This is a genomic window from Rhodanobacter sp. G2-10, assembly GCF_055809185.1.
Genome location: NZ_CM147900.1, coordinates 570,124 through 685,466, shown reverse-complemented (window position 1 = coordinate 685,466; position 115,343 = coordinate 570,124). Strand labels below are relative to the sequence as shown.

The 115,343-nt window shown below is 64.7% G+C and carries 91 protein-coding genes (2 of these 91 only partly in view); 44 read left to right on the top strand and 47 right to left on the bottom strand.

The genetic code is table 11. The annotated features are described in order from the left end of the window. The 6 genes in view from AC0L58_RS03045 to AC0L58_RS03020 are tightly spaced (at most 49 nt apart) and all read right to left on the bottom strand, a layout consistent with a single transcriptional unit that may run on beyond the window. Nucleotides 1–1,277, bottom strand: the 5' portion of a protein-coding gene (locus AC0L58_RS03045) for a glycosyltransferase family 4 protein (protein ID WP_473686561.1). The gene continues 247 nt to the left of window position 1, outside the view; only the first 1,277 of its 1,524 coding nucleotides appear in the window; the start codon lies at nt 1,275–1,277; its stop codon lies beyond the left edge, outside the window. Nucleotides 1,278–1,280: 3 nt separating this feature from the next. Beyond that, nucleotides 1,281–2,027: a glycosyltransferase gene (locus tag AC0L58_RS03040; RefSeq protein WP_473686559.1), complete on the bottom strand. Its 747-nt coding sequence runs from the start codon at nt 2,025–2,027 to the stop codon at nt 1,281–1,283. 13 nt (nt 2,028–2,040) lie between these two features. Continuing rightward, the gene (locus tag AC0L58_RS03035) at nt 2,041–4,317 is read right to left on the bottom strand and encodes a GT99 family glycosyltransferase N-terminal domain-containing protein (RefSeq protein ID WP_473686557.1); all 2,277 of its coding nucleotides are present in this window, start codon (nt 4,315–4,317) and stop codon (nt 2,041–2,043) included. After that, the gene (locus AC0L58_RS03030; RefSeq protein ID WP_473686555.1) at nt 4,317–5,645 is read right to left on the bottom strand and encodes an ABC transporter ATP-binding protein; all 1,329 of its coding nucleotides are present in this window, start codon (nt 5,643–5,645) and stop codon (nt 4,317–4,319) included. Before AC0L58_RS03030 ends, AC0L58_RS03035 begins: the two co-directional genes overlap by 1 nt. After that, on the bottom strand, nt 5,635–6,432 hold the full coding sequence (locus AC0L58_RS03025; RefSeq protein WP_473686553.1) for an ABC transporter permease: 798 nt from the start codon (nt 6,430–6,432) through the stop codon (nt 5,635–5,637). The genes AC0L58_RS03030 and AC0L58_RS03025 overlap by 11 nt, the downstream gene beginning before the upstream one ends. A gap of 49 nt (nt 6,433–6,481) precedes the next feature. Further along, complete coding sequence (locus tag AC0L58_RS03020; RefSeq protein WP_473686551.1) at nt 6,482–7,648, bottom strand: cystathionine gamma-synthase; 1,167 nt, start codon at nt 7,646–7,648, stop codon at nt 6,482–6,484. Nucleotides 7,649–7,923: 275 nt separating this feature from the next. Between AC0L58_RS03020 and rfbB the strand changes: the two genes are divergently transcribed. The 5 genes from rfbB to AC0L58_RS02995 all read left to right on the top strand — a co-directional run bounded on the left by rfbB (nt 7,924) and on the right by AC0L58_RS02995 (nt 13,290). After that, nucleotides 7,924–8,994: a dTDP-glucose 4,6-dehydratase gene (gene rfbB, locus AC0L58_RS03015; RefSeq protein WP_473686549.1), complete on the top strand. Its 1,071-nt coding sequence runs from the start codon at nt 7,924–7,926 to the stop codon at nt 8,992–8,994. Next, a complete protein-coding gene (gene rfbA, locus AC0L58_RS03010) occupies nt 8,991–9,878 on the top strand; it encodes a glucose-1-phosphate thymidylyltransferase RfbA (protein ID WP_473686547.1) in 888 nt (295 codons plus the stop codon). Before rfbB ends, rfbA begins: the two co-directional genes overlap by 4 nt. Then, nucleotides 9,875–10,432 carry a dTDP-4-dehydrorhamnose 3,5-epimerase gene (gene rfbC / locus AC0L58_RS03005; RefSeq protein WP_473686545.1) on the top strand — a complete coding sequence of 186 codons (558 nt, stop codon included), beginning with the start codon at nt 9,875–9,877 and terminating at the stop codon, nt 10,430–10,432. The genes rfbA and rfbC overlap by 4 nt, the downstream gene beginning before the upstream one ends. Beyond that, entirely contained in the window at nt 10,429–11,373 is a 945-nt protein-coding gene (gene rfbD / locus AC0L58_RS03000) for a dTDP-4-dehydrorhamnose reductase (RefSeq protein ID WP_473686543.1), read from the top strand. The genes rfbC and rfbD overlap by 4 nt, the downstream gene beginning before the upstream one ends. Before the next feature lie 504 nt (nt 11,374–11,877). Beyond that, on the top strand, nt 11,878–13,290 hold the full coding sequence (locus AC0L58_RS02995) for a mannose-1-phosphate guanylyltransferase/mannose-6-phosphate isomerase (RefSeq protein WP_473686542.1): 1,413 nt from the start codon (nt 11,878–11,880) through the stop codon (nt 13,288–13,290). Between the two features lie 105 nt (nt 13,291–13,395). Here the strand turns inward: AC0L58_RS02995 and AC0L58_RS02990 are convergent, their stop codons facing one another. The 3 genes from AC0L58_RS02990 to AC0L58_RS02980 all read right to left on the bottom strand — a co-directional run bounded on the left by AC0L58_RS02990 (nt 13,396) and on the right by AC0L58_RS02980 (nt 17,907). Beyond that, complete coding sequence (locus AC0L58_RS02990) at nt 13,396–15,357, bottom strand: oxidoreductase (RefSeq protein ID WP_473686540.1); 1,962 nt, start codon at nt 15,355–15,357, stop codon at nt 13,396–13,398. 115 nt (nt 15,358–15,472) lie between these two features. Beyond that, complete coding sequence (locus tag AC0L58_RS02985) at nt 15,473–16,786, bottom strand: amino acid permease (RefSeq protein ID WP_473686538.1); 1,314 nt, start codon at nt 16,784–16,786, stop codon at nt 15,473–15,475. A 50-nt stretch (nt 16,787–16,836) separates the two neighbouring features. After that, nucleotides 16,837–17,907, bottom strand: a complete 1,071-nt coding sequence (locus tag AC0L58_RS02980; protein WP_473686536.1) for an aromatic ring-hydroxylating oxygenase subunit alpha — start codon at nt 17,905–17,907, stop codon at nt 16,837–16,839. A gap of 417 nt (nt 17,908–18,324) precedes the next feature. Between AC0L58_RS02980 and AC0L58_RS02975 the strand changes: the two genes are divergently transcribed. The 5 genes from AC0L58_RS02975 to AC0L58_RS02955 all read left to right on the top strand — a co-directional run bounded on the left by AC0L58_RS02975 (nt 18,325) and on the right by AC0L58_RS02955 (nt 30,715). Further along, a complete protein-coding gene (locus tag AC0L58_RS02975; protein WP_473686534.1) occupies nt 18,325–20,343 on the top strand; it encodes a tetratricopeptide repeat-containing sulfotransferase family protein in 2,019 nt (672 codons plus the stop codon). 48 nt (nt 20,344–20,391) lie between these two features. Continuing rightward, complete coding sequence (locus tag AC0L58_RS02970; protein ID WP_473686532.1) at nt 20,392–22,953, top strand: TonB-dependent receptor; 2,562 nt, start codon at nt 20,392–20,394, stop codon at nt 22,951–22,953. Between the two features lie 285 nt (nt 22,954–23,238). Beyond that, complete coding sequence (locus AC0L58_RS02965) at nt 23,239–26,166, top strand: TonB-dependent receptor (protein WP_473686530.1); 2,928 nt, start codon at nt 23,239–23,241, stop codon at nt 26,164–26,166. 301 nt (nt 26,167–26,467) lie between these two features. Beyond that, on the top strand, nt 26,468–29,083 hold the full coding sequence (locus tag AC0L58_RS02960; protein ID WP_473686528.1) for a glycoside hydrolase family 3 protein: 2,616 nt from the start codon (nt 26,468–26,470) through the stop codon (nt 29,081–29,083). Nucleotides 29,084–29,137: 54 nt separating this feature from the next. Continuing rightward, nucleotides 29,138–30,715, top strand: coding sequence for a glycoside hydrolase family 30 protein (locus AC0L58_RS02955; RefSeq protein WP_473686526.1), 1,578 nt, complete (start codon nt 29,138–29,140; stop codon nt 30,713–30,715). A 183-nt stretch (nt 30,716–30,898) separates the two neighbouring features. Here AC0L58_RS02955 and AC0L58_RS02950 read toward each other — a convergent pair whose 3' ends face one another. Together AC0L58_RS02950 and acnA are read right to left on the bottom strand one after the other, a co-directional pair. Beyond that, nucleotides 30,899–32,248, bottom strand: a complete 1,350-nt coding sequence (locus tag AC0L58_RS02950; protein ID WP_473686524.1) for an MFS transporter — start codon at nt 32,246–32,248, stop codon at nt 30,899–30,901. A 263-nt stretch (nt 32,249–32,511) separates the two neighbouring features. Further along, nucleotides 32,512–35,238: an aconitate hydratase AcnA gene (gene acnA, locus AC0L58_RS02945; protein ID WP_473686522.1), complete on the bottom strand. Its 2,727-nt coding sequence runs from the start codon at nt 35,236–35,238 to the stop codon at nt 32,512–32,514. A 486-nt stretch (nt 35,239–35,724) separates the two neighbouring features. Here acnA and AC0L58_RS02940 point away from each other — a divergent pair, with 486 nt between their 5' ends. Then, nucleotides 35,725–36,729 (top strand): glutathione S-transferase family protein, encoded by a 1,005-nt coding sequence (locus tag AC0L58_RS02940; protein WP_473686520.1) that lies wholly within the window; start codon nt 35,725–35,727, stop codon nt 36,727–36,729. A 134-nt stretch (nt 36,730–36,863) separates the two neighbouring features. Here the strand turns inward: AC0L58_RS02940 and glmS are convergent, their stop codons facing one another. From glmS to AC0L58_RS02915, 5 genes are all read right to left on the bottom strand, one after another. Continuing rightward, nucleotides 36,864–38,693: a glutamine--fructose-6-phosphate transaminase (isomerizing) gene (glmS, locus tag AC0L58_RS02935; protein WP_473686518.1), complete on the bottom strand. Its 1,830-nt coding sequence runs from the start codon at nt 38,691–38,693 to the stop codon at nt 36,864–36,866. Between the two features lie 162 nt (nt 38,694–38,855). Further along, nucleotides 38,856–40,226 carry a pyridoxal-phosphate dependent enzyme gene (locus AC0L58_RS02930; protein WP_473686516.1) on the bottom strand — a complete coding sequence of 457 codons (1,371 nt, stop codon included), beginning with the start codon at nt 40,224–40,226 and terminating at the stop codon, nt 38,856–38,858. 163 nt (nt 40,227–40,389) lie between these two features. Then, nucleotides 40,390–40,617 carry a YdcH family protein gene (locus tag AC0L58_RS02925; protein WP_473686514.1) on the bottom strand — a complete coding sequence of 76 codons (228 nt, stop codon included), beginning with the start codon at nt 40,615–40,617 and terminating at the stop codon, nt 40,390–40,392. A gap of 356 nt (nt 40,618–40,973) precedes the next feature. Continuing rightward, nucleotides 40,974–41,636, bottom strand: a complete 663-nt coding sequence (locus tag AC0L58_RS02920; RefSeq protein ID WP_473686512.1) for a hypothetical protein — start codon at nt 41,634–41,636, stop codon at nt 40,974–40,976. After that, complete coding sequence (locus tag AC0L58_RS02915) at nt 41,633–42,214, bottom strand: DUF4398 domain-containing protein (protein WP_473686510.1); 582 nt, start codon at nt 42,212–42,214, stop codon at nt 41,633–41,635. The genes AC0L58_RS02920 and AC0L58_RS02915 overlap by 4 nt, the downstream gene beginning before the upstream one ends. Nucleotides 42,215–42,297: 83 nt before the next feature. Between AC0L58_RS02915 and AC0L58_RS02910 the strand changes: the two genes are divergently transcribed. Beyond that, on the top strand, nt 42,298–43,410 hold the full coding sequence (locus AC0L58_RS02910; RefSeq protein ID WP_473686508.1) for a PilT/PilU family type 4a pilus ATPase: 1,113 nt from the start codon (nt 42,298–42,300) through the stop codon (nt 43,408–43,410). A gap of 267 nt (nt 43,411–43,677) precedes the next feature. On the opposite strand, the gene maiA is transcribed toward AC0L58_RS02910, so the two are convergent. Continuing rightward, nucleotides 43,678–44,352, bottom strand: coding sequence for a maleylacetoacetate isomerase (gene maiA / locus AC0L58_RS02905; protein ID WP_473686506.1), 675 nt, complete (start codon nt 44,350–44,352; stop codon nt 43,678–43,680). A gap of 189 nt (nt 44,353–44,541) precedes the next feature. Between maiA and AC0L58_RS02900 the strand changes: the two genes are divergently transcribed. Both AC0L58_RS02900 and AC0L58_RS02895 read left to right on the top strand, forming a co-directional pair. Then, nucleotides 44,542–45,708 carry a phosphoglycerate kinase gene (locus tag AC0L58_RS02900; protein ID WP_473688539.1) on the top strand — a complete coding sequence of 389 codons (1,167 nt, stop codon included), beginning with the start codon at nt 44,542–44,544 and terminating at the stop codon, nt 45,706–45,708. Next, a complete protein-coding gene (locus AC0L58_RS02895) occupies nt 45,708–46,352 on the top strand; it encodes an HAD hydrolase-like protein (protein WP_473686504.1) in 645 nt (214 codons plus the stop codon). The genes AC0L58_RS02900 and AC0L58_RS02895 overlap by 1 nt, the downstream gene beginning before the upstream one ends. A gap of 204 nt (nt 46,353–46,556) precedes the next feature. Here AC0L58_RS02895 and tkt read toward each other — a convergent pair whose 3' ends face one another. Then, complete coding sequence (gene tkt, locus AC0L58_RS02890; protein ID WP_473686502.1) at nt 46,557–48,566, bottom strand: transketolase; 2,010 nt, start codon at nt 48,564–48,566, stop codon at nt 46,557–46,559. Between the two features lie 304 nt (nt 48,567–48,870). On the opposite strand from tkt, the gene AC0L58_RS02885 reads away from it, so the two are divergent. Together AC0L58_RS02885 and AC0L58_RS02880 are read left to right on the top strand one after the other, a co-directional pair. Next, nucleotides 48,871–49,470 (top strand): outer membrane protein, encoded by a 600-nt coding sequence (locus AC0L58_RS02885; protein ID WP_473686500.1) that lies wholly within the window; start codon nt 48,871–48,873, stop codon nt 49,468–49,470. 183 nt (nt 49,471–49,653) lie between these two features. Next, nucleotides 49,654–50,232, top strand: a complete 579-nt coding sequence (locus AC0L58_RS02880) for an outer membrane beta-barrel protein (protein ID WP_473686499.1) — start codon at nt 49,654–49,656, stop codon at nt 50,230–50,232. 100 nt (nt 50,233–50,332) lie between these two features. Here AC0L58_RS02880 and AC0L58_RS02875 read toward each other — a convergent pair whose 3' ends face one another. The 4 genes from AC0L58_RS02875 to AC0L58_RS02860 form a co-directional block, all read right to left on the bottom strand. Beyond that, on the bottom strand, nt 50,333–51,337 hold the full coding sequence (locus AC0L58_RS02875; RefSeq protein WP_473686497.1) for a class I fructose-bisphosphate aldolase: 1,005 nt from the start codon (nt 51,335–51,337) through the stop codon (nt 50,333–50,335). 144 nt (nt 51,338–51,481) lie between these two features. After that, nucleotides 51,482–51,922 carry an energy transducer TonB gene (locus AC0L58_RS02870; RefSeq protein WP_473686495.1) on the bottom strand — a complete coding sequence of 147 codons (441 nt, stop codon included), beginning with the start codon at nt 51,920–51,922 and terminating at the stop codon, nt 51,482–51,484. A 127-nt stretch (nt 51,923–52,049) separates the two neighbouring features. After that, nucleotides 52,050–53,522, bottom strand: coding sequence for a pyruvate kinase (gene pyk, locus AC0L58_RS02865; protein WP_473686493.1), 1,473 nt, complete (start codon nt 53,520–53,522; stop codon nt 52,050–52,052). A 100-nt stretch (nt 53,523–53,622) separates the two neighbouring features. Beyond that, on the bottom strand, nt 53,623–54,459 hold the full coding sequence (locus tag AC0L58_RS02860) for a S1/P1 nuclease (RefSeq protein ID WP_473686491.1): 837 nt from the start codon (nt 54,457–54,459) through the stop codon (nt 53,623–53,625). Nucleotides 54,460–54,621: 162 nt separating this feature from the next. On the opposite strand from AC0L58_RS02860, the gene gap reads away from it, so the two are divergent. Beyond that, nucleotides 54,622–55,623 (top strand): type I glyceraldehyde-3-phosphate dehydrogenase, encoded by a 1,002-nt coding sequence (gene gap, locus AC0L58_RS02855; protein WP_473686489.1) that lies wholly within the window; start codon nt 54,622–54,624, stop codon nt 55,621–55,623. Nucleotides 55,624–55,698: 75 nt separating this feature from the next. Here gap and AC0L58_RS02850 read toward each other — a convergent pair whose 3' ends face one another. Both AC0L58_RS02850 and fdxA read right to left on the bottom strand, forming a co-directional pair. Then, entirely contained in the window at nt 55,699–58,002 is a 2,304-nt protein-coding gene (locus AC0L58_RS02850) for a nitric-oxide reductase large subunit (protein WP_473686487.1), read from the bottom strand. Between the two features lie 249 nt (nt 58,003–58,251). Beyond that, nucleotides 58,252–58,575: a ferredoxin FdxA gene (fdxA, locus tag AC0L58_RS02845; RefSeq protein WP_473686485.1), complete on the bottom strand. Its 324-nt coding sequence runs from the start codon at nt 58,573–58,575 to the stop codon at nt 58,252–58,254. A 152-nt stretch (nt 58,576–58,727) separates the two neighbouring features. Here fdxA and azu point away from each other — a divergent pair, with 152 nt between their 5' ends. Together azu and AC0L58_RS02835 are read left to right on the top strand one after the other, a co-directional pair. Further along, nucleotides 58,728–59,174, top strand: a complete 447-nt coding sequence (gene azu, locus AC0L58_RS02840) for an azurin (RefSeq protein ID WP_473686483.1) — start codon at nt 58,728–58,730, stop codon at nt 59,172–59,174. A gap of 82 nt (nt 59,175–59,256) precedes the next feature. Then, nucleotides 59,257–59,694 (top strand): group III truncated hemoglobin, encoded by a 438-nt coding sequence (locus tag AC0L58_RS02835; protein WP_473686481.1) that lies wholly within the window; start codon nt 59,257–59,259, stop codon nt 59,692–59,694. 613 nt (nt 59,695–60,307) lie between these two features. Here the strand turns inward: AC0L58_RS02835 and tpx are convergent. Beyond that, a complete protein-coding gene (tpx, locus tag AC0L58_RS02830) occupies nt 60,308–60,808 on the bottom strand; it encodes a thiol peroxidase (protein ID WP_473686479.1) in 501 nt (166 codons plus the stop codon). A 26-nt stretch (nt 60,809–60,834) separates the two neighbouring features. Then, a complete protein-coding gene (locus AC0L58_RS02825; RefSeq protein ID WP_473686477.1) occupies nt 60,835–61,272 on the bottom strand; it encodes a CopD family copper resistance protein in 438 nt (145 codons plus the stop codon). Nucleotides 61,273–61,570: 298 nt separating this feature from the next. On the opposite strand from AC0L58_RS02825, the gene AC0L58_RS02820 reads away from it, so the two are divergent. The 16 genes from AC0L58_RS02820 to AC0L58_RS02745 all read left to right on the top strand — a co-directional run bounded on the left by AC0L58_RS02820 (nt 61,571) and on the right by AC0L58_RS02745 (nt 79,768). After that, entirely contained in the window at nt 61,571–62,677 is a 1,107-nt protein-coding gene (locus tag AC0L58_RS02820; RefSeq protein WP_473686475.1) for a PLP-dependent cysteine synthase family protein, read from the top strand. Continuing rightward, a complete protein-coding gene (locus AC0L58_RS02815) occupies nt 62,674–63,471 on the top strand; it encodes a prephenate dehydrogenase/arogenate dehydrogenase family protein (RefSeq protein WP_473686473.1) in 798 nt (265 codons plus the stop codon). Before AC0L58_RS02820 ends, AC0L58_RS02815 begins: the two co-directional genes overlap by 4 nt. A 240-nt stretch (nt 63,472–63,711) precedes the next feature. Continuing rightward, nucleotides 63,712–64,149, top strand: coding sequence for a universal stress protein (locus AC0L58_RS02810; RefSeq protein WP_473686471.1), 438 nt, complete (start codon nt 63,712–63,714; stop codon nt 64,147–64,149). A 99-nt stretch (nt 64,150–64,248) separates the two neighbouring features. Then, on the top strand, nt 64,249–64,755 hold the full coding sequence (locus tag AC0L58_RS02805; RefSeq protein WP_473686468.1) for an iron-sulfur cluster assembly scaffold protein: 507 nt from the start codon (nt 64,249–64,251) through the stop codon (nt 64,753–64,755). Next, nucleotides 64,752–65,945 carry an NAD(P)/FAD-dependent oxidoreductase gene (locus AC0L58_RS02800; RefSeq protein ID WP_473686466.1) on the top strand — a complete coding sequence of 398 codons (1,194 nt, stop codon included), beginning with the start codon at nt 64,752–64,754 and terminating at the stop codon, nt 65,943–65,945. Before AC0L58_RS02805 ends, AC0L58_RS02800 begins: the two co-directional genes overlap by 4 nt. A 118-nt stretch (nt 65,946–66,063) precedes the next feature. Then, the gene (locus AC0L58_RS02795) at nt 66,064–66,417 is read left to right on the top strand and encodes a hypothetical protein (protein WP_473686464.1); all 354 of its coding nucleotides are present in this window, start codon (nt 66,064–66,066) and stop codon (nt 66,415–66,417) included. A gap of 65 nt (nt 66,418–66,482) precedes the next feature. Further along, the gene (gene pyk / locus AC0L58_RS02790; protein WP_473686462.1) at nt 66,483–67,913 is read left to right on the top strand and encodes a pyruvate kinase; all 1,431 of its coding nucleotides are present in this window, start codon (nt 66,483–66,485) and stop codon (nt 67,911–67,913) included. A 133-nt stretch (nt 67,914–68,046) separates the two neighbouring features. Further along, entirely contained in the window at nt 68,047–68,655 is a 609-nt protein-coding gene (locus AC0L58_RS02785) for a TetR/AcrR family transcriptional regulator (protein ID WP_473686460.1), read from the top strand. 132 nt (nt 68,656–68,787) lie between these two features. Further along, the gene (gene hlyD / locus AC0L58_RS02780) at nt 68,788–69,822 is read left to right on the top strand and encodes a secretion protein HlyD (RefSeq protein WP_473686459.1); all 1,035 of its coding nucleotides are present in this window, start codon (nt 68,788–68,790) and stop codon (nt 69,820–69,822) included. 1 nt (nt 69,823) lies between these two features. Continuing rightward, on the top strand, nt 69,824–71,614 hold the full coding sequence (locus AC0L58_RS02775) for an ATP-binding cassette domain-containing protein (protein WP_473686457.1): 1,791 nt from the start codon (nt 69,824–69,826) through the stop codon (nt 71,612–71,614). Further along, the gene (locus AC0L58_RS02770) at nt 71,611–72,786 is read left to right on the top strand and encodes an ABC transporter permease (RefSeq protein ID WP_473686455.1); all 1,176 of its coding nucleotides are present in this window, start codon (nt 71,611–71,613) and stop codon (nt 72,784–72,786) included. Before AC0L58_RS02775 ends, AC0L58_RS02770 begins: the two co-directional genes overlap by 4 nt. A gap of 3 nt (nt 72,787–72,789) precedes the next feature. Then, entirely contained in the window at nt 72,790–73,914 is a 1,125-nt protein-coding gene (locus AC0L58_RS02765) for an ABC transporter permease (protein ID WP_473686453.1), read from the top strand. A 21-nt stretch (nt 73,915–73,935) separates the two neighbouring features. Beyond that, the gene (locus AC0L58_RS02760) at nt 73,936–75,468 is read left to right on the top strand and encodes an efflux transporter outer membrane subunit (RefSeq protein WP_473686451.1); all 1,533 of its coding nucleotides are present in this window, start codon (nt 73,936–73,938) and stop codon (nt 75,466–75,468) included. Nucleotides 75,469–75,596: 128 nt separating this feature from the next. Next, a complete protein-coding gene (locus AC0L58_RS02755) occupies nt 75,597–76,802 on the top strand; it encodes an acetate/propionate family kinase (protein WP_473686449.1) in 1,206 nt (401 codons plus the stop codon). A gap of 84 nt (nt 76,803–76,886) precedes the next feature. Next, nucleotides 76,887–79,268 carry a phosphoketolase family protein gene (locus AC0L58_RS02750; protein ID WP_473686447.1) on the top strand — a complete coding sequence of 794 codons (2,382 nt, stop codon included), beginning with the start codon at nt 76,887–76,889 and terminating at the stop codon, nt 79,266–79,268. After that, a complete protein-coding gene (locus AC0L58_RS02745; RefSeq protein WP_473686445.1) occupies nt 79,265–79,768 on the top strand; it encodes a methyltransferase family protein in 504 nt (167 codons plus the stop codon). The genes AC0L58_RS02750 and AC0L58_RS02745 overlap by 4 nt, the downstream gene beginning before the upstream one ends. On the opposite strand, the gene ftsH is transcribed toward AC0L58_RS02745, so the two are convergent. Beyond that, entirely contained in the window at nt 79,716–81,611 is a 1,896-nt protein-coding gene (ftsH, locus tag AC0L58_RS02740; RefSeq protein ID WP_473686443.1) for an ATP-dependent zinc metalloprotease FtsH, read from the bottom strand. The two genes, AC0L58_RS02745 and ftsH, sit on opposite strands and share 53 nt — an antisense overlap. A 231-nt stretch (nt 81,612–81,842) precedes the next feature. Further along, complete coding sequence (locus tag AC0L58_RS02735) at nt 81,843–82,184, bottom strand: HPF/RaiA family ribosome-associated protein (RefSeq protein WP_473686441.1); 342 nt, start codon at nt 82,182–82,184, stop codon at nt 81,843–81,845. 358 nt (nt 82,185–82,542) lie between these two features. Between AC0L58_RS02735 and AC0L58_RS02730 the strand changes: the two genes are divergently transcribed. After that, a complete protein-coding gene (locus tag AC0L58_RS02730; RefSeq protein WP_473686439.1) occupies nt 82,543–83,283 on the top strand; it encodes a SpoIIAA family protein in 741 nt (246 codons plus the stop codon). 101 nt (nt 83,284–83,384) lie between these two features. Here AC0L58_RS02730 and AC0L58_RS02725 read toward each other — a convergent pair whose 3' ends face one another. The 5 genes from AC0L58_RS02725 to AC0L58_RS02705 are packed head-to-tail and all read right to left on the bottom strand — an operon-like array spanning nt 83,385 to nt 88,266. Then, entirely contained in the window at nt 83,385–85,301 is a 1,917-nt protein-coding gene (locus AC0L58_RS02725) for a heavy metal translocating P-type ATPase (RefSeq protein ID WP_473686437.1), read from the bottom strand. After that, the gene (locus AC0L58_RS02720; protein ID WP_473686435.1) at nt 85,298–86,692 is read right to left on the bottom strand and encodes an ATP-binding protein; all 1,395 of its coding nucleotides are present in this window, start codon (nt 86,690–86,692) and stop codon (nt 85,298–85,300) included. Before AC0L58_RS02720 ends, AC0L58_RS02725 begins: the two co-directional genes overlap by 4 nt. After that, on the bottom strand, nt 86,689–87,363 hold the full coding sequence (locus tag AC0L58_RS02715; protein WP_473686433.1) for a response regulator: 675 nt from the start codon (nt 87,361–87,363) through the stop codon (nt 86,689–86,691). The genes AC0L58_RS02720 and AC0L58_RS02715 overlap by 4 nt, the downstream gene beginning before the upstream one ends. A 4-nt stretch (nt 87,364–87,367) precedes the next feature. Beyond that, a complete protein-coding gene (locus AC0L58_RS02710) occupies nt 87,368–87,964 on the bottom strand; it encodes a cytochrome b/b6 domain-containing protein (protein ID WP_473686431.1) in 597 nt (198 codons plus the stop codon). A 29-nt stretch (nt 87,965–87,993) separates the two neighbouring features. Continuing rightward, on the bottom strand, nt 87,994–88,266 hold the full coding sequence (locus AC0L58_RS02705) for a PepSY domain-containing protein (RefSeq protein WP_473686429.1): 273 nt from the start codon (nt 88,264–88,266) through the stop codon (nt 87,994–87,996). 163 nt (nt 88,267–88,429) lie between these two features. Here AC0L58_RS02705 and AC0L58_RS02700 point away from each other — a divergent pair, with 163 nt between their 5' ends. The 7 genes from AC0L58_RS02700 to AC0L58_RS02670 all read left to right on the top strand — a co-directional run bounded on the left by AC0L58_RS02700 (nt 88,430) and on the right by AC0L58_RS02670 (nt 97,971). After that, the gene (locus AC0L58_RS02700) at nt 88,430–89,821 is read left to right on the top strand and encodes an MBL fold metallo-hydrolase RNA specificity domain-containing protein (RefSeq protein WP_473686427.1); all 1,392 of its coding nucleotides are present in this window, start codon (nt 88,430–88,432) and stop codon (nt 89,819–89,821) included. Between the two features lie 216 nt (nt 89,822–90,037). Then, entirely contained in the window at nt 90,038–90,310 is a 273-nt protein-coding gene (locus tag AC0L58_RS02695; RefSeq protein WP_473686425.1) for a hypothetical protein, read from the top strand. Next, a complete protein-coding gene (locus tag AC0L58_RS02690; RefSeq protein WP_473686423.1) occupies nt 90,307–91,266 on the top strand; it encodes a c-type cytochrome in 960 nt (319 codons plus the stop codon). Before AC0L58_RS02695 ends, AC0L58_RS02690 begins: the two co-directional genes overlap by 4 nt. Then, complete coding sequence (locus AC0L58_RS02685; RefSeq protein WP_473686421.1) at nt 91,266–92,957, top strand: cbb3-type cytochrome c oxidase subunit I; 1,692 nt, start codon at nt 91,266–91,268, stop codon at nt 92,955–92,957. The genes AC0L58_RS02690 and AC0L58_RS02685 overlap by 1 nt, the downstream gene beginning before the upstream one ends. A 250-nt stretch (nt 92,958–93,207) precedes the next feature. Further along, nucleotides 93,208–95,532, top strand: coding sequence for a nitric-oxide reductase large subunit (locus AC0L58_RS02680; protein ID WP_473686419.1), 2,325 nt, complete (start codon nt 93,208–93,210; stop codon nt 95,530–95,532). Nucleotides 95,533–95,614: 82 nt separating this feature from the next. Further along, a complete protein-coding gene (locus AC0L58_RS02675; RefSeq protein ID WP_473686417.1) occupies nt 95,615–96,019 on the top strand; it encodes a SirB2 family protein in 405 nt (134 codons plus the stop codon). Next, nucleotides 96,016–97,971, top strand: coding sequence for a pyridoxal phosphate-dependent decarboxylase family protein (locus AC0L58_RS02670; protein WP_473686415.1), 1,956 nt, complete (start codon nt 96,016–96,018; stop codon nt 97,969–97,971). The genes AC0L58_RS02675 and AC0L58_RS02670 overlap by 4 nt, the downstream gene beginning before the upstream one ends. Before the next feature lie 25 nt (nt 97,972–97,996). Here AC0L58_RS02670 and AC0L58_RS02665 read toward each other — a convergent pair whose 3' ends face one another. The 12 genes from AC0L58_RS02665 to AC0L58_RS02610 form a co-directional block, all read right to left on the bottom strand. Beyond that, entirely contained in the window at nt 97,997–98,503 is a 507-nt protein-coding gene (locus tag AC0L58_RS02665) for a DnrO protein (RefSeq protein WP_473686413.1), read from the bottom strand. A 124-nt stretch (nt 98,504–98,627) separates the two neighbouring features. Continuing rightward, on the bottom strand, nt 98,628–99,344 hold the full coding sequence (gene deoD, locus AC0L58_RS02660) for a purine-nucleoside phosphorylase (RefSeq protein ID WP_473686411.1): 717 nt from the start codon (nt 99,342–99,344) through the stop codon (nt 98,628–98,630). Nucleotides 99,345–99,351: 7 nt separating this feature from the next. Further along, nucleotides 99,352–99,570, bottom strand: a complete 219-nt coding sequence (locus AC0L58_RS02655; protein ID WP_473686409.1) for a hypothetical protein — start codon at nt 99,568–99,570, stop codon at nt 99,352–99,354. Further along, nucleotides 99,567–100,313 (bottom strand): deoxyribose-phosphate aldolase, encoded by a 747-nt coding sequence (deoC, locus tag AC0L58_RS02650; RefSeq protein ID WP_473686407.1) that lies wholly within the window; start codon nt 100,311–100,313, stop codon nt 99,567–99,569. The genes AC0L58_RS02655 and deoC overlap by 4 nt, the downstream gene beginning before the upstream one ends. A 102-nt stretch (nt 100,314–100,415) precedes the next feature. Next, entirely contained in the window at nt 100,416–101,624 is a 1,209-nt protein-coding gene (gene fabB / locus AC0L58_RS02645; protein ID WP_473686405.1) for a beta-ketoacyl-ACP synthase I, read from the bottom strand. Between the two features lies 1 nt (nt 101,625). Then, nucleotides 101,626–102,141 (bottom strand): 3-hydroxyacyl-[acyl-carrier-protein] dehydratase FabA, encoded by a 516-nt coding sequence (fabA, locus tag AC0L58_RS02640; RefSeq protein WP_473686403.1) that lies wholly within the window; start codon nt 102,139–102,141, stop codon nt 101,626–101,628. A gap of 239 nt (nt 102,142–102,380) precedes the next feature. Then, a complete protein-coding gene (locus tag AC0L58_RS02635) occupies nt 102,381–103,625 on the bottom strand; it encodes an alginate export family protein (protein ID WP_473686401.1) in 1,245 nt (414 codons plus the stop codon). A 237-nt stretch (nt 103,626–103,862) separates the two neighbouring features. Next, nucleotides 103,863–104,429, bottom strand: coding sequence for an SCO family protein (locus tag AC0L58_RS02630; protein ID WP_473686399.1), 567 nt, complete (start codon nt 104,427–104,429; stop codon nt 103,863–103,865). Between the two features lie 10 nt (nt 104,430–104,439). Continuing rightward, the gene (locus AC0L58_RS02625; protein WP_473686397.1) at nt 104,440–105,204 is read right to left on the bottom strand and encodes a formylglycine-generating enzyme family protein; all 765 of its coding nucleotides are present in this window, start codon (nt 105,202–105,204) and stop codon (nt 104,440–104,442) included. Between the two features lie 2 nt (nt 105,205–105,206). Then, nucleotides 105,207–106,727, bottom strand: a complete 1,521-nt coding sequence (nirK, locus tag AC0L58_RS02620) for a copper-containing nitrite reductase (protein WP_473686395.1) — start codon at nt 106,725–106,727, stop codon at nt 105,207–105,209. Nucleotides 106,728–106,851: 124 nt separating this feature from the next. Then, nucleotides 106,852–108,102 (bottom strand): NnrS family protein, encoded by a 1,251-nt coding sequence (locus AC0L58_RS02615; protein WP_473686393.1) that lies wholly within the window; start codon nt 108,100–108,102, stop codon nt 106,852–106,854. A gap of 93 nt (nt 108,103–108,195) precedes the next feature. Next, entirely contained in the window at nt 108,196–110,814 is a 2,619-nt protein-coding gene (locus AC0L58_RS02610; RefSeq protein ID WP_473686391.1) for a bifunctional diguanylate cyclase/phosphodiesterase, read from the bottom strand. Between the two features lie 759 nt (nt 110,815–111,573). Here AC0L58_RS02610 and AC0L58_RS02605 point away from each other — a divergent pair. After that, the gene (locus AC0L58_RS02605; protein ID WP_473686389.1) at nt 111,574–112,224 is read left to right on the top strand and encodes a PEP-CTERM sorting domain-containing protein; all 651 of its coding nucleotides are present in this window, start codon (nt 111,574–111,576) and stop codon (nt 112,222–112,224) included. 174 nt (nt 112,225–112,398) lie between these two features. Here AC0L58_RS02605 and hrpB read toward each other — a convergent pair whose 3' ends face one another. Both hrpB and gspD read right to left on the bottom strand, forming a co-directional pair. Then, nucleotides 112,399–114,936: an ATP-dependent helicase HrpB gene (gene hrpB / locus AC0L58_RS02600; RefSeq protein WP_473686387.1), complete on the bottom strand. Its 2,538-nt coding sequence runs from the start codon at nt 114,934–114,936 to the stop codon at nt 112,399–112,401. A gap of 67 nt (nt 114,937–115,003) precedes the next feature. Beyond that, nucleotides 115,004–115,343, bottom strand: partial view of a type II secretion system secretin GspD gene (gspD, locus tag AC0L58_RS02595; protein ID WP_473686385.1) — the end only. 2,285 nt of this gene lie beyond the right edge of the window; 340 of the gene's 2,625 nt are visible here — the last part of the coding sequence; its start codon lies off the right edge, out of view — the gene reads right to left on this strand; its stop codon occupies nt 115,004–115,006.

Sequence of the window (115,343 nt, the reverse complement as noted above, 5' to 3'; positions counted from 1 at the left end):
ACCAGCGCTGATTCATCAATGAAATCGGGAATGCCACCTACATTGGGCGCTATGACAGGCAAGCCGGCGGCAGCAGCCTCCATGAGAATGTTGGGCATGCCGTCCCACTCGCTGGTGTAGATAAACGCCACGTGATCGGGCCTGACGAGGTCATCGAAGCACTCGTAATGTCCGTGCAGACAAACGTTTGGCAGGTTGCGCAAATCCGCTATGTCAGCGGGCTGCCAGACACTTGCGCCGTAAACATCAAATCGGTAGCTCGGTAGTGCCTGGGCAATGCGCGCCAGCACGTCGGGACGCTTCTGCCTGTCAAGACGACCAGCCCACAGAAGTGCCTTGCCTTGCGCAGAACCGGCGATGCCGCCCTCGTGCACGGAATGGGGCGCCGGATACGGCAGCACCCTGAACAAGGACTCAGGCACAGCCATCTCGGCGACCCAGGTGCGCCAGGTCCTCTGGTTGTCGGTGACGACGGCCTCCAGCATTGGGTGACACCGTGGCAAGTAGGCGCGTGCATAGCCCACCGGCATGCCGCTCTCATCAAAATCATCGCAGTACAAAGACGCGTAGAGTTTCATCTGCTGGCGCAGTGCCAACCCGTTGCGAGCCACGGCATCCCACGCGAGTCGGGAGTTCATCACATGAAATACCGAAGGCCTCAGCTGCAGGAGCAGGCGAACAAGGACATCTATCTGGTGTCCGGCATCAATCCCGTTCAGCCTGCCACCCATGGACAAGAACTGAACTCTTGGCGAAAGACGGCCGGCCCATGGTGAAGTGGCGTCTTCCGTCGCAAGCACGAGCACCCGTTGCCCCAGATCGTCCGCCAGCGTATTGGCCACGTGGAGCGCACCCAGGTCCGCGCCGCCCGTCTTGAGCCAGGGCACCGCAATCACGATGTCCACAGCGCTCCGAATCGCATTCCTGAGCTCGGTGTATATCTGCCCTGGCTCGTCATAGCACCAGGCTGCCGAATAGAACGAGACATGACCCAAGAGCGGCCCATCGGGATGCAGCGAAGGGTCGATATCAGCAAGTGCCAACATCTCTTTCTTTACCCAGGCTGGCAACGCCGGCGATCGCCAGGACGGCCCCATTCCGTCCGTTCCATGGCGTTCAATCAACTGCCCGGGGTGCTGCACCAGACTCCGCGCCGGGAACATGGCGCGAGCCCACTTCAGCACGCGCCCTTTGAGAGCCAGCTGCCGGCGCACAGACATGCGCGACAACAGCAGCTTGTCGACAAAATGGTATGCAGCGCGGAACTGACGATACATGGCTTACAGCTGATCAAAAAATGCAGATGGCCGAATAACAGCACTGGCCTGCTGATGCGCCACGTTCAATGACCCACCGTGTTTGCGGCGTTCGAATCGCACCGTCCCGGACGCCAGACGATGAACGAAACCATGCGCGATGGTTTCACAATTCCAATGCCAGTCTTCGAAACCAAAGCCCGCCTCACCAACCCGGGACACATGGTAGGGACACGTTTCAAATACCCGTCGTGCCGCGAAAGCGCAGGCATTCCAGTAGTTTGAAGTGAGCAGTGCTCCCGGACGAAAGAACTCGCTGGTTTGATCAATCTGCCGCCAAAACGCATTCCATGCTCCAAACGCAACGATTATTTCCGGGTGGAGTATGTTGTTCTCACCGCCGGCCCGAAGCATTCGCACGCAATGCTCGATCCAATTTTCGGAAAAATAGTCATCTCCGTCGAAAGTGCCCACGTAACGGCTGCGGGAATGCGCAATTGCATGATTGCGACACGTTGAAAGATCTCCATAGCTCACGTGATGAATCTCGTCGCACGCACGCAGGGCCGGATGACTGGTTACAACACGCACCGTCTCGGCATCAGCCGTATCCAGGGTAATCACGAACTCTACCGATATACCAGAACGCTCGGCATACCGCCGGCAACGCTCGATCGATAGCAAGGTCTGGTGGGCAAGCACGCCTTCCTGGTGAAATGTGATCACCGCACACACGTCTGATTGTGTTGAACTTGCTGCGGCGCCAATCATTGGCAGCTCTCCTTCAGAACAAGTGGCTCAACCGTCCACGCAGGCGATCTCGAAGCGACAACGGCATGTTGTGAAGTTGTTCCTTGAGCTTGGACAGCTGGATTTCCACACCGGCATACTTTCCTTCGATCTCCGCCAATTCCGCCTCCATCTCTCGCCGACGCTGGTCTGTCACGGCGCAGTGTTGAATCAACTCGTCACGCGATTGCCTCAGCTTGTTCAACTCATTGACGAGGTTGTCCCGTTCGCGATTGACCGCCTCCAGCTGACCCTGGCTCTGGCCCATTGATCGTTCCAGATCACCAACCCGGTTCCGCATCCATTCGTGCTCATCCCAGATGCGCTCGGCCTCACTCCGCCAGGACCGCTCCGCAGCCAGGCGATTTTCCAGCAACGCATAGCTACCCTGCAGTTCGATCTGCGACTTCTGCAGCTCCCCGTGCTGACCTTTCAGGTCCGTGTAGCAACGATCCAAGTCGGCATGGCCCGCTTCCAGCGATCCATATTCGCGTTTCAGTTGCTCATGACGCGCCACAACGCCTGCATGTTCACGCTGGAGGTCGCCGTGTGTTGCGCGCAGAACCTTGCACTGCTCATCCAGCTGCGAACACCGAATGTGGAGCTCGGCGTGAGTCTTGGCCAATGCAGCTAGCTTTTCCTCCAGCTCTCCATTGCGCTCCTTCAATTCAGCTTGCTCACCTTGAAGGTCGGAATTCCGCTGTTGCAGATTCCTGCATTCTTTCTCCAACTCCAGGCAGCGATCTTGACGATCACCATTGGCATCCACGAACGCACGATGGTCCTCCTCCAGTTGCCTGTTGTGGTCTTTCAGAGCGGCAAGCTCGTCCTGTAGGGCGCGATGGTCCAGTTCCAATGCCCCGCAGCGCGTCTCCAGTTCGACGCACCGGTCCCCTCGTTCCACATAGCCTTTTTCAAGCTGCTCATATCGACTACCAGCCTGCCTGATCTCTTCATGCAACCGGGAAAGCTCACGCTCCGCACGGGTCGCACGAGCGTCCAAACTGGCTTGTTGAGTCCAGGCAGCGGGCATGCGTACCGGGCTGTGCCGCGATTCATCCACATCCATCGATGCAGCGAGTGCGGGCAATTGCACCCGCTTTGACGCATCCAGATATTGCAAATGGCGTTGATGGCACTCGCCAAGGGTCCTCGGCGCCGCGAGTCGCCACCGATAATAGTCCCGATCAAACAGCGCTTCGGCGGGAACAAGGTAGGCCAGGAAGAAAGCGTTCATCCACAAGGTACGATCGGCTGGGGCGATCACTTCGTCATCTGGCCCACCCTGCCCCAGGCGGACTACCGGACTGTCACCTTTTGCCTCAAACGGAACGCCCCAGAGCGCCGCCTCGGCCAGCACGCTCGAATTTATCGCCAGCAATCGGTCGATTTTGCCGAGAAACTCCAGAGAGTCACTCGAGCTGTCAGTAACGCCGAGTCCGCCGTGATACACAAAGCGTGCATGCGGATGCGGACGAATCAGGACCTGGTCCGGCGGACACCTGGTTATGGCATCGTAGATCAGGCGCAGTTCATTCCAACCCTGATTGAACGCAATGCAATTGGAGTCATCCTGCACCTGCAGCGCCACGCCGATCCGAAAACGTTCGGAAGAACCGATACAGTCCTGTGCACGCGGCACATCTCGCACAAGCAGGCCTCGCAGCGCATCAGGCTCCAGCAATTCGGCACCGCGCATCTGCTCGCTCAGCCAACGACTATCGACCCAACGAGACGCACTGGTATTGCCATTGACTCCTTCAAAATCAAAGTATGCAGTATTGTGATACAAGGGAAGGCGCAAAGGTCCCAGCTCATTGTGGATTACGGGCACGCCTCGCGCATCGGCGACGCGACCAAGCGAAGGGCAATTGCACCAGCTCAGAAATGCCTCCACCTCGCCACCTGCGCCCCCGCGAAGTTTGGACAAGGCATCCTCAATGCACTCAATCAGGACCTGCTGTGGTTCGCACAGCACCTCGCGAAAAACGTCAAGATGGCTGCGATCATGGTCGTAAAGACTGTCCAGACGCGCGGAATCAAGGCTTACTTTCTGATAGCTGGCAAACTCCTCCTTGTCTGGGCAACGAAAACGAAAGCCACTGATCTGCAGCGTCTCACCAAAGGGGACAACCGATTCGTCGAAGTACTGTTCGTCACCAAGGAAAACGATTTCGTCTGGCCGGAAACGGGACATCTGCGCCAACATCACCCAGTGATATAGCGGGCCAGCGCCACGATCGATTTTCGGAAGTAGAAATGAGACGAACATCAGTCGACCAGTCCGAGTTCCAACATCCGTGTCGTGGAGGGAGAATGAATCAGGCGGCCGCCGTAGTCACCCCAGGTAACGGGATTCCCGCGGATCTCCAGCACCGCGGCATTGAAGCAGCGATCATAGAAGTAGCCACTGGCTGCATCGGGCTTGATACCGGTGTGCAACGAGTAATAGCCGCGTGCAAGCGGCAGGTCCACGTCGATCTCCCAGATATAGCGACCATCCGCGCGTAGCGCCGGCAGTCGCTGCCGATAGAAATTCGAGTTGAAGGCAATCAAGTCAATGCCATTGGCGTCACGCAACAGGATGCCAATCGTCGCGCCCTCGGGAATATCTTCAAAGGCATGCAATTCTGCGCGAATTCGAACCGGGCCACCTTGCTCCAAGGACAAGATCGCCTGGTCCTGGTGATCAAACACACGCATGCCGACGAAGCGAACTTCGCCGGACCCGGACCGTTGCGACAGGCGCGATTCGAAGTCATGGTCGGCAAGCGAGTTTTCCTCTCCGATCCGCTGTAGTTCGATGGGATGGTCGCCTCCTTCCATGCGTGCTACCGCCACCGCATGTTCCCAGTCGCGCCGCGAGTAGCTGGTCAGGGAATTCTGGTACTGATCGCAGACTTCGTCCGCTGGTCCGTCCGCGATCATCCGACCATGATCAAGATAGATCGCGCGAGCACAAAGGCTCTTGACTGAATTCAATCCATGGGAAACGAAGAACAGGGTCACACCTCTGCTGAGGATTTCGCGGATCTTGTTGATGCACTTCTGCTGGAAGAAGATGTCCCCGACACTCAGTGCCTCGTCTACAATGAGAATGTCCGGATCGACGTGTACCTGTAGAGCAAACGCTAGTCGTACCAGCATGCCGCTCGAGTATGTCCTTACCGGATGGTCAATGAATTCACCGATGTCAGCAAAGTCGACGATGGTCTTGAACTTGCGCTGGACTTCGACACGCGACATGCCCAGCACTGCCCCCGTCAAGAACACGTTCTCGCGCCCCGTGAAGTCGGGATTGAAACCGGCACCGAGCTCGAGGAGCGCCGATACGCGCCCCTGAACCCCCACTATCCCCTCGGTGGGCTGAAGCGTTCCGGTAAGGATCTGCAGCAGCGTGCTCTTGCCAGCGCCGTTGCGCCCAATCACGCCCACTGACTCGCCCGCGTGCACTTCGAAGTTTATGTCGTGCAGTGCCTGGTAGCCCGTTTCCTGCCGTGCCGGAGGAGCGCTTCGCCCCAACAATGACCATTGGTGGGCGTGTGAAAAAAAGTAGCGTTTGCTCAGTCCCTTGACGGAGATGATGGGGTCAGATGGCATCGGCAAACTTCTCCCGGTTACCCATGAACGAAATCAACCCCAACCAGGCTACCCCAATGGAAACAAGCGTCCCTATACCCAGCACACGAAATTCCGGTGCCTTGCCGGCAATCATCACCCTGCGCGCCTGCTCGAATACATAGGTGAGCGGATTGAGATCCATCACGATGTGGAATTTCGCCGGCAACGTTTCAACCGAATAGAAAAGCGGAGACAGAAACATGAGCAATAGCAGCAACACGGGCACTATGTGTTCGGTATCTGGATGAAACACGCTGTAACCGGCCAGTAACCAGCCGCAACCCAATGAAAACAGAAACACAGGCACGAAGATTACCGGAATCCACAGCGTGGTCAGCGGGACGGACCCATGAATGATAAAGCTGAAAACAATCCAGACCAGCATGCTGAAGCCAGCATGGACGGAGCCTGCCAAGGCCACCGACCAGTTCAATGTTTCCAACGGAAATACCATTTTCTTTACAAATGAGATGTTTCCATTTATCAACCCGGGGGATCGGGAAATAACCTCGGCGAAGAAGTTGTAGAAAATCAAACCCGAGAAGAGCACCAGTGCAAACTCGCTGCTGTTGCCGGCACCGCCCCAACGAGCCTTGAGGAATACGCCAAACACCAACGTGTAGCCAAGCAGCAACAACAGCGGTTGTCCCAGGATCCACAGGAGGCCGAATCTCGATCGACGGTACTTGCCGTATATTTCCTTCTGCACGAGTTGCTGAAGCAAATAGCGATGATGCCGCAACGGCCTGAATATCTGCCAGGGCATCGGCAATGACCAGCTTGACTGACGACCCCGTGACGGCATTTGAGAAAGATCAGGCAAGTGCTTGCTCCAATTCAGCTTTCAGGTCTTCAATGTCTTCAACGCCGACAGAGAGCCTCACCAACCCATCAGTGATTCCCAATCGTCGCCGGATAGCCGCAGGCACCGAGGCGTGAGTCATGATAGCGGGGTGCTCGATCAGACTCTCCACGCCGCCCAGGGACTCGGCCAGTGCAAATAACGTGCACTTCTCGAGCATGCGACGTGCTTTCTTCAGCCCGCCCTTGACCTCGATCGTGACGATGCCACCGAAACCATGCATCTGGCGCTTCGCCAGGGCATGCTGCGGGTGGCTCTTCAGGCCGGGGTAGATCACACGCTCGATCGCCGGGTGCTTTTCCAACCACCTGGCCAGCTCCAGCGCACTGGCACAGTGCTGGCGCATACGCAAATGCAGGGTTTTCAAACCGCGCATGGCGAGAAACGCGTCGAACGGGCCCGCCACAGCGCCTACGGAGTTCTGCAGAAAGCCCATTGGCTCCGCCAGCTCCGGATTGCCGGCGACCACGACGCCTCCAACCATGTCGGAATGGCCGTTTATGTATTTCGTGGCAGAGTGCAGGACCAGGTCGGCGCCGTATTCCAACGGTCGCTGCACCATTGGTGAGCAGAACGTATTGTCAACCACCAAGATCAAGCCATGCTTCTTGGCAAACGAGGCAACCTTGGCCAGGTCAACCAGTTTCAGCATGGGGTTGGTCGGCGTTTCGGCCCAGATCATCTTCGTGTTGGGCTTCAGGGCAGCCTTCAGGGCTTGGCCGTCGTTCAAGTCGACGAAACTGAAGTCCAGTCCGGCCGAGCGTCGACGCACCTTCTCGAACAACCGGTAGGTGCCCCCGTAAAGGTCATCCATCGCGATAACGTGGCTACCTGAATCGAGCAGGTCCAACACGGTCGCCGCTGCAGCCAGGCCGGAAGCGAAGGCAAAACCGGCCACGCCGCCCTCCAGATCCGCGACGCAACGCTCGTAGGCCATGCGGGTGGGATTCTGACTACGCGAATATTCGTAGCCTTGGTGCTTGCCTGGACTGCGCTGCACATAGGTCGAGGTGGCGTAGATCGGCGTCATGATGGCGCCAGTGCTGGGGTCGGGGTGCTGGCCGGCGTGAATGGCGCGGGTGCCCATTCCCTGCTCGTTGGATTTTTTCCTACTTTTCATCGGCTCGGTGTCTCTCTATGGGCAGGATGGATCGCGTGCATGGTGATCAAGCCTGTGATTGTAGCTGTCTTGGGGGAATCGCCGGGCAAACGCATGTAGATGACATTCATCCTCAATTGAGCAAACTTCCGGCTCTGGAGTCGCTTCGATGGCTTCGGAACAGCGAAATTTCCAACAGTGCTTGGTCATTGCGCCCGGAACCGGCATCATTTGCGATTCGCCTGGGCGCTATCGCCTTGTCACCTCATTTCCTGATCAACCATGGACGTACCTAGATGAACGAATCATCCACACGGACTGGAACCTTGCTGGTTACCGGCGGAGCGGGCTTCATCGGCGCCAACTTCGTGCTGCAGGCGATCGTCGACGGCATGCGCGTGGTGAACCTCGACAAACTGACATACGCCGGCAATCCGGACACGCTCGCGTCGCTTGACAACAACAGTCGGCACGTATTCGTGCAGGGCGATATCGGCGACCGCAGGCTGGTGGCCCGACTGCTGGCCGAGTACCGGCCCGACGCCATCGTGAATTTTGCCGCTGAGTCACACGTGGATCGCTCGATCGACGGCCCTGCCGAGTTCGTGCAGACCAACGTGGTGGGCACGCTGGGGCTGCTTGAATGCGTCCGCGACCACTGGCGCAGCCTGGATGGCAGGATGCGTGAAGCGTTCCGCTTCCTGCATGTGTCGACCGACGAGGTCTACGGCTCGCTGGGGCCCGACGGCAAGTTCACCGAAACCACACCGTACGCACCAAATTCGCCGTATTCGGCCTCCAAAGCCGCTTCCGACCACCTGGTGCGCGCGTTCCACCACACCTACGGGCTGCCGGTGCTGACCACCAACTGCTCGAACAACTATGGTCCGTACCAATTCCCCGAAAAGCTGATTCCGCTGGTCATCCAGAAAGCACTGGCTGGCGAACCGTTGCCGGTTTATGGCGACGGCAAAAACATTCGCGACTGGCTGTTCGTCGGCGACCACTGCAGCGCAATCCGCCGTGTGCTTGAGGCCGGCCGCGTCGGCGAGACCTACAACGTAGGCGGCAATGCCGAACGCGAGAACATATCCGTCGTGAAGACCATCTGCGCTCTGCTCGACGCACGGCAACCGTTGCCCCACGGCAAGGCGCGCGAAGCTCTGATCACCTACGTGAAGGATCGTCCCGGCCACGATCGCCGCTACGCCATCGACTCCAGCAAGTTGCAGGAGGAACTTGGCTGGGCGCCGACGCACACCTTCGAGAGTGGTATTGCGCAGACGGTGGACTGGTATCTCGATCACCAGCCTTGGGTGCAACGCGTACTCGATGGCAGCTATCGCATGGAGCGGCTCGGCTCATGAGCGCACAGAAAGGCATCATCCTGGCCGGCGGCTCCGGCACCCGCCTGCATCCGATCACCCGCGCGATCAGCAAGCAATTGCTGCCGGTGTACGACAAACCGATGATCTACTACCCGCTCGCCACCTTGATGCTGGCCGGTATCCGCGACATCCTGGTAATCAACACGCCGCATGAGCAGGAAATGTTCCAGCGCCTGCTTGGCGACGGATCGCGATGGGGCATCGACATCCGATATGCGGTGCAGCCGTCGCCGGATGGTCTGGCGCAGGCGTTCACCATCGGCCGCGACTTCGTTGATGGCAAGCCGAGCTGTCTGGTGCTGGGCGACAATATCTTCTATGGCCACGGCTTTACCGATCGCCTCAGGCGTGCCGCCGCGCGAGAGCATGGCGCCACCGTGTTCGGTTACTGGGTGAAGGACCCCGAACGCTACGGCGTGGCGGAGTTTGACGCCAGCGGCAAGGTGATCGGACTGGAGGAGAAGCCCGCCGCGCCAAAGTCGCACTACGCCGTCACCGGTCTGTATTTCTATGACGCACGTGCTTGCGACTTCGCCGCGGCACTGAAACCTTCGCCACGCGGCGAGCTGGAGATCACCGATCTCAACCGCTGCTATCTCGACGACGGCTCGTTGCAGCTAGAACAGCTCGGTCGAGGCTTCGCCTGGCTCGATACCGGCACCCACGAGTCGCTGATGGAGGCTGGCAACTACATCCAGACAATCGAGAATCGTCAGGGCTTGAAAGTGTGCTGTCCGGAGGAGATTGCGCACCACAACGGATGGATCGACGACGAGCAATTGCTGCACCTGGCAGAGCCGCTCGCCAAGACTGCCTATGGCCGTTACCTGCAGGTACTGGCACGCGAGGGGCATGCGCGGTGAAAGTGATCGAGACCGCGTTGCCCGGCGCCCTGATCCTCGAACCGCAGGTGTTCGGCGATGCGCGTGGCTTCTTTTATGAGAGCTACAACCAGGCGACGTTCCGCGACGCCGGCATCGACCACCACTTCGTGCAATCCAACGTCTCCCGATCTGCCAAGGGCGTGCTGCGCGGCCTGCATTACCAGTGGCCGAACCCCCAGGGCAAACTGATCAGCGTGCTCGAAGGTGAGGTATACGATGTCGCGGTAGACATCCGTCGCGGCTCACCCACGTTTGGTCAGTCAGCCGGCGTGATGCTGACGGCTGCCAACCATCGGCATCTTTGGATTCCCGAAGGGTTTGCGCACGGATTCTGCGTGCTGTCGGAGTTTGCTACCTTCACTTACCAGTGCACCGCGCTGTACGACGCAAAGGCGGATGCGGGCATCCGCTGGAACGACGCAGCGCTGGGGATCGACTGGCCGATCAGCAACCCACTGCTGTCAGACAAGGACAGCAAGACACCCTTGCTCGAAGACGTGCCGGCGGAGCGGCTGCCGGTCTACCTGCCGTGAGAATCCTGCTGCTCGGCGCGAACGGCCAGCTTGGCCGCACTTTTCTTGAACAGGGCGGACTGGCCGCGCGTGGCAAGCTGACGGCCGCCAGTCGCGACGGCGTGTTGACGTCCGGTGGACATGGCGAAATCGCCGACCTGTCGCGCCCTGATTCGCTGCCCGCCCTGCTCGACCGCGTGCAGCCGGAGGTGATCGTGAATGCGGCCGCCTATACCGCGGTCGACCGCGCCGAACAGGAAGATGCGCTGGCCACCCGCGTCAACGGCGAGGCCGTTGGCGTCATGGCGCAGTGGGCCGCGGCGCGCGGCGCCTTGGTGATTCACTACTCCACCGATTACGTGTTCGACGGGCGCCAGTCGCAACCCTACGCGGTGGATGCGCCGACCGCACCGCTTGGGGCCTACGGCCGCAGCAAACTGGTCGGTGAACTCGCACTGCGCGAAAGCGGCGCGGACCACCTGATCTTCCGTACTGCCTGGGTCTACGCGGCGCATGGTCATAATTTCCTGCGCACCATGCTGCGTCTGGGCGCCGAGCGTGAAGAATTGCGCGTGGTGGACGACCAACACGGCGCGCCGACCGACACCGGCCTGATCGTGTCAGCCAGCCTGGTTGCGCTTGATGGCTGGCAACGAGCGAGCGCCGCGCAGCGTCGACAGCTTGGAGGAACGCATCACCTGGTCGCCAGTGGCGCGACCAACTGGCATGGTTTCGCCAGCGCGATCTTCGAACAGGCGGTAGCCAACGGCCTGCTTGTCCGGCAGCCACGGACCATTGCGATCAGCAGCGCCGACTACCCGACGCCGGCCAGGCGACCCGCATGGTCGCTGCTGGACAACACGCGTTTCCAGCAGCAGTTTTCGGCGACCTTGCCGGATTGGCGCGTCGGCCTGCATAGCGTGATCACCCGGCTCGCCAACCAGAACACCACCCGCGCGTAGGCGATGCCAATGTCGGTGTAGGGCGGGCTCTGCCCGCCACGCTCCGTCATGTAATGATCAAGGCAAGAGCCGGCGGGCGGAGCCCGCCCTACGGTAGGGGTTGCCGCGTTTCGTCAGCCGTAGGGCGGGCTCTGCCCGCCACGCTGCGTCACGTAAAGGTCAAGGCAAGAGCCGGCGGGCAGAGCCCGCCCTACGGGCGCATGGCCTGCATGACGTGATCACCCCGCTCGCCGGCCAGGACTCCACACTGCGTACGTCGCGGATGCGAATTGCCGCGTAGGGCGGGCTTTGCCCGCCACGCTCCGCCACGCAAATATCGAGGCAGGAGCCGGCGGGCGGAGCCCGCCCTACGGTACGGGTTGCTGCGTTTCGTCAGCTGCAGGGCGGGCTCTGCCCGCCGGCTTCTGCTCCGGATCGACGCGCGGCGGGCGACGCCAAAAGACAGCGATGGTGCTTTTGGCCCACAATCTGGTGAATTCTTTCCAAAACCAGGCGCGGAACGACATGTTGATTCCCCTCATCCTCAGTGGCGGCAGCGGCACCAGGTTGTGGCCGGTGTCGCGCAAGAATCTGCCCAAGCAGTTCCTCGCCCTGGCCGGCCAGGGCACACTGTTCCAGCAAACCATCGCACGCACGCGGCAACTGCCGGAGGTTGCCGCGCCGATCGTGGTGGCCAGCGAGGACCATCGCTTTCTTGCTGCCGACCAGTTGCTGGAGGCCGGCATCGAAGGCGCCGACATCGTGCTGGAACCGCTGGCGCGCAATACGGCCCCGGCAATCGCCCTGGGTGCACTGCAGGCCTTGCAGCGTGATCCCGATGCGATCCTGCTGGTGCTGCCGGCCGACCATCTGATCGGCGACACGGCGGCGTTCGTCGAGGCCGTGACACGGGCGATGCCGCTGGCCACACAGGGCTGGCTGGTGACGTTTGGCATCCGCCCGGATCGCCCGGATACCGGTTTCGGCTACATCCGGCGCACCGACTCGATCGACGATCACGGTTTCCGCGTCGGCGAATTTGTCGAAAAGCCCAACCTGGCCACCGCCACCTCGTACCTGGCCGACGGCGGCTACGACTGGAACTCCGGCATGTTCCTGTTCAAGGCCGCGCGTTATCTGGAAGAGCTTGAGCAGCATGCTCCGGACATGCTCGGCGCGGTACGCGACGCCCACGCCAGGGCCAGTGCCGACCTGGATTTCGTGCGTATCGATCGCGACGCGTTCGCCCGCGTCCCGGAAAACTCGATCGACTACGCGGTGATGGAAAAGACACGGCGTGCCGCGGTAATTCCGGTCAGTTGCGCGTGGAGCGATATCGGCTCGTGGTCGGCGCTGTGGCTCACCGGCGACAAGGACGCCGACGGCAACCTGCGCGAAGGCGACACGATGGCGGTGGACAGCCGCAACTCGCTGCTGCGCTCGCACGATCGCCATCTGCTTGCCACCGTTGGCATCGACGACCTGATCGTGGTGACCACCCCGGACGCCACCCTGGTCGCACACCGCGGCGCCGCGCAGGACGTGAAGAAGATCGTCGAACAGCTCAAGGCCGCCGGCCGCAGCGAGCACGCGCTGCACCGCGTGGTGTACCGCCCCTGGGGCAACTACGACTCGCTGGAGGCGGGCGAGCGCTTCCAGGTCAAACGCATCGTGGTGAAACCCGGCGCCAGCCTGAGCCTGCAGAAACACCATCACCGTGCCGAACACTGGATCGTGGTCTCCGGCACCGCCGAAGTCACCTGCGACGACAAGGTGTTCCTGCTCAGCGAAAACCAGAGCACCTTCATCCCGCTGGGCAGCAGGCACCGCCTGCGCAACCCCGGCAAGCTGCTACTGGAATTGATCGAGGTGCAGTCCGGCAGTTACCTGGGTGAGGACGACATCGTGCGCTTTGACGATGTCTATGGAAGGGCGTGAGATGCCTGCGGGCGACATGGTCTTCATGGGTCGCATCGCGGCCTGAGCCGCTCCAACAAGGTTTGACGCGCTGCCGGAGCGACTTCAGTGGCGTCCGCTTTTGCGCTACGAATCGCCGGTGTCTCCGGTATGAAAATGCCGCTTGAACGCCACTTCGCCCGTGGCCGGCTCTTCCAGCTCGCGTGCATGGCGATGCCCCGCGTACACCGCATGCGCGATCAGCCCCGGCGCCTCGGCGTCGCCAATGCAACGCAAGGTGTGAATGCCGGCGTCGGCCCACTCGACCTCGCGCAGCAGCAGGTCCTGGTACAGCACGTCGTGCGGCAGACGCGCGGTGACGGTGACAACGGCGTCGCAGGGGAGTTCTCGCACCCGGTGATCCCACACGTTCTCCAGCTGCAGCGAACGGTCGTGGAACGAATCGATGTTGTGCGACACCAGCGGTTCGATGTCGAGTTCGGCCATGCGCTTGCGGATGTGGCGGTAGTCAAGCGTGTGCTGGCTCCACGGCGCGATGCTGTCTTCAGGCGTGACGTAGACCACGTCGCAACCGTGCTGGCGCAGCAGCTCGGCGGCGACGCTGGCGTAGTAGAAACCGTCGTCGTCGAATACCACCACGCGCCCTTGCGGAAAGCGTCCGTCCATCAAATCATCGGGCGTGAACAGGCGCGGATGGTCTGCCAGGCCGTCGATGGTGGCGCCGTTGCTGCGGCCGTAACCGTCACGACGCCAGTGGCAGCCGGTGGCGAGCACCACGTGTTCGGCGCCGAAGTCCAGCACGTCCTGCGCGGTCATGCTTGAGTCTCGATAGATCGCGACGTTGCTCATCTTGCTGAGTTGCCCGGTACGCCAGTCGCGCACGCGCGCCCATTCGGCGAGGCCGGGCAGGCGTGCTTCGCGGGTCACGCGGCCGCCCAGTTCCTTGCGCGCTTCGGCCAGGCTCACCTCGTAACCGCGCTGACCCAGCGCGCGCGCCGCTTCCAGTCCGGCCGGGCCGGCGCCGATCACCAGCACGCGGCTGGCAGAACGCTTGGGCGCGATCCGTTCCGGATGCCAGCCCTTGCGCCATTCCTCGCCCATGGTCGGGTTTTGCGTGCAGCGGATCGGCGAGATGGTCATGTCGCCGGAGACGCAGATGTTGCAGCCGATGCATTCGCGGATGTCGTCGGCGCGGCCTTCCTCGATCTTCTTCGGCAGGAACGGATCGGCGATCGACGGGCGCGCGCAGCCGATCATGTCGAGCACGCCGCGCTTGAGCTGCGACACCATCGTGTCCGGCGAGGTGAAGCGGCCCACGCCGACCACCGGTTTGCTGGTGGCCTGTTTGACGAAATCGATGAACGGCTCCTGCGCGCCTTCGGCGGCGAAGCGCGAGGGCACCGAGTCGTTGTACCAGGCAGCGAGGTTCACGTCCCACAGGTCGGGCAGCTCGGCCAGCAGGGCGACGATGTCCTTCGCCTCGGCCAGTTCGACGCCGCCCGGGCCGAGCAACTCCTCGGTGGCAAAACGCAGGGCCACCGCGCATCGATCTCCGACGGCGTCCTTCGTGTCTTCAAGCACTTCGCGCAACAGGCGCACGCGGTTTTCCAGCGAGCCACCGTATTCATCGCTGCGTTGGTTGCGCCGGCGCTGCAGGAAATGCATCGCCAAGGACAGGTCGTGCGCGGCGTAGACGTAGATGATGTCCATCCCGGCGCGCTGGCCGCGGATCGCCGCCTCGCGATGCCAGCGGCGGTATTCGCGGATGTCGTGTTTCGTCATCGCCCGCGCCTGCGAGGGATAACCGTATTTGGAAGGCTGGTGCGACGGCGCGATCAACACTTCGCGCGAGTACAGGTTCGAGGCCGTCGGGCCGTTGTGGGTCAGCTCCAGCGCGGCCAGCGCGCCGTGCGCATGCACCTTGTCGCACATCAGCGCCAGCGCGGGAATGTCGCGGTCGTCCCATAGCCGCGCCTCCACGTACGGGGTGAGGTCGCCGCTGGGATGGATCTCGCATTCCTCGGTCGAAATCACCGCCCAGCCGCCCTCGGCTTTGACCTCGCGCATCGCCGCGTGCGCCAGCGGCATCGCATGGCGCCCATGCCGTTGCAGTGCGGTACCTGGAAGAAGCGGTTCTTCGCCGTGACCGGGCCGATCTTCAGCGGGGTGAACAGGAGGTCGTAGCGGGGATCGCGCATGGGGTTCAGACCTCGGCGGGCGCAATCGGCTTTCGCCGCAGTCGCATCAAGGCATACAGCGGCAGGCCGGCGGCGATCAGGCCCAGCGCATAGACGAACGGCTCGCCGCCGATGCCGACGAAGGCGAAGACCACGTAGACGATGCCGATGCCGGCGACCAGCAGCACGCCGCGTCCGCTGCAACCGGGCGCGCCGCGCCGCCACAATACGCCCAGCGCCAACGCGCAGCACAGGTACAACGGCAGGTTGGCGGCGGTGACCACCAGGGTGAGGAAGGTGAATGCCGCGACCAGTGAGCTGCTGTAGCTCATCCACACCATCACCGAGGCGAGCGCCCCGGTGATCAGCAGGGCGGCGACCGGCGCGCCATGCCGGTTGCCGCGCGCCAGCAGCGGTGGCAGCACGCCGCTGTCGGCCATGGTGCGGGTCAGCTGGCCGGCCAGCAAGGTCCAGCCGTTCAAGGCGCCGAGTCCGCTGATCACCACGAACAGCGCCAGCCAGCGACCCGACCCGGCATGCCCGAATGTGTCCATCAGCAGCGCAAACGGCGCGCTGGCGTTGGCCAGCGCGTCCTGCCGCAGCAACAGCAGCGGCACGGTGGACACGACGACGTAGATCAGCGCGACCACCACCGCGCCCGTCATCGTGGCACGCGGGATAGTGCGACCGGGGTTGTCGACGCGGCTGGCGGGAATGCTGGCGGACTCGATCCCGAGCATCGCGAACAGCGCAATCGTGGAGGCGGCCATCACGCCACCGAAAGTCACCGGCGTGGTCGGTGGGTGCGCCACGTAACTTTCAGGCGAGGTCAGCAGCACCCAGCCACCCAGCATGGCGATCGCCACCATCGGCAGCAGTTTCAGCGTGGTGGTGACAATCTGCACGATGCCGCCGGTGCGCACGCCGAACAGGTTGATCACGGTGAACATCCCGACCAGGATCAGTGCGAACCACACCGGTGGAATGATGCCCAGCTCGGGCATCACCACGGTGACATAGCCGACCACGCCGGTGGCCAGCGCCGCGTTGGTCAGCCACAGCGACACCCAGTACGCCCACATCGACATGTACGCGGGCAGTTCGCCGAGGGTGTCGCGCACATAGCCGTAGGGGCCATCGGCACCGGGCAGCGCAGCGGACAGATGCGCGAACACCCGCGCCAGCGCAAGGCAGCCGAACAGGGTGATGCCCCAGCCGATCAGCGCGTTGAAGCCGTAGGGCGCCAGCGAGGACGGCAGCAGGAAGATGCCCATGCCGATCACGTTGCCGACCACCAGCGCGGTACAGGTCCAGAAGCCGATCTTGCTGCGACCCCGCATGTCGGGCCTACCCTTTCAATTCGGTGGACGCCGGTGCGGCTGACGCCCGCTCATGCGGATTCTCCGGCCGGGCCGGCGTAGGCCGCCCGCAGCAGATTCTGGAAATGCCACACGCCGCTTTCGCGCTTCGGGCACAGTCGGCCGGGCGTATAGGCACCCGAAGCCAGACCACGCTGCACCGCTTCGCAGATGCCGATGTCCTCGTTCTGCACCTCGTCGCTGAAGCTGCGGTCGGCCTCGACGCGCGCCTGCGTGCCGGGGTCCTGCGCGTAGTAGTAGTCGAACACGATGCGGCAACGGCCCTGGCCCAGCGGCAGGATGCGGTTGGTCTGCAGCCGGCCGGGCATGATGTTGAGCATCACGTTGGGATAGATGAAGTAGTAGAACGCCTCGCCATCGCCGTAGATGTCGCTGCTGTTGCGCAGCGGCGAGGACTGCAGCGAGTGCCACGGAAAGAGTTCGGTGTCGTAGGCGCGGTAGTCGAGCACCTTGGACAGGCCCGGATGCACATGTGGCAGGTGGTAACCCTCGAGGAAATTGTCGACGTAGACCTTCCAGTTGCAGTCGATGTCGTAGGTGTCGCGGCGCAGATAGTGCATCGCCGACAAGTCGATCGGGGCAATGCGTTCGACGATGCCGGCGTACACCTCCTCGAACGGCGGCACGGCATCATCCAATGCCACGAACACCAGCCCTTGCCACTCGTGCACGCGCAGCGGCGGCAGGCGGATGTCCTCGACGTGGAAATCGGCCGCCTCCTGCATCTCCGGCGCACTGCGCAACTGGCCCTCAAGCGTATAGGTCCAGCCGTGGTATTTGCAGTGCAGCGCACGCGCGCCCTTGCCGTTGCACAGCGCCAGCGGCCCGGCACGATGGCGGCAGACGTTGGGAAAGGCGCGCAACACGCCGTCCTGACCGCGCACCACGATCACCGGTACCGCACCGATCTGCTCGACTACGTGGTCACCGGGTTCGGACAGTTGTCCGTGTTGGGCCACCAGCTGCCAGCTGCGCGCGAAGACGGCGCACTGCTCCAATGCCGCCATCGCGTCACCGGTGTAGTAGCGCGCCGGCAGCGCATGAGCGCGATCAAGTTGCTCAATCGTGGCATGGGTATGCATGAACACTGGCGCCCCGGCTCGATGGGTAGGAGGACTCTAGCAGCCTGTCGGGCCCGAGTGGTCAAGACGAGCAACCCTCAGCGTGAGCAAGCACGGGTGGCGATGCGCCGGCCCACCGTGCCTCGATCGAGCAGGATTAGGCGGGGCGATGGACAAGCCACTGGGCGCCCCGGCCATGCCCGACAGGCCGCCGGCGGCGGAGCAGCGCCGGCGCACTCATGACCTTCGAAAGCGCGCTGCACGAAGGCGCACACGCCATTTTTTTCGCGCCAGCCCACTATCAACCGCCGCAGTTCAGTTGTAGATTGCAGCCAGACCCGTGAGGAATCGCGCCCCCATGTCGCCCCTCGTGCCAATGCTGCAGCGGCCCGGAATCGCATCGGATCAACAGCCCGTGTCGGCGGCGGGTAGTCAGGCGTGAGCGAGGCCACGGCCACAGGTTCCCTGGAGCAGGCCCTGGCGCACGCCACCCGGCTGCTGGGACGGGATCCGGCACTGGCGATCGAACAGCTCGACGAAATCCTCGAAGCAGCCCCGGGCCACCCTGCCGCGTTGCGTTTGCTGGCGGCCGCGCGGTGCGAGCAAGGTCGGGTGCGCGATGCGCTCGACATCCTCATTCCGCTGGCGCGAAGCCAGCCGGACTGGGCGGTGCTGCATGCCGATCTGGGCGTCGCACTCGGTCAGTGTGGGCATGGCCAGCAAGCGATCGATACGCTGCGCCGCGCGGTGGCGCTCAAGCCTGATCTGCCGCAGGCGTGGCGCGCACTTGGCGACCATCTGATGGCGGCCGGCGAGCAGGCGGCGGCGGACGCGGCCTACGGCAACCACGTGCGCTACTCCACGCACGATCCCCGATTGATGACGGCCGCGGTGGCGCTCGCGGAGGACCGCATTCCCGAGGCCGAGGCGCTGCTGCGCGAACACCTCAAGCAGGCGCCCACCGATGTCGCCGCGATCCGCATGTTCGCCGAGGTGGCCGCGCGGGTCGGTCGCAACGACGACGCCCTGAACCTGCTTGCACGCTGCCTCGAGCTGGCGCCGGGCTTTGATGCCGCACGCCAGAACTACGCCCTGCTGCTGCATCGTGGCAATCGACCCGCGGAGGCGCTGGCGCAGATCGAGCACCTGCTGGCCCGCGACCCCGCCCACCCCGGATACCGCAATATCAAGGCGGTGGTGCTGTGTCGCACCGGCGACTACGAACCGGCGATCGCCATTTACGCCGACCTGCTGCAGTCCTATCCGGGCAATCCGAAGGTCTGGATGAGCTACGGTCACGCCCTGAAGACCGCCGGCCACACCGAGCGCGCCATTGCCGCCTACCGGCGCAGCCTCGAATTGCAGCCATCATTCGGCGAAGTCTGGTGGAGCCTGGCCAACCTCAAGACGTTCCGCTTCAGCGCGGTCGATCTGGCATCGATGAGCGAACAACTGACCCATGCGGAGCTGTCGGAGGAAGACCGCCTGCATCTGGAGTTCGCCGTCGGCAAGGCGCTGGAGGACGCCGCGGCCTATGCGGATTCGTTCGGTCACTACGCGAAGGGCAATGCGATCCGGCGCAACCAGCTTCATTACAGTGCCGACGACACCCATGCGCGCGTGGAGCACATCCGCCGGCAATACACTGCCAGCTTTTTTGCCGCGCGCGCCGGCATGGGCAACCCTGCACGCGACCCGATCTTCATCGTCGGCCTGCCGCGTTCCGGTTCCACCTTGCTCGAGCAGATCCTGTCCAGCCACAGCCAGGTCGAGGGCACGATGGAGCTGCCCGAGGTCACCTCGATCACGCGCCTGCTGCGCGCGCAGGGCGACGTTGACGGCGCCATGCCGTACCACACCACGCTGGCCGGGCTGGATGCCGCTGCCCTGCTGGCGCTGGGCGAACGCTACCTCGCGCAAACGCGCATCCAGCGCAAGACCCGGGCGCCGTTGTTCATCGACAAGATGCCGAACAACTTCATGCACATCGGGCTGATCCATCTGATGTTGCCCAACGCCACCATCATCGACGCGCGGCGGCATCCGCTGGCCTGTGGTTTCTCCATCTTCAAGCAGCACTTCGCACGCGGCCAGGGTTTCAGCTACAGCCTGGAGGACATCGGGCGCTACTACCGCGACTACGTGACGCTGATGGCGCACTTTGACGAGGTGCTGCCCGGCCGCATTCACCGCGTCATCTACGAACGCATGGTCGAGGACACCGCGGGCGAGGTACGCCGGCTGCTCGATCATTGCGGACTGCCGTTCGAGGCCTCCTGCCTGCGCTTCTTCGAGAATGCGCGGCCGGTCCGCACCGCCAGTTCCGAACAGGTGCGCCAGCCGATCTACCGGCAAGGGGTGGATCACTGGCAACACTACGCGCCGTGGCTCGGGCCGCTGGCATCGGCCGTGGGGCCGGCACTGGAAAGATATCCGCATCCACCTGACGTGCATTGAACGCGTCAGATACCGCTGGCTTGTTGTCAACTGGAAAGGGGAGCAACCATGCAGCAGAAGAATGGCGAACGGCGCAACAACACGCCACGGACGCGATTGGCCCGCTTGCCGTTGGCGGCGGCGATCTGTCTGGCGATGGCCGCACCGGCCCTTGCGCAGGACAATGGGCAAGCCGCGAACCCTGCAGCGACGCCATCCACCAAGGCAAAAACCGTAACGCTGGGCGAGGTCACGGTGACCGCGCAGAAGCGCACCGAAAACCTGCAGAACGTACCGATCAGCATCGACGTGCTGGCCTCCGACCAACTGGAGGCGCTTCACGTGCAGAGTTTCAACGACTACGTGAAGTACCTGCCCAGCGTCACCTTCCAGCAGGGCGGTGGCGGCATTGCCACCGGGCCGGGCTTCGCCAGCATCTACATGCGCGGCGTGGCCAGTGGCGGCAACACCAACCACTCCGGGTCGCAGCCGAGCGTGGGCGTCTATCTGGATGACCAACCGGTCACCACGATCCAGGGGCCGCTCGACATCCACATGTATGACATCGCGCGGATCGAGGTGCTGGCAGGCCCGCAGGGCACGTTGTATGGCGCGAGCGCCGAGGCGGGTGCCTTGCGCATCATCACCAATCAGCCCGACCCCACCGGCTTCGCTGCGAATTATGCGATCGGCACCGACAAGGTGGCGCACGGGGGCATCGGCGAGACCGTCGAAGGGATGCTGAACCTTCCGCTCAACAAGCACGCGGCAATCCGCCTGGTCGGCTGGCACGAACACGATGCCGGCTACATCGACAACAAGGCCGGCTCGCGCACCTTCCCGGTTTCCGGCATCACCGTCAGCAATGCCGACGACTGCACGCCGAGCGCCACGCTGCAGTGCATCGGACACGCCCGCAAGCACTACAACGACGCCACCACCAACGGGGCCCGCGCCGCGCTGAAAGTGGATCTCGACGACAACTGGTCGATCAGCCCGACCCTGATGGGACAGCAGACGATTTCGCACGGCACCTTTGCCAGCGACCCGGTGGTCGGCGACCTCGCGGTGACCCATTTTTATCCCGAGCGCGTCAACGACCGCTGGTGGCAGGGCGCGCTCACCGTGCAGGGCAAGATCGGCAATTTCGACCTGACCTATGCCTACGCGCACCTGAAGCGCAACCAGGAGGAGCAGACCGACTACAACGACTACTCGTTCTGGTACGACCAGCTGCCGTATACCTACGGCAACTACATTTATGACAACAGCGGCGCACTGATCAACCCGTCCGAATTCATCAGCGACCGCGATCACTACAGCAACACCAGCCACGAATTGCGCATCGTCTCGCCGAAGGAGGATCGCCTGCGGCTGGTGGCCGGCGCGTTCTGGCAGAAGCAGAAGCACGACATCATGCAGGACTACCAGATCAACGACCTGGCCGACTCGCTCTCGGTGGCGGGCTGGCCGAACACGATCTGGCTGACCCGGCAGATGCGCTACGACCACGACGAGGCGATATTCGGCGAACTCTCCTGGGACTTCATCCCCGACGTACTCACTGGCACGGTCGGCGGCCGCTACTTCCGCACCCGCAACAACCTGTACGGCTTCTACGGCTTCAGCAAGGGCTTCTCGCCAAACTCGAGTTATGGCGAGGCAGGCTGCATTTCGCCCGAGCCGTTCATGGGCGCACCCTGTCTGGACTTCAACAAGCAGGTCAAGGAAAGCGGCACGCTGAGCAAGGTCAACCTGACCTGGAACATGACGCCAACCAAGATGCTCTACCTCACCCGCTCCGAAGGCTTCCGTCCCGGCGGCGTCAACCGCGCCGGCCAGTTGCCGCCCTACCAGGCGGATTTCCTGACCAACCTCGAGCTCGGCTGGAAGACCACCTGGTTCGACAACCAGCTGTCATTCAATGGCGCGGTATTCCGCGAGAAATGGAACGACTTCCAGTTCAACATCCTCGGCGCCAATGGCCTGACCCAGATCAAGAACGCGAACTCGGCCCGCATCGACGGCCTGGAATCGCAGTTGAACTGGCAAGCCACCTACAACCTGAACCTCAGCGTCGGCGTGGCGTTGTACGACGCCAAGCTGACGGCGAACTATTGCGGGTTCACCGACGCCAACGGCAACGCCGTCACCAACTGTCCGGCCGGCACCATCAATCCGCAGACCGGCGACACGGTGAGCGGGCCGCAGGCGCCCAAGGGCACCCGCTTGCCGATCACGCCGCGCTTCAAGGGCAACCTGATTGCGCGTTACGCGTTCAGCCTCGGCAACAGCGACGCTTTCGTGCAGGCCGCCGTCGTGCATGTCGGAACGCGCACCACCGACCTGCGGTTGAACGAACGCGCGCTGCTGGGCAACCTGCCGGCCTACACCTCGGCCGACATCTCCGCCGGCATCCAGAAGAACAACTGGTCGGTGAACGTCTACGTCGACAACGTGTTCGACAAGCGCGCGGCGCTGTACAAGTTCACCGAGTGCGGCGTCACCATCTGCGCGGCGCACTACGATCCCGCGACCGGCTACGGTTCGCCTCTGTATCCCAACGGGCAGGTCTACACCGGCTTCAGCCAGCCGCGCACGTTCGGCATCCGCTTCAAGCAGGATTTCTAGCAGTCCGTCGCAGGGCAGCTCGATGGCCCCGGTTCCGGCCGGGGTCGGTGCACGGGCACGGCCGGTGGAGCAGAGATCGATCGCAGCCCGAAGATTTCCACGGCCCCCGCTCCGGATTCGCGGCGACGCGCATGCGCCGGGAGAGATCAATCACGCCAGGCACCCCCGCTGAAAAACGCAAAATATTGCGTGCCTGTCTTGATGACACCAGCACATCTGTGGGAGCAACATGAAAGCCGGCGATCGAATCACGATGCGCCCGACCAATCCTGTGGAAGTGAAACCATGAATCATCGTTGTTCGTCACGGATCGCTTTGCCGCGTGCCGCTTCACTGCGTCCGCGTGTGCTGGCCTCGGCATGCAGCGCGGCCTTGTTGTTCATCATGGCCAGCCAGATGGCCACGGCGCAGGAAATGACAGAGCCGGCCCAGCCCAAACCTGCGTCGTCCAGCCAGGCTCCAGCGAAGAGCAAAACAGCTTCCGACCAGGCCTCGAACAAGAAGCCGGCCGTTCAAGCCACGCAACTCAGCCGCGTCGTGGTAAACGGCATCAGCGACAGTATCGAGAGCGCGCTGAAAGCGAAGGAGAGATCCAACGACATCGTCGAAGTGATCGCCCCCGAGGATCTGGGCAAGCTGCCGGATATCAGCATCGCCGACAGCTTGGCGCGCCTGCCCGGCCTGGCGACGCAGCGGGTGGACGGCCAGGCCAGCGCGATCTCGATCCGCGGCCTTTCGCCTGATTTCGCCGGCACCACGCTCGACGGCCGCGAACAGGCCACGATCGGTGAAAACCGCGGGGTCCAGTACGACCAGTATCCGGCCGAGCTGATCAATGGCGTCACCGTATACAAGACACCCGATGCCAGCGTGATCGGCCAGGGCCTGTCCGGCACGGTGGACCTGCACACCATCAATCCGCTGGACCTGCCCGGACGCGCCCTCGTGTTGAACGTGCGCGGCGAACACGACACCAACGGCAACCTCAATCCCGGTACCGGCACCGGGAACAACGGGCATCGCGCCAGCTTTTCGTACGTCGATCAGTTCTTCGACCACACGCTGGGCGTCGCCGTCGGATTCGCGCAACTGGACCAGCCGATCCAGGAGAAGCAGTATCAGGCCTGGTGGTGGAGTGCCGACAACGGCTCGGCCGGCATCGACCAGAACTGGGGCGGGCCGCACACACCGGGCATGCCCGACAATGTGGTCTCGCAGGAAGGCATGCAGTTGCGCGCGCAATCACAGAACCAGAAACGCAATGGCCTGATGGCCGTGCTCGAATGGGCACCCAACGAGGTGTACTACTCGAAGCTGGACATGTATTACTCCACCTTCAGCAAGCGCAAATTCACCAATGGCGCGCAGTGGTCAAGCAGTCCGTACGACAACGTCTCCTACGCCAATGTGGGGACGACGCCGGCGCAGCCCTACCCGATCGTCACCTCGGGCACCATCAACGGCATCGCGCCGATCCTGCAAAACGAATACACCAAGGAAGGTGACAAGTTGTATTCGATCGGCTGGAACAACAAGCTCTATCTCGGCGACTGGACGGCGATGGCCGACCTCTCCTCGTCCTCCGCCACGGTAAGGCTCCACGACGCCTACCTGTTCAGCGGCCTGGCCAACGGCGCGTTCACCAGCGTCGATTTCAATACGCCGGCGGGCAACGGTTACCCGGATTTCAGGCCAGGCATTGATCTGGGCAATCCGGCCAACATGGTGTTTACCGATCCGGACAACTACGGCTACAACGGCCGCCAGGAGTTCGACCGGCAGAGCGACAGGATCCACGCCGTGCGCCTGCAGGTAAGCCGCCCGCTGGGCTGGATCTTCAGCAGCATGGATCTGGGCGTCGACTACTCCGATCGCACCAAGATCAAGCACGCCGATGTCGACTTCGCCTGGCTCAACGGCAATGGTTCCACCCAGGATACCTACCAGAACCACTTCAGCACGCCGATCAATCCGTCGCTTCTGTACAACCCCACGTCCCTCGCCTACGGCGGCATTCCCGGCATCCTCAACTACAACGTGCTGGGCGCGCTCTACAGCCAGTTCTATCTGACCCAGAAGAATGGCCAGGGCGACTGGAGCCGCAATTACACGGTGGAGGAAAAGGTTCCGCTCGCCTACGCCAAGTTCAACATCGAGACGACGGCGTGGGGCATCCCGCTGCGGGGCAACGTCGGCGTGCAGTTCGTGCACACGAATCAATCGTCCACCGCGCTGCAGACCAACGGCGATACCCTGGTGGGCCAGATCAGGGACGGCAGCTCCTACAACAACGTCTTGCCCAGCCTGAACCTGGTGGCACAGATCGGCGACCGCCAGTACCTGCGTTTCGGGCTGGCCAAGACCATGGCGCGTGGCCGCATCGACGATGAGAAAGTCGCCACCTCCGCGGGCGTGTCCAAGATCACCAATGGCCCGGGAGCTGGCCAGATACTGTGGTCCGGCAGCGGCGGCAATCCGCACTTGAAGCCTTACGTCGCGGTAGGCACCGACCTGTCGTGGGAGAAGTATTTCGGCAAGGCGAGCTACGTGTCGGTGGCGGTGTTCCAGAAGAACCTGCTGAACTACATCTACAACCAGACCGTGCTCGACTACGACTTCTCGCACTACACCAACGACACGCCAACCCTGGTGCCCACCAGCAACATCGGTTCGTTCACCACGCCGGAGAACGGCACCGGCGGCAAGATGGACGGGCTGGAGCTGGCGGGGTCGCTGGAAGGCGGCCTGCTGACGCCGGCGCTGGAAGGTTTCGGTGTGCAAGCCAACTATTCGCTGACCAACAGCCGCATCCCCACCAGCTCGATCTCTTCCATCCCCGGCGGCCCGCAGACGCTGCCGGGCCTGTCGCACAAGGTAGGCAACCTGACGCTGTTCTACGAGCGCAACGGATTCTCGATCCGCGTGGCCGAGCGCTATCGCTCTTCGTTCACCGGCGAGGCGGTGGCCCTGTTCGATCAGCTCGGCTATACGAAGTACCTGGCCAATCGGCAAACCGATCTGCAACTGGGTTACGCGTTCTCTTACGGTCGCTGGAAGGGGTTGTCGTTGCTGCTGCAGGTCAACAACCTGACCAACTCGCCCGACGCCACCGCGCAGATCTCCGGACTCCCGAACAATGTCCAGATCACACGCCCGCTGGAATACGACACCTGGGGACGCAGCGTGCTGTTCGGTGCCAACTACAAGCTCTAGGAGCCTGTGCCGTAGACGCGTTTGGACCGCGACAACGCCCTCGTCCATGGGCTGTGCCTCTCATCGGGCTTGCATGGCCTGACCATGCGAGCCCTCCGACAGACGCGCCCATGGCGACAGCATCCTCTCGCTCTCCCGAGCTTCCACGGCCCGGGCTCCCGGGAGGTCCGGGGGCGCCGCGATCCGGCGCCTCGCGGTGCCCTGCGTCACAGAAGCCGGCATGACTGGCGATCCGCTTGATGACGTGGTGCCGGCCAGCGGTACCATGGCACCCGAACGCGCCGCAGCAACAGGGGTTCCCATGATTCACACGCGCTATTTCCGGATGCGGCAGGCCACGCTGATGATGCTCGGCTGCGCAATCGGCGTGCTGCCGCTGCACGCGACGACGACCCGCAGCGCCGCGCACACGACACCATCGGGCGGTCAGCACCGACCGACACCGACGCACTACTCCGACTGGCCCGCCATCAGGAGTCGACTGGCTGTTGTGCCGTCGCTCGACGCGCGCGTGCGCAAGATCGTGGCAAGCATGACGCTGGCCCAGAAGATCGGCCAGATGACCCAGGCCGAGATCAAGTCGATCACCCCGGCCGAGGTCACCCGGTACTACATCGGTTCGGTGCTCAACGGGGGCGGTTCCTGGCCGAGCCAGAACAAGCACGCGACGATCAACGACTGGCTGACGCTGGCGGATCGCTACTACGACGCGTCGATGGCCACCGATGCGGCGATCAAGATCCCGATCATCTGGGGCACCGATGCCGTGCATGGCGACAACAACGTGTTCGGCGCCACCCTGTTTCCGCACAATATCGGCCTCGGTGCCGCGCACGACCCGGCACTGATCGAGGCCATCGGCGCGGCCACCGCCAAAGCGGTGCGCGCCACCGGCGTGGAATGGGCGTTTGCGCCGACACTCGCCGTGGCGCAGAACGTGCGCTGGGGCCGCACGTACGAAAGTTTCTCCAGTGAGGGCCCGCTGGTGCGCGAGTACGCACGCGCCTACGTGACCGGGCTGCAAGGCAATTTCGGCGACCACAACGTGATCGCGACCGCCAAGCACTTCATTGGCGACGGGGCCACGTACAACGGTACCGACCAGGGCGAGGCCCGGGTCAGCCGCGAGGACATGATCAACGTGCATGGCGCGGGCTACTTCGGCGCGCTGCAAGCGGGCGTGCAAAGCGTGATGGCCTCGTACAACAGCTGGGACGACGTGGCCGACGGCGTCAATTACGGCAAGATGTCCGGTGCACGCCAACTGCTCACCGGTGCCTTGAAGGACAAGATGGGGTTCGACGGCTTCGTGGTTTCCGACTGGAACGCGATCGGCCAGTTGCCCGGCTGCAGCAATGCCAGCTGCCCGCAGGCGATCAATGCCGGCATCGACATGGTGATGGTGCCCGATGACTGGAAAGCCTTCATCGCCAACACGACGCGTCAGGTCGAGAACGGCCAGATCCCGATGGCACGCATCGATGACGCGGTCAGCCGGATCATCCGTGTCAAGTTGCGCATGGGTCTGTTCGACCAGCGGCCCTCGCAGCGTGCTGGCGCCGGTGACGCTGCCGCGCTGCAGAGCCGCGAGCTGGCACGGCGCGCGGTGCGCGAGTCGCTGGTGCTGCTGAAGAACAATGGCGGCGTGCTGCCACTGAAGGCGGGCGCGAAGGTCCTGGTGGTCGGCAAGAGCGCCGACAGCCTGCCGAACCAGACCGGCGGCTGGTCGCTGACCTGGCAGGGCACGGACAACAGCAATGCCGATTTCCCCAAGGGCGAAACGATCCTGGCCGGCATCCGCGCGGCCGATGGCGCAGCGCATGTGACCTACAGCAAGACGGCCGAGGGTATCGAACTCAAACCGTTCGATGTCATCGTGGCGGTCATCGGCGAAACGCCTTATGCCGAGACGATGGGCGACATCCTGCCCTCGGCCACGCTGCGCCACAGCGACCGTCATCCGGAAGACCTGGCCTTGCTGAAAACCGTGGCCAAGGCACACAAACCCGTGGTGACGGTGTTCGTGGCCGGGCGTCCGCTCTACGTCAACCCCCTGCTCAACCTCTCCAACGCTTTCGTGGCCGCATGGCTGCCCGGCACCGAAGGCGCGGGCGTGGCCGACGTGTTGTTCGCGGGCAAGTCCGGATCGAACCGCTTCAACTTCCACGGCACACTGGCCCGGCCCTGGCCCGGCGTGCCCTGCCCCTATGCCGACGATCGGCACGCCAACCCATCGCCCTGGCTGTTCGAGCCGGGCTACGGGCTGCGCTACCCCGGCACGCGCGAACTGCCCGCGCTACCCACCTACCCCAACGTCGATGCTTGCGCCAATGCATCGGGGCTGTCGGTGTTCCACACCCTGGCGGTGCCGCCATTCGCGCTGTACCTCGCGGGCGCGGATGACGCGCAGCCGGCGCATGAAATCGGTTCCGATCTGAACGCACAGGTCGACTGGCCCGCCGATCATCCCGTGCTGCGGCTGAGCACGGTGCAGATCAATACCCAGCAGGACGCCAAGTCGGTCACCTGGCTGGGGGCCGGCAGGTTCTACGCCAAGAGCACGCAGCCGCGAAACCTGATGCCGCTGGCATCCGCCCATGCGGCGCTGCAATTCGATGTGGTGGTCAACACGCCGGCCAAGGCTCCGGTGACGTTGTACATGGGCTGCGGCCACGACTGCAGACGCAGTGTGGACCTCACCCGTACGCTGGCCGGCTACGCCACCGGAACCCGGCACACCTTATCGATTCCGTTGCAGTGCTTTGTCCGGCCCGACGCCGACCTCTCGCATGTCGACGTACCGTTCGGCGTCCGGGCGTCAGCGCCCTTCTCCGCCTCCTTCGCCGCGATAAAAATCACCCGCCGCACGCCGGATGCCGGTGCGACTCTTTCCTGCGCAAGCCTGGGCAAGCCGTGACCGCCTGCCGGCCATCAGACCGTCAGCACGGGTTCAACAGGGCCTGCATGCAACATGGATGAACCTCGCGGCATTTCCCGCTGGATCGGCATTGCGTCGCTTGCGCTGATTACCACGCTGGCGCTGATGGCCCTGCACCTGGCGCACCGTCCCGTGCCCGCGCAGGCACTTCCCGTCATTCCCGTGTTGCACCCGGCCGGACCCACGGTGCAATTGTGGCTGAGCACCCAGGATCGCCGGCTGCGCCTGGCACGCCAGCCCGATGTGCTGATATCCAGCACAGGGCCTTCGCCAGCCGATGTCGTCGTCAATATCCACAAGACCTACCAGACCATCGTCGGCTTCGGCGCGGCGCTGACCGATGCATCGGCATGGCTGATCCAGAATCGACTGGACGAAGCGCAGCGCCGCGCGTTGCTGCGCGAACTGTTCGGCCCAGCGCCGGGGCTCAACTTCAACATGACCCGCCTGACCATCGGCGCGTCGGACTTCTCGCTGCAGCCGTATACCCTGGACGACCTTCCCGCAGGTGACGTCGATCCGGAGCTGCAGCACTTCAACATTGCTGCCAACCTGCGTGCCGTGATCCCGACCGTGCACGAAGTGCTGGCCATCGATCCGGACCTGAAGATCATCGCCTCGCCCTGGAGCGCGCCGGCGTGGATGAAGACCAGCGCCAACCTGATCGGCGGAACCCTGCTCGAGCAGTACGAGAGCGCGTATGCGCAGTACCTGGTCAAGTACGTCGATGCCTACCGCAGCGCGGGCATCCCCATTTTCGCCTTGACCGTGCAGAACGAGCCGGGCTTCCTTCCGTTGACCTACCCCGGCATGGAACTTTCCGCCGTGCAGCGTGCGCGGATCATTGCGCAGTATCTCGGTCCCGCACTGGCCGCACGCAAGCCGGCCACGCGCATCCTCGGCTGGGACCACAACTGGGATGAACCGGAGCAGCCGATGAGCGTGCTCTCCGATGCCGACGCGGCGCGTTACATGGATGGCATTGCGTGGCACTGCTACCGCGGCGCGCCCAATGCACAGACCGAGGTACACGTGGCGTACCCGCGCAAGGACGCGTTCATTACCGAATGTTCCGGTGGTGATTGGCCATCCAGCGAGAACGGTGAACTGCTGTGGTTCGCACGCGACCTGCTGCTTGGCGGCCTGCGCAACTGGGCGCGCGGCGTCGTCTACTGGAACCTGGCGCTGGATGAAAAATACGGCCCCCACTTCGGCGGCTGCGATACCTGCAAGGGCATCGTCACCATCGACTCGGCCACCGGCGAGATCCATCGCAACGACGAGTACTACGCATTCGCCCACTTCAGCCGGTTCGTCCTGCCCGGCGCCGTCCGCGTGTGGTCCACGGATACCGGCAACGACATCAAGAACGTGGCGTTCCAGAACGCCGACGACGGCAAGGCCGTGCTGGTGTTGATCAATGCCCGAACCGAGCCACACACCGTCTCCGTCCAGCAAGCCGGCATCCACTTCCAGTACGCCATGCCCGCGCAAAGCGTGGCCACGTTCGTGTGGGACGCGGACCAGACGGTCTCCGCGCCCGCAAAGAAGCAGGCAGTCGCCACAGCCAAACCAGTGCAGCCTGCCAGCGCGCAAAGCACCGCTCCATGACCGGGCGCGCCAAGTCGACGCCTGCGCGGTCTTGCCCGCTCTGCGCGACGCGCGAGCGGTGATCCATTCAATGCGTTGAAGACAGCGGCCCCAGCCATTGCCGCGAAACGGAGGTCTTTGGATCTCCCCCGATCGAGCCGCCAGCTCGCGCGAACCGACTTGGCCCGACCCCGCACATGTGGGCTATGCTTTGGCTACCGTGGACCTGAGTGGCGCTTGGGCTGCCTGCACGTCGTCCAATCTGGCCGCCGCGCGAGTTGCCAAGGCAGCCATCAATGCGAAGATCGCAAGCACGACGCCGATGCCGAGCCACTGCGCGATGACGCCGAAGATGCCGCCGGCGAGCAACACAAGACCGACCACCGAGTTGCTGAGCGCGGTGTAGGTCGCCCGATTGTCGCGGTCGGCCATGTCGACGACGTGCACGGAACGTCCGAGCCGGACGCCCTGGTGCGCGATCATCAGCACGAACAACAAGACGGGCAGCCATGACGCCTGCTCCAGCACGTTCGGCATCGCCAGCGCCAGGAAGGCCGCCACCGCGTTCGCCACTGCGGCGAACGCGGCCGCGAGCATCAGCACGCGACGGCTCGATTTGTCCGCGAGCCGGCCCCAGACGTAGGTGCTGACCAGGCTCGCCGCCGCCGAGGCCACCAGAAACGGGCCCAGCGTGCCGAGGCCGCCGACGGCACGGTCGCCACTGAGCGCCATGTAGAACGGCGGCGCCAACGCCGTCGACAGCAGCAATACGCGGGTCACGATGAGGCGGCGCAGGCGCGCGTCGCTGCGCAGCAGGCCGATTTGCGCAATCACCGCCGCCAGGCCATCGATGCCACCTTCGGTGGCGCCGGGTTCTTCCCGAATGGAGCCGAACACGAACGCGGCCAGCAGCCAGCAGATCCCGCCGAGCGCGACCATGCCGGCCACGACCGGCACCGTGAGCGGAATCCAGCCCATCGAATAGCCGATTGCCAACAGCAGCGTCGCGACGGCGGCGACGGTGCCCGCGGTGCCGCTGACCGAACCGCGCCGACCGATGTCCACGGTCTTGCCCAGCACGTCCTTGAAGCTGATCGAGCACAGGCTGCGACCCAGGGCAAAGACCGCGATCAGTGCTACCGCCAGGATGCCGACGAGGGTGCCGGAGGTGGCCGGTGCGAACCACCCGATCAGGCCGAAGCCGACGATTGCCGCGCCCTGGACAACGCAGCCGGCCACGTAGACCGTTTTGCGGATGGGCAGCAGTCGGATGCGCGCGGAGATCACCAATTGCGGCAACATTGCCAGCGATTCGCGCACCGGCACCAGCAGGCCGAGCGCCCAGGTCGGCGCGCCAATCGCATCGAGCAACCACGCAAGCACCAGCTTGGGATCGGCCAGCCCCTCGCCGATTTTCGTCAAGCTCAACGACGCGACGTGCACGCCGTAGTTGCGCGGCTGCGCGCGGCACGCGGATTCGGGCAAGTCGCGGCACACCTGCGCCGACGGGTCGTCGTCGACAAGCAGGGCACGCAGGCGGGTGAACGCGGTCATCGCAAGCCAGAGGTAGCAGCGGTGGTCATTGCCGGATTTTGTTGGGGGAGGACAACGATCACTTGGCCACCTTGTTTCAGGTCGATTTCGTTCAGATCGCCGCACACCTAGTCGACTTCCGGAGGCGCCGGATCAGCGGTCGAACCGCAACACGCGTTCGACCGCCCTCACGGCTCGCAGAATCAACGCAGCGCCGCAATGCACACGCGCCCCGTGCGTCACGCATCACCGTCCCCACTCTGCTCTGGCCGCGACCTCGATGCCTACGACGGCGACTGCAGAAGCTGGCGCGTCACCATGTCGAGGATACCGCCATGGAGGAAGTACTCGACCTCGGCGGGTGCATCGATCCGCACTGTCGTCTCGAACGTGGTTTGCGAACCGTCTTGCCGGGTCGCCGATACGGTGGCGCTTTGGCTCGGCGTGATGCCGTCCGCCAGGCCGCTGATGGTGAAGGTCTCATCGCCCGTCAAACCCAGCGATTTGGCCGATTCACCGTCCTTGAACTGCAGCGGAATAATGCCCATGCAGACCAGGTTGCTGCGGTGGATGCGCTCATAGCCCTGCGCGATGACCGCCTTGACGCCCAGCAGCGCCGGACCCTTGGCCGCCCAGTCGCGCGAACTGCCCGATCCGTATTCACGCCCGGCGATGACGATCAGTGGCGTGCCTTCTTTCTGGTAGCGCATGGCGGCGTCGTAGATGCTCAGCGTCTCCCCGCTGGGCACGTGCCGCGTCCACGGACCTTCGGTGCCCGGCGCCATGGCGTTGCGCAGGCGGATGTTGCCGAAGGTGCCGCGCATCATGACCTCGTGGTTGCCGCGCCGCGAACCGAAGCTGTTGAATTCGGCGCGCTGCACACCTTGCTCGACCAGATACTTGCCCGCTGGCGAATCGGCGCCGATCGCCCCTGCCGGCGAGATGTGATCGGTGGTGATCGAGTCACCGAGCAAGGCCAGGACGCGCGCACCCTCGATGTCGGATGGCGCAGCGGGTTGGTCGGCGAAATCGATGAAGAACGGCGGCTCGCGCACGTAGGTCGAGTCATCCGACCACGCGAACATCGTGCCGGTCGGTGCCGGCATGCTCTTCCATTGTTCGTCGCCGGCGAAGATGCGGCCGTATTCGAGTTCAAACTGCTGCGTCGACACGGACGAGTCAATCAGCGACTGCACGTCCTCGGCGCTCGGCCAGATGTCCTTCAGAAACACGGGTTTGCCGTTGGTGCCAACGCCCAGCGGATCACGCGTCAGGTCACCCAGCACGGTACCGGCCAGGGCGTAAGCCACGACCAGCGGCGGCGACGCCAGATAACTTGCCTTCACCTGGGCGTGAATGCGGCCTTCGTAATTGCGGTTGCCGGACAGCACCGCGGCCACCGTCAGGTTTTCGCTTTCCACCAGTTCGGCGACTTCTTCGGGCAACGGGCCGGAATTGCCGATGCAGGTGGTACAGCCGTAGCCCACCAGGTTGAAACCGAGTTTCTCCAGGTACGGCGTCAGGCCAGCCTTGTCGAGATATTGCGTGACGACCCGCGAACCCGGTGCCAGCGACGTCTTTACCCACGGGCGCGATTGCAGCCCGGCTTCAACTGCCTTCTTCGCCAGCAAGCCGGCGGCGATCATCACCGACGGGTTCGACGTGTTGGTGCAACTGGTGATGGCCGCGATGACCACCGACCCATGCGTCACGGCGCTCGCGTCACCGGCATGCGCCAGGCGTTCCGGCGGTGACTGGAGATAGTCACCCGCTTCGGAGCAGCTCTCGGCGACGAGCCGTGCAATTTCCTTCGCACTCGCCTGCGCCGAGGCGCCTTCGGCCGCTGACTGGAACGACTGCGCCACCGCGGTCAGTGCGACCCGGTCCTGCGGCCGCTTCGGGCCGGCCATACTCGGCTCGATCTTGCTCAGGTCGAAGTCGAGCACTTCGCTGAAGGTCGGCTCGGCATCGTCGTCGGTCCGGAACAGGCCCTGTTCGCGGGTGTAGCGCTCGACCCGATCGACGATGTCGCCGCGCCCGGTCAAACGCAGGTACTTCAAGGTATTGGCATCGACCGGGAACAGCGTGGCGGTCGCGCCGAATTCAGGCGACATGTTCGACAGCGTGGCGCGGTCGGCAATGCCCAGGCTGCTGAGGCCCGCGCCGAAGAACTCGACGAACTTGCCGACGACGCCGTGCGCCCGCAGCATCTGCGCCAGCGTGAGCACGAGGTCGGTGGCCGTCGTGCCGGCCGGCAGTTCGCCGCTCGTCCTGACGCCGAGAACGACGGGTTTGGGCAGGAACATCGGCTGGCCCAGCATCGCCGCTTCGGCTTCGATGCCACCGACGCCCCAGCCCAGCACGCCCAGACCGTTGATCATCGGGGTGTGCGAATCGGTGCCGACAAGGGTATCGGGGAACAACCAGCCATCGCGCTCGATGACGACGCGGCCCAGATGCTCCAGGTTGACCTGGTGGCAGATGCCCATGCCCGGCGGCACCACGCGGAAGCCGTCAAACGCCTGCTGCGCCCAGTTCAGCAGCGCATAGCGCTCGCGGTTGCGCCGGTACTCCCATTCCAGATTGGCGGCGTAGGCGTCGGGGCTTCCGAAGCGATCGACCTGCACCGAGTGGTCGATGATCAGGTCGACGGGCACGAACGGGTTGACGCGCTTGGGGTCGGCGCCGGCGCGTTGCATCGCGCTGCGCATCGCCGCCAGGTCGACCACGGCCGGCACCCCCGTGAAATCCTGCATCAGGACGCGCGCCGGCATGAAGGCGAGCGACGCCTCGGCGCCGTTCGGCCAATGCGCGAGCGCCTCGACGTCGGCGACCGCGACGTCGCGGCCGCCGGCACGGCGTGCGATGTTCTCCAGCAGGATCTTGACGGTATGCGGCAGGCGCGCGATGTCCGCGCCAGTCCTGGTCGCCAACTTGGCGAGGCTGACGTACGAAGCGGTTCCCGACGCTGTCGACAAGCTCGCCTTGATACCCATCGGATCGTGATGCATGTCTTGCTCTCCTCGTCCAGGCTAGATGCGACGACCGCGCGCCAATGCATTCACGCCGAGCGGCCCGCCAATTGATCCATGCAGCATCGCGCCAATGAAAGAAGCTCATCCATCGGCGCGAACCTTTCTTCGCCCCGCATACAGCACCCACGGCGAGCGCCGCAGAGCCCGGCCTCGCATTCTCAGTTGACCATACATGCTACGCCGGAAGAACACAGCCCACCGCTTCCAGGCGAGGGCGCGGGCACTTCGCTTCGGCCGATTCGGCTTCAGTGTGGATTGCAAGTCGTTGCTCTTCGCCCGCCATCCTCAGGGCGATTCCATGGCTGGGTGCAACGATCGATCACACCTCGCCAGGGGTGCCCACCGCTTCGGCCGATTGCGGCAAAGCGCCCCCGACAATCACTCTTTCCCAGCCTTCCCGGCGGTTTCACGGAGCACCCGATACGCTAGGCCTCTTTGGCAACAAACAACGGCGGAAGAATCATGGGACTCCTGGTGGATGGCCAATGGCAGGACAAGTGGTACGACACCAAGGACACCGGTGGCCGCTTCGAACGATCCAAAAGCCAATTCCGCAACTGGATCACGGCTGACGGCAAGGCCGGACCGACCGGCGCCGACGGGTTCAAGGCCGAAAGCGGGCGCTATCACCTTTACGTGTCGTACGCCTGTCCGTGGGCACACCGGACGCTGGTGATGCGCGCCTGGAAAGGACTGGAGCAGCACATTGGCGTCTCCGTGGTGCATCCGCTGATGCTCGAGAACGGCTGGGAGCTGCGCACGGATTTCGACGGCGCCACCGGTGATGCGCTGTACGGATTCGACAAGGTCTACCAGTTGTACCTCAAGGCCGACCCGCACTACAGCGGGCGCGTGACGGTGCCGATCCTGTGGGACAAGCAGCGCGAGACCATCGTCAACAATGAATCTTCCGAGATCATCCGCATGTTGAACGACGCGTACGACGACGTCGGCGCGCGCCCCGGCAATTACTGTCCCAAGGATCTGCTCGCGCAGATCGACGCCATCAACGAAACGATATACGAATACGTCAACAACGGCGTGTACCGGGCGGGCTTTTGCACCACCCAGACCGCCTACGACGAGGCGGCGACGGCGTTGTTCGAGACGCTGGAGGATCTGGAGCGCCGTCTGGGTGAAAGCCGCTACTTGCTGGGCAACACCCTGACCGAAGCCGATCTGCGGCTATGGACGACGCTGGTGCGCTTTGACGCGGTATACGCAACGCACTTCAAGTGCGACAGGAAGCGCATCGTCGATTACCCGAACCTCAACGGCCTGCTGCATGACATCTACCAGATGCCCGGGGTAGCCGAGACAGTGCACATGGACCACATCCGCCATCACTATTTCCGCAGCCACCCGACCATCAACCCGCACGGCATCGTGTCGATCGGCCCGCTCCTGGACTTCAACACGCCGCACGATCGCGAGCGGCTGGGCAAGCGGGAGATCCGCGGCACCTGATTGTGTCGGGCGGGCGCGTTCACTGCTTTCCTGGCCGTAAATCCAACGGGAGCTCGTCCTGCCAGCAGCATTTCAGCCGAGCCGGCGGGCAGAGCCCGCCCTACGGTCATCGGGCATTGAGCCAGCGTGATGGGCTATTCAACCGTCACCGACTTGGCCAGGTTGCGCGGCTGGTCGACGTCGGTGCCGCGCAGCACGGCAACGTGGTAGGCGAGCAATTGCAGCGGCACGGTAAATACCACCGGGGCGATGAAGTTGCCACCACTGGGAAGCTTGACCAGGTGCCCCTCGTCTTCGTCCAGTGATATCTCCGCGTCGGAGTCGGCCAGCACGAACAGCTCGCCACCACGGGCACGCACGGACTGCAGATTGGAGATGAGCTTGTCCAGCAGACTGTTGTTCGGCGCCACCGCAATCACCGGCATGGCTTCGTCGACCAGTGCCAGTGGACCGTGCTTGAGCTCGCCCGCCGGATACGCTTCGGCGTGGATATAGGAGATTTCCTTGAGCTTGAGCGCTCCTTCCAGCGCCACCGGGAATTGCGCGCCCCGACCGAGGAACAAGGCATGCTGCCGATGCACGAATTGCTCGGCCATCGCCATGATGGCCGGCTCGCACTCCAGCGCTCTCTCGATGGTCCGCGGCAGGCACCGCAGCTCTTCGCAGAGAGCCTGGTGACGCTTGTCCTCCAGACCATTGCGCCGACCCAACTCCAGCGCCAGCAGCGCCAACGCGGCCAGTTGCGTGGTGAATGCCTTGGTCGACGCCACGCCGATTTCCGGTCCGGCGCGGGTCATCAGTTTCAGGTCCGCCTCGCGCACCAGCGCCGACTCGGCCACATTGCATATGCCCAAGGTACCCAGGTAGCCGCGCTCACGCGAGGCACGCAGCGCGGCCATCGTGTCGGCCGTCTCGCCGGACTGTGAAATGGCGACGAACAAGGTGTCGGTAGGCACCACCACGTCGCGGTAGCGATATTCACTGGCCACCTCCACCATCACCGGCAGGCGCGCCAGCGCCTCGATCCAGTACTTGGCGATCAGGCCGGCGTGATAGCTGGTGCCGCAGGCGACGATGTGCACGCCGCGGACTTTCGCGAAAAGCGCATCGCTGTCAATGCCGAAGATGTTCTCCAGCACGCCGTGCGGGCCGATGCGCGCCTCCAGCGTGTCAGCCACCGCACGCGGCTGCTCGAAGATCTCCTTCTGCATGTAGTGGCGATATTCACCGCGCTCGACCGCGTCAGCAGACAACTCGCTTTCGTGTGCGGCGCGCTCCACCGGACTTCCATCAAGCGCGAAGACCTGCACGCTGTCGCGGGTGATCTCGACCACGTCGTCCTCTTCCAGATACAGCATCTTGTTGGTGACCTGGATCAGCGCCTGTGCGTCCGAACCCAGGAAGTTCTCACCGATGCCCAGACCCACCAGCAGCGGCGCGCCCCGGCGGGCGCCGACCACACGGTCGGGTTCGTCGCGACTGACCACGGCAATCGCGTAGGCGCCCTCGAGCTCGCGCACGGTGGCCAGCACGGCCTCGCGCAGGCTCACGCCCTTCGTGTAACGCTGGTTGATCAGCGCGGCCATCACCTCGGTATCGGTTTCCGAGGTGAATTCGTGGCCTGACGCGAGCAATCCGGCGCGCAGACTGGCGTAGTTCTCGATGATGCCGTTGTGCACGATCGAGACCCGACCGGCCACGTGGGGATGGGCGTTCGCCTCACTCGGCACGCCATGCGTGGCCCAACGCGTGTGCGCGATACCGGTACCGCCGGGGAACGGGTCGGCCAGGTACATGGCCTCCATCTCGCGCACCTTGCCCTTGGCACGTACCCGGCGGATTTCGCCGCGATCCAGCACGGCGACGCCGGAGGAGTCGTAGCCGCGATATTCCAGCGCCTTCAGGCCCACGATCAGCAGCGGCGCAACATCGCGTTGGGCTACGGCAGCAACAATTCCACACATGGCACGAATTCCCTGATGCTTGGCGGCGCGATGCCGCCATGATTGAAGATGTTCGATTCAAGACATTTCGGAAGGCTTTCGCTGCGGATTCCGGATGCCGGGGCGGCGGGCAGAGCCCGCCCTACCCAGGCCGCGCTCTGCCCGCCATTGCGCAATGATCGTTCAATTCACCTTGCGCCGCAGCCAGTTCAAGAGATCGATTCTGGTGATCAGACCGAGGAAGTCCTCGCCATCGACCACGATCGCCACGTGGCCGCGCTCGAATACCGGCAGCAGCGATTCGATCGGCGAGCGTACGTCCAGCATGTGCAGGTCGGTGATCATCGCGGTGGACACCGGATCGCGGAATCGCGCTTCATCGGCGTGCACGTGCAGCAGCACGTCGGACTCGTCGACGATGCCGACCAGCTTGCGGCCGTCCATCACCGGCAACTGCGACACGTCGTAAAGCTTCATGCGGTTGTAGGCCGTGATCAGCAGTTCGTTCGGCCCCACCACCACGGTGTCGCGCTGGGCGAACGGGCGCAGCAGCAGGTCGCGCAGATCGCCGTGCTGCTCGCGTTCGATGAAGCCGTTGTCGAGCATCCAGTAGTCGTTGTACAGCTTGGACAGGTACTTGTTGCCGGTGTCGCAGACCAGGCTCACCACGCGCTTGGGCGATGCCTGTTCGCGGCAGTAACGCAGCGCGGCGGCGACCAGGGTGCCGGTGGATGAGCCGCCCAGGATGCCCTCCTTCGCCAGCAGCTCGCGGGCGGTGAGGAAGCTTTCCTTGTCCGGAATCGCATAGGCCTTCCTGACCCGGGTGAAGTCGCTGATCGAGGGCAGGAAATCCTCGCCGATGCCTTCGACCATCCAGCTGGCCGACTTGGTCGAAAGCGTGCCCTCGTTGATGTACTGCGCCAGGATCGAGCCCACCGGATCGGCCAGGATCAACTCGGTCTGCGGCGAATGCTCGGCAAAGAATTTCGACAGGCCGCTGAGCGTACCGGACGAACCGCAGCCGACCACCACCGCATCGACCTTGCCATCCATCTGCCCGAGAATCTCCGGGCCCGTGGTGTTGATGTGCGCGGCCGGGTTGTCGGGGTTGCCGAACTGGTTGATGAAGTACGCACCGGGCGTTTCGCGCGCGATCCGCTCGGCCATGTCCTGGTAGTACTCGGGATGGCCCTTGGCCACGTCGGAACGGGTCAGCACCACCTCGGCGCCCATCGCCTTGAGATTGAAGATCTTCTCGCGGCTCATCTTGTCCGGCACCACCAGAATCAGCTTGTAACCCTTCTGCTGCGCCACCAGAGCCAGTCCCAGGCCGGTGTTGCCTGCGGTGCCCTCGACCAGGATGTCACCGGGGCGAATGCGGCCCTCCTTCTCGGCACCCTCGATCATCGACAGGCCGATACGATCCTTGATCGAACCACCGGGGTTGGCGCTCTCGAGTTTGAGGTACAGCTCGCACGTGCCGGTGTCCAGGCGCCGGGTGCGCACCATCGGGGTGTGTCCGATCAGTTCGAGGACGCTCTGGTGAACCGTCATGGGGGCTCCGTTGGGTGATGGGTGGCTTCGGCGCGGCGCCGTTGCCACAGATTCACCATGATAACCGAGCCTTGCGATGCAAACGCCGGAAACGCCGCGGCCCCGGCAACCTTCCCGATCAACACAGGAAGGCCCCGGGGCCGCGCTCGCGAATCAGACAAGATCAGTGGACGAGATGCGCCCGATCCGTCCACATGCGTTCCAGTCGCGTCTTGGCCATCAGCTTTTCTTTCTTCAGGCTGGCAAGGGTGACGTCATCCATGGGCAGCACGCCGATATCGGCGTCGTGCAACTTGCTGTCGAGCTCCCGATGATGCTGGTAGAGCCGGCGGAACTCCGCGTCCGCCTTCATCAATGCCTCGACATCATCACGCTGCTGGTTTTCAAACATGATCCGACCTCCTGCGAGTGAACAGGCGGATGCCGCCGGAGCGGCTTGTCCGCCAACGGTTGAATGCATGCGCACACCCACGACCCACACCGGATGACCAGGACGCGGGTGGGGCTGTGAACGTGAGATATGCGCATGATTCAGGTCAGTAACCCGGGCGGCGCAGATGCCTCCCGGGGCTTTGACCCTACACCGCTGTCGCACCCTTCGCAAGCCGATCGGGGGACTGTTTGCCGAATCGTGACTTGGGCATTAAATACCTGTCAAAACAGCATTTTGCGTGCATCTGATAGCAGCGTGCGCCACCGCGCGGAAACGCCCGCCGATGACTCGGCAAACCGCACCCCGCGCGTGCTTCAGTGCTTCTCCTGGTGCTTCTTGGCCGGCTTCTTCTTCTCGACCGCAGGCGGCGTCCCGGCGCTGCTCTCATCTTCCATCTGCGCACGCATCGCCTTGGCCGCCTGTGCCGCCAGCGCCGCCTCCCGACGGGCAGCACGCGCCACCTTGCTTTGCGCGGCGGCAAGCTTCTTCGCCCGCTCGGCCTCGGCACGCGCCTGGTCGGCAGCCTGCGAGTACTCCTCGCCCTGCGCCTGCAAACGCGCGGCCTCTTCCTGCGCCAGCTGGTTCTGCAAACGCTGGCGCGCCAACTGGAGGCGCGCCATGTCGGCCTCGCGCCGGCTGTTGGCCAGCAGGATCTGGTCGTGTTCACGATCAAGCTGGTTCAGCTTGTTCTGGGTGTCCTGCAGCTGGGCGGCGGTCTTGGCCAGATCCACGCGGCGCTCCGCCAGGTACAGGGCGTGTGCCCGATCACGTCGACCGGCCTGGGCCAGCCGGTTGATCGCGTCGCGGGCCCGCGCCTGCTCGGACAGGGCGTAGTGCCCGAGGGTGGGGTCATTGGCCAGCTGGCTCAGGCTGCCACTGAGCCGGCTGATGTCGATGTCATCCTCGCGGGCGTGCGCGGCGCCCACCACGGCCAGGGCCAATGCGGCGACGACAAGCATGCTTCCGAACCGGTTCATGGCTGGTCCTCCTGGCTGCCGGCGCTGGATGCCGGGGCCGGATTGTTGTTCGGCAAGGCCTGGAAACCACCATCTGCGGGGGCAGACAACACCGACGCGGACGGGGCCGGCATGTCCTGCATGGGCGGCGTCGCGATGGCATCGGGCGCCGGTGTTGGCGCGGCCTGCTCCATCTGCTTCTGCTCGGCTGCCAGTTGCTCGCCTTCGCGGCGCAGGCGCGTATTCTCCTGCAGCTTGCTCTGCATCTCGGCGCGGGCCGAACCCAGGCGGGCCTTGGTCCTGGCCAGCTCGGCATCGGCGCTGGATTCCTCGGCCAGATCGGCGGCGTCGGCAAACTTGCGCTCGGCCATGGCGGCCTGGGCCTGCTGGAACTTGTCCTGGGCAAAACCGAGATCCACCGGCGCATAGTCCGCCGCACCGGCATCGCGCGCGGCTTGCAGCATGTTCTGGGCCAGATTCATCGAGTCATTCGGCGGTGGCACGCTGGCGCAACCGGCAAGCGCCGTGGCCAGCACCACGGCGGCGGTCGCAGCCCGGAAGCGGCCCGGCAGCCCGGTCAGTGGGGAAAAGAAGTGCATCACAGTCCTCATGGTGTGTCGCAGCGTATTGTGGGCAGGCATAATCCGTCATTGCAATGTACATCGGGAATCAGGGGTAAAACGTGGACATCGGCTACTTCCTCAAGCTTATGGTAGACAAGGGCGCGTCGGACATGTTCCTGTCCACCGGCGCCCCGGTGAACATCAAGGTCGAAGGCAAGCTGTATCCCCTGGGCAATACCGGCCTGCCCAGCGGCATGGTCAAGAAGATCGCCTATTCGTTGATGGATGAGGGCCAGGTGCCCCAGTTCGAGCGCAATCTCGAACTGAACATGGCCCTGGCGGTGAAGGAAGCCGGCCGATTCCGCATCAATGTGTTCAAGCAACGCGGCGAAGTGGGCATGGTGATCCGCGCGATCAAGAGCGAGATCCCCAGTATCGAGCAGCTGCAGCTGCCGCCGATTTTCCGCGAGCTGATCATGGAGCCGCGCGGCCTGATCCTGGTGGTGGGCGCGACCGGTTCGGGCAAATCGACCACGCTGGCGGCGATGATCGATCAGCGCAATACGCAATCCCCCGGTCACATCCTCACCGTCGAGGACCCGATCGAATACCTGCATCGACACAAACGCTCGATCGTCAACCAGCGCGAGGTGGGCCTTGACACGCACAGCTATCACGAGGCGCTGAAGAACGCGATGCGCGAGGCGCCGGACGTGATCATGATCGGCGAGATCCGCGACACCGACACGATGGAAGCGGCGATTGCCTTCTCCGAAACCGGCCACCTGTGCCTGGCCACGCTGCACTCCAACAACTCCGACCAGACGCTGGAGCGCATCCTCAACTTCTTCCCCGAGTCGGCGCACAAGAACGTGCTGATGAACCTGGCCCTGAACCTGCGCGCGGTGATCAGCCAGCGCCTGGTGATCGGCAAGGATGGCCGCCGCATTCCTGCCGCCGAGGTATTGCTGAACACCCCGCTGATCCGCGACATGATCCGCCGCGGCCAGATCCACGAGATCAAGGAAGCGATGGACCGCAGCCTGCAGGAAGGCATGCAGACCTTCGACCAGTCGCTCTACAAGCTGTACAAGGAAGGCCGCGTGGAGCTGGAGGAAGCCTTGAGCAAATCCGATTCACGCGACGGCCTGGCGCTCAAGATCCGGCTCGCCGAAGGCGGCAAGGACAGCCAGGAGCTGGCTGGCAACGATCCCTACGGGATGGGGTTTTAGGGCGAGAAGGGGGGGGGGGGGCGAGAAGTGAGTGGAGAGGAGTGAGAAGTGAGAGACAGCACAAGCCGCTTCGACCTTCCCTCTCGTTTCTCACTCCTCTTCCCTCGCTCCCCGCTTTTCGGCGCATCCACCAGCGCTTCCGGCACGGTGTTGTCGCTCAGCATGGCTTCCATTGCTGGCGGGGCGGGAAGTGAGTGGAGAGGAGTGAGAAGTGAGAGATGGCACAAGCCGCTTCGCCCTTCCCTCTCGTTTCTCACTCCTCTTCCCTCACTCCTGGCTTTCCGGCGCATCCACCTGCACTTCCGGCGCCGCGCGCTGGAACGCGTCCAGCTCCTTGCAGGCGGCGTGAATCCGGGCAATGGTCGGGTAGTCGTCCATCGGCAGTTTCCAGCGCAGGGCGTTGTAGACCTGCGGCACCAGGCAGGCATCGGCCATGCCCGGTCGATCGCCGTGGCAATAGCGGCCGGTCGCCGCGCTGTCGCTCAGCATGGCTTCCATCGCCCTGAAACCTGCGCCGATCCAGTGCCGCGACCAGGCCGCGCGTTGGTCCTGACTGGCGGCGAATTCCGCCTCCAGGTGCTGCAGTACCCGCAGGTTGCCCAGCGGGTGTATGTCGCAGGCCACCGCCATCGCCAACGCGCGGACCTGGGCGCGACCGCGCACGTCCATCGGCATCAAGGCGGCCTCCTCGGCCGGATACATCTCGTCGAGGTATTCCATGATCGCCAGTGACTGGGTGATCACCCGATCGCCGTCGAGCAGGCAAGGCACCGTTTCCATCGGGTTTAGCGCCCGATATTCGGGCGCATGCTGCTCGCCGCCATCGCGCACCAGATGCACCGGTCGCGTTTCGTAGCTCAAACCCTTCAGGTTCAACGCGATGCGCACCCGATAGGCGGCGCTGGAGCGCCAGTAGCTGTAGAGCACCAAGCCGGTCGCCATGAGCCTTTCCCCTGCGTGGACAACCCGCAGTGTAGCCACAGTTGCCCATGATGCGCAGCACCCGCCATCGACAAATCGTGCCCTGCCCGGTTTGCATCGCTGCCAAAGCCACCGGACAATAGGCGGTTGATGCCCGAAAGGGCCCGTTGCGCCCACTTCCACCGGAGTTTTGCCGTGTCCGTCATCCGCATGAGTGACCTTGAACTGCGCGACAAGCGCGTACTGATCCGCGAGGATCTGAACGTGCCCTTCGACGACCACGGCCAGATCACCTCCAGCCAACGCCTCGATGCCGCCCTGCCCACCATCGCCGCCGCCCGCGATGCCGGTGCCCGCGTGATGGTGATGTCGCACCTGGGACGCCCCAAGGAAGGGCAGTTCGACGCCGAATCATCGCTGGCACCGGTCGCCGCGTGGCTCACCGAACAGTTGGGCTCACCGGTCCGGTTGGTCGCCGACTATCTGGATGGCGTCGAGGTGGCGCCAGGTGAAGTGGTGCTGCTGGAAAATTGCCGCATGAACGTCGGCGAAGGCAAGGACGACGAAGCCCTGGCCAGGAAGTACGCGGCGCTGTGCGACATCTTCGTGATGGACGCGTTCGGCACGGCCCACCGCGCCCAGGCCTCGACGCATGGCGTAATCCGATTCGCACCGATCGCCGCTGCCGGCCCGTTGCTGTGCGCCGAGCTCGACGCGTTGGGCAAGGCGCTGGAACAGCCGGCGCACCCGCTGCTGGCGATCGTTGCCGGCTCCAAGGTGTCGACCAAGCTGTCGCTGCTGGACAACCTGCTCGGCCGTGTCGACCAGCTGATTCTGGGCGGCGGCATCGCCAATACCTTCATTGCGGCGATGGGGCATCCGGTCGGCAACTCGCTGGTCGAATCCGACCTGCTTGATGTGGCCCGCCGCGTGATCGCGGATGCCAAGCGCCGCGGTGTCGAGCTGCCGATGCCGGTCGACGTGGTCGTAGCCCCCTCCTTCTCGGCACAGGCACCGGCCACGGTGAAGGCTGTCGATCAGGTCGGCGACGACGAGATGATTCTCGACATCGGGCCGGCCACGGCGCGGAACTATGCCGAACTGATCGCCAAGGCCGGTACCGTGGTGTGGAACGGGCCGGTCGGCGTGTTCGAATTCGACGCCTTCGGCAAAGGCACGGAGACTCTGGCCCGGGCGATCGCCGCCTCCGATGCGTTCTCGATTGCCGGTGGCGGCGACACGCTGGCCGCGGTGGACAAATACGGTATCGAAAAACAGGTCTCCTACATCTCCACCGGAGGTGGCGCGTTCCTGGAATTCCTCGAAGGCAAGGAACTGCCTGCGGTCACCGCGCTGAAGGCCCGGGCCGCAAAGTAGTGCTTTGCCTGTTTGATCTCGACGGTACCCTGATCGATTCCGAGCAGGGCATCACCGCCTGCATTCGCCATGCGCTGGCGCGGCTCGACGTAGCCGAGCCGGCCCATGAAGTACTGCGCGGCTGGATCGGCCCGCCGCTGCGGCACAGCTTCGCACCGCTGCTGGATCACGATGCCGAACGCATCGAAGCTGCCATCGGTTACTACCACGAACGATTCGACACCGACGGCTGGCGCGAGCATGTGGTTTATCCCGGCATCGATCCGCTCATCAGGCAACTGCTCGATGCCGGCCACCAGCTGGCCGTGGTAACCAGCAAACCGCACAAGCACGCGGCGCCGATCATTGCCCACCTGCCTTTTGGCGATGCTTTTCTGCGGCTGTACGGCCCCAGCCCAGACAGCGCGCACAGCGAGAAGGCCAGCATGATCCGTGCAGCCCTCATTGATTTCGATTGCCCGCCCACCGATGCCGTGATGATCGGTGACCGCCACTTCGATATCGAAGGCGCGACTGCCAATAACCTCCGTGGCGTCGGCGTCTTGTGGGGTTTTGGGAGCCGCGAGGAGCTGGAACAGGCCGGCGCCAGCGCCATCGCCGCGACGCCCGACGAACTGGCCTCGTTGCTGGCGACCACCGCGTAGGGAGGGCTCTGCCCGCCGCTCATCCCCACGACGCCCGGCCACGGCGGGCGGAGCCCGCCCTACCGACAACACGGCGGACGTCGTCGCGACGACACGGGACCAAGCCCCGTTCCGGGGCAAGTCCCACGCAGGGCGGGCTCTGCCCGCCGCTCAAGCTCATGACACTCGGCCACCGCGGGCGGAGCCCGCCCTGCGGCCCCGTGATCAGCGGATGACGCGTTTCACCGCATCAACCACGTGCGCCACCGTGAAGCCGAAGTGCTCGAACAACTGCGGCGCGGGCGCCGATGCGCCGAAGCTGCTCATGCCGATGACTTCGCCGTCCAGGCCCACGTACTTGCGCCAGAAGTCGGCACTGGCTGCTTCCACCGCAACGCGGGCGCGGCACCAGCCGGGCAGCACGCCTTCGCGGTACTCCAGCGGCTGCGCATCGAACACCTCGGTGCACGGCATCGACACCACGCGCACGGCGACGCCTTGCTGGGCCAGCGCGCGCGCAGCTTCCATGGCCAGCTCCACTTCCGAGCCGGTGGCGATCAGGATGGCCCGGAACTTCGTGTCCTGCGGATCGGACAGCACGTAACCGCCGCGCAGGATCTCGGCAACCTGCTGCTCGCTGCGCTGCTGATGCTTGAGGGTCTGGCGCGAAAACACCAGACACGATGGCGCGCCCTTGCGTTCGATCGCCGCCTTCCACGACGCAGCCGATTCCACGGCGTCGCAGGGACGCCACAACTGATTGTTCGGGATATACCGCAGGCTGGCCATGTGTTCGACCGGCTGATGGGTCGGGCCGTCTTCGCCCAGGCCGATCGAATCGTGCGTGTAGACGTGGATCGCATGGGCCGGGATCAGCGCGCTCATGCGCACGGCGTTGCGCGCGTAGTCGGAAAACACCAGGAACGTGGCATCGTACGGAATGAAGCCGCCGTGCAAGGCCACGCCATTGGCGATCGCGGTCATGCCGAACTCGCGCACACCGTAGTAGACGTAGTTGCCGTTGCCGTCGGCGCTGTTGCCATTGGCCGCATCCAGGCTGCCGCTCCACTTGGTGAGGTTGGAGCCGGCCAGGTCCGCCGATCCGCCAAGCAGCTCCGGCAGCAACGGGCCGAACGCATTCAGGGTCATCTGCGAGGCCTTGCGCGACGCGACTTCCGGACCTTCAGCCTGCAGCCTGGCGATGTAAGCCTGCGATTGTTCCGCCCAGTTCGCCGGCAGTTTGCCGGCGATACGGCGCTTGAATTCGGCGGCCAGATCCGGATGCGCTGCGGCGTATTTGGCGAAGGCTTCGTTCCAGGCCTGCTCGGCAGCGTGGCCGGCCGACTTGTGATCCCAGCCGGCGTAGATGTCGGCCGGAATCTCGAACGGCGCATGGTTCCAGCCCAGTTGCGCGCGGGCGGCGGCGATCTCGTCCTTGCCCAACGGAGCGCCGTGGCTTTCCTCCTTGCCCTGCTTGTGCGGCGCGCCGAAACCGATGATCGTCTTGGCACAGATCAGCGTCGGCCTGTCGTTTTGTGCGGTGGCGGTGGCGATCGCCTTCTTGATCGCCTCGGCATCATGTCCGTCGATACCGCGGATCACGTTCCAGCCGTAGGCTTCGAAGCGCGCCGGAGTGTCATCGGTGAACCAGCCGTGCACTTCACCGTCGATCGAGATGCCGTTGTCGTCGTAGATCGCCACCAGCTTGCCCAACTGCCAGGTGCCGGCCAGCGAGGCGACTTCGTGCGAGATGCCTTCCATCAGGCAGCCATCGCCGAGGAATACGTAGGTGTGGTGATCGACCACTTCGTGACCGGGACGGTTGAAGTGCGCCGCCAGGATCTTTTCGGCGAGTGCGAAACCGACCGCATTGGCCAGGCCCTGGCCGAGCGGACCGGTGGTGGTTTCCACGCCGGGGGTTTCGTTGGCCTCAGGATGGCCGGCAGTCATCGAATGCAGCTGGCGGAAGCGCTTGAGCTGCTCCATCGGCAGGTCGAAACCGGTCAGGTGCAGCAGCGCGTACTGCAGCATCGAGCCGTGGCCGTTGGACAGCACGAAGCGGTCACGATTGAACCACTTGGGGTTGGCCGGATTGAAACGGAGGAAATCGTTCCATAGCACCTCGGCGATGTCGGCCATGCCCATCGGCATCCCCGGATGACCTGATTTCGCTGCCTCGACGGCGTCCATGGCAAGGGCTCGCACGGCATTGGCGAGTTCGCGGCGGGTGGTCATCAGGCAATCTCCGGCGGGGCAAAAACGCGTATTGTCGCCGATCCGGACAGGCTCTGTCGCGCGCATGAGTAGGCCGCGGCCAGCCGGTTTGGGCCCGAAGCGGACAGGATCATGTCAAGTGCCACGCTTCAGCGCGCGTTCGGGCCGATTAACCCCCGCTTAATACTGAACTGATGAGTATTGAATCTTTCCCGCGGTGCCTCATCTAAGTCTCCGTGTCGATGTCCATCTTAGATGTCGCACGTTCGGCAACGGCCCATCCCCTCCCCCTCGGGCCGACTGTTTCGACTACTGGAGTGTCACCATGAAAACCAAGAAAACACTGCTCGCACTCGCCTTGGCCTCCGCCGGTCTGCTGGCCGTTCCCGCTGCGTTCGCGCAGAACGCCCCGGCCGACAATGCCGGCTGGTTCATCAACGGCAACGTCGGCCGCACCGCGATCGACCACGGTCCGTATGACGGGCACGACACTGGTTATGCACTCAATGGCGGCTACCGCTGGTCGCTGGCCCCCAACTTCGCCCTGGGCGCGGAAGTGGGTTACAACGATCTGGGCAACATCCACCCCAAGAACATCTTCAACAGCGACCCGGTCATCGCTGACCAAAAATCGCAGTTGCACGGCTGGACCATGGGCGCCAATGCTCACCTCGACCTGAGCCCCAACTGGTATCTGAGCGGCCGCGCAGGCCTGTACAGCTGGACGGGTCACGGCCTGAACAACGACGTGAATCCCGTGCGCAAGGGCCTGGACGACAACAGCTGGTATGCCGGCGCCGGTGTCGGCTACAACATCACCCCGAACCTCAGCGTCGGCGTCAACTACGACTACTTCGACGCCAAGAAGGATCGCGTCGACCTCAGCACGGACATGATCTCGGCCAGCGCCGAGTATCGCTTCTGAGTCATCGAGGCGGATTCCGACGCATCGTCGGGATGTTCACCTACAAGAAGGAGGCGCCGCGAGGCGCCTCCTTCGTTTTGTGTGTAATGCATCACTTTTATAATGCACGGCTGATGACCGTGCGCCACGGCGTGCGGAGCATCAGCAGGAGCAACAATCAGGAACAGCAAACAGGGGATTTTGATGAAGAAGACACTTTTGACGCTGGCCGTGTTGGCCGGCTCGACGCTGGGTGCCGCTGGTGCCCAGGCGAAGGACCTCACCGGTGGGTTCGTGAACCTCGGTGCAGGCCGCGTGAGCTACCACGCCACGTTGAACAATTACGACCTGGGCAGCGACCATGGCACGGCGGTGATCCTCAACGCCGGCTATCGCACCCAGTTCATCGGATTCGAGGCTGGCTACACCAACCTGGGCAGCATCAGCTACCGCGATGCCACGACGTACGCCAAGCTCTCGGGCGATGGCTGGACGGCCGGCATCAACGGCCACTTCAACCCCACCGACGCCTGGTATATCTCGGCTCGCGGTGGCGCCTTTGTGTGGAAGCTGCATGCCACGCTGCAATCGAGTGATCCAGCCAACACGTTCAACGAAAAGGGTGGCCGGCAGTCACTGGGCTGGTATGCAGGTCTGGGCACCGGCTACGACATCAGCAAGAGCTGGAGCATCGGTGCCAATTTCGACTACTACAGCATCTCCAAGCAAGGGCTGGACATCGGCAATCGCGTTTACACGGTGACCGCCGAGTATCGCTTCTGAGACGGGGCCAGCGGCCCCTGTCGACCAGAACAAGGCAAACAAGGAGGGCGCCCTGGGGCGCCCTCCTTGTTCATGCAGTCAACATGATCAAACGGCGGAATCAGCCGTTCCACTGCCCCAACGCGGCCAGACCATTGTCCTTGGCGCGTGCGTGCACGATTTTCTGTGCCTCGGCCACGTTGCCCTTCATGTCCTTGGCCCACAGTTGCAGCGCCGCCTGCTGCATGGCGCGGCCGTAGGAGAACGACAGCGGCCACGGGTGCGGTCCGATCTGATTCATCGCATTCAGATGCGAGGTCGACTGCTCGTCGCTCTGGCCGCCGGAGAGGAACACGATGCCCGGCAGCGAGGCCGGCACCGTCGACTTCAGCACGCGCACAGTGGCCTCGGCCACTTCCTCGACGTCGACCTGCTCGTCCGAATCCTTGCCGGGGATGACCATGCTGATCTTCAGGATGGTGCCTTCCAGCATCACGTTCTGCTCGTACAGCGCGTTGAACAGGCTGCGCAGCACGGCCTCGTGCACCTCGTAGCTGACTTCGATGCTGTGGTCGCCATCCATGATCACCTCGGGCTCGACCATCGGCACCAGACCGGCCTCCTGGCACAGGGCCGCGTAACGGGCCAGCACGTGGCAATTCGCCTCGATCGCGGTGGAGCTGGGATTCTCCTCGCTGATGTTGATCACCGCACGCCACTTGGCAAACTGCGCACCCAGCTTGGCGTACTCCTGCAGGCGCGGGCGCAGGCCGTCGAGCCCTTCGGTGACCACGTCGCCGGGGAAGCCGGCCAGCGGCTGCGGCCCCTTGTCCACCTTGATGCCGGGGATGATGCCGGCCTTCTTCATGACCTGGGTGAACGGCACCCCGTCCTTGGTCGACTGGCGAATCGTCTCGTCAAACAGGATCGCACCGGAGATGTGCTCGTTGAGACCGGGCGTGGTCAGCAACATTTCGCGATAAGCGCGGCGATTCTCTTCGGTGCTCTCGATGCCGACCGCCGCGAAGCGCTTGGTGATGGTGTTGGTCGACTCGTCAATCGCGATGATGCCCTTGCCGGGCGCAACCATCGCCAAGGCGATGCTTTCGAGATCTTCAATGCTCATGATGACTCCGCTGGCGGGATTGCTGCCCTGCCGCACAAGGTGAACGCCGCCTCGAGGGCGAAGCGGCGTGGTTCAAAAGGCGGATTATAGGCCAGATCGAGGCTGGCACGCTTCGATGCGGCGCCATGACTCACGTACGGCCATTCAGTTGACGTAGCCGGGCAACTTGCACGGTTCCATCAGCGCTTTCTGCGCTTCCGGGTCCTTCGGCGAGTTGAACGGCACGATGTAATAGGTGGCGACCGGCTGGTGATCCTTGTTGTTCAGCGACGGGCCGTAACGGAAGTTGGCCACGGCGCTGCGCGCCATCGAACCCAGGTCGCTGTTGGGCACCACCTTGGCCACCTGCACGTCAAGCGGCACGCCGTTGGCTCCCACCGTATAGGTCACGGCCACGCAGCCGGGCTTGGTCAGGTTCAGGCCGCTGTTGGGTGCGTCCATCTGCACCTTGGTATTGAGCAGAATCCAGTAGCGGTAGAGATTCTGCGGGTCGATCTTGATGGTCTGGGCCAGTACCGGCGCCACGAAACCCAGAGCAAGCGCCAGTGCCAGTGCCCGGCGCAAGGGACGAAACAGGGTCTTCATGACGATCTCCAATCTGAGGAAGGACGGCTCCAAGTGTAGCCCGCCGCTCGTGCAACCACAGTCAAGGCCACCACCACGGACATCGGAGTTTCAGCTTCGGGGATGCGCTGACCGGGTCAGAGCATCCCTAAAGATTGCGCAGGCTGTCGACCATGCCGTCGGGGCCGACCGAAAGCAGCTTCAGCGTATTGGTGCCACCGCCCCGCCCCACATGGTCACCGTGGGTCAGCACCACGCGATCACCTTCGCTGAGCCGGCCCTGGGCGAACAGCTGCCGGACCGCCGCCAGTGAATTGGCGGCCGAGCTCTGCGCGTCGTGGGTAAACGCCACCGGCTGCACGTCGCGCAACAGCAGCATGCGGCGGCGTGCGTCGGCAAGCGGCGACAGCGCGTAGATCGGCACGGCGGTACGATAGCGTGACAGCCACTGCGCGGTCGCGCCTGACTCGGTCAGGGCCACGATGGCGCGCACCCCGAGCTCGCCCGCCAGCATCATCGCCGCCAGCGCAATGGCCTGGTCGGTGCGATCGAGCCGGTGGCTGCCGGCGGTGAGGTCGTCCTTCGGTTCGAACTGGCGTTCGGCACCCAGGCAGATGCGGCGCATCGCGGCCACCGCCTTGTCCGGATGCGCGCCCGCGGCGGTTTCCTCGGACAACATCACTGCGTCCGTGCCGTCGATCACCGCATTGGCCACGTCGAGCACTTCGGCACGGGTGGGGATCGGCGAGCGCACCATCGACTGCAGCATCTGCGTGGCGGTGATCACCGCGCGGTTGCGTTGCACCGATTCGCGGATGATCTTCTTCTGCAGGCCGGGCAGCTCGGCATCGCCGATCTCCACGCCGAGGTCGCCGCGCGCCACCATCACCACATCCGAAGCGTCGATGATCTCGCCCAGCACCGGGATGGCGTCGGCCCGCTCGATCTTCGCCACCAGCGCCGCGCGGCCACCCGCCTCCTTGAGCAGGCGGCGCGCCTGGTGCATGTCGTCGGCCGAACGCACGAAGGACACGGCCAGGAAATCCGCACCGATCTCCGCCGCCAGCTTGATGTCGGCCTTGTCCTTGTCCGACAGCGCGGTGACCGAAAGCCCGCCACCCTGCCGGTTGAGGCCCTTGCGATTGGACAACTTGCCGCCCACCTTCACGGCGCAGCGCACCTCGCTGCCGGACACCTCGCGCACGGTCAATGCGACCAGGCCGTCATCCAGCAGCAGCACGTCGCCGGCATGCACGTCGCCGGGCAGCTCGTGGTAACTGACCCCGACCCGAGTGGCATCACCCGGCGGCACGCCGGCACGACAATCGAGCACGAAGTCGGCGCCCTCCACCAGCTCGACCGGACCATCGGCAAAAGTCTCGATGCGGATCTTCGGGCCTTGCAGATCGGCCAGCACGCCAACTTCACGGCCGGCCGCCTCCGACGCGGCTCGTACGGCCCGGGCGCGGGCGCGGTGGTCGTCCGGCTCGCCGTGCGAAAGGTTCAGGCGAACCACGTCGACGCCTTCGGCAATCAGCTTGCCGAGCATGCCGGGCGCATCCGTGGCCGGTCCGAGCGTGGCGACGATCTTGGTGCGGGTGGCGGGTAGGGTTGTTGTCATGGGTCGGGGCCTGGAGCGTTGTAGCGGGATTGGGTGTGGAGTGTTCGGTGTTCGGTGTTCGGTGTTCGGTGTTCGGTGTTCGGTGTTCGGTTTTCAGCTTTCAGTGGGCACTGGGCGGATTGGGCGCGAGCGCGACGTTGAGTATCTGGGCGAGGCGGCGGCCGGCTTCACGCAGGCGCTGGTCGGCAACCGGTAGCCAGGTGCTGACGTAGGCGGAATTGATCTTGTGGTTCTGGGGGTAGAAACCCGGTTCGGCCGTGATCCGGCAGGACTCCTCGGCCCATTGCGCGTACGGATTGTCCAGGGGGGCGATCGGTGGTGGCAGGGTCACCGGTACGGCGGAGTCCAGGCGCTTCGCGTATTGCTGCCAGTCGAGGTTGCGCGTGTACAGCATGCGCGAGTCCCAGATCTTGTGCAGGTTGGTGCCCTTGCCGTCGTACTGCACCTGATACGTGTTGCCACCCTTGTCATCCCGATAACCGGCATGCAGCGGCTGATGGATGTCGCCGACGAAATGCACCACGAACTTCAGCGCCTGGCGCCGCACGCTGTCAGGCTGGCTGCGATCGGCCAATACGGCGACGTAATGCTCCAGGCCACCCACCACGCAACGACCGTCGCGACAGTCGCGCGGCGGCACGTAATCGCAGGAGGGGCCGCCGTGGAAATTGATGTAGTGCTGGGTGCGCGTCTGCTTCCACAAGCTCGCCATCGCCGGATCGTTCTGCATCTGGTCGGGCCAGTTGGCGATATCGGCCAATGCCTTGATGTGCTCAGGTGCCAGCAGGCGCTCCACCTCGGCTTCGGCGGCAGGGCTGAGATGCCGCTGCGCCAATGCGGCCACCACGCTGTGGCCGAGCGGCCCCCATGCCTGGGCCACGGTCGCGACCAGAAACATCAACAAGGCAGCAGCAAGAGATGAGCCCAACTTGATCATGGCATGCTCCGGCGCGAAAACCCCAGTCTGCCATAGCGTCGCACCGCGCGGGCGGCCTGCCCGCTTTCAATGTAAAATCGTGCGGCTGAAGCACCGGCTGGCAGCCTCGCGCCAGCCAACCACCCATGCACCATCCCTATCTCCATCGGAGGACGCCCACTCATGACCATCAAGGTCGGTATCAACGGCTTCGGCCGCATCGGTCGCAACGTGCTGCGCGCAGCCGTGCAGAACTTCGCCAATGACATCGAGGTCGTCGCCATCAACGACCTGCTGGAGCCGGATTACCTGGCCTACATGCTGAACCACGACTCCGTGCATGGCCGCTTCGAGGGCGATGTGCAGGTGGACGGCAACCATCTGGTGGTCAACGGCAAGCGCATCCGGCTGAGTCAGGAACGCGATCCGGCCAATCTGAAATGGGGCGAGGTCAACGTCGACGTGGTGATCGAGTCCACCGGCCTGTTCCTGACCGCCGAGGCGGCGCAGAAGCACCTGGACGCGGGCGCGAAGAAGGTGATCCTGTCCGCGCCGTCGAAGGACAGCACGCCGATGTTCGTCTACGGCGTCAACGACAGGAGCTACAAGGGCGAGGCGATCATCTCCAACGCCAGCTGCACCACCAACTGCCTGGCGCCGCTGGCCAAGGTGCTCAACGACACGTGGGGCATCAAGCGCGGCCTGATGACCACGGTGCACGCGGCCACCGCCACCCAGAAGACCGTCGACGGTCCCAGCAACAAGGATTGGCGCGGCGGCCGTGGCATCCTGGAGAACATCATTCCTTCTTCCACCGGCGCGGCCAAGGCGGTCGGCGTGGTGATCCCCGAACTCAACAAGAAGCTCACCGGCATGAGCTTCCGCGTGCCGACCTCGAACGTGTCGGTGGTCGACCTCACGGTGGAACTGGAGAAGGACGCCAGCTACGCCGAGATCTGCGCGGAGATGAAGGCGCAGAGTGAAGGTCCGCTCAAGGGCATCCTGGGCTACACCGAAGAGAAGGTTGTGGCCACCGACTTCCGCGGCGACGCGCGCACCTCGATCTTCGACGCCACCGCCGGCATCGCGCTGGACGACAGCTTCGTCAAGCTGGTCAGCTGGTACGACAATGAGTGGGGCTACTCGAACAAGTGCCTGGAGATGGTGCGGGTGATCGGCAAGTAACCCTGTTGCAGTGAAGTCCCAAACAAGAACCCGCGCCGGTCTTCACCGGCGCGGGTTTTTCATGCGCGACGCCCCTCAGCGGCGCTCGGCCGCCGCGTCCGCGCGCACGCCCAGCCAGCCCTTGATGGTGGCAATCACCAACGGGATCGCACCGAAGATGATGAACACCATGTCACCGGGCAGGCGCAGCCATTCGAGGATGTGCGAGCGCGGCAGGCTCATGTACTCGATGCTGCGTGCGTGCCAGTAGCCGTTCTGCATCACGTCCCACAGCTGCAGCACGCCACTCGGGAACAGGCTCATCAGCAGCATCATCGCCAGGCCCACGTTGGTACCCCAGAACGCGACCTTGACGTACTTCTCGATGCCGGGCCAGCGCTCCTCGCTGCTGGTCTGACGCAAGGTGAACACCATCAGCGCCAGCGCCAGCATGCCGAACACGCCCATCAGCGCGGCATGACCGTGGGTCGGCGTGACCTGGGTGCCCACTTCGTAGTAGCTGACGATCGGCAGGTTGATGAAGAAGCCGAACATGCCGGCACCGACAAAGTTCCAGAAGCCCACCGCCATCAGGAAGTAGAACGTCCACTTGTGCGGCACGCGGGTCGGCTTGCCGTCGACGTCGACGGTACCCTTGGTAGCCCTGACGAAATCCCAGGCGTCCAGGGTCAGCAGGGTCAGCGGCACCACTTCGAGCACCGAGAACATCGCCGACATCGCCATGTTGAAGTTGGTGTGCCCGGTGAAGTACCAGTGATGTCCGGTACCGATCAGGCCGCCCAGGAAGTACAGGATCGCATCCAGGTAGATCACCCGCAGCGCCACGTTGCGATGCGCGAGACCAACCTGGTACAGGGTCAGGGCGACCACCGTGGTGGCGAAGAATTCGAAGAAGCCTTCGACCCACAGGTGGATGATCCAGAAGCGCCAGGTGTCGACCACGGTGTAGTTGGTTTCGGCGCCGAAGAACAACGCGGGCACGTAGAACACCGGGATCGCGATCGAGGCGAACAGGAACATCTTGGCCAGCGGTCGCGCCTTCTCGTTGGCCACGACGCGCGGCCGTGCCAGCGCAAAGAGAATGCCGAACCACACCAGCAACCCGACCACCAGCAGGTACTGCCAGAGCCGGCCCAGTTCCAGGTACTCCCAGCCCTGGTTGCCGACCCAGAACCACCAGGTGCCGAGTTTCTGCGCAATGCCGGCCCACACCCCGAGCAGGCTGCCGCCGATCACCACCGCGAATGCGGCGAACAACAGATGCACCCAGCCCGCGAACCAGCGTGGCTCATCGGCGCGCAACGAACGGCCCAGGAACAACGCCGCGGCGACGTAGGCGGTGGCGATCCAGAAGATCGCGGTCTGCAGATGCCAGGTGCGCAGCAGGTTGCTGGGGAAGATGTTCTCCAACTGGAAGCCGTAGAAGCTGCCCGGATCGGCACGGAAATGGGCGACGCCGCCACCGACCAGGGTCTGCATCAGGAACAACAACGCAACCACTACGAAAAACTTCACCAGTGCGCGCTGGCCCGGGCTGGACTTGCCCGGCATCAATTGCGCGCGCACGTTTTGGCCCCGGCTGATCCAACCCAGGTAATCAAATTTGCCGAAAGCCAGCAGTACTCCGGCAATACCGGCCAACAGCAACAGCAGGCTCAGCGCACTCCACAGCAGCGCGTGGCCCGTGGGAAGGTTGCCGACGCTGGCGTCGTAGGGGAAATTATTCGTGTACGAGGCATCGGTCCCTGGCCGGTTGGCCACCGAGGCCCACGCCGCCCAGGTGACGAAGGCGGTGAACTGATGCAATTCGGTGGGATCGGTGATGAGGTCAGGCTTGAGCCCGCCATTCTTGGTCGGGTCCTTGAAATAGTTGGTCCAGTAATCGACCTGCTGCCGGTAGGCGGTCGCTTCCGGCGCGGTCAACCGCAGCACGTCGGTCTGTCCATCGTAGCGATTGGTTTTCAGCGCCACCGTCGTTTCGCCGCGCACCGCCGCCTGCTGCGATGCATCGAGCTCGGCCATCGGCTTGCCGAATTGCTCCTCAGCAATCGCCGCCGCGGTGTCCTGGCCGATGAAGTGCAAGGCTTCGGCCGAGTAATCCGGCCCGAGATAGGCGCCATGGCCCCAGATACTGCCGTTGTCCATCAAACCATACTTGAGGAATACCGCCTGCCCCTTGCTGATGTCATCACCGGTAAAGACGGTGTTGCCCTGCGCATCCACCACCTGGCCGGGAATCGGCGGCGCATTGCGATAGGCCAGCATGGTGATGGCAAGCAGTCCGGCAAAGCCAACCACCAGCACGATGGCCACGGTGCGCAACCACCATGGCGAAAGTTCGGAATCGTCTTCGGACAAGGGCTGTGCAGCCTCATTCATCAGTTTTCTCCCCAACGTGACGAAAGCATGCCGGCTCACGATAGGCCGACGCACCGGACTGAGCCTAGCCCACACCGTGGAATTGTTCCACCTGACAATGCGTGGACGACGAAGGTGTCGATGATCATAGGGGATGGTGCTCTTGCTCCCGCCAAAGAGCATCGGCCGCGAGTGGGCTCGTACGGGGGGTTGCGGTACTCTGGAACCCGGCGCGTCGAACGCTCGTATTCAGCTGGCCGCAAAGCCGACTCAGCGCTTCAGCAGCGGCAGCTTGTTTGGCACGCCGTCCCACTTCGCCGCGTCATCCATCGCGGCAATCTTGCTGGTCAGTACCGGCCACTCTTTTGCCAGCTCGGCATTGATCGACATGAAGATCTCCTGCCCGGCGGGCACGTCCAGTTCGGGAAAGATCGCGCCGACCGGACACTCTTCCACGCACAGCGTGCAGTCGATGCACTCGTCCGGATCGATCACCAGGAAATTCGGGCCTGCGTGGAAGCAGTCCACCGGACACACCTCGACACAGTCGGTGTGCTTGCAGTTGATGCAGTTCTCGGTAACGACGTGCGTCATCTTGCCTCCTTCCGACACGCGCCGGACACACCTACAGTGTCAAGCACGGCTGCTGCGGCGACCATGATCCAGATCAGTGCCCGAAAGGCACTGCTCCCGCAGAATCCAACCGCGCTTCATCACCCCATCACTTCCCCACGGAGCAACACTTCATGCGCAAATTGATTGCCATAGCCCTGCTCGGCCTGCTGTCCACGCCGCTGATGGCCGCCGAATGTGCGACCACCATCGAAGGCAGCGATGCCATGCAGTTCAACAAGAAAACCATCACGGTACCGAAGACCTGCAAGAGCTTCACGGTCACGCTGAAACACACCGGCAAGCTGCCGGTCACCGCCATGGGCCACAACTGGGTGCTGTCACACGCATCCGACGAAGCCGGTGTGGTCGCCGACGGCATGAAGGCCGGCGCCGCCAACAGCTACGAAAAGCCCGGCGACACGCGCATCATCGCGCACACCAAGCTTATCGGCGGTGGCCAGAGCGACACGGCCACGATCAACGTCGCCAAGCTGAAGGCCGGCGAGAAGTACGCGTTCTTCTGCACCTTCCCGGGCCATGCCGCCCTGATGAAGGGCACCCTGAGCCTCGGCCAGTAATCGGCGGGATCAGGCGACGCATCCCGTCGTGATGGCGGGGTGCGTTGTCGGTTCGGCGCCCGCTTTCCCCTATCCTGTGCGCATGACTCAGACGAATTCCACGGCAGTTTTCGACGAAACCGCACTTGCCACACTGGTCGACCATTTCTACGAAAAGGTACGTCGCGATCCGGAGATCGGCCCGATTTTCAACGCGGCCGTGCACGACTGGGACGAGCACAAGCGCCTGCTCACCTCGTTTTGGGCCTCGGTGGCGTTGCGTGCAGGCAGCTACCGCGGCAACCCGATGGCGGCCCACCGCCCGCATCCGATCCGCGCCGAACACTTCGATCGATGGCTCGCGTTGTGGCAGGAAACCTGCGGCGAGGAGCTGGACGAATCCCACGCCGCACAGATGCTGGAATACGCACAACGCATCGGCCGCAGCCTGAAGTACGGGCTGGGCCTGCATCCGGAAGTGAAACCGTTCGGCGTCCGCATCGTGAGCGTCGGGCACCAACGAGATCACGCCGACACGTAGGGCGGGCTCCGCCCGCCGTGCTCTTGATCCGGGAAACCAAACGGCGGGCAGAGCCCGCCCTACGGCATCAGCGCAGCGCTTTGAGCGCCGCGCCGTCATTCGGCTCGTCGGCGATCTCGCCGACCTGCCCGTTGTGGATCACCTGGTCGTTAGCGTCGCCACCCACGAAATCACGCGTAGGGCGGGCTCCGCCCGCCGTGCTTTCTCGATCCGGGGAACAAAACGGCGGGCAACGCCCGCCCCACGGCATCAGCCCAGCGCTTTGAGCGCCGCGCCGTCATTCGGCTCGTCGGCAATCTCGCCGACCAGCTCGGTGTGAATCACCTTGTCGTGAACCTCGGCCACCCACGAAATCACGCGTAGGGCGGGCTCCGCCCGCCGTGCTCTTGATCCGGGAGGCCAAACGGCGGACAACGCCCGCCCCACGGCATCAACCCAGCGCTTTGAGCGCCGCGCCGTCATTCGGCTCGTCGGCGATCTCGCCGACCTGCCCGTTGTGGATCACCTTGTCGTGAACGCCGGCCACCCACGAAATCACGCGTAGGGCGGGCTCCGCCCGCTGTGCTTTCTCGATCCGGGGAACAAAACGGCGGGCAACGCCCGCCCCACGGCATCAACCCAGCGCTTTGAGCGCCGCGTCGTAATTCGGCTCGTCGGCAATCTCGCCGACCAGCTCGGTGTGGATCACCTTGTCGTGCTCGTCGAGCACCACGACTGCACGAGCGGCGAGACCCGCCAGCGGGCCGTCGGCAATCGCCACGCCGTAGTCGTTGAGGAACTGGCGCCCACGCATCATCGACAGGTTGACCACGTTGTCCAGGCCCTCCGCGCCGCAGAAGCGCGCCTGCGCGAACGGCAGGTCGGCCGAGATGCACAGCACCACCGTGTTCGCCAGCTTGCCGGCCGAGGCGTTGAAATGGCGCACCGACGCGGCACAGGTCGGCGTGTCGACGCTGGGGAAGATGTTCAGCACCTTGCGCTTGCCGGCAAAGCTCGACAGCGTGGCGTCGGAGAGGTCGCCCGCCACCAGGGCAAAGGCAGGCGCAGCGGATCCTGGCGCCGGAAACTGGCCATTGACGCTGACTGGGGCGCCGTGAAGTGTGACTGTGGACATGCCTGAATCTCCTGTCTGGATGCGAACTACAAGTAGAACATGGTCTTGGCCAGGAACACGATGCCAACCATCAGCGCGAGCACGATGCGATGGGTGTGCCTGAACCGGCATACATCCATCTTGCCGTGGCGCATCGCCCACATCGCGTTGACGAATACCGCCAGCACGCCGAATGCCAGCGCCACCTTCAACAGCAGCCAGTTGCCAAAGCGTGAACCGACGCAGCTGAGGCCGTCGCAACGAATGTCGAACAGCATGAATCCGCTGAGGAACAACAGGATCACCACCACCGGCATGTAGCTGCGCACGCGCGCCATCACCGCCTTTTCGATGCGCTGGACGGTAGTGAAGTCGAAATGCTTGTGCAGTGACTCCAGCACGATCACCTCGAACGCCACCGCGCCGACAAAGACGATGGCGCAGGCCAGGTGCAACAGGACGATCCACGGATACCAGGCAACCATGCGTAAGGCCAGGAAGCGATGCGGAACTCCCACTATCTGCCGCTTCGCGCCACCCGGCCATGACCTGCATCAGCCGCCTCGACACGGCATGATGCAAGTGCAGGCAACCAGGGCACCCTGTGACAATTCACCCCGCTTTCATCCGCGCGGCGTTGACCTGAGTCAGGGTCATTCATCAAGCCGCCGCCCAGCATGCACCTGGTCCCGGACCCGCCGACGCGCAATCAGCGCGTACCATCGATGAGTCCACCAGTTATCCGCTGCCCGCGCGGCCGCACCGATACCCCGAGGTTGTCCGATGAAAACCGTCGTTCAAGGCATACACCCCGAACGTGATACCGAGCGTCAATGGGTCAACCGCGCACTCGGCTGCCTGTCGCAGGAGGCTGCGCGGTCGGCGGACACCCACCTGCTCAAACTCAATTTCCAGGGTTTCCCTGGCATCGACTTCTACTTCAAGGACGAAGCCGCCCACCCCAGCGGCAGCCTGAAACACCGGCTGGCACGCTCGCTGTATCTGTACGCCCTGTGCAACGGGCGGCTGCACGGCGGACAGGCCGTGGTGGATGCGTCCTCCGGCAGCACGGCGATTTCCGAAGCCTGGTTCGCGCGTTTGCTGGGCCTGTCGTTCACTGCCGTGATGCCCTCCGCCACGGCGCCAGGCAAGATCCGCGACGTGGAGGCACTGGGTGGCACCTGCGACCTGGTCGACGACCCTGCCCAGGTGCACGCGCGCGCTGCCGAACACGCTGCACGCGGCGCCTGCCATCTCGATCAGTTCGGCTTGGCCGAACGCGCCACCGACTGGCGCGGCAACAACAACATCGCCGAGTCGATCATCGGCCAGTTGTCGCTGGAGGCCGCGCCGGAGCCGGCCTGGATCGTCTGCGGCGCCGGCACCGGCGGTACTTCAGCCACCCTCGGCCGCTATCTCCGTTACCGCCGGCTGCAGACGAGGCTGTGCGTGGCCGAGCCGGCCGGCAGCGCCTACGTGCATGGCTGGCGCAAGCGTGACAGCGGTGCCGTCGCCAGCAAGACCACGCTGATCGAAGGCATCGGTCGGCCACGCGTCGAACCAGGCTTCATCTTCGACGTGGTCGACCACGTCTGCGAGGTGCCCGACGCCGCCTCGATTGCTGGCGCATGGCTGCTGGAGGATCTGTTCGGTCATCGCTACGGGGGTTCGTCCGGTACCAACCTGGTGGCCTGTCTGCATCTGGCTGCATCGATGCGTGCACGCGGCGAACGCGGCAGCATCGTGAGCCTGTTGTGCGACCGCGGCGAGCGCTATGCGCAAACGCTGTTCGACCGCGACTGGCTGGCCAGGCACGACATCGACCTGGCGCCGTGGGACGCGGCGCTGCGCGCCAGCCTGGCCTCCGGCAGCTCGCCCGCGCCGGCATGATCGCCGACAGCCTGCAGCAGGACGGCATGGACTTCGCGCTGCTCGGCTACGGCCGCTTCGGCCAGGCACTTGCCGAGCTGCTGCAGCAAGCGGGGCATCGCGTGCGGGTGTTCGATCCCCGCGCGAGCGTCCCGGCGAGTTTGGCCGTCGCCACACCAGATGCCGCGATCGAGGCTGCGCAGTGGATCGTGCTGGCCATGCCGGTGCCGCACATGCGTGAGGCGCTGCAAGCCGTTCGCCCGACGTTGCATGCGGGACAGATCGTGCTCGACGTGGGCAGCGTGAAGATGCACCCCTGCGCCGCGATGGACGAACTGCTGGGCGCGGAGATTCCGCATGTCGGCACACACCCCCTGTTCGGCCCGCTCAGCCTGGCCCGCGACGAGCGTCCGCGACGCGCGGTGATCTGCCCTGCGCGCGAGCATCCGCAAGCCGCGCGGCAGACCCGTGAGCTGTTCACCCAGCTCGGCTGCGAAGTGATCGAACAGGACCCCGAAAGCCATGACCGCGCGATGGCACGTACGCATGTACTGGCGTTCTTCATCGCCAAGGGGCTGATCGACATGGGCGTGGACGACGGCATGCCGATCGCCCCGCCTTCATTCCAGGGCATGAAGCACATGCTGGCGGCCGTGCGCGGCGACGCCGGGCACCTGTTCAGCGCGATTCAGCAGGAAAACCCGTTCGCCGCGGAAACGCGGGCGGAGCTGCTGGCCGAACTCGAACGGGTGCACCGACAGTTGCTCGATCACGAAGATGGCGACAACCTGAGCATTTCCGTCGGACCCGCCTGAAAGCACGTCCGGATTCGCCGGCATCGGCTGGACCGGAGTCTGGCGATTCGGACTGCGACAATCGGTAGCACCTCGATCCAGGCGCAAGTTGACGGTGGTCAGTGCATCGCGCCCACATTGCGGCCAACATGTACTCATCAAGGGCGCACCGGCACAGGTCAGCGCGATGGGCAGCCGGATCCCGCGCCACGCCGCCGACCCTGCCTGCCACGGATCCGTCGCGCACCTGGAGAGTTCGTCATGTTCAAACACATCCTGCTTCCGATCGACGGTTCCGAGCTTTCGCTGCGCGCGGCCAAAATGGGCATCGAGCTGGCGAAAACCTGTGGTGCCAGAGTCCATGCGCTGCACGTCGTGCCCGCTTTCCAGGCACTGATCTACATGTCCGAGGCCCTGGCCGCCTCCGAGGCGACCTACACCGAGCAATCCATGGAATTGGCGGCGGAGTATCTGGACGATGTGAAACGCCTGGCCGAAGAGGCCGGGGTCACCTACAGCGGCCACTACGACGTGGCCGAGCATCCGCACGAAGTGATCCTGCAGACGGCACGCGAAAAGCGCTGCGACCTGGTGGTGATGGCGTCCCACGGCCGGCGCGGCCTGAGCCGGCTGCTGCTGGGCAGCGAGACGCAGAAAGTGCTGCTGCAAGGCGAGGTGCCGGTGCTGGTGTGTAGCTGAGCGCGGCTGCCCGTTACACCGCGGCTGGCTGTTGGCGGCCAATCACGAGCGCCTCACGTCACATTGACGATGCTGGACAACCCACTGCAGGAGGCAGTCATGTCCGGCACGGTGGCCAATCACGACGTCGCCACGTTGTACCAGACGCTCAAGCAGTATCGCAGCGAGGTGCGCAACGATCGACGGTTGCCAGTGCCGCCTGCCGACTCGGTGACACTCCACGACGCGACGTGTGGGAGTCAGGTCACGCTGGACGCGCGATTCGACGACGACCGCTTGGCCGAACTGGGCTACCGGGTCCGCGCCTGCTCGCTCGGGCAAGCCACCACCGCCATTCTGGCGCGTCGCGCGTCAGGGCTGGGTGGCGGCACGCTTGAACGGGTGCATGGCCAGTTGCGCGCGATTCTTGCCGGCGACGGCACGCGCTGCGACTGGCCCGAACTGGAGGTCTTTGCGCTGACCCGGGAAATCCCCGGGCGCCGGGGATCGGCCGAACTGCCATTCCACGCACTGAAACAGCTTTTTCACCGCGCCGGCATCATCGGCGCGCCCCTGGACAGGGATGTTGCCATCACGACTCTATCCTCCGGAGGAAAAGAGCCATGAGCATTCAAGACATCATCGTTGTCGGTGGAGGGATCGGCGGCACCATGACCGCCAACAACCTCGTCACCAAGTTGTATCCGGAGATCCGCGCGGGCAAGGCGCGGGTGAGCCTGATATCGAACGACCCCTGGCATTACTACAAGCCGGCTTTCATGTACGTGGCATTCGGCATGTTCTACAAGGATGAATTGCGCCGACCACTGCACTCGCTACTCAAGCCGGAAGTGAACCTGCTGCTGGACTCGGTCGAGGGGTTCGATTTCAAGGACAGCCGCCTGCGCCTGGCGTCGGGCGAAGACCACCGTTACGACTACCTGGTCGTGTCGACCGGCTGCATCCCCTCGCCCGAGCGCATTCCGGGACTGAAGGAGGCCGGCGACCATTTCTACCAGCACGACCCGGCCATGCAGCTTTACCACAAGCTCAGCACGATCGAGAAGGGCCGCATTTTCATCGGCGTGACCTTCCCCAAGACGCCCAACGTGCCGCACCAGTGCGGCATCGCGCCGATGGAAACCACGCTGATGCTGGACGATCTGTTGCGCAGGCGCGGCGTGCGCGACAAGGTCGAGATTGTCTATACCTATCCGACCGTTTCCCAGCTGCTGCGCAACTGCCTGTTCCTGCAGCGACCGGTCGGCGAGGTCTTGCCCTCGGTGTTCGATTCCAAGGACATCGTCCACCAGACCGGCTTCACGCTGGAACGCGTTGACCCGGACGCCAAGGTCGCCTACTCCGAAGAAGGTGAATCGGTGGAGTTCGACATCCTGATGCAGACCCCGCCGATCCGGGCGGTCGATGCAGTGCTCAATTCAGGCATCTCGCAGGCGCCGAACAACGAGGGCTGGCTACCCACCGACCGCGAGACATTGCAGTTGGACGGCTTTCCCAACGTGTTCGTGATGGGCGACACCGTCGACCTGCCGATCAGCAAGGCCGGCGGCAGCTGCCACAACCAGTCGCCTGTCATCTGTGACAACGTGGCTGGCCTGATGCGCGTGGGCAAGACCATAGCTGCCTACGACGGCAAGGTGCAGGCAATCGCCCAGATGGGCCTCGATGCCGGCATGCCGCTTTGGTACGACTACGACGAAGACGTGATACCGACACCGGCCACCAGAATCGGCGGGCAGATGCGCAAGGCATTCAACCGCGGCATCTACTGGTCCGTCGCTCGTGGCATGGTTTGAATCAGGAGTAACGACAATGAATACGCAACTGGCAGAAACGCGGAAGTCGTCGAATGGATCTTTCGATTCCTTCCTGCAAGACAACCCGCAGTTGAATGACGCCGCCACGCAGGAGGGCATGGCCGCCCTGGTCGAGAAGCTTGCCCCGCTGCTGCAGGGCCGACGCTTCCACAATCTGGTCGACCTGCTTTCGGCGCTTTCGGACGTGATGGACATGACAGACGATGCCATGGTCCAGAAAATGATGAAGGGCTACGAGGATCTGACGACCAGCGCGTTCAACCTCAACAACCTGATGCGCTACGCCGGCGCGCAGGCTGGCTCCGTCGAGGAGCCGCCCACCGTGTGGCAATCGCTGCGACAGCTCAACCGCGATGCCGACGCCCGGCGGGGGCTGGCGATGACACTGGCCATGATGGGACAGCTTGGCCGGCAGGCGCGGCAGGACGCCGCGATGGCGGCGGAAGACTGACCGCCCACGTTTCCGTTTCCCGGCGTGGCTGGATGCCCGCCGGAACACGGGATTCGGAGGTGGAGATGCCGCAAGCGCGCTGGAATCGGACAAAGATTGTCTGCACGCTCGGTCCGGCAACGGATCGACCGGGCGTGCTGGAGCGGCTGATCGGCGCCGGGATGGACGTCGCCCGCTTCAACGTGTCGCACGGCGACCACGCCGGCCACGCCCGCCGGATTCAACAGCTACGTGAACTGGCGCAACAAGCCAGCCGGTTCGTCGCCGTGCTGGTGGACCTGCCGGGACCGAAGTTCCGGCTGGGCGATCTGCCCGACGGCACGCGCGAACTGCATCTGGGCGCAACGGTGGTGCTGGCTTTCGGGGCTGACCTGCCCGACGCGCTACCCGTAAGGCACCTGGCATTGTTGCAGGCGCTGCGCGTGGGTGAGTCGGTATATCTCGCCGACGGCGCGGTCAGGCTTGAGGTGAAAACCGTCGACACCGAGCGCGTTGTCTGCGAGGTGCTCGCCAGTGGGACGATCACATCCGGTTCGGGTATCAACTTGCCTGACTCCAGACTCTCGGCGCTGATACCGACGGATGACGACCGCCGGCACCTGGGCTTCGCGCTGGCGCAACAGGCGGAGTGGCTCGGCGTGTCGTTTGTGCAGTCCGCCGATGACCTGCTCCGCGTACGCGCACTGCTTCCGCCCGGCCGGCCACCGCTGCTGATGGCCAAGATCGAAAAACGCCAGGCCCTGGTCGACCTCGACGCGATCGTGGCGGCGGCCGACGGCGTGATGGTGGCGCGCGGCGACCTGGGGGTGGAGACCGACCTGGCCGAGATACCGCTGGTCCAGAAGCGGATCATCGCCATGGCCAATGCCCAAGCGCGCCCGGTGCTCACCGCCACCCAGATGCTCGAATCCATGGTCATGCAGGAACGGCCGACACGCGCCGAGGTGACCGATGTCGCCAATGCCATGATCGACGGGACGGACGGTGTGATGCTGTCCGCCGAGACCGCGATCGGAGATTTCCCGGTAGCCGCGGTCGAAATCCTGCAGCGGGTGCTGACGGCCACTGAAACCGAGTATGCCGCACGTCTTGCACGCGAACGGCTGCGGGCAAACGAATCGACCACAACGGGAAACCCGATCAGCCTGGCTGCGTGCCAGCTTGCCGCCCGTCTCCACGCCAGGGCCATCATCGCCCCGGCCACGGATATGGCGATGGTGCTGGAGATTGCCCGCTTCCGGCCCGCCGCGCCATTGTTGGCGGTGACCGACTCCGAAGATTTGTGCCGCCGTCTGGCGATGGTCTGGGGCGTGTCGCCATTGTTGGCCGTGGGTGGGCTTGAACCGCGATCGTGCCTGCGCCTGGCCAGCCGCTGGCTGTATGCGCAAGGGCTGGCACAGCCCGGTGATTCCGCCGTGATGCTGTCGACTTCCGAAGCGGCGCAGAGCACGGCCGACACGCTCCAGGTGATGCGGCTTCCGGCCGGGGAGCAATAGCCGGGTCGACTGCGGGCGCAGGCATCAAGCCCCACCCGACCGCGCGCTAGGAAGTCAGGGGAAGAAGCCGCCAGTTGACAGCGATCCAGATCCCAGTAAGATAGTAATTACTTACTTACTTGTGAGCTTATCCATGGAACATCCCCGCAAGCGTCTGTCCGCCGATGACCGCCGTCTGGTCACCGTCGAATCGGTGATCGAGCTGGCCGCCGAGCAGAATCCGAGCGAGATCACCACGGCGGCGATTGCCACCCGCATGAACCTGACCCAGGGCGCCCTGTTCCGGCACTTCCCCAGCAAGGAAGCGATCTGGGAGGCGACCCTGGAGTGGGCAGCCGATCGCCTGCTGGCGCGAATCGAGCGTGCCGCCAGCGGCACAACCTCGCCGTTGGCTGCGCTCGAAGCGATGTATCTGGCGCACATCGGCTTCGTCATCGAGCACCCCGGCGTGCCGCGCATGGTGCTTGGCGAACTGCAACGCGCCGAGGAAACCGCGGCCAAGCGCATGGTGCAGACGCTGATGCGTCGCTACGGCGAGCGTCTGCGCGCGTTGATCGAAGAGGGCAAGGCCAGCGGCGAACTGGATCCGAAGGTGGACGCCGCGGCCGCGGCCACGCTTTTCATCGGCAGCATCCAGGGCCTGGTCATCCAGGCACTCCTGCTCGGCAACAGCAAACAGATGCGCAAGAACGCCCCTGCGGCGTTCGCCATCTACCGTCGTGGCATCGCCAGGGCCCGCTGATGAAACGGTTCGTGCCACCACGCCAGAACCGGGAGCTCCGAAAACACGTTCCCGCCCTTCGCCCCACCTGACCCCCGATCCCCATCACTTCCTGACCACGATCGAACCATTGTTCCGAACGGAAACCCGCCGATGAAGACTCCAAGCCGCCCCACGGGCAAGACTCGCTGGATCCTGCTCGCCATTGCCGTCCTCGCCATCGCTGGCTTGTCCCTGTTCTGGTTGATGCACGACAAGGGCAACGAGCATGGATTGCGCCTGTACGGAAACGTGGACATCCGTGAAGTGGAGCTGGCCTTCCGCCAGCCCGGCCGGATGACCAGCATGGCGGCCGATGAAGGTGATGCCGTCACCGCCGGCACGGTGATCGCTCGACTCGACGCCACGCCGTACCGCGAGAAACTGGCCGCGGCGCAGGCCGAATTGAACGCAGCGCAGGCAGGATTGGACAAACTGCGCAGCGGCAACCGGCCACAGGAAATTGCCCAGGCACAGGAACGTGTGCGCCAGGCGCAGGCCGGCTCGCGCGAGGCCGAGCGAAATTTCGCCCGCCAGAGCACCCTGCTCGAGTCGGGCGCCAGCAGCCAGCGCACCGTCGACGCCGCACGCGCCGCACGCGACCGCGCCGCGGCCGACCTGGCCTCGGCCGAAGCCGCCTTGTCGCTGGCCAAGGATGGCTCCCGCAGCGAGGATATCGCCGCTGGCGAGGCGCGCGTCGCGGCAGCGCAGGCCGCCCTGGCACAGGCGCGCACCGCCCTGGCGGATACCGAACTGGTGGCGCCCAGCGACGGCATCGTGATCGCGCGCATTCGTGAACCGGGCAGCATGGTGGCCAGCAGCACGCCGGTGTACACGCTCAGCCTGCGCGATCCGGCTTACGTGCGCGCCTATGTCAGCGAGCCCGACCTGGGTCGCATCGCACCCGGCGCGCCGGTGCGCGTGCACACCGATTCCTCCGCCAAGGTCTATCACGGCCAGATCGGTTTCATCTCGCCGCGCGCGGAGTTCACCCCGAAGACGGTCGAACCCACCGACCTGCGTACCGATCTGGTCTACCGGCTGCGCGTGGTGGTTGCCGATGGCGATCAGGGTCTGCGTCAGGGCATGCCGGTAACCGTCGATGTCGACACCGCCCGCAGCGCCGACAAAACCACGTCAGGTCGTTGAGATGAACGCGCACCCCGCCAGCGACATCACGCAAGAACGCGGCAAGGACCGACCTGCCGTCATTATCGACAACGTCGCCAAGCACTTCGGCGAGGTCCAGGCCCTGCGCGGCTTCAGTGCGCAGATTCGCTACGGCCGCCTCACCGGCCTGGTCGGCCCCGATGGCGCCGGCAAGACCACGCTGATGCGGATCATGACCGGACTGCTGGTCCCCGATGGCGGCGGCGTCACGCTGGCCGGCTTCGACGTGGTCGATGACAACGACGCCATCCACATCGTCAGCGGCTACATGCCGCAGCGCTTCGGCCTGTACGAGGATCTGTCGGTGATGGAGAACATGCGCCTGTACGCGCAGCTGCGCGGCATGAATGCCGACCAGCACGCCGAGACCTTCGAGAGCCTGCTTGAATTTACCCGGCTAGGCCCATTCACCAAGCGCCTGGCCGGCAAACTCTCCGGCGGCATGAAGCAGAAGCTGGGGCTGGCATGCGCACTGATGGCGAAACCCGAAGTGCTGCTGCTCGACGAACCCGGCGTCGGCGTCGATCCGGTCAGCCGGCAGGATCTGTGGCGCATGGTGCAAGAGTTGACCGATGACGGCATGGCGGTGGTCTGGTCGACGGCCTACCTCGATGAGGCCGAACGCTGCGAAAGCGTGCTGCTGCTCAACGAAGGCAAGCTCGAATTCGATGGCCCGCCGCAGCAGCTCACCGATCGCATCAAGCAGCGCAGCTTCCGCCTGACCGGCGTCAGCGACGAGCGCCGCGCGGTGTTGTCGCGGGCACTGGATCTGCGCTCCGTCGGCGACGGCGTGATCCAAGGTGACGCCGTGCGCGTGGTATTGCGCGCCGATGCGGGGCGCCAAGAGATTGATGTACTGGCCGAGGAGGTCGGCGCGAAACTCGAGCCCGTGCAACCGCGTTTCGAAGACGCCTTCATCGATCTGCTCGGCGGCGGCCCGGGTGGTACGTCGGCACTGGCCGAGCGCATGGATCCGGTCAAACTCGATTCGGACATCGCGGTGTCGTGCAAGGACCTGACCAAGCGCTTCGGCGATTTCACCGCCACCGACAGCGTCAGCTTCGAAGTCCGCCGGGGCGAAATCTTCGGCTTGCTCGGGCCCAACGGCGCCGGCAAGTCGACCACCTTCAAGATGCTCTGTGGCCTGCTGAAACCGACCGAAGGCGAGGCACACGTGGTCGGGCTCGATCTGCGCCACGCCATCGGAGCGGCGAAGAGCCAGCTCGGCTACATGGCACAAAAATTCTCCCTGTACGGCTTGCTGTCGGTGCGTCAGAACCTCGAATTCTCCGCCGGCGTGTACGGGCTGGAAGGCGTGGCCAGACGCGAGCGCATCGACGAGATGATCGAGACCTTCGACCTGAGGCGCTACCTCGCCACCTCGCCCGACGCGCTGCCGCTGGGCTACAAGCAGCGGCTGGCGCTGGCCTGTGCGCTGATGCACCGTCCGCCGGTGCTGTTCCTGGACGAACCGACCTCCGGCGTCGATCCGATCACCCGGCGCGAGTTCTGGACGCATATCAACGGCCTGGCACGCAAGGGCGTGACGGTGATGGTCACGACCCATTTCATGGACGAGGCCGAGTACTGCGACCGGGTAGCCATGATGTACCGCGCGCAGCTGATCGCCCTCGACACGCCTGACGCGCTCAAGCGCGCTTCCCGCAGCGACCGGCACCCCGACCCGACCATGGAAGACGCCTTCATCCATCTGGTCGAGTCGGCCGATCTCGCAGACGAAGCGCGCACAGATGCCGAGGTGGCGGCATGACCCGGGAAACTCACGCTGTTCGTCCGGACCAAACCTCGCCGGAACGGGCCAGCCGAAAGTTCGACTGGCGCCGTCTGCTGGCCTTGGTACGCAAGGAAAGCCTGCAGGCGATCCGCGATCCGTCCACCATCCTGATCGCGTTCGTGCTGCCGGTGGTGCTGCTGTTCCTGTTCGCCTATGCGGTGTCGCTGGACGTGCGCGCGGTGCGCATCGGCGTGGTGCTGGAATCCGATGCCGCCTCGGCGCAGTCGCTGGCGGCCGCCTTTGCCGGCACCCGTTACCTGAGCGTCACGCCGGCACGTGATCGCCGCGAGGTGGCCGACCAGATCGTATCCGGCAAGCTGCGCGGCTTCGTGGTGATTCCACAGGATTTCGAACGCCGGCTGGCCTCGCCCGTCGCGCAACCACTGGTGCAGGTGATCACCGACGGTTCGCAGCCCAACACCGCCAACTTCGTCGCCAATTACGCCCAGGGCGTGGTGCAGACCTGGGCCGCAGGCCGCCATATCGGCGCGCCACCTGCAGCGATCAAGCTGGAGCCGCGCTACTGGTTCAACCCCGAACTCGAAAGTCGCCGCGCTCTGGTGCCCGGCGCGATCGCGATCGTGATGACCATCATCGGCACCATGCTCACCGCGCTGGTGGTGGCGCGCGAGTGGGAGCGCGGCACGATGGAGGCGATCCTGTCGACCCCGGCGTCGGTGGCGGAAATCCTGATCGGCAAGCTGCTGCCGTATTTCATGCTGGGCATGCTTGCCACGCTGGCCTCCGCGGCGCTGGCGATCTTCGTGTTCGATGTGCCGTTGCGCGGTTCGCTGCTGGCGCTGCTGACGTTGTCCGCGGTGTTCCTGATCCCCGCGCTCGGCCAAGGCCTGCTGATCTCGGCGGTCACCAAGAATCAGTTTCTGGCCTCGCAGATCGCGCTGTTCTCCGGCTTCCTGCCGTCCTTCCTGCTCTCCGGTTTCCTGTTCGAGATCGACGCCATGCCGGCGCCGATCCAGGCCATTACCTGGCTGATCCCCGCGCGCTACTTCGTGTCCTCGTTGCAGACGGTATTCCTGGCCGGTGACGTCTGGGCCGTATTCCTGCCGAACCTGGCGGCGATGGCGGCGATCGGCGTGTTCTTCTTTGTGATCGCCAAGCGCAAGACGCGCAAGAATCTGGAGGCTTGAGCGATGCGGCGCCTGTTCAACATGCTGATCAATGGCCGCCTGCGTGCGCAGATCGTCAAGGAGCTGCTCAGCATCCTGCGCGACCCGCGCAGCCGCATCATCGTGTTCGCGCCGCCGCTGCTGCAGTTGCTGGTGTTCACCTTCGCCACCACGCTGGAGGTGCGCAACGCCAACATCGCCGTCTACAACCAGGATGCCGGCCGTTGGTCATACGAAATGGAAGCCCGCGTTGGCGCCGCCGACTTCGTCAACAAGGTATACACGGTGCACAGCCCTGACCAGTTGAGCGAGCTGATTGACCAGCGCAAGGTGATCGCCGCGCTCACCATGGGACCGGACTTTTCACGCGACATCGCCTCTGGCGGCACGGGCACCATGCAGGTCATCGTCGACGGTCGGCGCAGCAACGCTGGACAGATCACGGTCGGCTATCTCAACGCCATCGCGGCGGAGGTCGGTGCCATGGCCAGGAAGGAGCCGTCACGCACCGCCCCGGTGGTCGTGCGCCACTGGTTCAATCCCAACCTGATCTACCGCTGGTTCGTGGTACCGGCGCTGTCGGGCATCCTGGTGTTCTTCAGCGCATTGATGATCACCGCGCTGTCGATCGCCCGCGAACGCGAGCTGGGCACGTTCGACCAGTTGCTGGTCTCGCCGACCACCACGCTGGAAATCATTGTCGCCAAGACCGTGCCCGCACTTGCCATCGGCACCGGGCTGGGACTGATGATGATTGCCGCGGCAGTGTTCCTGTTCGGCGTTCCCTTTACCGGCTCGTTCTGGCTGCTGCTGCCGAGCCTGCTGCTGTTCATCGCGTCGGTGGTGGGCATCGGCCTGATGATCTCCGCGGTGTCCGCGACGCAGCAGCAGGCGATCATGGGCGCCTTCGCGATCGGCGTGCCGGCCGTGCTGATGTCCGGCTTCGCCACGCCGGTGGAAAACATGCCGCTGGTGCTGCAGTGGATGGCGCAAGGGATTCCGCTCACCCACTTCCTGGTCATCGTCGAGGGGACGTTCCTCAAGGCGATGCCGGCCTCCGACATTCTCGCCCATACCTGGCCGCTGGCGGTGATTGCCCTGGTGTCGCTGACGCTGGCGACGCTGCTGGTCCGCAGTCGCCTGCAGTGACCGCTTGATGAAGGAGTTGCCATGAGACGTTCACCGAAGATCCGACCTCACACGAAGGGCATCGCGGCAGCCGCGCTGAGCGCGCTGCTGCTCGGTGCCTGCGCCGTCGGCCCCACCTGGCGCGGGCCGCCGCCGGTGGGTACGGGCAGCGGCTGGTCCCTGCCGACCGCGGACGCGCCGGCGTCAGTCGACCTGGCAAGCTGGTGGACGTCGCTGCATGATCCGGTGCTGGACCGGCTGGTGGAGGTCGCACTGTCCGGCAACCTCGACCTGCGCCAGGCGCAGGCGCGTATCCGCGAGGCGCGCGCGCTGCGCGACCGCGCCGGCGGTGGTTACGCACCCGTCGTCGATGCCGGTGGCAGCGTGACCCGGCGCCGCCAGAGCGAGAACGGACCGTTGCCGATCGGGTCCATTCCCGGGCTCCAACGCGACCAGACGATCTACGACGCCGGCTTCGACGCCAGCTGGGAAATCGATCTGTTCGGCGGCACCCGACGTGCGCTGGAAAGCGCCGAGGCCAGCGTGCAGGCGGCGCAGGCCGATGCGCAGGCGATGCGCATCAGCGTCACCGCCGAGGTCGCGCGCAGCTACCTCACCCTGCGCGGCGCCCAACGCGAGCTGGCCGCGCGCGAGGCTTCGGTGCAGACCCTGCGGCAGACGTTGGATCTGGTACGCCAGCGCTACGACGCCGGCGATGCCGCGCAAGCCGATATCGACAGCGCGCAGGCGCATCTCGCGGCCGTCGACGCTACCCTGCCCGCGATCCGTGCGCGGGAGCGTGCCGCGGCACTGGGCCTGGGCGTGCTGCTCGGCGCGCCGCCGGAGCGTGAGCTGGCCCTGCTCGACACCACCGCAGCAAAGATCACGCTGAACCCGATACCGGTGGGTGAGCGCGCCGACATGTTGCGCCGTCGACCCGATGTGCGCGCGGCCGAGCGTCGCCTGGCCGCCCGCACCGCCGATATCGGCGTGGCTACCGCAGAGCTGTTTCCAAAACTGAGCATCGGTGCCGGCGGCGGCTTCCAGTCGCTGGATGCCGGCAATCTGTTCGAGTCCGCCAGCCAGACGTTTTCGATCATGCCGCTGATCTCCTGGCGCGTGTTCGATGGCGGTCGCGTGCGTGCGGAGATCCACGCCAGAGAAGCACGGCAGCAGCAGGCCGCGCTTGCCTACGAAAAAGCCGTACTGGCGGCGCTGGGCGACGCCGAACGCGCGCTGAGCGACTACCACTCAGGACTGGATGCGGTGCAACGTCAGGACGTGGCGCTGCAGGCCGCTCGCCGCAGCTACGTGCACGCGCAGGCACGCTACCGCGCAGGCGATATCGCCCTGGTCGAGCTGCTCGCCGAAGAACGCGTCCTGCGCGACGCCGAGGATGCCTACGCGCGCGTTCACGCCGCCACTGCGATCGATCTGGTTTCCTTGTTCAAGGCACTGGGTGGCGGCTGGGACGCCCACGCCTCCACACCAGACGCACGCGAGCAGGACACAGGTGAACGAAGACCCTCAACACCACACTCTGCGGCACAAAAGGATGGGCAGACCAGTATGTGACGGCCTCGACACGCAGCTCCCGCGACGCGGCCCAATCCCTCCGCGACGCGACGCCGGCTGCGGCCCGAAACTCGCGGTGATCGAGATCCCGACGATCGCTTGATCACTCAACAGCCAGGGCACAGGACATGCGAAACGCCATTGCCGTGATCAACACCGGCTCATCGAGCATCAAGTTTTCGGTGTTCGAAGACGACGGGGTCGAGTTGCGGCGCGTGCTTGCCGGCAGCATCAAGGGACTCGGCGCGTCCGCGCGCTACGTCATCCAGGATGGCGCCGGCCAAGCACTGGAAGTGAAAGACTGGCCGCAGAGCACATCATTCGGTCACGACGAGGCCATGGCCTTCCTGTTCGAAACCGTGCCGGCGCATCTTGAGGGGTACCGCGTGCGCGCGGTCGGGCACCGGGTGGTACACGGCGGCCGACACCATGCTGCGCCGGTGCGGGTCGATGGCGAAGTGTTGCATACGCTGGAAGCACTGATCCCGCTCGCGCCACTGCATCAGCCCGACAACCTCATGCCGATCCGGATGCTGCTTTCCCGCGCGCCCGACCTGCCGCAAATCGCCTGCTTCGACACCGCATTCCATCATGCGCAATCGCCGGTCGAACAGGCGTTCGCGCTGCCCGCGGCAATTACTGCCCGCGGCATTCACCGCTACGGATTCCACGGGCTTTCCTACGAGTACATCGCCTCGGTCATGGCGCAGCGCGACCCGGCACTGGCTGGCCGGGTGGTGGTCCTGCATCTGGGTAACGGTGCCAGCATGTGCGCCATGCGCGAGGGCACAAGCGTGGCCACGACCATGGGTTTCACCGCGCTGGACGGATTGCCGATGGGCACCCGCTGCGGCGCGCTGGACCCGGGCGTGGTGCTGTACCTGATGACGGAACTGCAGATGGACCCGGCGCAGATGCAGAGCTTGCTGTACGAGCAATCGGGCCTGCTCGGCGTATCCGGCATCTCCGGCGACATGCACACGCTCGAGGCCAGCGACAGCCCGGGCGCAAAAGCAGCGATCGACCTTTTCGTGTACCGCATAGGCCGCGAGCTGGGCGCGCTGGCTTCCACGCTGGGCGGGGTCGATGCAATCGTGTTCACTGCCGGCATCGGTGAAAACAGCGTGTTGCTGCGCGAACGCGTCTGTCGTGACGCCGCTTGGCTTGGTGTGGAGCTTGACGAGGCCGCCAATCGTGCCGGCGCAAACCGGATCACCGCTGCAGGCAGTGCCGTGCAGGCCTGGGTCATACCCACCGACGAGGAAGTGGTGATCGCCAATCACGCCCGCCAGACGGTGGCCCACGTAATTTCCAGCAGTACGACCCGAGCATGAACAACCCCTTGATCGCGGGTATCACCACTTGCCTGCCATCTTGCGACACCCGTACGCACCAACGCCCACCCCGGAGGGCTTTTGATGAACACGACACCTTACCCGCCCCAGGTACTCGATCCCGCGCAACTGCAAGCCATCGATGCCTGGTGGCGCGCCGCGAACTACCTGTCGGTCGGGCAGATCTACCTGCTCGACAACCCGCTGCTGGAAGAGCCGCTGACGCGCACCCACATCAAGCCGCGCCTGCTCGGCCACTGGGGTACGACGCCGGGGCTGAACTTCCTGTACGCGCATCTCAATCGCGTCATCAAGGTACGCGATCTCGACACGATCTTCATCGTCGGACCGGGCCACGGCGGGCCGGCTCCGGTGGCGAACGCGTGGCTGGAGGGTACCTACAGCGAAGTCTACCCGCGGGTTTCGCGCGACAAGGACGGCATGCAGCGTCTGTTCAAGCAGTTCTCGTTTCCCGGCGGCATTTCCAGCCATGTCGGCGCGGAAACGCCGGGTTCGATCCATGAAGGCGGCGAGCTGGGCTACTCGCTGTCGCACGCCTTCGGTGCGGCCTTCGACAACCCCGATCTGCTGGTCGCCTGCGTGATCGGCGACGGCGAGGCGGAAACCGGGCCGTTGGCGGGCTCGTGGCAGTCCTGCCATTTCCTCAATCCGGCTCGCGATGGCGCGGTGCTGCCGATCCTGCATCTGAACGGCTACAAGATCGCCGGACCCACGGTGCTCGCACGCATTCCGCACGCCGACCTCGAAGCCATGCTGACCGGCCATGGCTACCGGCCGCATTTCGTCGAGGGCGACGATCCGGAGACCATGCATCAGCGCATGGCCGGCGTGCTGGACGAAGTCATCGGCGAGATCGAGGCGATCCAGCACGCCGCCCGCGATGGCGGCAACGCTGAGCGTCCGCGCTGGCCCATGATCGTATTGCGTTCGCCAAAAGGCTGGACCTGTCCGAAAGAAATGGACGGCAAGCGCATCGAAGGCACCTTCCGCGCCCACCAGGTGCCGATGGGTGAGATGGACCGTGCCGACCATATCCAGATCCTCGAGCAGTGGATGCAAAGTTACCGGCCGCGGGAATTGTTCGACGAAGAGGGAAGGCTCCGCCCGGACATCGCGGCGCTGGCGCCGTCGGGCAAGCGGCGCATGAGCGCCAACCCGCACGCCAACGGCGGCCAGCTGCTGCAGGACCTGAAGTTGCCGGATTTTCGCAGCTACGCCGTGGACGTGCCCGCACCGGGTGCCACACGGGCCGAAGCGACGCGGGCACAGGGGCAGCTCATCCGCGACGTCATCACGCAAAACCCGGACAATTTCCGTGTCGTCAGTCCGGATGAAACCAACTCCAACCGCTGGAACGCGGTGTTCGAGGTGACCGATCGCTGCTCGATGGCGGAGATCCTCCCCGGCGACGACCACGTCGCGCCCGACGGCCGTGTGATGGAAGTGCTCAGCGAGCACCTGTGCGAAGGCTGGCTGGAAGGCTATCTGCTGACCGGACGCCACGGCTTCTTTTCCTGCTACGAAGCGTTCATCCATATCGTCGACTCGATGTTCAACCAGCACGCCAAATGGCTGAAGGTATCCAGCGAGGTCCCGTGGCGGCAGCCGATTGCCTCACTCAATTATCTGTTGAGCTCGCACGTCTGGCGCCAGGACCACAACGGCTTCAGCCACCAGGATCCCGGTTTCATCGACCATGTCGCCAACAAGAAGGCCGAGATCATTCGCGTATACCTGCCGCCGGACGCCAACACGCTGCTGTCGGTGACCGATCACTGCCTGCGCAGCCGCGGCTACGTCAACGTGATCATCGCCGGCAAGCAGCCCTCGCCGCAGTGGCTGGACATGGATGCCGCGGCCGCGCATTGCACCGCCGGCCTGGGCGTGTGGTCGTGGGCCAGCAGCGATGCCGGCGCGAACCCGGACGTGGTGATGGCCTGCTGCGGCGACGTGCCCACGATTGAAACCATGGCCGCGATGGACCTGTTGCGCCAGCACCTTCCGCAGCTGCGCGTGCGCGTGGTCAACGTCGTCAACCTGATGAAACTGCAGCCACCGAGCCAGCATCCGCGCGGCCTCGATGACGCCGCGTTCGATGCGATGTTCACCACCGACAAGCCGGTGATCTTCGCCTGGCACGGCTACCCGACCCTGATCCATCGGCTGGTCTATCGGCGCACCAATTACCACAACTTCCACGTCCACGGTTATCAGGAGGAAGGCACCACCACCACGCCGTTCGACATGGTGGTGCGCAACGGCCTGGACCGTTACCACCTGGTCATCAATGCGGTCAATCGCGTGCCCGGACTGGAGCACGATGCGCCGCGGGTGCGCAAGGCGATGACCGGAGCATTGGAGGCGCACCGTCAATACATCGTCGAGCATGGTGAGGATCCGCCTGAAATCCGCGACTGGCGATGGCAGGCAGACAAGAGCCCATGACGGACGACGAAATCCGCGAGCGTCCCAATCGGATTCCGTGGCCGCCGATCCTCTACCTGGCGGCACTGCTGGCGGCATGGGTGCTCGAGATGATCTGGTCCACGTCCTCGCTCGCACTGTGGGCCGATGGGGGCGCGTGGCTGCGTGCCGTTGGTATCGCGCTGCTATGTCTGGGCGTGGGCCTGGATCTGGGCTCCATGCTCGCCATGCACCGGGCGCATACCAATGTGCTGCCGCATCGCGGCGCACAGCATCTGGTGACAACCGGTGTGTTCGCGTTCTCGCGCAACCCGATTTATCTCGGCAACACATTGGCACTCGCCGGCATCGCGTTGGCGCTGTCGTTGCCGTGGCTGTTGATGACAACGTTGCTCGTGGCGGTGCTGGTCGACCGTCTGGCAATCCGTCGCGAAGAGCGGCACTTGTCGGCACGCTTTGGCCCGGCTTTCACTGATTATGCGCGCCGGGTTCCGCGCTGGATTGGTCTCCGGCGACACTGACATCCTGGAGCGGTTCGGGCGCCGCGTCGTCCGGCCGTCGCAATCCCTTCGCCACTTCACGCAGCGCCGCTTCGTCCAGGGTCTCGACCTCCAACAACTGCGCGGCGGCCGTATCCAGAATGTCGCGATTGTCGGTGAGGATTTGCAGCGCCTGCTGCGACACCGCCTGCACGATGCTGCGCACGGCCCGGTCGATGGTCTCGGCGGTGGCCTCGCTGTAGCTGCGCTCCAGATAGCCGGCACTGCGATCGCCGAGAAATCCGGACTTGTCCCGCTCGTAGCTGACGCTGCCCAGATCGGCGTCCATGCCGTAGCGCGCGACCATCGAGCGGGCAATGTCGGTGGCGCGCGCGAGGTCGTCGGAAGCGCCGGTGGAAAGCGCACCGAACACCAGGCTTTCCGCCGCGCGGCCGGCCATCAGCACCGCGATCTTGTTGCGCAGTTCGTTCTCGGTCATCAGGAACCGATCCTCGGTCGGGCGCTGGATGGTGTAGCCGAGCGCGCCGATCCCACGCGGGATGATCGAGACCTTGTGCACCGTGTCGGCGCCGGGCAGCGCCATCGACACCAGCGCGTGGCCCATCTCGTGATAGGCGACGATTCGGCGTTCCTTCGGGTTGATCAGGCGGTTGCGCTTTTCCAGGCCGGCGACGATACGTTCGATGGCATGGGTGAAGTCCTCCATGTTCACCGCCTTGGCACGCCGCCGCGTCGCCAGCAGCGCCGCCTCGTTGGCAAGATTGGCAAGATCGGCGCCGGTCATGCCGGTGGTCAGCGCGGCGACCTGCTCCAGCTCGACATCCTCCGCCAGGGTGATCTTGCGCACATGCACCTTGAGGATCTCCACCCGCCCCGCGCGGTCGGGTCGATCGACCAGCACCTGGCGGTCGAAGCGGCCCGCGCGCAACAGCGCCGGATCGAGGATCTCGGGCCGGTTGGTGGCGCCCAGCAGCACCACGCCCTCGGTCGGATCGAAACCATCCAGCTCCGACAAGAGCTGGTTCAGGGTCTGCTCGCGTTCGTCGTTGCCACCCTGGACGACACCGGCGTTGCGCGCGCGTCCGAGTGCGTCGAGCTCGTCGATGAAGACGATGGCGGGCGCCGCCTTGCGCGCCTGTTCGAACAAGTCGCGTACCCGCGCCGCGCCGACGCCGACGAACATTTCGACAAATTCCGATCCCGAGATCGAATAGAACGGCACGCCCGCCTGCCCGGCGACGGCGCGTGCCAGCAGGGTCTTGCCGGTGCCGGGCGGCCCGACCAGCAGGATGCCCTTGGGCATCCGCGCCCCGAGCGAGCCGTATTCCTTCGGGTTCTTGAGAAAGTCGATCACCTCCTGCAACTCGGCCTTGGCCTCGTCCACGCCGGCGACATCGGCAAAGGTGACCTTGGTGTCGCTCTCGACGAAGACCTTCGCCTTGCTCTTGCCGATCGACATCAGGCCGCCCATGCCCTGGCGGCCGGCCATGCGGCGGATGACGACCAGCCAGATGCCGATGAAGAACAGCGCCGGCAGCACCCAGGCCAACAGCGAGGTGAGCCACGTATTCTCGACCGCGCCGGTATAGGTGGTACCGGTGTCCTTGAGACGCGCCGCGAGCTCGGGCGAGACCGGCACGGTGACGAAGCCGGTCTTGCCGTTCTTCGGCGCCATATAGGTACCGTGGATCGAGTTCGCTCCGATCGTCACGTCCTTGACAGCACGCCTGTCGAGATCGGTTTCGAACTGGCTGTACGGGATGGTTTCGATCGTCTGGTTCTGCACCCAGGCGTTGCGCAACAGGACCACTCCCATCACGGCGAGAACGATGTACCACGAATTGATCTTGGTGGAACGGTTCATGGCGTTGGTCCAGCTACTTGTTGGTGTGTTACGCGCGCTTCCCGACCAAACGGGTGGACGGTATCACGGGGGGCCGCAAGCTCGTGTGGCGCACGTTCGGCCCGCGTTGGGAAATTCACACTGAAACTCGAATCGAGTTGTCCGGTATGGAGGATGAAGGGCCGACAACTGCCACGGCAGGTGTCGGACATGACGTCGCCCCAATGAGCCGCGGGCGAGGCGACGGGGGACTTATTCGCTACCCGGACTTCCCTGGTTGCGACTGCTGCCAAGACGCCCGAACGTGCTGACCAATACGCTGGCCAGCTTTGCGGACGCACCGTCGATCGCCAGCTCGATGGTGGACGCGCGATGGTTGGCGGCAACGGGATCCAGGCCCGCAGGACGCGCCTCGAGCACGCAGCGTTTGTCATCGACACCGTCCTTGCCACCATTCACGTCGCTGAGATAAACCTGGATACGGGTGATCTGTGCTTCGTAGCGGCTGACGGCCGAACGCACCGCGTGGTTGAGCTTCTCGTCAAGCTCTTCGGTCATCACGGTATGGTCATCTGCCTGCACGATAATCTGCATCGGATCCTCTCCTGCTCATTCATTGCGGCAATGGCCCTAGTCGATCACAACGCGATCTGTGTGATTTCCGCGTACACGAGCCACGGTGGTGTCGCGGCGAACTGCGTAGTGGCCGACGCCCGTGGACAAGGCCAATGGATGGAATGTCGGCAAGCAGCCTGCCGTGCGATGGCCAATGGCTGTGGTGATCAGTTCATGCTGCCACCCAGGGGGTTCGTCGGCGCGACTTTCCCGTTCGCCTTGCGCCAACAAGCGTATCGTGGACCGGCAGCTGACATGACGGGCTCGACGTTTCTCCTGGATGCATGCACGTTTCCGCCATTGGGCCGCATTCGGCACCGAATCGAGGGTAGACACCATGTTGACGATGATAGAAGGGCTTCCGGATCACGTGATCGGCATCAAGATCACCGACAAGCTGCGCGCCGAGGATTACGAGAAGCAGCTGATCCCGCTGGTCAACGAGCGGCTGGACAAACACCGCAAGCTTGATTTCCTGTGCTGCATCGAAGGCGAGTGGAAGGGGATGGAGGTCGGCGCCGCATGGCAGGACCTGCGTCTGGGCCTGGGCAAGCTGGGCCACTGGGCACGCATGGCGATCGTCACCGACATCGATTGGCTGGAGAATGCGATCAAGCTGTTCCGGCTGCTCTCGCCCGGCGAGCTCAGGCATTTCGACAGCGATGAATACGACGACGCCAGGAGCTGGGTCTGCGAACGCGATCGTGCCCGCATCGGCATGGAGCTGGATGTCGACACCGGCATCCTCGTGCTGGAACCCGCCACGAGCAAGGCCCTCAGCGAGGACGATTTCGAACTGGTGGGCGAGGCGATCAGGGACTATCTCGCGGAGCACAAGCGGCTGCGCGGCATCATGATCCACAGCCGGCGTTTTCCCGGCTGGCAAAGCATCGGCGCGTTGTTCGCGCATCTGAAGTTCGTCAACAGCGTGCACGACAAGATCGGCAAGGTGGCGCTGGTCACCAACAGTCCGATGGGGTCGTTCGCCGACCATGTGCTTGATCCACTGATGCTGGCCAAGGTTCGCCAGTTCGACTACGACCAGCGCGACGAAGCAATGAGCTGGCTGCAAGACTGATACGCCATTGGAGGCTCCACCTCGACCCCACTCGCGGTTCGATGACTCCGGCAGAACCCGGTAGGTGCCGCGGGTTGGGCGATTTCGGCAGTGCGGGCGGCTCAAGCCCCGGCGCGAACGGGGCTTGCGGATCGATCCATGCCGTCGGTCGGGAACGCCAGGCTCCGGTCGGCGCGCGCGTTGCCGAGCGCGCGCGACGCGTTGATGATCGTGGCAAGGTCGACCACTTCCTGGAGTGCCGCGCCGATGATCGCCGGAAGCAAGCCAAAGGCGGCCAGGAACATGAGTCCGACGCTCAAGCCGATGCCAAGCCAGATACTCTGCAGCGCGACCTGCATGGTGCGCTGGCCAATCGCCACCGCCGTCGCGGTTTTCGACAAGTCGTCGACGGTAATGATGACATCGGCCGACTCACTCGCCGCCGTTGCGCCCCTGGCCCCCATCGCGATGCCGACGTCGGCCACCGCAAGCACTGGCGCATCGTTGACACCATCACCGACCATGATGACGGGGCGCTGCTCGATCGACTGCACGATACGGACTTTGTCTTGCGGCAGCAGCTCAGCGTTCACGTCGCGGATTTGCAGATGACCGGCGACATGTCGGGCCGTCTCATGGGCGTCCCCGGTGAGCATGAGGAATCTCTTGACGCCCAGCGCGGCGAGCCTGTCGATGGTCGCGCCAGCATTCTCCCGCAACCGGTCGCTGAGCAGGATCGCGCCGGCAAACCGGCCATCAACAGCGACGTACACCGCCATCTCGCCGCTGGCGATCGGCGTTGCACACGCATCGACAGCGGACGACGCGACGAACGCGAGTTTACCGACCACGACTTCCTGGCCATCGATCATCGCAATCACGCCGTTGGTTGCCTCCTCACGTGCCGTCGACGCCTCGCGCGGCACCAGCCCCCGTTCCAGCGCCGCGTCCACGATGGCGGTCGCCAGCACATGCGATGAATACCGTTCGGCGGAAGCGACCAGCGTGAAGAGTTCATCTTCATCCAGTCCTCCGGATGGTCGTACCGCGATCACCGACGGATCGCCGTGGGTAAGTGTTCCGGTCTTGTCGAACGCCACCGTGCGCGCGTGGGACAACTGCTCGAGCGTTCCACCGCCCTTGACGATGATGCCGTGCCGGGAGGCCCGGCTCATCCCGCCCATGAAGGCCACCGGCGCCGCGATCAGCAGCGGGCATGGCGTGGCCACGACGAGCACCTCCGCAAACCGGGTCGGATCACCCGACAACAGCCACGCGACCGCGGCGATCAGCAGCGAGACGGCGGTGAACGGAACCGCGTAACGGTCGGCGAGGCGCACCAGCGGAGCACGGCTCTCGGCAGCCTCGGCGACCAGCGCCACGATGCGCTGGTACTGGCTGTCGGCGGCAGGGGCGCTGGCCTGCATGACGATGGCTACCTCGCTGTTGACCGACCCGCTGAGCAAGTTGTCGCCACGTATCCGCTCGACCGGAAGACTTTCACCGGTAAGCGATGACTCGTCGAACGTGCCGGCGTCGGAAACGAGCACACCGTCCACGGGTACGACTTCGGACGGCCGCACCAGCAAGCGATCGCCAATGACCACGGCGGAGACCGGAACGTCCTCCAGACTGTCGTCCTCGTCGCCCATCCGGTGGGCCTGCCGGGGCGCCCGGTCGAGCAGCGCGCTGAGCTCCCGTCGGGCGCGACCTGCTGCGTACTCCTCCAGCGCCTCGCCACCGGAGAGCATCAGCACGATGACCAGACTCGCCCAGTATTCCCCTACCGCCACGGTCGCCACGATGGCCATGATGGCCAGGACGTCGATACCCATCCGCCCTTGCAGCAGGTCGCGCAGCATGTCCCGCGCCTGCCTTGCCGCGATGGCCAGCGCGAACGTGCTTACGATCCATCGGGCCGTGTTCCACGACGCGAGGACACCATGACCGAACAGGTCGATGGCACCACCCACGATGCCAACCAGCAGGGTAAGGGCGACGATCGGGTAGCGTCTGGTCCAGCGGCTGACTGTGTTCATCTCGTCGGTGGCGCCTCCGGAGCGTTTGCCTGCTGCAGAGCGAGCATGGCACAAGGGAGGCTGACGCTGACTCGTGCACCGCCCATTACGGAGCGGCCGAACTCCAGTTGTCCGTGGTGCAGGCTGACGATCGCCTGCACGATCGACAGGCCCAGGCCGCTGCCTTCACCCAGACTGCCTTCCGGGCGATAGAAGCGTTCGCCTAGCTGTGCCGGGTCGACGCTGGAAAAGCCGCTGCCGTTGTCGTTCACCTCAAGCACTACCCGACCGGCGCGGCTACCGACGAACACATTCACCTGGCCGTGTTCCGGTGCGTGACGCAAGGCGTTGTCCAGCAGGTTCTGGAGCAGGATTTCGAGCAAGCCTCGGCTGCCCAGCACGATGTCGTTGCCATCCTGATCGAGCGATAGTTCGATGGAGCGTGCCGCTGCGCGCTCGCTCGAATCCCGCAGGACGGCTTCGGCCACACTCGCCAGGCGCAACTGGCCGGCGTCGTCCAGCTCGGTCAGCTTCTCGACCCGCGCCAGCATCAGCAGCTGCGTCACCAGCTGTTGCATGCGATCCAGTGCGGCATGCGCGCGCTTGAGGTGTCGCGCCTGCAATGTGGCGTCATCACCGTGACCGGCAAGATCCAGTTCCAGGCGCAAAGTCGCCAACGGCTGGCGCAGTTCGTGCGCCGCATCGGCGGTGAAGCGGCGCTCGTGTTCCAAGCCGATCCTGAGGGTTTCGACCAGGCGATCGACAGCCCGGGTGAATGGGGCCAGCTCGACCGGCACCTGCTGGTCGGTGAGCACGGGAACCAGCGGTGTGTTGCTGGCGGACAGACTGCGGGTCAGCCGGCGCAGCGGCTTCAATCCGCCGCGCAATCCGACAAACACGGTGGGTGGCACAAGAACCAACAATGCCAGCAACGCCAGCAGCGTCGGCGCCAGCAGCTTGCGCATCAGTTCGTCGCGTTCGTCCAAAGGTGCCGCGACCTGAATCCAGTATCGCTTGTCGCTGTCCCAGCCCTGGAATACGCGCCAGCGTCGCTTGTCGTAGGTCACTGTGTGAAAGTGCGGGTCACCCGTATCAAACGCCAGCGCGGGCAGTTGCTCATTCTGGATCAGCAGCCGCCCGTGCGCGTCGCGCAGCACGATGGCCGGCCGCTGCGCGGTGGAATCGGAGCCAACGATCTTCTCGTGCGGCAAGCGCACCGGACGGTCCTGCGCCAGCGCGTCCGGCATCACCGCAAACACGCTGGCGGTGGTGCGCACCAGCATCTGGTCAAACACCTCGTCGACTTCATGCAGGCTGCGCCACGCGATCCAGCCGACGGCGATGCTCCACACCAGCACGATGCCGACGATCAGGCGCAGCACCAGCCGCCGGTTCAGCGATGGACGCGTCACGCTGGTTGCCCGCCGGGCGCGTTGATGGCGTAGCCGATGCCGCGCAAGGTGCGGATCCAGCCCGGCCCAAGCTTGTGCCGCAAATGATGGATGTGCACCTCCACTGCGTTGCTGGCCACTTCCCTGTCCCAGCCATACAGCGCGTCTTCGAGCTGATCGCGCGAATAGGCGCGGCCGGGGTGGCGCACCAGGGTCTCCAGCAGCGCGTATTCGCGCGCGGTCAGTTCCAGCGGTGCCCCGGCCAGCGTGGCGCTGCGTGCGGCCGGCGTGACTTCAAGAACGCCGAGGCGGATGGCCGGCTCGAGCTGGCCGTCGGCACGCCGCAGCAAGGCACGCAGCCGCGCGGCCAGTTCGTCCAGGTGGACCGGCTTGACCACGTAGTCGTCGGCGCCGGCGTCGAGGCCGGCCACGCGATCAGGCAACCCGTCGCGTGCGGTCAGCAGCAATACCGGCGTGGCATCCTGGCGCCGGCGCATGCCGGCAATGATCGCCGGACCACTGCTGCGTGGCAGGTTCCAGTCGAGTATCGCGGCGGCGTAGTCGGTATCGCTCAACGCGGCCGCCGCCTGGGTGCCGTCGGTGATCCAGTCCACCGCATAGCCGAGCTGGCGCAGGCCATCGGCCAGCGCCTGCCCCAGTGACTGATCGTCTTCGGCTAACAGGATGCGCATGGGGTCACCTTATCCGGCGCCCCACCCGTCGACTTGACTTGGCGCAAGTGACGACACCTTTTCGATCGCCTGCGGCATCCTGCCCCAGGGCGCGCTTGCGGCCGTGGATCATCGCCGCAATCAGGTTCTCGCCGTAGTGCACACTCTCGCCAACCGCCGCCAGCACGTGCAGCACGACCAGCCCCAGCACACCATAGGCCAGCACTTCGTGCAGGTCCTGCAGCCAGCCCTCGCCGAAAAACCTGTCGGTGGTCTGCAGCCAGCCGCTGAAGCCGACCAGCAACACCCCGGCCAGTAGCGCCAGGATCATCACCGACGCCCCGGGGTTGTGCCCCAGTTGCCTGCGCGAGCGCCCGGCCAGGCGTTCGCGCAGGTAGGAACGCACCCGGCGCGGACCCACTACCCAATCGCTGAAACGGGCGTGCCGCGTGCCGACCCAGCCCCACACAGATCGCACCGCGATTAGGACCAGGATCGCGTAGCCAAAGCCGCGATGGACCAGCTCGCCCTCCTCGGTGAAAAAGTTGGCGAGGAACAAGCCCGCCAGCGACCAGTGAAACAGGCGGACCAACGGATCCCAGACCTTGACCGTGGCGTTCATGGGCTTGTCCTCGCTCGGATGGATGGCGATCAGCCGCCCTTCTTCTTGACGATGCGGCCGTCGGTCGGGTCGAAGTAGATCTCGACGTTCTTGCCGGCCTTGTCCTTGCCGTAGATCTCGTAGCAGTTGCCGGTGACCTGGAACACCTTGATGGTGTAGCCCTGGTCCAGAACCTTCTGCTTCATTGCCGCTTCGCTCAGCCACTGCGCGCGCGGTGCGTTGGTGCATTGCGGTGAGGCGAAGGCCGCTGCCGACAACATGGCGGCAGCAAGAAACAAGGGTGCAATGACGATGCGTTTCATGACTCTTCTCCGGTATCGGCATGATTGCCTTGGGTGTCATTGCAGCCGCAGGGCCTTATGCCAGTCTTAAGGAGCTTGCGCGTCCGGATTGACGTCGATCAGTACGCCGTGGCGAGCTTCATGCGAGAGTCGTGCGCAGCGCGCACTCACGGATCAAATCCGCATGATCATCTACAGCTGCCACGGCGCCGCCAAGCAGGTGACCGGCTCGTGCCACCTGATCACCTGCAACGACCGTCGCGTATTGATCGACTGCGGCCTGTTCCAGGGCAGCGAGGAAGTCGAGCAGGCCAACGCGGAACCGTTCGGGTTCGATCCGGCCGGCATCGACGTGCTGCTGCTGACGCATGCCCACCTGGACCACTGCGGCCGGATTCCGCTGCTGGTGCGGCGGGGCTTTCGCGGCCGCATCCTCTGCACCGCCGCCACCCGTGAGCTGGCGCGGATCGTGATGCTCGACTCGGCCGGCATCCAGGAAGAGGATGCTCGGCGCGCCCAGCGCAACAACCGCCGTGGCGACGCGATCGCACCGCCGCTGTACACGCTGGACGATGCGCTGCATGCACTGGACTTCTTCGCGGCAGACGTCGGCTACGACGAGACCGTGCCGGTGGTCGAGGGCATCACCGCCCGCTTCCTGGACGCCGGGCATATCCTCGGGTCGGCCTCGATTCTGCTCGAGCTCGACGACGGCAGCCATCGACGCAGCATGCTGTTCTCCGGCGACCTGGGCAATCCGGGTCGGCCGATCCTGCGCGACCCCACGCCGGCACCGCCGGCCGACTACGTGGTGATGGAGAGCACCTATGGCGACCGCCCGCACCGTTCCGTACCCGACTCGATCGACGAGATGTACCAGGCGATCCGCGAGACGTTGAACCGTCGCGGCAACGTGGTGATCCCGAGCTTTGCACTGGAGCGTACCCAGGAAATCCTCTACTACCTGCACCGCGGCATTCGCGACGGCGCGATCCCGCAGCATGTACGGGTGTTCCTGGATTCACCGATGGCGATCTCCGCCACCGAGATCTTCCGGCGTCATCCGGAGTGCTTCGGCGAGGACTTCGTCGATGAGCTGCAGCACGGCGACCCGTTCGCGATGCCCGGCCTGCATTTCACCCGCGAGACCGGCGAGTCGATGGCGATCAACAGCATCGACAACGGCGCCATCATCCTGGCCGGCTCCGGCATGTGCAACGGCGGTCGCATCCGTCACCACCTCAAGCACAACCTGTGGCGCGAACGCTGCAGCGTGGTGTTCGTCGGCTACGCCGCCGAGGGCACGCTGGCGAGGCGCATCGTCGATGGCGCGACCAGCGTGCGCATCTTCAACGAAGACATCCCGGTGCGGGCGCAGGTCTGGACCATCAACGGCTTCTCGGCGCACGCCGACCAACCGTCGCTGCTGGACTGGCTGGGCGACGCACCTCGACGCAAGGTGTTTCTGGTGCACGGCGAATACGGCCGCGGCATGCGTGCGTTGCAGGAAGTGCTGGAACAGCGCGGCGTAGCCTGCCAGCTTCCCGGTTTGCACGAACCCATCAAGATCGATTGATCGGAGGCACACGCGGCCTGGTACCGGCGATCCGAGCCGGATCGCTTGTGTGCCGGTGCGCAAATCGAAAAGAAGGTCTGGCTTGACCTGGATCAGGTCGCCACGGCCAGCGGACATCTACATTCAGGCCGCATTGCACGCGAGTCCCTTGGGGAAGGGATTCGGTGGCTTTCGACACTTCCCGCCGGTGCCCGAACCAATCCAGGGGAAATTCACATGTCGCAGCGAATGACGGATCTGACGCTTTCGGTGTTGGCCAGCGTGGCAGCGTTCGCCTTGTCCTGGCCGTTCTGGCGAGACTTCGAATACTGGGCCGAATCGCACGTGGCGTGGTGGATCTATTTCGTGTTCGGTTTCGTGCTGGCCGTCTACGTGTTCTACATCTTCATCGAGAGTCTGCACATCCTGTTCCTGCACGGCAAGGAGGAAGCCGCCGCGACTGCGCCCGCCAAACCGGGCCCACGCGCCGACAAGGGAGACCGCTCATGAGTTGCGGCGTGGGCGGCAGCAGCTGCGAGACGCCACGCCGGCGCGGCGCGTTCGTGATGCTTGGGGTGATGACGGCGATCTTCATCGCACTGTCGATTTTCTCGTTCGTGAAATCACGCGACCAGGCGACGCCCTACGCGGTCACCTACGGCAAGTACACCGCAAACGAGGGCAAGCGGGTATTCCAGGCCTACAACTGCATGGGTTGCCACACGATGGTCGGCAACGGTGCCTACCTCGGGCCGGATCTGACCGGCGAGTACGCACGCGTGGGGCCGGCGTGGCTCGCGGCATTCCTGCCGTCGGCCGGCGGTTGGCCGACCACCGGGGCAGTGCGCGCCCAGCTTCTTGATCCCGATCAGCGTGCCGACACCGGCACCGACTCGATCGACGACTACCTGAAGAAATACCCCGCCGCGGCAGTGCAGATCGAGCGCCGCGGTGGCAAGACCACGATGATGCCGAACCTGCCATTGAGCAAGGACGAGATCGGTCAGTTGATCGCCTACCTCAAGTACACCTCGGCCATGAATACCGAAGGCTGGCCGCCCAAGGTGATGGTGGAGGGACTCGATCGCCGCCTGCAACTGGCGCACGGCACCGCCACGCTGGCCGCGGTGGCTCCTGCGGCAGCAGCGCCGGCGCCAGTCGCAGCCGATCCGGCCGTGCTGGGTGCGCAGCTGGTCAAGGACAACGGTTGCGTGGCCTGTCACGCCGCCGATGACAAACGCCTGGTCGGGCCCGGCTGGGGTGGCCTGTACAACTCGCAAATCAAACTCGCTGACGGCAGCACGGTCACCGCCGACGATGCCTACCTGAAGGAATCCATCCTGCAGCCGAATGCAAAGATCGTCGCGGGCTATCCGGCCAGCGTCATGCCTGCGTACGACAGCTTGTTGAAGGAAGACGAAGTCGACGCGATCGTGGCCTACCTCCACACCTTGGAGAAGCAGTGATGCAGATTGAATACCAGACCCAACGCCTGAGCCTGCGCTTCTTCATGCTGATGCTGGTGTTGTTCGTGACCCAGGTGGCTTACGGCATGCTGCTGGCGGCCCAGCAAGCGGACCCCACCCTGCTCGCGGGCGTATTGAATTTCAACGTCGCCCGCGCCGAACATCTCAACCTCGGCATCATGTGGATCGTGTGCGGCTTCATCGGCGCGATCCTGTTCGTCGGGCCCTTGCTGTCCAAGCGCGAGATGGTCGCGCCGTGGCTGATCAAGTTCCTGTTCTACGCGGTGATCGTCATCGTGCTGTGGAACTTCTTCACCCAGTTCCTGGCCGAACGGGGCATCGCCGGCTGGTGGCTGGGCCAGCCGTGGTTCCAGCAGGGGCTGGAATACCTGGAGGCCGGACGCATTGCCGGCATCCTGATCCTGGTCGGCTTCGCCATCGTCTGCTATGTGGTGCTGCGCACGTTCCCGCCGGTGCGCCAGTGGAACGAGATCCACTGGGGGCTCGGCCTGGGTGTCACCGCGCTGATGGTGGTGTGGGTGTTCGGCCTGTTCTACATCCAGCGGCTGGACCTGCAGGAATACTTCCGCTGGTTCGTGGTGCACTACTGGGTCGAGGGCGTGTGGGAGGTCATCCACATCAGCCTGATCGGCATGTTCCTGGTGCTGATGTTCAAGGCCGACATCAAGTCGGTGGGTTTTGCGGTGTTCTGGGGCATCACTCTGGTGTGGCTGTCCGGGCTGATCGGCAACGCGCACCACTACTTCTGGATCGGCACGCCGGAGTTCTGGCAGTTCTGGGGCTCCTTGTTCAGTGCGCTGGAACCGCTGCCACTGGTGTTCTGCTTCTGGCACATCTACCTCGACGCACACACCAACAAGCGTCCGCTGGAAAACGCGCCGGCGTTCTATTTCATCCTCGGCTCGACGGTACTGGAGCTGGTCGGCGCGGGCATCCTCGGTTTCGTGATGACCTTTGCGCTCACCAACGTGTGGTCGCACGGCACCTGGGTCACGGCGGGACATGCGCATCTGGCCTTGTTCGGCACCTTCGGCATGCTCGGCATCGCGGCCGCGTACTACGTCATCCCGATCATGCGCAAGGCCGCGAACTACGACCAGCGCCTGGGCAAACTCGGTTTCTGGCTGGTGTTCATCGGCATACTCGGCATGGGCTTTGCGTTCTCCATCGGTGGCACCATCCAGGTCTACGTCTACCGCATTCTGGGGTTGGACTGGTTCGGCGGCGACGTGTCACCCGCGATGTACACCTACAAGCTGATGCTGCCGTTGTTCGGCCTGGTGTTTGCTGCAGGGGCTGGCATCCTGGCTTACGACCTGTTCACGCTGGGGCGTCGCGTGCGGGTTTCGGCGGACGCCGAACATCCTGCGGTGCCGCGCGCTGCCACCGGCTGGTACCGACCACTCACCGGCTTCGAATCAGGCATCTGGCTGCTGGGCATGTGGGTGTTCGGCACGATCATCACGCTTGGGTTGCTGAGCTTCAACCTGCCCAGCGTACGCGTGCAGGGCAACCCGACGTTGCCGTATCTGCTGGCCGGCGTGGGTTACCCCGGGCTGCTGCTGGTGACGCTGGGGTTCGTGTGGCGATTCCTCGCGTCGCTGGAAGCGCGCGCGAGTGCGCCGGAAATTGCTTCGCCATTCCTGCGGGTGCTGCCTGCGCAAACCTGAGTGAAGGTCGTTCCGGGAATCCGGGGAGCAGCTGCCAGCCAGGAGGGCCTTCGACCGTGTCGAGGGCCTTCTTCAGATGAGTGGACGACTTCGATTGCGGCGGCCCTCATCCCACTCCGCGCCGCCGGGTTTACCTGCACCGTGCACCGCGACAATTTGCGCAGTGTGGTCAACGCGGCGGCTTGACCTGCGTCAAGAACGACGGCATCGCCGTCCGCGAGGATGCGCGCATCTTTCAAGGGGGTGCGCGATGAGCAGTACCAGGAAATTGTGGTTGGGGCTGGCGGCGTTGCTGGTCGCCTCGTTCGCGGTATTGCTGTGGGTCGGCAAGGAGGTCCATCAGCAGGCACCTCCGTTGCCTGCTGCCGTGGTCACCAGCGACGGCCAGACGTTGTACACCAAGGCCGACATGGAGGAAGGACGCCAGGTCTGGCAGAGCATCGGGGGCCAGCAATTGGGCTCGATCTGGGGCCATGGTGCCTTGCTCGCGCCGGACTGGAGCGCAGACTGGTTGCACCGCGAATCGCTGGCCATGCTGGAACTGCTCTCGCGCGACGAGGGGCTGGGGCCGTACGCGTCATTGACCGCGCAGCAGCAGGCGCCGCTCAAGGCACGCGTGCAGGAAGAATTGCGCACCAATACCTACAACGCCGACGACGGCACGATCACGGTATCCCGTTTGCGTGCGACGGCGATGGAAGCGGTGGCGGCGCACTACATGAGCCTGCTCAGCAACGACCCGGCCACGCATGACCTGCGCGAGACATACGCGATGCGCGAGAACACGGTGGCCAACATGGAGCACCGCCGCGAGGTGACCGCGTTCTTCTGGTGGAGCAGCTGGGCTGCGGCCACGCAGCGCCCGAACGAGGCGATGAGCTACACCCAGAACTGGCCGTACGAACCGCTGGCAGGCAATACGCCGACTTCGACCAGCTTCCTGTGGTCGGTCTTCAGCATCCTGTTCATGATCTTCGGCATCGGCCTGCTCGGCTGGCACCATGCCCGCCACGTGAGTCAGGAGCCGCTGCCGGTGATCCCGGCGCGCGATCCGTTGACCGAGTTCAAGGCGACGCCTTCGATGAAGGCCACCGGCAAGTACTTCTGGACCGTGCTGGCGTTGTTCCTGGTGCAGATCCTGCTCGGCGCCACCACGGCGCACTACCAGGTGGAGGGTCAGGAGGCCTACGGCTTTGCGCTCGCCAACTACCTGCCCTACAGCCTCACCCGCACCTGGCATACCGAACTGGCCGTGTTGTGGATCGCCACCGCTTGGCTGGCCACGGGCCTGTACATCGCGCCGCTCATTTCCGGCCACGAACCGAAATTCCAGCGGCTCGGGGTGAACTTCCTGTGGGTGTGCCTGCTGGTGATCGTGGTCGGCTCGTTCGCCGGCCAGTGGTTCGCGGTGATGGACAAGATGGGTTTGCAATACAACTTCTGGTTCGGCCACCAGGGCTGGGAATACACCGACATCGGCCGCTTCTGGCAGATCTTCCTGTTCATCGGCCTGATGCTGTGGCTGTTCCTGGTCGGCCGCGCGCTGTGGCCAGCGATGAACCGGAAGCAGGAAGGCGCCTCGATCGTGGGCTTGCTGTTCCTTTCCACGGTGGCGATCGGCCTGCTCTACGGCGCCGGACTGATGTGGGGCGAGCACACGCACATCGCGATGGTCGAATACTGGCGCTGGTGGGTGGTGCACCTGTGGGTGGAAGGCTTCTTCGAGGTGTTCGCCACCGCGGTGATCAGCTACCTGTTCGTGCGGCTGGGCTTGCTGCGCGTCACCACGGCCACCACCAGCGTGTTGTTTGCGACCATCGTGTTCATGGCCGGCGGCGTGCTCGGTACGCTGCATCATCTGTACTTCAGCGGCACCACCACGGCGGTGATCGCGCTGGGCGCCAGCTTCTCGGCGCTCGAAGTGGTACCGCTGGCGCTGATCGGGCTGGAAGCCTACGACACCTGGAAGAAGCAGCACGCCGCGCCGTGGATGGCGCGCTACCGCTGGCCGATCATGTTCTTCGTGGCGGTCAGCTTCTGGAACCTGGTCGGCGCCGGCCTGCTAGGCTTCCTGGTCAACACACCGATCGCGCTGTACTACATGCAGGGCCTCAACCTTACCGCCAGCCATGGCCACACCGCGCTGTTCGGCGTGTACGGCATGCTCGGCCTGGGCCTGATGCTGTTCTGCCTGCGCGGCATCAAGCCGGCCGCGCAGTGGCGCGAAGGATGGCTCAAGAGTGCCTTCTGGCTGCTCAATATCGGACTCTCCCTGATGGCAGTGCTGACCCTCCTTCCGCTGGGCATCCTGCAACTGAAGGCAGTGCTGGAGAACGGTTACTGGGCCGCGCGTTCGGCCGAGTTCATGGACCAGCCGATCGTGCACATGCTGGTATGGATGCGGGTGCCCGGCGACACCTTGTTCGCGATCGGCGCACTGGTGATCTCGGCATTCGTGGCCTCGCTGTGGCTCGTTCGCAAGCCGCGCACGCAGGCCGTGCCGATGCCGGAACCCGAGCCCGTCACGCGGGAAACGGCCGCTCCGCTGCCGCAAGCCGTGCTCGAAGGCGCGTGATGCAAGGCTGGTGATGTACGTCAGGGCGCGCCGCACGGCGCGCCCTGATCATGAATTCATTGCACGAAGCCCGAGGGATGCCGTGATCGAGTTCTATCCGCAGATCAAATGGGTGCACATCGCCTGCGTGCTGGCCAGCGGCCTGCTGTTCGCGTTTCGCGGTGTTCTGGTGCAGGCAGGCCACGAGCGGGTCGCGCAGTTCACATCGCTGCGCCTGCTCAGCTACACCATCGACACCACCTTGCTCACCGCCGCGCTGATGCTGGTGAGCGTGCTGCCGGCCGCGATGTTTGCCAACGGCTGGCTCACCACCAAACTGGTGCTGCTGGTGGCCTACGTGGTGCTGGGCACGCTGGCACTGCGTCGGGCGCGTACATCGCGTGCTCGCCTGGCATTTTTCGTGGCAGCACTGGCGACCTATGTCTACATGCTCGGCGTGGCGCGCATGCACCACCCGGCAGGCTGGTTTCTCGGATGGCCGGCATGAGCGCGGCACAACCCTTCGGCGGCGGCGAACCGCGCGACCATACGCTGGACGCCTGCTTCCTGGGGCCGTATGGCGAGAACGACGGCCTGCTGGAAAGGATGCTGGTGGAGTTCCTGCGCGACCACGTCTACTGGCGGCGCAATTTTCATCCCGAGGACCCGCCGGCGATCGGCACGGCTGCCACGCATCATCCGGACTACGTGGCCTTCGAATCGCGCATGCGCCGGGAACTGCACCAGCTTTCGGCGGCGCTGAAGAAATCCGTGCCGTTCCACAGCCCGCGCTACATCGGCCACATGGCCTCGGACTTGTTGCTGCCCGGCTTGGCCGCGCAGATGCTCACCCTGCCCTACAACCCCAACAATGTCAGCGAGGATGCCGCACCGGTCACCGTCGACATGGAGGTGCAGGTCGGCCTGCAACTGGCGCGCATGCTTGGCTACCCACACGATCCGGCACAGGAAGGCTGCGCATTCGGCCACCTCACTTCGGGCGGCACGCTGGCCAACTACCAGGCGCTGCGGCTGGCGCTCGCGTTGAAGGCGTTTCCGGTGGCCTTGCGCGCGGCGGAAGTACCGGGGCTCGACTTGCCGCCGGATGACTGGACCGCGTTCAACCTGTCCCAGGCCGACGGCATCGCCTTGCTGAGCAGCTGGCAGACCTGGCTGGCGGCGCAGACTTCCGCGGATCGTACGCGCTGGGTGAAGCGCGTCGAACGCGAGCGTATCGAGCAACGCGGCCTGGCCAGCTTCTTTGCCGCGCATCCGTCATTGAAAGTGCCGCTGGTATTGGCACCGGTCACCGCCCACTACTCGTGGAGCAAGGGGCTCAAGCTGCTTGGCCTGGGCCGCGACCAACTCGAACTGTTGCCGACCGAAGGCATGCGCCTGGATGCCGCCGCGCTGCGTGACACGCTGCAACGTTGCGCCGACGAACGACAGGCGGTGCTGATGTGCGTGGCCGTGCTCGGCAGCACCGAGTACGGCACGATCGACCCGGTCGATGAGGTGCTCGCCGCGCGGGAGGCATCACGCGCGCGCGGGCTGGATTTCGCCGTGCACATCGACGCTGCCTGGGGCGGTTACCTGGCCACCCTTTTCCGCAACGAGGATGGAACGCTGCGTCCCCGCGACGAAGTGGCCACCGACTACGTGCAGTTCCCCACGCCTGCCGTGCACGCGGCGTTTGCCGCGCTGGGCGACACCGATTCAGTCACCGTCGACCCGCACAAACTCGGCTACCTCCCGTACGGCAGCGGCGCCTTCATCTGCCGCGACCACCGTGCCATGGCGCTGTTGGCCGAGCGCGCCGACTACGTGTTTCACGGCGGCACCCCGAAGGACTACCTGGCGCGCTATCGCAACCTCGGCCAGTTCATTCCCGAAGGCTCGAAGTCCGGTGCCGCCGCCGCGGCGGTCTACGTGACGCACAAGGTGTTGCCACTGGATCACGCCCAATTCGGCCGGTTGCCGCAAGCCACCGTGCGCGCGGCGGAGATGTTCCACGCCCGGGCGCAGCGCTTCGCCCTGGAGTTGTCCGATTGCGTGCAGGCGCTGGTGCCGTTCGCGCCGGACAGCAACCTGGTCTGCCTCGCACTCAACCCGCGCGGCAACAACTCGATCAGCGCGGCGAACACGTTCATGAGCGAGTTGCACGACACCTTGCGCAGCGACCCGCGCCAGCCGCTGCAGACCAAGGAATTCTTCGGCTCGGTCACCACCCTGCGGCCGGACATGCTCGGGCCGGCGCAGACCGCGCGCATCTTCGGCGCGCTGGGCCTGGACACCAGCGCCCTGGATCCGGACGAGGATCGCCTGCTGATCCTGCGCCACACCCTGATGAACCCGTTCCTGATCGACCACGAGAACGGCATCAACTACATCGACCGCTACTTCGAGTTTCTCACCCGTCGCGTCTGCGCGGTGCACCACACGCACCAGTACAAGGCCTGAGCGCCAGTCGGCAGCGCCGCCAGATCTACGGCTCGTCGTGCATCACATGTTCCACCGGCGCAGGCTGATCCCAGCCCGGGTCGTTGAAGTACTGCGGATAGTGCGCCAGCGCTGCGCGCATGTCGGCCACCGCCGCCACGTCGTGCGGGTGAGCCTTCAATGCCTGCGCTGCACCGAGCAGCGGCACCAGGATGCCGTGCAGCGCGGCATCCGGCTCGGCGTCGAGTTTGCAGTGGGCGAACATGTAGGTCACCGCGTCTTCCACCTCGCTGGCGCGATCGACCACCATCGACTCGCTCATGTGGCCCATTTCGTGGTGTTTGAGCTGATCCACGGCGGCATGTGCACGACGGATACCGATTTTCAGCGACGCATCCGGCGCCCAGCGCTGGACTGGCACCGCTACGCTGGGTGCGACCGAGGTCGCGGCCGGTGCCGCATGGTGTTCATGCACGTGCTGCGGCGCAGCCTGCGCCACTGCGACAAGGCCGAAGCCACAGGCCAGCACGACAAGGGTGGGCACGAGTTTCATGCGACTACTCCGGCAGGCGGCGCCATTGCCGCGAATGCCTTGATGCTAACCCGTGGCTGTGCGGGGATGGCTGACCTGCATCAATCCGTGCATGCGCTGGCCGCGTCGAATCGTCGCAACAGGCTCAGCCGGGCCCGGACCCCCGCAAGCTGTCCAGCACCAACGCGGTCATCCGCGACAGGCCCTGCTCGCGCTGGGTCGCCGGCATGTGCGTGTCGTGTTGCAGATGGTCGCTGACGGTGAGTACCGACAGCGCCTGGAAACCCTCGCGCATGGCCACGCCATACAGCCCGGCCGACTCCATCTCGATGCCGCGGATGCGATGCGCCAGCAGCCGCGCGACCAGTTCCGGATCGCCACGGTAAAAACAGTCGGTGCTGAACACGCCGGTGACGCGCAGTTCGACATGCTGCGCGGCGGCGGCGTCGGCCACCGCACGCAGCAGTTCGAAGTCGGCGCAGGCGGCCAGGTCGTGGCCAGCGAAGTGCAGGCGATTGAAATTGGAATCGGTCGACGCCGCCTGGGCCAGCAACAGGTCGCCCAGTTCGACGTCGCCCACGCCGCCGCAGGTGCCTACGCGCACGATGCGGCGCACGCCGAACACGCGCGCCAGTTCGGTGGCATAGATCGCGCAGGAGGGGATACCCATGCCGCTACCCAGCACCGACACGTGCATGCCGCGATAGTGGCCGGTGTATCCGAGCATGTTGCGGCGGGTGTTCACCTCGCGCGCGTCATCGAGAAACTCGTTGGCGATGTGGCGTGCGCGCAACGGGTCGCCGGGCAGCAGGACGGTGTCGGCGATCAGGCCGGGCGTGGCGTCGAGGTGGGGCGTCGTCATGTGGCGATCATGCGCAGAGGAGAAAACTGCGGCCTGCCGCCAGCGGCGACAGGCGCGGATGGACGGCCATGCCGCGCCATGCCACCGCCATCGCAAATGCACCGAGCCGGCCTTCGCTCCACGAGCCGCCGCCGATGCCCTGTGCCAGCGCATGCAGCTGTGCCGTGTCCAGCGTTGCGCCGTCGCGCTTGCGCCGAATCAGGCTGGCTGCACCCGGCGCATTCATGTGGCGTCCGAGGCCAGCGCGGACAGTTCACGGAACAGCGCGCTGGCGCCAATGCGGAAGTGCCTTGCGTCACACCAGGCTCGGCCCAGCCGCGCCTCGGCCAAGTCCAGGTAGGTGGTCGCATCGTCCAGCGTGCGGATGCCGCCCGCCGCCTTGAACCCGCAACGACCGCCGGCGCCGGCGATGGCGTCGAGGATTTGCATGGCTGCCTCGGGCGTGGCGTTGACCGGCACCTTGCCGGTGGAGGTCTTGAGAAAGTCCACACCTTCCTCAAGGCCGATGGTGCAAGCGGCGCGGATCAACTGGTGCGTGCCCAGCACGCCGGTCTCCAGAATCAGCTTGAGCTGCACACCATCCGTGCAGACTGCGCGGCAGGCCCGCACCACGGTGCGTGCGCAAGCCGCGTCCCCGTCGAGCAGGGCACGATACGGCAGCACCAGGTCGATCTCGTCAGCGCCCGCGCCCAGCGCGCGCCGTGTCTCGCGTTCGACGCGCGCGGGGTCGCTGCCGCCGTCGGGAAAGTTCACCACGGTGGCCACCTTCACGGCATCGCCGCGCAGCCAGCGACGCGCAGTGGTGACGTGTTCCGGATAAACACAAACCGCAGCAGGCAGGCGCGGCGCAGCCACGGCCGCGTTGCACAAGGCCTCGATCTGCGCCGGGATGTCGTTCTCGCCCAGGCTGGTCAGGTCAAGCAAGGACAACAGGCGCGCCGCAAGGGCGCGCTGATTGGATGTATCCACGGACACAAGCCACTCCGGCAGCCAATTGCCATGCAGCTTAGAGTGAGCAGATGGCCGGCTCCTTGACCTGCGGCAAGCCGGCGTGATCCGACCGCGCCGGCATCACACCTTGGCAAACACCAGGCTGCCATTGGTGCCGCCGAAGCCGAAGCTGTTCGACATCACCGTGGTGAGTTTTTCCGGGCGGCTTTCACGCAGGATCGGGAAGCCTTCGGCACGCGGATCGAGTTCGTCGATGTTGGCCGAGCCGGCGACAAAGCCCTGCTCGAGCATCAGCAGGCTGTAGATCGCCTCGTGCACACTGGCCGCGCCAAGCGAGTGACCGGTGAGCGCCTTGGTCGAGGACAGCGGTGGCACCGCGTCGCCGAACACCTCGCGTACCGCATTGAGTTCCACGATGTCGCCCAGCGGCGTGGAGGTGCCGTGGGTATTGAGGTAGTCGATCGGAGCGCTCACGTTGGCCATGGCCATCTGCATGCAGCGCACCGCGCCTTCACCCGAAGGAGCCACCATCTCGGCGCCGTCGGAGGTGACGCCGTAACCGACCAGCTCGGCATGGATGCGCGCACCGCGCGCCTTGGCATGCTCGTATTCCTCCAGCACCAGCATGCCGCCTCCACCGGCGATGACGAAGCCGTCGCGGCCGACGCAGTAGGGGCGCGAGGCCGTCTGCGGGGTGTCATTGCGACCGCTGGACAGCGCACCCATCGCATCGAACTGCGCGGTCATGCCCCAGTGCACTTCCTCCGCGCCGCCGGCAAACATCACATCCTGCGCGCCGTGGCGGATCAGGTCGGCCGCCGCGCCGATGCAATGCGCCGAGGTGGCGCACGCGGCGGAAATCGAATAAGTGAGGCCGAGCAGGCCGAACGTGGTGGCCAGCGTGGCCGACACGGTCGAGCACATCGTGCGCGGCACCATGTACGGGCCGATCTTGCGCACGCCCTTGTTGCGCAGCAGGTCGCCGGTCTCGATCTGCCAGCGCGGCGAGCCGCCACCGGAGCCGGCGATGGCGCCGGTGCGCGGGTTGCGCACTTGTTCGGGAGTCAGGCCCGCGTCAGCAATCGCGTCGCGCATCGACACGTAGGCATAGGCCGCTGCATCGCCCATGAAACGCTTGAGCTTGCGATCGATCTCCGCTTCCAGGTCGATCTCGGGCACGCCGGCAATCTGGCTGCGCAATCCCAGCTCGCGATACTCGGGAACTTCGCGGATGCCCGCATGGCCATCACGCAAGGCCGTCGTCACGCTTTCCAGCGTGTTGCCCAGGCAGGAAACCACGCCCATGCCCGTCACTACAACTCGACGCATCTCAGAACCCCTCGGTAGACTGGAACAGGCCCACGCGCATGTCGCTGGCCTCGTAGATCAGGCGGTCGTCGACGAAGGTCTTGCCATCGGCGATGACCAGCCGCAGCTTGCCGCGCATCACCCGGCGGATGTCGATCTCGTAGCGCACCAGCTTGGCTGTCGGCATCACCTGGCCGGAGAACTTCACGTTGCCCACGCCCAGCGCGCGACCACGACCGGGCTCGCCCAGCCACGGCAGGAAGAAGCCGCTCAGCTGCCACATCGCATCCAGGCCCAGGCATCCTGGCATCACCGGGTCGCCAATGAAATGGCAGCCGAAAAACCACAGGTCCGGATGGATGTCCAGCTCGGCATGGATCAGGCCCTTGCCGTGGGAGCCACCCTCGTCGGAAATCCTGGTGATGCGGTCGAACATCAGCATGGGTGGCGAAGGCAGGCGCGCGTTGTCGTCGCCGAACAGTTCGCCGCGGCCGCAGGCCCGTAGTTGTTCGTAATCGAACGAGGAAGGACGTGTCATGAAAAATCCATCAGGTGAGGGAATCGCAGGATGTGGGCGCGGCAAGCTGTCGACCGGACTTCGATCGACAGCCACGTCGACGGACAATTCACGCCCGTCCCGGCACGCAAAGTACGCGCGCGTCACCACGTCACATCGTACATGCTCCGGCGATTGGACGAGGTGAAATTGCCATCACGTGCGGCCATATGCGGGCAGCCGATGCGGACAGGCAGGCCGCAATCGGGCACTCGGCATGCCTATGGCGCCGCATGCTGCCCCTTCCATTCCAATTGCAACCACAGTTTGGCGTTGTCGCGGTCGAGGCCGTCAGCGCGATAGTTCGCCAGTTTCAACATACCGCTGAGACCTTGCGCCAGTGCAAACGTCAGCGACGCATCCCATTCGCTGCCGTATCGTGTGCCGCGGTCCGCGCGATAGTCGTGGTACGCAACCGCCCAGGCCAGCTTGCCGGCCAGGCGGCCACGGCCGAACCTGCCGTTGACGCCCAGATACCGATCCTCCAATCCACCGGCCGGGGTCACGTTGAAGCGGTCGTCCCAACCGTTGAACGCGTGCAGGGTAGCGAGCGGTGTCTGCAGCGCGTGGGTGCCGTCGCTGCCCAGATGCTCCCAACCCAGCTTCACGGTCACTGCCGGCAGACTCCAGCTCGGCTCCAGCAGCCAGTAACTGACCGCATAGTTGGCCGGGTTGTTGGCGTAGTCTGCTTGCCGCGCGAACTCGGCCGTCCAGGCGGGACCGCTGCCGTTTTCCAGATGGCTGCCGGTCCAACGCAAACCAAGGGTCGCGGTGGAGGCAGTCCGCACGTCGCGATCCTGGTGCAGATAGACATAGCCGACCCAGGTTTGTGCGCCGCGCACGTAGGCGGTGTTGAGCAGATGCGTATCGAGCTGGCGATCGCGCGCCAGCGGATTGATCGCATCGGGGCCAGCCACCCGATGCACGCGATCGAGCCAGTCGTAGCGCACGGTCCAGTTGCGCGCCGGCTGCCACTGCAGCGCGATCGCGTCATAGGTCTGCTCGAACTGGCGCCAGCCGCTGTTGCCGACCCAGCGCTGGTTGTCCAGCTGGATGCGCTGCCGCCCCAGCGTGGCGCCAAACGCCTCACCCTGCCAGCCGAGCCAGGCCTGGTTGAGTTCGCCGCCGCGCGGGTCGGTGATCGACGGGTATTGCGTACGACCATTCGCACCGCTGTTGTAGCGATCGTCGGCAGCAGTCACACCAGCGCCTTCCAGCAGTCCGCTCCAACCGCTGCCGAATTGGGCGCGCAAGCCGAGGCGCAGACGCAACGTGGTGGCGCGGGCGTCGCGACTGAAGGCGTCGTCGTCGACCTGCTCCTGGCGCAGGCGCGTATCCCATTCCAGCTGCCACGTTGCCGGTGCTGACGCCGGCGTTGTGGCAAGACTATCGCGTGCCACAGCAGGGCCAGATAACGCCGCGGCAAGCAAGCCCGCGGCAAGAACCATCCGGTGATTCGTGTTCATCATGTGTTCCCCTCGAGTGTGCGCGCAGTGTGCGTGCGCTTCCGCGGCGATGGATTGACCGTCGTCAAGCGTGCCGAAGGAAAATGGCAGGCGTGACAACTCGCCGCGCTCGCCAACCATCGATAGAGCATGATCCACGCGTGGTGGTAGGGCGGGCTCTGCCCGCCGTCCTCGCGCGCAGCGTGAAAACGGCGGGCAGAGCCCGCCCTACGGGCTGCGAATCGCTGGGCGCTCAGATCACGGGGTGGATACGACTTCGTGGATGGTTTTCACGAAGGCGGGATCGAGCTTGCCGATCACCGTGGTGCGGGCCGCGATGCGGCCATCCGCGTCAAGCAGGATCAGTTCGCTGCTGTGGTTGAACTCACCGTCGGGCAACTGCCGGTACTGCAGACCGAGCACGCCGGACAGCTGGCGCACCTGGGCCGGTTCGGCCCGTGCCAGCGTCCAGATCCGCGGATCGAGTTTGCGCTTTTCGGCATAGGTGCGCAGCGTCGCCACGTCGTCCTGGGCGGGATCGAAACTCACGGCGAGCAAGTCCACCTGCGCGCGCGCCGCCGGGTCCAGCGCGTTGCGGGTCAGCCGCAGGCTGTCGATGATCATCGGACAGACCATCTGGCATTTGGTGTAGAACATCGTCACCAGTTGCGGCCGCCCGCGCCGCGCCGACAGCAACTGCCGCTGGCCATCTTGCATGGTCAGCTGCACGGGCAGGTTGTAGACCGAGTCGCCCGGCAGCGGCGTGGCCGCGTAGGCGAGACCAGCCAACAGCAGACCGGCGACAAGCAACAGCAAACGCTTCATGGCAGGTTCCTCAATTGGGCTTCGCGCAGCGGAAGCCCATGTTGTTGGTGGTGTCGGCCGCTTTCAGCGCGGACAGCATGGCGATGCGCATCAGCACCGCGTAGTTTTCCTTCTCCTGCATGCTGATCGCGCCGGCGCCACAGAACTTCAGCAGGTCCGGATCGCCCTGCTGGCGGCTGTCGCTGGCCACCATCAGGGCGTTGAAGTCGTCGACCCATTCCCACACCAGGCCATTCATGTCACGCACGCCGTAGACGTTGGCGGCTCCCCCGACCGCTGGCAGCGCGGCATTGGAAGGACGCGCGTACCAGCCCAGAATGCTCTCGCGCCAGGCGGGGTCCTTGCGGGCGTCACGCCGCGTCGCGTCTGCGGCGGCCGCGAACTCCCATTCGTACCAGGCCGGCAGGCGCGCCTGTTCGCTTTCGCAATAGGCTTGTGCAGCGAACCAGCTGACCCGTGTCACCGGTTGCCGTGCCTGGGCATGCTCACCCAGCAGCTCGGCGCCCTCCCAATGGGTCAGGTAGCGTGCATCAGCGAGAATGCTGGCTACCTTGTCTCGCTGCCACTCGGGATGCGCCTTGACGAAGGCCAGAAACTCGCCATTGGTGACCAGCTCGGTGCGCAGCTGGAACGGTGCCACCTGCGCCGGCGCGGTCTTGCCGTCGGCAGGCAGCACGCTGGTGAACGTGCCTCCCGGCAGGGCGGCGAATTCCGCCGCCGCTGCCGGGAGTGCGAGCATCAGCCCCAACCACGCCAGGGCCAGTCGCGCGTGCATTCTCAGTGCTCCGGATCCGCACGCGGGCCAGCTGCGGCGCGTTCCTTGGCCACTTCCTCCTTGGTGATCTGGCCACCGGGATTTTCCCAGCTGTTCAAGACGTAGGTGAGGATGTTGGCCACTTCGTCGTCGGTCAACTGGGCCATCGGCGGCATCACCGAGTCGTACTCGTGACCGTTCACCTTGATCTTGCCGGTGAGGCCGTGCGTGACGATGGAGATGGCGCGCTTGGGATCGGCCGCAAGGTAGTCAGACTTTGCCAGCGGCGGGAACACGTTGGGCAGGCCTTCGCCATTGGGCTGGTGGCAAACCGAGCAGGTGCCCGTGAACAGCTGTTTGCCCGCCGCAATCTGGTCATCCTTGGTCAACGTGCCGGCGGCGTGCGCCTTCGCGGCGACGGACACGGCTTTCAGGTTTGGCTCGGAGCGATCACCCAGGTAGACCGAGTCCACTTCCTTGCCCGAATACACCAGCTTGTTCTCCGGGCCATCCACCTTGAGGATGCCCAGCGCGCCCTTGTTGAAGGCCCGGAAGATCGAGTGGTCGACCAGCACGTAGCTGCCCGGCACGTCGGTGCGGAACTCCACCATCGCGGCACCGCCGGAGGGAATCAGCGTGGTCTGCACGTTCTCCTGCGGATGGGTGCCGCCTTCGGGCTGCACCTTGTCGAAGATCTCGCCGATCACGTGGAAGCTGGAGACCAGGTTGGGACCGCCGTTGCCGATGAACAGGCGCACCTTCTCGTCGGTCTTGGCCGTCAACGCGTTGTCACCGGTGAGTGCGCCTTCCTTGCCGTTGAACAGCACATAGGTCGGGTTCTCGTCGATCGCCTTCTCCATGTCGAACGGCTGGTGACCCTTCTGGCGATACTTGCCCGTGGTGTAGAAATCACCCTGCATCACGTAGTACTCATGGTCTACCGGGCTCATGCCTTCGGGCGGCTCGACCAGGATCAGGCCGTACATGCCGTTGGCGATGTGCATGCCCACCGGCGCGGTGGCGCAGTGGTAGACGTAGATGCCCTGGTTGAGTGCCTTGAAGGTGAACTGCGACTCATGCCCCGGCGCGGTGAAACTCGATGCTGCGCCGCCACCGGGACCGGTCACGCCGTGCAGGTCGATGTTGTGCGGCATCTTGCTGTCCGGCGCGTTCTTCAGGTGGAACTCGACGGTGTCGCCCTGGCGCACGCGGATGAAGCTGCCCGGCACGGTACCGCCGAAGGTCCAGAACGTGTAGCTCACGCCCTCGGAAATCGGCATGTCCTTCTCGATCACTTCCAGGTCCACGATCACCTTCGCCGGATAGTTGCGATGGATCGGTGGCGGGACGTGCGGCGGGCTGGTCAGCACCGCGTGGATCGGCTCGCCCTGCGGCGGACCGAAATCGCCGCGCTCGGAGGCGACCGATTGCGAGGTGGTGGGACTGCCGAAAGGAGTCGACGCCGACGGCGGGGACTTGCCAGAACACGCCGCCAGCGCGCCAATGGCGAGGGCGGCAACAACGGTGGTCAACGGTCGCAACATGGATGTTCTCCTGGGTTCTGCGGCAAGCCTAGGGGAACGTAACATCTTGCGATTGACTTGCGTCAAACGGAGACCACTCTGCGGGCATCTGCGTCACCCTGCCGCAGGATCATGCGATGGAATATCAGCCTGATTTGCCGTCGGCGCGCGGCGTCAGGTAGATCCAGGCCGAACGCAACACCCACGGCAGGAACGCCAGCAACCAGCCGTAGGCGGCGACCATCGACCACAGATACATGTCGCCACCCAATTCGGCCCGAATACGTATCAGCGCCACCACCTGCAGCAGTGCGAAGCAAAGCCACGCCACCTTGCCCATCTGCATCGGACGACCGGAGTGGCCCTGGGTGACGCGCGTGACCATCGCCACCAGCATCGAGCCGAAGAAGCCGATGCCCAGCGCATGCAGCGGCGCCCGGCCCAGGATGAAATGCCCGCTGGTCGCGTACACCACGTCCTGGATCGCGAACAGCGCGAACGCCACCGGCAACCAGGCAAACGCCAGGTGCAAGACCGCCAGGATGCCGGGATGCATCGCCCGCCACGGCCGCCAGCTCAGCGAGTGCCACGCAAACACCAGCGCCAGCGGTACGTCCACCAACCACAGCCAGCGCAGCACGCCAAGCCACGCCAGCACCAGGTGGGTCAGCAACAGCACCCACACCACCGGCATGCTCCAGTCGGGGCGGATCACCGGATAGCCCTTGATGATGTTGCCGGTGAAGAACGGCAGCATGCGGTGCATCACCGTGAAATAGATCGGCAGTAGCAGACCGAAGGTGCCGATGTTGATCGCCAGCAATGCGCACTGCGCCGGCGCGCCGAACAGATAGGCCAGGAAGATGGCGATGCCGAGCGTACCCAGACAAAGCGCGAGCAGTGCCGAGCGCGCGTGGCCCTTGCGCTCGGCCACCGACGCGCGCAGCACGCCCGCGAGTGTCCACACCCCCACCAGGTAGCCAACCAGCATGACCGCCATGCCCAGCTTCAGCAGCCAGGCCAGGTTGAGCAGCCCCACGTTCGCCAATACATAGCCGCCGAACACGCAGCCCGCCACCGGCAGGAAACGCGTGCGCGGCAGGTCCGGCCGACCCAGCCAGCGCGGGAAGGTCGTCATCAGGAAGCCGAACATGAACAACGGGAACAGTCCGTACTGGATCAGCATCGCATGACCCCAACCCGGCGGAATCGTGGGCTGCGGCCAACCGACCATGCCGAAATGCATCGAGGTCAGCTCGATCGCCCACCACGCCATGCTCAACATCACCGCGACGGTGCCGGCCAGGAACAGGGGGCGGTGTGGCGCGGCTGCCAGCAGCCGCGGAATATCGGCAAGAGCTGTAGGCGTGTTGTCGGTGACTGGTTGTTCGGACATCGGGGCGTGGGACTGATCGTGAATGACTCCGCATGGTGCCACAGCGACGCCGATCGCCCCCATGACCTGCATCAGGCGCGCAGGCACGCAGGCTCAGTGGCGATGGAACAGGGCCAGCTCCGGACGATGCAGGCTGAAACCCTGCACGCGGTTTACCCCCAGCGTCGTGAGTGCCTCCACCGTGGGCGCATCAGCCACCCACTCGGCGATGACTTCCAGGCCGAGCCGATGTCCGATATCGGTTACCGCCTTCACCATCAGGTGGCTCACCGGATCGCTCAGCATGTCACGCACGAAGCTGCCGTCGATCTTGATGACATCCAGCGGCAGGTTCTTCAAATAGGTGAACGACGACATGCCCGCACCGAAATCATCCAGCGCAATGCGGCAGCCCGCCGCGCGCAAGGGCGCCATGCAGCGTGCCACATTGGACAAGTTCCGTACCGCGACGGTCTCGGTGATTTCGAAACACACCCGCGAGGGGTCCACTTGATAGCGTTCCAGCAGTTCGATGATCCAATCCGCCAGCGCTTCGTCGTCGATGCTGGCGCCGGACAGGTTGATCGCCACCATATCCACGTTGCTCCCGGCGGGGTGCAACCTATCGAAATTCGCCACCGTGGTCTCGATGACCCATCGGTCGACTTGCGGCATCAATCCGTAGCGCTCGGCCGCGGGCAGGAATACGCCGGGCACCACCAGTTCACCTGACTCGTCGCGAAAGCGCAGCAGCATCTCGACACCGGGCACGGCACCGCCAGCCAGCGGCAGCGACCACACTTCCTGATAGGCAAGATGCAGGCGCTTTTCGTCGATTGCCCAGCGCAGCCGGTTCGCCCAATCCATCTCGGTACGTCGACGCACCGTCTGATCGTCGCGCTCGGAATAGAAGTGCACGCGATTACGGCCCATTTCCTTGGCCAGGTAGCAGGCGCTGTCAGCCTGGGTCAAGAGATCCTTCGCCCCCGCTCCCGAATGATCGATAACCACGCCGCCGATGCTGACACTGATCATGTAGCTGCGCTGCTCCCAGATGAAGACGTAGCCATCGATGCAGCGACGCAGGCGCTCGGCCACGCGCTCGGCCTCGTCCTTGTTTGCCACCCGGGTCAGCAGCACACCAAACTCGTCGCCGCCGAGTCGGGCCAGCACGTCCCCGCCCCGCAACTGCTCGCGCATCACGCCCGAAAGCTGTGCAAGCAACTGATCGCCTGCCAGATGGCCGGAGGTGTCGTTGATCAGCTTGAACTGGTCAAGATCCAGGTACAGCAGCACGACCATCGGCGAACCGACGAAACCCGCGGCCAGGACTTCCTGCAGGCGGCGCTCGAATTCACGCCGGTTGTAGAGATCGGTCAGCACGTCGTGGCTGGCCTGGTGACTCAGTTGCTCGGTCAGCTGACGCTCTTCGCTGATGTCGCTTGCCACCATCAGCAGCTTGCTGCTGCCGCTGAGCTCCACCCGCGAAATCGCCACGCTGGCCCAGAATTGCATACCCGCGTCGTTGCACAACAGCGCCTCGACGCGACAGCAACCGCTGGTATCGACGCCGCGCAGCTGCGTACGCAGCAGCTCATCCTCGAACAGATCCGGCAACAGTCGCGCGGTTGCCTGCTCACCCAGACGGTCACGTGAGGCGCGGTTGGCGTAGGTGATCCGACCGCTGTCCACTTCCGCCAGCAATACCAGGGCCGGCAACAATTCGTTCAGCGCGCGGAAGCGCTCCTCGCTCTCCCGATAGCGCCGGCTCATCTGCCACCCCAACTCGAGCGCACGCTGCCGGGTACTGGCGATCGAGTACACCAGCAAGGCCAGCAGCACACTCGCCAGCACGCCGGCCGGCAGCATCGACTGGTTCCACTCCGGCGCCGGAGAGGCGGTCTCGCGGGAGGTCATCACCACGTCCCAAAGTCGGCCGCCATAGGCCAGCTGACGCTCAAACCGGAACCCGTCCGCCGCCTGCGGTGCGCCGGGCATCGAGTCGAACAGGGGCAAAGCCTGTCTGGCGTCGGTGACGTCGGTGAGCTTGAGTCGCAGCAGCCGATTCACGTCTTGTGGCATCAGGTTGCCGAGCAACTTGCTGGCCCGGAAAGACACGGCAATGGAGCCCACCGCGCGCTGGCGCCGCTGGGCAACCGTTTGCGGAGGATCCCCCGGGCTGAACACCGGCAGCCTGAACGTCATGCCGTCGTCGATACCCGAAACACGAGTTTGCTGCACCGGGCGAAACGGAGCCGACAGGACGGCCTGGTCACTGTCTCGCGAAGCCAGCAGTCCGGCAAGATTGTCCGGCTGCGAACCCACCGCCAGGCCGACCAGCGAGGCGTTGCCCGCTTGCGGCTCCGCCCAACGCGTCACGTAGCGGTCGCCGTGCGCGCCCGGCTCGCGTCGCGCATACGCCAATGCCAGCAGGCTGGGAAACTGCTCGCGCGGGCGCATGTTGGCGTAGAAATTCGCGAACTCGGCATGCGTCACCTCGTCCGACGCAAGAAACAGTGTCTGCACCGAACGCAACACCGATTCCGCGGAGTGCAACCTGTTTTGCAGCGATGCAAAGGTCGCGCTGGCCATCTCGCCGCGCACCAGGGCGCGTTCCGCCAGTTGTCGCCGCTGTTGCTGGTGGTGCGCTGCAAAGGCCAATGCCAGGCCCGCGAGCAAGGCAAGCAGGCTCCACCCCCAGGCGCCCGGATGCCGGCGCGACGGCGTCGCCATCGAAATCTCGGCAACACCGTCGTCACGGCGAGCCTTCCTTGCCGGATGGAGCGCCGGGAGATCCATATTCTCTGGCAAATTCGCCGCCATGGAGGTCCGTTGCAGTTGAGGGTACAGAAGGGTCACGCGCCGGTACGGGGAAAGAGGGCGGCCTCAGCCAGGTCACGCACCGCATTTCCCGGCACGCACCTGCGTTTCTTTCCTCCGCTCAACTGGTGTATCGGCCGACCGGCAGGATTATTGAGACAGGGGGCTGGGCTTGCCCAACCCGCCAGCGCAGGCCGAGTGGCGGTGATCCGCACAATCCGAAACCGCATGCCGATACTTGCGACAAGAAGCATTGCAACGAGGCAAACCCCGGCCCGCTACACCTGCGCGACCTGCAACAGTCATGGCGGACCCATGCCGGCCACTGGCGAAGAAATGAAGATCTCGCTCGGGTGCCCAGGCGCCTGCACGACGAGCCCACCGTTGACCCGGTGTCTGCAGGCGGATCGCCTGCGATACGAACGTCGGAATATTTTACGAATCGAGCGGATTTTTCTGGAATGGATCGTTTTGCTTAACGCATATGGCGATTCCAACGCATTGAATACAGAAGTATTTTTTGGTAGTCCTCGGCTGTCTCCCCCTTGGCACAGATAGTGCTAAGAATTAATCGGGGAGGGGACAGTTTGAAGCCAATCGGCAAACGACGGAAATCGTGCCTGACCTCAATCGCTCCGCTCGCAACCACGACGAATCCTGAGGAGAACTATCGTGAAACTCAATCAAAACGCGTCGGTCGCCACACGACCAAAAGCTGCCGGACGGATGAAGACATTCCTGATGTCTTTTCTCGTAGCTTCGCTTCTTGGCGTGGCAGGTACCGCCAGTGCGCACCTGACCGCCTTTGGCTGGAAAGACAACGGCAACGGCACGATCACCATGTGGGGCCAGCACTGGCATGGTGATCAGAGTGCGCCTTCCACCGCCAATGGTGGCGTAAGGATTGGCATCTACGGCACTGATCCGGCCTTGTGGCCAGTTTTCCAGTGGACCGGGTTTGCAAACAACCTGGGCGGAACCACGGATGAAATGAGCGACATGGTGACGAATGGCATCTTGACTGGTTTCGCCGTAGAACCGCTCAACTTTAGCAACAGCCCGGATGATAATGATTGGTTCTTCACCGATCCCCTCGTCCTGGGGGATGGCACTTGGGGGCTGTTTACCGGCACCAACTGCTGCATCGACACGATGAGTGCACCCGGGGAGTTTGTCATTACGGGAATTGGCAGCGTCGATCCCGGCACGGGTCCCGGGGGCGCAACCGACGTTCCGGAGCCTGCGTCGCTGGGTCTGTTTGGCATCGGGCTGGTCGGGCTGGCTGCGGCTTTGCGCCGTCGCAAGTACAAGCACAGCGTCTAACCCATCAGGGTTGTGACAGGAAAGCGGCGGACGGGATGTCCGCCGCTTTCCTTTTTCACGACGTTGCAGCATTGAACGCTTCTCGGCAACTTTTCGACGACGCGATGTGTGACACCAACGGATGAATCCTGCGGATCGCCGCGCCGCGATGAGCCGCGACTGGCCTGGTCTTCCTCACTTCCCCCGCGGCTTGGCCCGATGCGTTGCGCTAGCGGTCCACGGATCGTCCGGCCACGGGTGCCGGGGATAACGCCCCTTCAGTTCCTTCTTCACTTCCGGATAGGTGCGTTCCCAGAAGCCGCGCAGGTCCTGGGTGACCTGGATCGGGCGGCCTGCCGGTGACAACAGATGCAGGGTGACCGGAATGCGGCCGCCACCGACGCGAGGTGTATCGGCCAGACCGAACAATTCCTGCAGCTTGACCGCCAGCACCGGTGAGTCGGTGTCGGCATATTCGAGTCGGCGCGCCTGGCCGCTGGGCACGACAAGCAGCTCGGGCGCCTGCGCATCGAGCTGTTGTCGTTGTTCGTAGTCGAACAGTGCCGTCAGGGCCTGCGACAGGTCTTCGGCGCGCAAGGCATCGAGACGGTGCTTGCCAGCGAGATACGGCGCGAGCCACGCATCAAGTGTGGCAAGCAGCGCGGCGTCGGACAGATCGGGCAAGCCGAGCTCGGGCATCCACGCGCGCACGGCCTGCATGCGCGAACGCAGTCGCCGCGCGTGGTCACTCCATGGCAGCACGCCGAGCCCACCTGCGCGGATCGCGGCCAGCATCGCGGGCAAGGCGTCTTCCGGCTTCACCGGCACACTGCGACGATCGAGCACGATGGCGCCAAAACGATCCTCCTCGAAGGCTTCGGCGGCGCCGCGCTGGTCGTTCCAGCGCAACATGCGTTCACGCGCGAACCGGGCGGGGAAATCGCGTTCGAGCATGCGCGGGTCCAGCGGCGCGGCGGCGTAGACCAGGCTGTCACGCGACTCCAGGCGCAAGTCGAGCACCACCAGCCAGGGTTCGCCAAGCATGGCGGTGTTCTCGTGCAGGCGCACGCCGCGACCGTTGGCAAGCGCGTAGCGCAGCGGATTGCTGTCGTCGCGATGGGCGATGCGATCGGGAAAGGCGTGCGCGAGCAAGTCGCCGACGGCGTGGCTGTCGGGCACTCCGCTGGCCGCAGTGCGGACGTCCAGACGTCTGCGCCAGCCCTTGCTGGCCTGCTCGATGGCGGCCAGCGCTCCGCCGTCCGCGTCACCGCGCAATGAGTTGCCGCGACGATCGCGCCAGGCGTGCAGGGCCGCCAGACGCACGCGAAAGTCGTCATTGCGCGCCTGTGCGCCGCGCATGGGGGAACGCGCTTCCATCAACGCCAGCAGGTCGGCCGCCAGCGCATGCCTCACGGTAGGCGCCCGCAAGGCCGCAGCGCCGAGACGCGGCGCCGCGCCGAGGTCGAGCATGCTTCGACCCAGCGCAGTGATCCGCCCATCGTTGGCCAGCGCACCAAGCGACTGCAGCAATTCCCGCGCCTGCGCCAACGCGCCGGCAGGCGGGGGATCCAGCCATGCCAGGCCTTCGCCACTCTCCGCCGTGATACCCCAGGCCGCCAGTTCGAGCGCCAGACCAGACAGCTCCGCCAGCTTGATTTCCGCACTGCGCCCGACCTCAAGGGTCCGACTCTGCGGCCACAGGCGATACGCCGTGCCCGCCGCCACGCGACCCGCCCGACCGGCCCGCTGATCCGCCGATGCACGCGAAATGGTCACGGTCTCCAGCCGGGTGAAACCCGAGTTCGGATCAAAGCGTGGCTCGCGCGCGAGGCCGCTGTCGATGACCGCACGGATGCCGGGCAAGGTGATGCTTGATTCGGCGACATTGGTGGCCAGCACGATGCGGCGCGTGCCGTGTTCGGCCGGAGCGAGCGCGGCTTGTTGCTCGGTCAGTGACAGTTCGCCGTGAAGCGGCAGGACCTCGAGACTCTCCCCGCCTTTTCCGCTGTTCGGGAGAACCCGTTCGAGCAGCACCTGCACCTGCGCAATCTCGCGGCGACCGGGCAGGAACACCAGCATGTCGCCATCGGTTTCCTCGAGGGCCTGTCGCGCCACGCGTGCGACCTGATGTTCGAGGCCTTCTGCCGTTCGCGCCGGCGGATGCTCGATACGCACCGGAAAGCTGCGGCCGGGGCTGGTGATGCGCGGCGCGTCAAGCCAGCTGGCGACACGCGCGCCATCCAGTGTGGCGGACATCAGCAGCAAACGCAGGTCGGGACGCAGGGTGGCCTGTACGTCGAGTGCGAGTGCGGCGCCAAGATCGCCAGCCAGATGCCGCTCATGATATTCGTCGAAGATGATCGCGCCGATACCGGTGAGCTCGGGATCGGCCTGGATCAAGCGAGTCAGGATGCCTTCGGTGACCACTTCCACCCGCGTGGTTGCACTCACCCGCGATTCGAAGCGGATGCGGTAGCCGACCGTGTGGCCCACCTCTTCACCCAGTTGCCGCGCCATGAACTGCGCGGCGGCGCGTGCCGCGATGCGGCGCGGCTCCAGCATCACGATCTTCTGCCCGGCGAGCCATGGCGCGTCGAGCATGGCCAGTGGCACCTGGGTGGTCTTGCCCGCACCGGGTGGCGCTTCCAGCACCAGCCGCGGCTGCACCGCCAGCGCAGCCAGGATGTCCGGCAATACGTCGGTGATCGGAAGCATGGGTGTGGCCGCGGTCATCGGTGCAGATGATAGCGACTGGCGTCCAGACGACGGGCCCGTGCAGGCCCGTCGCCGCTGCCATCCGCTACCGGGCGGCTGGTCTCAGACAGGTCGCCTGCTGGGCGCGCGCTGCATCGACGCTGCCGAGCTCGCTGCTGTGCTTGCGCGCATCCAGCACGACCTGCCAGTTGCGCTCGCACAAGGCACCTCGACGCGTGCCCTGCTTCCACGACTGCATCGCCAGATCCTGCGCGGTGGTGAAATCACCCTGCTGCAATGCGGACTCGGCGTGCTGCTGGAGTTGCTGCGGCCAGCTCGGTGGCGGGACGGCTGGCGGCTCGCTCGCTGCCGCAGCGGTCGGCTTGCCGGCTCGGCTCGCGCCTTCAGCCTGGTGCAGCGGCGCCAGCGATTCGAATTTCTCCTGA

What these genes read in the sequence shown, in the direction of transcription:
- hrpB (WP_473686387.1), bottom strand. Translation starts at nt 114,936, where the DNA reads ATGACCGCGGCCACACCCATGCTTCCGATCACCGACGTATTGCCGGAC.
- AC0L58_RS03025 (WP_473686553.1), bottom strand. Translation starts at nt 6,432, where the DNA reads ATGCCCTGGCAGATATTCAGGCCGTTGCGGCATCATCGCTATTTGCTT.
- AC0L58_RS02965 (WP_473686530.1), top strand. Translation starts at nt 23,239, where the DNA reads ATGAATCATCGTTGTTCGTCACGGATCGCTTTGCCGCGTGCCGCTTCA.
- AC0L58_RS02770 (WP_473686455.1), top strand. Translation starts at nt 71,611, where the DNA reads ATGACCCGGGAAACTCACGCTGTTCGTCCGGACCAAACCTCGCCGGAA.
- AC0L58_RS02805 (WP_473686468.1), top strand. Translation starts at nt 64,249, where the DNA reads ATGTCCGGCACGGTGGCCAATCACGACGTCGCCACGTTGTACCAGACG.
- AC0L58_RS02630 (WP_473686399.1), bottom strand. Translation starts at nt 104,429, where the DNA reads ATGAAGCGTTTGCTGTTGCTTGTCGCCGGTCTGCTGTTGGCTGGTCTC.
- AC0L58_RS02735 (WP_473686441.1), bottom strand. Translation starts at nt 82,184, where the DNA reads ATGCAGATTATCGTGCAGGCAGATGACCATACCGTGATGACCGAAGAG.
- AC0L58_RS02690 (WP_473686423.1), top strand. Translation starts at nt 90,307, where the DNA reads ATGAGTTGCGGCGTGGGCGGCAGCAGCTGCGAGACGCCACGCCGGCGC.
- AC0L58_RS02625 (WP_473686397.1), bottom strand. Translation starts at nt 105,204, where the DNA reads ATGCACGCGCGACTGGCCCTGGCGTGGTTGGGGCTGATGCTCGCACTC.
- AC0L58_RS02670 (WP_473686415.1), top strand. Translation starts at nt 96,016, where the DNA reads ATGAGCGCGGCACAACCCTTCGGCGGCGGCGAACCGCGCGACCATACG.
- AC0L58_RS02760 (WP_473686451.1), top strand. Translation starts at nt 73,936, where the DNA reads ATGAGACGTTCACCGAAGATCCGACCTCACACGAAGGGCATCGCGGCA.
- AC0L58_RS02950 (WP_473686524.1), bottom strand. Translation starts at nt 32,248, where the DNA reads ATGACCGCGTTCACCCGCCTGCGTGCCCTGCTTGTCGACGACGACCCG.
- AC0L58_RS02610 (WP_473686391.1), bottom strand. Translation starts at nt 110,814, where the DNA reads ATGGCGACGCCGTCGCGCCGGCATCCGGGCGCCTGGGGGTGGAGCCTG.
- AC0L58_RS02870 (WP_473686495.1), bottom strand. Translation starts at nt 51,922, where the DNA reads ATGAAGACCCTGTTTCGTCCCTTGCGCCGGGCACTGGCACTGGCGCTT.
- AC0L58_RS02930 (WP_473686516.1), bottom strand. Translation starts at nt 40,226, where the DNA reads ATGACGGTTCACCAGAGCGTCCTCGAACTGATCGGACACACCCCGATG.
- AC0L58_RS02745 (WP_473686445.1), top strand. Translation starts at nt 79,265, where the DNA reads ATGACGGACGACGAAATCCGCGAGCGTCCCAATCGGATTCCGTGGCCG.
- AC0L58_RS02920 (WP_473686512.1), bottom strand. Translation starts at nt 41,636, where the DNA reads ATGAACCGGTTCGGAAGCATGCTTGTCGTCGCCGCATTGGCCCTGGCC.
- AC0L58_RS02795 (WP_473686464.1), top strand. Translation starts at nt 66,064, where the DNA reads ATGGCCGCCCTGGTCGAGAAGCTTGCCCCGCTGCTGCAGGGCCGACGC.
- tpx (WP_473686479.1), bottom strand. Translation starts at nt 60,808, where the DNA reads ATGTCCACAGTCACACTTCACGGCGCCCCAGTCAGCGTCAATGGCCAG.
- AC0L58_RS02730 (WP_473686439.1), top strand. Translation starts at nt 82,543, where the DNA reads ATGTTGACGATGATAGAAGGGCTTCCGGATCACGTGATCGGCATCAAG.
- AC0L58_RS02655 (WP_473686409.1), bottom strand. Translation starts at nt 99,570, where the DNA reads ATGAATGCGCCGGGTGCAGCCAGCCTGATTCGGCGCAAGCGCGACGGC.
- rfbB (WP_473686549.1), top strand. Translation starts at nt 7,924, where the DNA reads ATGAACGAATCATCCACACGGACTGGAACCTTGCTGGTTACCGGCGGA.
- fabA (WP_473686403.1), bottom strand. Translation starts at nt 102,141, where the DNA reads ATGACACGTCCTTCCTCGTTCGATTACGAACAACTACGGGCCTGCGGC.
- AC0L58_RS02970 (WP_473686532.1), top strand. Translation starts at nt 20,392, where the DNA reads ATGCAGCAGAAGAATGGCGAACGGCGCAACAACACGCCACGGACGCGA.
- fabB (WP_473686405.1), bottom strand. Translation starts at nt 101,624, where the DNA reads ATGCGTCGAGTTGTAGTGACGGGCATGGGCGTGGTTTCCTGCCTGGGC.
- AC0L58_RS02900 (WP_473688539.1), top strand. Translation starts at nt 44,542, where the DNA reads ATGAGTGACCTTGAACTGCGCGACAAGCGCGTACTGATCCGCGAGGAT.
- AC0L58_RS02980 (WP_473686536.1), bottom strand. Translation starts at nt 17,907, where the DNA reads ATGCATACCCATGCCACGATTGAGCAACTTGATCGCGCTCATGCGCTG.
- tkt (WP_473686502.1), bottom strand. Translation starts at nt 48,566, where the DNA reads ATGACCACCCGCCGCGAACTCGCCAATGCCGTGCGAGCCCTTGCCATG.
- AC0L58_RS02785 (WP_473686460.1), top strand. Translation starts at nt 68,047, where the DNA reads ATGGAACATCCCCGCAAGCGTCTGTCCGCCGATGACCGCCGTCTGGTC.
- AC0L58_RS02710 (WP_473686431.1), bottom strand. Translation starts at nt 87,964, where the DNA reads ATGAACGCCACGGTCAAGGTCTGGGATCCGTTGGTCCGCCTGTTTCAC.
- AC0L58_RS02810 (WP_473686471.1), top strand. Translation starts at nt 63,712, where the DNA reads ATGTTCAAACACATCCTGCTTCCGATCGACGGTTCCGAGCTTTCGCTG.
- AC0L58_RS02875 (WP_473686497.1), bottom strand. Translation starts at nt 51,337, where the DNA reads ATGAGCATTGAAGATCTCGAAAGCATCGCCTTGGCGATGGTTGCGCCC.
- AC0L58_RS02680 (WP_473686419.1), top strand. Translation starts at nt 93,208, where the DNA reads ATGAGCAGTACCAGGAAATTGTGGTTGGGGCTGGCGGCGTTGCTGGTC.
- AC0L58_RS02940 (WP_473686520.1), top strand. Translation starts at nt 35,725, where the DNA reads ATGGGACTCCTGGTGGATGGCCAATGGCAGGACAAGTGGTACGACACC.
- AC0L58_RS02800 (WP_473686466.1), top strand. Translation starts at nt 64,752, where the DNA reads ATGAGCATTCAAGACATCATCGTTGTCGGTGGAGGGATCGGCGGCACC.
- AC0L58_RS02835 (WP_473686481.1), top strand. Translation starts at nt 59,257, where the DNA reads ATGACTCAGACGAATTCCACGGCAGTTTTCGACGAAACCGCACTTGCC.
- fdxA (WP_473686485.1), bottom strand. Translation starts at nt 58,575, where the DNA reads ATGACGCACGTCGTTACCGAGAACTGCATCAACTGCAAGCACACCGAC.
- AC0L58_RS02750 (WP_473686447.1), top strand. Translation starts at nt 76,887, where the DNA reads ATGAACACGACACCTTACCCGCCCCAGGTACTCGATCCCGCGCAACTG.
- pyk (WP_473686493.1), bottom strand. Translation starts at nt 53,522, where the DNA reads ATGACAACAACCCTACCCGCCACCCGCACCAAGATCGTCGCCACGCTC.
- deoD (WP_473686411.1), bottom strand. Translation starts at nt 99,344, where the DNA reads ATGACGACGCCCCACCTCGACGCCACGCCCGGCCTGATCGCCGACACC.
- AC0L58_RS02995 (WP_473686542.1), top strand. Translation starts at nt 11,878, where the DNA reads ATGTTGATTCCCCTCATCCTCAGTGGCGGCAGCGGCACCAGGTTGTGG.
- rfbA (WP_473686547.1), top strand. Translation starts at nt 8,991, where the DNA reads ATGAGCGCACAGAAAGGCATCATCCTGGCCGGCGGCTCCGGCACCCGC.
- AC0L58_RS02695 (WP_473686425.1), top strand. Translation starts at nt 90,038, where the DNA reads ATGTCGCAGCGAATGACGGATCTGACGCTTTCGGTGTTGGCCAGCGTG.
- AC0L58_RS02615 (WP_473686393.1), bottom strand. Translation starts at nt 108,102, where the DNA reads ATGTCCGAACAACCAGTCACCGACAACACGCCTACAGCTCTTGCCGAT.
- gap (WP_473686489.1), top strand. Translation starts at nt 54,622, where the DNA reads ATGACCATCAAGGTCGGTATCAACGGCTTCGGCCGCATCGGTCGCAAC.
- AC0L58_RS02985 (WP_473686538.1), bottom strand. Translation starts at nt 16,786, where the DNA reads ATGCGGGGTCGCAGCAAGATCGGCTTCTGGACCTGTACCGCGCTGGTG.
- AC0L58_RS02725 (WP_473686437.1), bottom strand. Translation starts at nt 85,301, where the DNA reads ATGAACACAGTCAGCCGCTGGACCAGACGCTACCCGATCGTCGCCCTT.
- AC0L58_RS02925 (WP_473686514.1), bottom strand. Translation starts at nt 40,617, where the DNA reads ATGTTTGAAAACCAGCAGCGTGATGATGTCGAGGCATTGATGAAGGCG.
- AC0L58_RS03040 (WP_473686559.1), bottom strand. Translation starts at nt 2,027, where the DNA reads ATGATTGGCGCCGCAGCAAGTTCAACACAATCAGACGTGTGTGCGGTG.
- AC0L58_RS02815 (WP_473686473.1), top strand. Translation starts at nt 62,674, where the DNA reads ATGATCGCCGACAGCCTGCAGCAGGACGGCATGGACTTCGCGCTGCTC.
- pyk (WP_473686462.1), top strand. Translation starts at nt 66,483, where the DNA reads ATGCCGCAAGCGCGCTGGAATCGGACAAAGATTGTCTGCACGCTCGGT.
- AC0L58_RS03020 (WP_473686551.1), bottom strand. Translation starts at nt 7,648, where the DNA reads ATGAAAAGTAGGAAAAAATCCAACGAGCAGGGAATGGGCACCCGCGCC.
- acnA (WP_473686522.1), bottom strand. Translation starts at nt 35,238, where the DNA reads ATGCATCACGATCCGATGGGTATCAAGGCGAGCTTGTCGACAGCGTCG.
- maiA (WP_473686506.1), bottom strand. Translation starts at nt 44,352, where the DNA reads ATGGCGACCGGCTTGGTGCTCTACAGCTACTGGCGCTCCAGCGCCGCC.
- AC0L58_RS03030 (WP_473686555.1), bottom strand. Translation starts at nt 5,645, where the DNA reads ATGCCATCTGACCCCATCATCTCCGTCAAGGGACTGAGCAAACGCTAC.
- AC0L58_RS02960 (WP_473686528.1), top strand. Translation starts at nt 26,468, where the DNA reads ATGATTCACACGCGCTATTTCCGGATGCGGCAGGCCACGCTGATGATG.
- AC0L58_RS02665 (WP_473686413.1), bottom strand. Translation starts at nt 98,503, where the DNA reads ATGAAACTCGTGCCCACCCTTGTCGTGCTGGCCTGTGGCTTCGGCCTT.
- AC0L58_RS03035 (WP_473686557.1), bottom strand. Translation starts at nt 4,317, where the DNA reads ATGTTCGTCTCATTTCTACTTCCGAAAATCGATCGTGGCGCTGGCCCG.
- AC0L58_RS02915 (WP_473686510.1), bottom strand. Translation starts at nt 42,214, where the DNA reads ATGCACTTCTTTTCCCCACTGACCGGGCTGCCGGGCCGCTTCCGGGCT.
- AC0L58_RS02825 (WP_473686477.1), bottom strand. Translation starts at nt 61,272, where the DNA reads ATGGTTGCCTGGTATCCGTGGATCGTCCTGTTGCACCTGGCCTGCGCC.
- AC0L58_RS02820 (WP_473686475.1), top strand. Translation starts at nt 61,571, where the DNA reads ATGAAAACCGTCGTTCAAGGCATACACCCCGAACGTGATACCGAGCGT.
- AC0L58_RS02885 (WP_473686500.1), top strand. Translation starts at nt 48,871, where the DNA reads ATGAAAACCAAGAAAACACTGCTCGCACTCGCCTTGGCCTCCGCCGGT.
- AC0L58_RS02955 (WP_473686526.1), top strand. Translation starts at nt 29,138, where the DNA reads ATGGATGAACCTCGCGGCATTTCCCGCTGGATCGGCATTGCGTCGCTT.
- AC0L58_RS02765 (WP_473686453.1), top strand. Translation starts at nt 72,790, where the DNA reads ATGCGGCGCCTGTTCAACATGCTGATCAATGGCCGCCTGCGTGCGCAG.
- AC0L58_RS02755 (WP_473686449.1), top strand. Translation starts at nt 75,597, where the DNA reads ATGCGAAACGCCATTGCCGTGATCAACACCGGCTCATCGAGCATCAAG.
- AC0L58_RS02860 (WP_473686491.1), bottom strand. Translation starts at nt 54,459, where the DNA reads ATGATCAAGTTGGGCTCATCTCTTGCTGCTGCCTTGTTGATGTTTCTG.
- AC0L58_RS02990 (WP_473686540.1), bottom strand. Translation starts at nt 15,357, where the DNA reads ATGCCGCTGGCGCACGCGGCGATGCGCGAGGTCAAAGCCGAGGGCGGC.
- glmS (WP_473686518.1), bottom strand. Translation starts at nt 38,693, where the DNA reads ATGTGTGGAATTGTTGCTGCCGTAGCCCAACGCGATGTTGCGCCGCTG.
- AC0L58_RS02880 (WP_473686499.1), top strand. Translation starts at nt 49,654, where the DNA reads ATGAAGAAGACACTTTTGACGCTGGCCGTGTTGGCCGGCTCGACGCTG.
- ftsH (WP_473686443.1), bottom strand. Translation starts at nt 81,611, where the DNA reads ATGAACCGTTCCACCAAGATCAATTCGTGGTACATCGTTCTCGCCGTG.
- AC0L58_RS02775 (WP_473686457.1), top strand. Translation starts at nt 69,824, where the DNA reads ATGAACGCGCACCCCGCCAGCGACATCACGCAAGAACGCGGCAAGGAC.
- AC0L58_RS02705 (WP_473686429.1), bottom strand. Translation starts at nt 88,266, where the DNA reads ATGAAACGCATCGTCATTGCACCCTTGTTTCTTGCTGCCGCCATGTTG.
- hlyD (WP_473686459.1), top strand. Translation starts at nt 68,788, where the DNA reads ATGAAGACTCCAAGCCGCCCCACGGGCAAGACTCGCTGGATCCTGCTC.
- AC0L58_RS02715 (WP_473686433.1), bottom strand. Translation starts at nt 87,363, where the DNA reads ATGCGCATCCTGTTAGCCGAAGACGATCAGTCACTGGGGCAGGCGCTG.
- nirK (WP_473686395.1), bottom strand. Translation starts at nt 106,727, where the DNA reads ATGTTGCGACCGTTGACCACCGTTGTTGCCGCCCTCGCCATTGGCGCG.
- AC0L58_RS02700 (WP_473686427.1), top strand. Translation starts at nt 88,430, where the DNA reads ATGATCATCTACAGCTGCCACGGCGCCGCCAAGCAGGTGACCGGCTCG.
- AC0L58_RS02635 (WP_473686401.1), bottom strand. Translation starts at nt 103,625, where the DNA reads ATGAACACGAATCACCGGATGGTTCTTGCCGCGGGCTTGCTTGCCGCG.
- azu (WP_473686483.1), top strand. Translation starts at nt 58,728, where the DNA reads ATGCGCAAATTGATTGCCATAGCCCTGCTCGGCCTGCTGTCCACGCCG.
- AC0L58_RS02685 (WP_473686421.1), top strand. Translation starts at nt 91,266, where the DNA reads ATGCAGATTGAATACCAGACCCAACGCCTGAGCCTGCGCTTCTTCATG.
- AC0L58_RS02850 (WP_473686487.1), bottom strand. Translation starts at nt 58,002, where the DNA reads ATGAATGAGGCTGCACAGCCCTTGTCCGAAGACGATTCCGAACTTTCG.